Below are 115,343 nucleotides of genomic sequence, written 5' to 3'. Positions count from 1 at the left end.
TCTTTTTTCTTCCAGATTTAACAGCCTAAGGATCTCATCTACGAATTCCCGGTCCACCGGGGTGCCGTCTAGTTCCACGGGCAGTGTAATGTTTTCATAGACGTTCAGATCCGGCACTAGGTTGTAATTCTGGAATACAAAGCCGATATTTCTTCTTCGGAAGATGGCAAGCTGTTCTCTGTCCATCTCTCCCAGATCTCTGCCACCTACGAATACTTTCCCTGCTGTTGGAGAATCCAGGCCTCCGATCATATGAAGAAGTGTACTTTTTCCGCTTCCAGACTTTCCGATGATTGCGATAAATTCACGCTCTTTTACCTTAAAATCCACTCCGTCCAGCGCCTTTACCGTGTTGTTTCCCAGTTTGTAATATTTTTTTAATGCCTGTGTGTTTACAATTTCTGTTTCCATTGTTTTATCTCCTTTCTCTGATGGTATCAGCATATCTCATAAAAATCACAAACTGCTCACAAAGCATCACATTCACAAAACTGTGATAAACATCATCTGTTGGGTAGATACAGCCTGAAATCAGCCCCCGCTCCCGGTTCAGACCGGACCTCAATATAGCCGTTCTGAAGTGTCATGATATTTCTTGCCAGAAAAAGCCCTACGCCGATGCCCTCCTGATCGGACACCTCCGGTTCCCGGTAGAACCTTGTAAAAATTTCCGCCTGCCGCTCCAGGACGATGCCCTTTCCTGTATCCTTTATACTGATTTTTGTAAAGATTTCCTGGACAGTCACTGAGATCTGGATGCTCCCTCCACGCCCAGTGTACTTTACTGCATTGTCCAGAATATTAAACAATGCTTCCTCTGTCCACTTGCTGTCATGCAGGACTGTAATTCGGCTGTCGCAGTCCATGGACAGCCGAATCTGTTTTTGTTCCGCCTTCGGCACAATGGATGATACAGCTCTGCCGAGGGTCTTTAAAAGAGGCTGTCTTTTACAATGGATCTCGATCACACCAGTCTCCAGCCGTGACATTTTTACCATACTCTTAAGCAGGAAATCCAGTTTTTCTGTCTGTGCGCTGATCTTTTTCAGAAACCGGGCTGCTTCCTGCTGATTTCCCTCCTCCTGGAGAAGCTCCACGTATAATTTAATATTTGCAATGGGTGTCTTTGTCTGATGAGAAATATCCGAGATCAGCTCTTTGATCTTTTTCTTTTCCTTCAGATTTTCTGCATTCTTTTTATGCCAGATCTGGTCCAGCCGTTTAAGCCTCTCATATACCTTTCCCCACAGGGTATCTCCTTCCTCCAGGGTTTCTTCCATTTCTTTTCCCAAAGCTATGGCATCGAGGCACCGCTCCAGGCGGCTGGTAAAGCCATAGATCTCTTTTTTCATACGCCGCCTGCTAAAGCCCAGATAAATACAGATCAGGACCAGAGCTGCTGCCAAAACCGTCATTTCATCCATTGATATCCCATCCCGTAAATATTTGATATGTACTGATGCTCCTGGTCTTCAATCTTCTTTCTCAGCCGGTTTATATTGACGGCCAGAGCGTGCTTGTCCACAAAATTTGCTCCTGTATCCCAGATGCGCTCTAGAAGTATGGTGTAGGTAAGCAGCTGGCCCCTGTTTTGGACGAACTGTTTTAGCAGACGGAACTCTGTGGGTGTAACCATGCATTCATTTCCTGAGACCCATACCCTTGCTGCAGAAAAGTCAATCCTTAAAAATCCGTCGTCAAACAACTCCTGTCCGCCCTGCTTTACCCTTTTTAACACCACTTTGATCTTCTGCTTCAGTATTTTCATGGAAAACGGTTTTGTGATATAATCCTCAGCACCCAGCTCATACCCCATCAACGCATCCTCTTCCAAGTCCCTTGCTGTCAAAAACAATACCGGAATGTCACACTGGCCTTTGATCCACCTGCAGAAAGAAAATCCTTCCCCATCCGGAAGGTTGACATCCAATAGCGCTAAATCCACTTTTTCTTTTAAATACAAATCTCTGGCTTCCTTTAGAGAATAAGCCTTTATTGTATTGTATCCCTCTTTTTCCAAAGCATAGCAGATCCCCTCATTTAGTTCTCTGTCATCTTCTATCACAAATATGTTCTGCATCCTCCACCTCCGTATTAGTTCCCCTCTATTTTATCATACGGAATGCCGGGACACTAAAAAAATCCCAACAATCACAGATTTGTGACTGTCAGAACAGAAAAAGACCGGCTTTAACAGAAATCCTAACACCTGCGTCAAGAGCCTCTTTTTCAATATCGCTCCAATCATAAGCATAGATAATGAGAATCGAAAGTTTCTTCCTGTAAAGTCTCCGAATATGCTTGGCCACCTGGAGTGTTCAATATGGAATGACAGCCCTGCCAATATATTTGTTTAACAGAGAAATATGATATAATATAGATTATTTCAAAAAGGAGGCCCCAACCAATGCAGGATACCAGCATGAGCGATATCATTTACGATTATTTTACTTCCAGAATCCAGTCCGGTTACTATGTGTATGGAGAGCGTCTGCCTTCCATCAGCAATATCTGCAGACAATTTCAAGTTAGTACACTCACCGTCAGGTCCGCATTATCTAAATTGAAAGAACGGCAGTATATTGAAACTTCAGCACGAAAGGCTGCCACAGTTACCTATACCCCGGTTAAACAGTCTGAGCAACAGTATATTGGTTATTTCCTTTCCAGAAAAGACGGAATGGAAGACATTGCACGGTCTGCCAGCATCATATTTGATCCTGTCAACAGCCTGTATTTCAAGGAACAAAACCATGAATCCGTAAAACGTATCCGCTGGCAGCTCAAAAAGACAGGGGGACATGCAGCCAAACAGATAACCTTGTTTTATGCTGAGATTGCCCAGCAGTTTAAGAATCCCCTGTTCCTTAATCTACTATACTGGGAAATCATCCGTTATCTCCGCATCCCATATCTCCACCGTCCTGCAGACTTTGACAATGCAGGCCAGCAGGTCTTTTCCCACTATCAACGTCTGTTGAATTTGTTTGAACACGGACAGGCCGATGAGATATCAAAAGAAGCTCAAAAATTCCACGAGATCCTATTGGCAGAGTTTCTTGAATATCTGTCTAACTTGCAGAAAAAAGGAATGCGGGTCAAACAAGTACCCTTCCGTTGGCACATTTACAGAAAGCGTCCCCAGCTCTGCTATTCACTTGCCGCTGATATTTTAAGTAAAATAGATAATAAAATTTACAGACAGGAAGAATTGTTACCGTCCTGCCAGACCCTTGCCAAGGAATATCATGTGTCTCTGATCACTATGCGTAGAACCCTTGAACTTTTGGGAAATATGCGGGTTATAGAAACCTTAAACGGAGTCGGGACAAAAGTCATTTCTAAAAAAAATCTGGAGGCTCCTGATTTTTCTATGCCGCAGATCCAGACCAACCTTATTTTCTTTTTCCGGGCTCTCCAAATGTGTGCTCTGACCTGCAAAAACGTATCATACCACACTTTTTCTGTGTTGGATGATACAGATTTTCAAGCGCTGGATGACCGGATTCAAAAATGTATATCTGGAGATACCCTTTATCTTCTGGATGAAACATGTCTTCAGTTCATAGGCGAAAAAAGTCCCTCTGCCATGATCCGGGAAACTTATCATCAGCTGTACCACCTGCTGCTCTGGGGACACACCCTTCACATATTCTTTCAGCAGCTGGAAAACAGCAAATTCTATACAGAATATGCCGCAAGGCTTCTGAGAGAAGTCCACATGCAAAATATTGACGGTTTTGCAGATGCACTTTCCGAACATATCTCAGAGGGGGTTGCTGTATGTAGAAATCTTTTTCTACAGCTTGGTTTTGATAAAGACAAGCTTTCGTGATAAAATAAAGCTTAACAACAATAACACAGGAGGAAATTATGGATTATAGAACATACCTTAGAAACTATCCTGATTCAGAGGGCCGCTTCGGCCCTTACGGCGGAGCTTATTTAACAGATGAACTGCGCCCTGCCTTTGAAGAGATCTCCGAGGCTTACCAGACTATCTGCCATTCTTCCCAGTTCATCAATGAACTTAGAAGGATCCGCAAAGAATTCCAGGGAAGGCCTACTCCGGTCTATCACTGTGAGCGGCTTTCCAAGCTGTACGGCAACTGCCAGATCTACCTGAAACGGGAAGATTTAAACCACACAGGTGCCCACAAGTTAAACCACTGTATGGGGGAAGGCCTGCTGGCCAAATTCATGGGCAAAAAACGCCTGATCGCTGAGACAGGCGCCGGACAGCACGGTGTGGCCCTTGCCACTGCGGCAGCCTTTTTCGGGCTGGAATGTGAGATACATATGGGCGAAGTGGATATCGCCAAACAGGCACCGAATGTCACTAGAATGAAAATACTGGGAGCCAAAGTAGTCCCTGTCTCTCACGGGTTAAAAACCTTAAAAGAAGCCGTGGATTCAGCTTTTGAGTCTTATGCTAAGAACTACAAGGATTCCATCTACTGCATTGGATCCGCCCTGGGACCCCACCCGTTCCCGCTGATGGTCCGTGACTTCCAGTCCGTGGTGGGCTATGAAGCAAAAGATCAGTTTGTAGAAATGACCGGTCTGCTTCCTGATGTTGTATGCGCCTGCGTGGGAGGAGGCAGCAACTCTATCGGTATGTTCATTCCATTCATCAACGAGCCAGTGGACATCGTAGGCGTGGAGCCGTTAGGACGCGGATCAAATCTCGGCGACCACGCCGCTTCCATGACTTATGGTGAAAAAGGTGTCATGCATGGATTTGAAAGCATCATGTTAAAGGACAAGGACGGAGAGCCGGCGCCGGTCTATTCCATCGCCAGCGGACTTGACTACCCTTCCGTGGGACCGGAACACGCATTCTTAAATGATCTTGGCAGAGTGGACTATAAAACAGTGGACGATGAGGACGCCATGAAAGCGTTCTTTGAGTTATCCCGCTATGAGGGGATCATTCCCGCCATCGAAAGCTCCCATGCCTTAGCCTATGCCACAAAAAAAGCAAAGGAAATGAAAAAAGGTTCCATCTTGGTATGCTTAAGCGGCCGGGGCGACAAAGACATCGACTATGTAGTTGAGAATTATGGGTATGGAGAAAAGTACCTTTAAATAAATGCCTTGTCAGAATAAAAAAGGCCTTTCTATGGCAGTAGTCTTCTGCCGCAGAAAGGTTTTTTTCTCTATTTTTCATTTCTGTAGGACGCCGGGAATAGATCCATTTCTCCTTTGAACTCCAGCATACCCGTACCATCCGGTATCAATAAGGTCTCCCCCTTACACAGGTATGTCCTCCCCACATGCAGGCTTCGTAAAACGCTTCCATGTCTGTCAGATACCATCTTCCATTGCATTCTGGCTGTCTGCCATCTCGCCAAGCCATGCGGAGGCTTTTCTGAATGTCTTGTCAAATACAGCCGCATAAAGGGAAGCAACTACATTGGTCACAATTCTTAGGATAATTGCCGCTTTTAAACCGAACACGCTGGCAGCAATGGCTAACGCTCCGAATGTATTAAATACTGTCTGCCATTCGTAGCCTGCGGAATATCCAACGCCGATCCCTCCCAGCAATCCAATGAAAGGATACATGCTTTTAGGAAGGATCCAGTATAACAGCAGAAAAATACCACATCCCAGAATATTAAACGGAGCACGTCTTTTTGCTTTGTATTCCATATCCTTTGTAAATGGAAGCAGCACAGACATAGAAGCGATACCGACCCACATGACCCGTGGAATGTTCAGCAGTGATACGATCAGCATCGCAGTGGAGATGCCGAAAGTCAGCCTCAGGTACCAGCTGGTACGCGCAGATCGCAGGTCAAATTCTCTGAACAGGTCTGCAAAACTTCGTTTATAGGATCTGTCTTTATGATCGATGTAAAAGACCGCCGCACACACGGCTGCCCCAACGGCCAGGCCCGCAACTCTTAGATAGAACTCATGTCCTGTCACATCATATCCCTGCAGGAGCAGATAACCCAGTACAAAGGTGGATTGGTTTGACATGAGCACATTGTGGCAGCTAAAGAGCACGATTCCCAGAATGCATATCACGTTAATAAAAAATGCCGGAACAGGGTCAGACGCCATATTTGACAGCCTCGGCCCTGCTGCCAAGATCCCAAAGATCAAAAAGATGACTCCAACTCCATGGGATGTTTTAATCCCAAAATCCGCCTGACGTAACACCAGCAGAGAGAGCAGCACGGTAACGCCCACGACACTGTTTGCAGAGCCGAACAGATGGCTGTAAACAGTGACCACCGCAAAACAAAATGCCACAACCAGATATACTTTTACATTATAGATCAGGATGTGACGCCTTTTTTCCTTCTTATCTTCTGTTTTATGGATCAGCTGTTTTGATCCTGTTGAGCTTAACTGTAATTCCTGATATACTGTCAAAAAAATTCCTCCTTATTTCTTGTCCATAGCACTGTCATTGGCCTTTTGGATCAGTTTCATTAATGTATCAAAATCTTCTTCTCCCAGATTTCTCTGCAGTTCATAGAACGGTTCCATATAGTAATAATAGGTGTCGTCCAGTTCTTTTTTGCCGTTCTCGGTAATCTTTAAATAATAACTGCGCTTATCCTTTTTGCACTCTATCTTCTGGACCAAATGTTTTTTTGTCAGATCTTCGATCAGACGGCTCACCGCATTCTTTCTGATGCCCATGGCATAACTTAAGTCCAAAGGCGTCAGGGCCTCTTCTGCCAGTGCTGTGCGAAAGAGCAGGTCAATCTCCTGGGCTGAAGTCAATGCCCCTTTGCGTGATTTTTTTACATACAGACTGGAAAACAGCCGTACAGTTCCTAGCTTTTCCATAGATTCCAGCCATTTTTCATCTTTCATCACACCCTCCACATCTCTTAGTTTACTTTGTGAACTATATGGTATCATATGACGCTTTTTGGAAAATGTCAACTGTCTATTTATTTTTCTTTCAAAACTTAGTGCATTTCTTAGATCACACACCTAATTTGCCATTGAAAATTGAATTGAAATTATTAAAACTTTATCTTTATAATTTACGTTTCCAATAACTCCGCCTATTTTATTAAGAAGTTCCTTGACAATATACAAACCCAAACCCGAACTTCCTCGTGTTCGGGATTTATCCGCAGTATAAAATTTCTCAAACAATGATTCTACATTTATATCATCTGATAGGTGTGTTGAATTTTTTATTGTAAATACTCCGTTGGAATTTATGGATATTTCGATATAATCATCGGAGTAACGTATGGCATTTACAATTAAATTTTCTATAATTCTTTTACAAACTATGTCATTTCCAATAATCCAAACAGGATTATTTTCTGTTTGGATTATTGGCTGAACATCTTTAAATTCACAATATTTTTCTAGCACACAATCGGTCACAATCCTGTTTATATCCACTCTTTGTATTTCAATGTCAAATTCAGCATGTTCTAAAAGGGATAAGTCATAAAATTCTTGTATTAATTCAGTTAGATAATCTGCTTTTACCTTAATAATATCTAAAAATTGTTTTTGTTCTTCTTCATCCTTGCATTCTTGTAAGAGTGTTAGATAGCCTTGCATTGATGTCAACGGTGTTCTTAGATCATGGCTGATATTAGAAATGGATTGCTTCAGCTGTTCTTCCTCTTGTTTGATTTGAATTTGCAATTTTTTATGTTCTATGTCTTTTTCAATGATTTGAGAAGCCAATTCTTCTATATATTTACTAAATAATGAAATGCGGATTGGCCGGTTTTCTTGAATCTGCCCATTTAAATTACGAATTTGTGTGATAAGTGTGTAGAGGTAGATTACTAATATGAAAATTATTAAAACCAATATAACATACCACATCTTCATCCATCCCCTTTCCACTCTTTTTAACGTATTTCTTGTTTGCGTAATATTGCAAATGAAATTATAGATGTAAAAATCATCACTCCTATAAAATAAAGGATAATGGAATTTTCTATACCAGGAAGTATATTGTAAGAACACGTATTCATCCAATAATACATTGGATTTGATTTTTAAATATAGTAAAACCTCCCATGATTGTACAGACATACGGTCCCATGTCATCATATAAATCATAGGAGCGCTAAATGTGAATAAACACATTACCCCAACAACAACGGCTGTATGTCTAAAAATAATACAAAACATAAGAGTTATACTGATAAATCCTGACATCACCATACAATTTAAAATAGCAATTTTCAGCATTGGCATAATATTTAGGAATTCCAATGACACATGAAACTTTATACATTCTATTATAAATGCAGTCATTATAAATAAAAAATATAAAACAAGGCTGGTAATTGTAATTACAAGATATTTTGCTAAAAAAAATTTAAGTCTGCTTTGACCACTTGCAATCGCGATTTTTATTGTTGAGTCTTGATATTCTCTTGAAAAAAAGGTTACCGAAAATATCAAAATAATCAGCCAAAAAAATACTGTGTATGAAGTAGCCGTCCTTATTACTTCTCCTAGAAAAGGGTGCAAGGTATCACTATATGCCCTTGCAAGAAATCCTACTGTTTTTCCAATTTCCCATTTATTGTCTACACTTGAACTTGACACAACAAATTGCTGTTCTCCACCTATGGAAAATATACCAAAAACACATAAGATCAAAACAAGCATTAAATACAGAGCCTTTGTATGAAATAATTTATAAAATTCTGCTTTGATTTGATTAAACATTTTTCCTACCCCCAATCAGATTTTCAAAGTAAGTTTCCAAGCTTTCTCCTTGAATTGAAATTTCATCAATCATAATTCTGTTATCTGACAGCACTTTCGAAATTGCACGGGTTTTATCTAAATCATCAAATATCCGAATGGATTTGTCGGGGTATATAGAATACTTCTTGATACTTAATTGATTTTCCAAGATAACCGCTGTTCGCTGAACATCATCTGTTCTTAAACATATATGTCGTTTACATTCTTCATTTAATTTTTCAGCAGAAATTTGTTTTAAAAGCTCCCCATTATGCAAAAAGCCATAATAAGTCGCAAGCTGGTGCAATTCACTTAAAATATGACTCGAAATTAAAATGGTTGTTTCTTTTTCTTTTACCAACTTTTTTAACAATTCTCGTAATTCAATAATTCCAGTGGGGTCTAATCCATTGACAGGTTCATCTAAAATCAAAAATTCTGGTTCCCCCAGCAAGGCAACGCCTAATGCAAGCCGTTGTTTCATTCCAAGAGAAAAATTAGAAACTCGCTTATTGCCAACATGGGCTAACCCAACAAATCCCAAAGTATCTGAAACACATTTCTTATTTGGAATGCCTCTTTGTATTCTTTGTACCTCAAGATTTTGTTTTGCGGTCATATCCTTATATAAAGCCGGCATTTCAATCGTACAGCCAATTTTCAGTCGCTCTTGTTGCAGATTACTGTTCTGCCCAAATAAGACAATTTCACCGCCGCTTTTAAAATTAAGACCTGTCAAAAGGCGGATCAAAGTTGTTTTTCCTGCTCCATTTTCACCAATTAACCCGTAAATCTCACCTTTGTGTATTGTTAAATTTACATTTTTTAAGGCATAGAAATTTTTATATTTTTTACTTAAGTTTTTTGTTTCACATATTGTTCTAGCCATGTTCAACACTCCCTTCTTTCTATGCCAGTATATATAACAAATCTAAATAAAATCTAAAGCTATTTATTTGATTTTATATCCAATCCCCCATACCGTCTGTATATAGTCTTCTTTGGCAATAGCTTTAATTTTTTTTCGTATACGGCTGATATGCGTGTTAATTGTATCGTCATCGTAAGCATACGGTTCATTCCAAATAGATTCATATAAATTCTGCTTTGAAAAAATTTTTTGCGGATATTGAATTAAAAGCTGTAAAATACTTAGTTCTGTTGACGTAAATGGAACTACAGTATTTTTTATGGATACAGTAAAATTTTTAATCTCTATATCTTTATATTTTATACTGTTGTATTCAAAGTTCTGGTTCGTTGGCATACGTTTTAAATTTGCTTCTATTCGCGCAAGAAGTTCATATAAATTAAATGGTTTTGTTATATAGTCATCAGCACCCAATTTTAACAATTCGATTTTAGACTGAACCATTGTTTTTGCTGATACTACAATGACAGGTCTGTTCGTAAATTCTCGAAGCTTTCTTAACACATCATGACCATTTAATTGAGGCAGCATGATATCCAATACGATTAAATCAGGAATAAATGACTCACATAATAATACACCCTCATTGCCTTGTAATGCATACTTAACTATGTAATCATTGTTCTGTAAAAACCGGCTCATCATTTTACAAATATCTAAATCATCTTCTATAATAGCAATTTTTTTCATCTTAACATCACCTCTGAGAAGAATTCTACCATAAAGGTAGTTTCCTATCTATACCAGATAAGATAACGAAGACATTGAAAAATTAGGTAAAATTAAAAAACATCCCAGCTTTCTATCTGCCAGGATGTTTTATCTTTGATATCTGTCTTTGTGATGTCCCGTAGATGGACTGGGACTGAGGCGCACCTAATGTTTCTTCTTGTAATCATCTGATCATTTTCTTAGATCAGGCCTAGTTTTTCTAACGCCTGTGTGATTCCTTCCTCTTTGACTGTTCCTGTTATCATGGTTGCGGCCCTGCCTGCTGCCTTGCTGTGCCGCCCCATGACAATCCCTGTCCCCGCGGTCTTTAACATCTCAATGTCATTGTCAGAATCCCCGAATGCGTAGCTGTCTTTTCGATCAATACCGAGCCGGTCTAAAAGCTTTGTAATGGCATCCCCCTTTGTCACACCTTTTGAAGTAATGTCTAAGATCCGTCTGTCCTCAAATGGTTTGACACACTGGAGTACGTCTTCAAACTCTGCCTGCAATTCTTCGATCAGATCCTCTTTATGATAATTCACAACGATCTTTGTGATATGTTCGTTTTTGCGTCTCTCCCAAGGAGCAAACCATCGTTCTGGGAATCCTAAAAAATCTCGGAAATCCTGATAGAATTTTTGGTTATAGTGCATATAATATGTAACGTCCTGAGTCTCTAAATGCAGAGCTGTGTCTTCCGAAAAATACCGTCCAATGACTTCCTGCACTAATTCCTCCGGGATATGGATGTCATCCATAGTTTCCCCACCGATCTCAGTATAAGACCCATTGCAGGTGATGGCTCCTTCAAATTTATCAATATCTGCCTCCAGAAAACGCTTGCTGCGCCCGGAACACAGCATCGTTAAATACCCGTTATCCTTTAATTTTCCTAACGTTTTTATGGTCGTTTCTGTGGCTCCATTGATCTTGTCAGTCTCGTCTATGGTCGTTCCGTCATAATCAAAGAAGACGGCCCCTCTGTACTTCTTCATAAATCCTCTTTTCTTGTTTAAACATCATTGATTCCTTCTTACTATTGTACTTATTTTTTTCAATAAATTCAACAAGAATACAGGGGATTCTTTTTTACTGTCTAAAGTGGATATCATGGAGCCTATATACTTCATCCAGGTTCGGGACATCTAAAATAAGGCTTTCCCCGAAGTCCATGTTCCTGATTCCTTCCATTGTATGCAGATATTTTCGGCACGATTCCTATTGCCGAAGCGCTGCTTGCAAAAGGAGCTCAGCTTGGAACGATCCTTGCCTTTATGATGGCAGTCACCACACTGAGTTTACCGTCTATGATTATGCTGAAAAAAGCAGTAAAACCAAAACTTCTTGCTCTTTTTATCTCCATCTGCACCATCGGGATCATTATAGTAGGATATTTGTTTAACATATTTCATTCATTTTACTGAACGTATAATCCACTGTTATGTCTCTTCTATAATGCATTAAATATCATCTTATAAAGGAGATTGATATCGACCGGCTTTGCAAGATGCCCTTTCATCCCTGAAGCTAAGGCTGCTTCTTTGTCTTCACGGAATGCGTTGGCTGTCATGGCAAGGATCGCTACTGTCTGTGCGTCTTCCCAGCTACTGGAACGGATATGTTCTGCCGTAGTTCCATAATATAGAACTATCTCCCTGCTCAAAGAGAAGAAAAAGCCTTTTCGAGAATTCCTCACTCATACCGATTCCCGTATCCTTCACAATGAAGATCAACCTGGTATGGCCATTTTTCACAGGAGTCTGCTGTATAACAAGCCGGATTGCTCCTCTTTCTTAATAGTATGGCAAACAAAAAAGAGAGAGGAAAAACCTCTCTCGAAAAATACGAATCCATTTAAAAGTTTACTGTACTTCAAAATAATCCATTTTATGTTTGTATTGCTCTTGCTCTTTTTTGAAAAGATCTGTAAGAATACCTATTTCTTTCGTTTCCCTATATTCTTTCAATCCTTTCAGATAAATGCTCCTATTTTCGTCTTCAATAATCAATGGCAGCAATCCATTTCGAAGACATTCCCTAAAAATAATCATTCTGCCAGTTCGTCCATTTCCGTCCTGAAAAGGATGAATAGATTCATATTTTACATGAAAAAGCACAATCGTTTTCAGATTTTTTCTAGAAATCTGATACCAATGAAGTAAATCATCAATGGCTTTCGACACCTCTTTGGGATGTACCGTTTCATATAAGCCAATCATATTGGGGCGTGTTTTAAAATCTCCTATGGCATATCCATTTGCACGATCCTCAAATACGCCACTCTTTAATTCATAATGAAACTCTTTCATCAAATCAGATGTTAGTTCTTGATCTAATGTGTCTAACATCCGGTTGAACATGAGAAAATGCCCATTCATCTCTTCTACATCTTTGACTCGATAATAATCATCTGTAGAAGGCAGCACTCCTTCATCAAATAGCGATGCCGTCTGTTCTTCTGTCAATGTGGAGCCTTCGATTTTATTTGAGTTATATGCCAGAGATCTCTGTGTATATCCATAGATGCCAGAACGATCTCTAATTTTTCGTTCGATTAACAATCTGTCAATTAGCTTATTCATAACGATTCTCCTTTTGTCCCATTATACAATATCTTCAAATAATATCCAACGAAATTTTTCTTTACCTTAAATTTTCTTAACTACATACCTCTTAGCATCTGTGATCATAGCTTTACTATATTCTTATCTCATACTTTGCCCGGCACCTGCACCAACAATCCATCCATCTGTTTAGTTTAACTTCTTTTAAAATAAGAAATTTTTCATATTTCTTTAGCAGAGGACCCCATTTGATTTCTGTAAATATCCTTATTGATGCAGTCTCAAATGTCTATGTAAATTGCGTTGTATTGACTTTCTGCTATATAATCAAATACATCGGCCTCTACGAAGGGTATGAAATAAACTGATTGGTTTCCACAAATTACCGCCTGGATTTTATCGAACATATGTTTCTTTCCTTGTGTTGACTGTGCTATACTCTAACCAGAAAGGAGTGAGACATTTATGAGAGAGAAAATTTATGCCTGTATTGATCTGAAAAGTTTTTATGCTTCCGTGGAAGCCGTCAAGCGTAACCTTGACCCCTTTGAGACAAAGCTTGTGGTTGCCGATCCCACCAGAGGCCGGGGCGCTATCTGTCTTGCTGTGACACCGGCCATGAAGGCCCTTGGCATCAAAAACCGATGCCGCCTTTTTGAAATCCCGGAGTCCGTCAGCTATATCACGGCAAAACCAAGGATGAAACTTTATATGGAATATTCCGCCTGGATCTATTCCATTTACCTGAAATACCTGAGCAAAGAAGATATTCATGTTTATTCTATTGATGAATGTTTTATGGATTTCACCCCTTATCTTGCCACGTATGAAAAAAGCCCCAAAGACATGGCTGTTATGCTGATGGATGCCGTATATCAAGAGACCGGCATCTGTGCCACAGCCGGTGTGGGCACAAATCTTTTTCTTGCAAAAGTCGCTCTGGATATCACGGCAAAACACTCTCCGGACCACATTGGTTTCCTTGACGAGGAACGCTTCAAAAAAACCATCTGGCACCACCGTCCCATCACCGATATCTGGAACATCGGAAAAGGGATCGCAAAACGTCTGATGCACTATGGAATCCAGGATCTCTATGGAGCCGCCCATATCGATGAAAAAATTCTTTATAAAGAGTTTGGCGTCAATGCGGAATTCCTCATCGACCATGCACACGGGAGGGAGCCATGCACCATTCAGGACATCCATGCCTACGAGGCAAAGGATCATTCGGTCACCCAGAGCCAGATCCTTTTTGAAAATTATTCTTATGACAACGCCCTCTTGGTCTTAAAAGAGATGGTGGACTCTCTGACTCTGGAGCTTCGCAGCCGCCATCTGACTACAGACTCTATCTCCATGTCCATCGGATACGCAAAGGGTGAAGGGCCGTCATCCGGAGGTACCAGGAAACTTCCAGACCGGACGGATTCTTATCAAGACCTTTCTTGTCATTTTGAGCGTTTCTTCCGCCAGACAGTCCGAAGGGACAGCCCGATCCGAAGGATTGCTGTGGGTGCAAACCGTGTAAGAGAGAACGCCTGCCTCCAGCTGCATCTATTCTCTGATGAAGAGGCAAAAGAAAAAGAAGCACGCCTTCAGGACGCTGTCCTGTCGATGAAGGAACGCTTCGGAAAAAATGCTGTTGTACGGGGAATGAGCCTCTACGATAAGGCCACTGCCCGGAAACGCAATCAGCTGATCGGAGGCCACAATGAGAGCTGAACGGGCAAGGCAGTTTCTCCCGTTTGCCGCATTGAAAGGGTTTGATGAAATGCTTCGGGAAATCGAACGGGAGACCGAACCAAAGCATGAGTTGACGGAAGAGGATGCCAGACGGTTAAATAACGCTATGGCAAACATCCAAAGAGGGACGTATGTGCATATCCTCCATTATAAAAACGGCGTATACAAAACAACGGAGGGAATTGCAGCTTTTATTGATACGGTGTTCCGCAAGATCTTTGTCGGGGAAGAGGAGATCGCCTTTGATGATATCTGGGATATCACCAGCAAAGAAAGCGGGGATGCTCCCAAGTTTATATAAGGCTCTTATTGATAACAATCAGGACAGAGAAGTTCAAAAGCAGACTTCTCTGTCCTATTTTAGAATGGAAGTTCCGACCGGTCATAGACTATGTATGGGCGGTTCAACATCTCTTATAAATGATCGGTTCATCATAGCCAAAGGTTCTTTTTCCGTTTACTTCCATAGTCTCAGAAACCTCAAGCTGCTCTTCTGAAAAACGCTCAGACAACGTAAACTTCAGTACAGGAGAGAACATGCTGACACTTCCTCCCTCCCATATTCCGTCCTTGAGAGTAAAAATTGCCGGGGTAAATTTTTCTGACAGCTCCAGCTCATAATAATCTGCTTCTGATAAATTTTCATAGGAAAAGGTGTCCCTGGTATATCCCTTCGGAATTTCGTAAGAGGTTAATTTGATTCCCTCTTCTTCCTCTGTAAACAAGAATAAATGCGGCGCATGATGCGTTTTTTCACCTAACTTGAAACGGCTCTCTTCGATCAAAAAGATTCCTCCGAAATCAGCGGGCAGATTCTTTATTTTATCATTGCATACTGTGTTGACATGTTCAGCGTATGGGAAATCCTCCACCCCTTTGTTTTTCAGATCCGTATATTGTTCCATGTTATGAAAACTGCCTGTCAAAATGTTCATAAAACTCTGTAATTTTGTCATATGGGTATCCTCCAATCTCTGATATCATCTTGTTTTCTAACGATGGCTGGCTGTCTTTTTTAAAAGCCGCAGTAATTCCAGCCGTTCCGCGTCTGAAAGCGCTTCTAACACGATCTCATCCCACTGATAGAACAGATCGTGGCTCATTTCAAACACCTGTCTTCCTTTGTCTGTTAAACTTAAGATCTTCGCTCTTCTGTCCTGTTCATTTTTCTTCTGTAAAAGTAAACCATGCTCCTCAAGCTTCGATATTGTCCTGTTCAAATGTCCCGGATCCAACCCCAGAGAAATCGAAATCTCTTTGGGCGAGCATTTTCCCTTCTTTCCTACAAAGATTAGAATAAACAGCTGTCCATAAGTGACATTCATCTCGGCTAGTCTGCCAGAACAGTATTGAGTAAATTTCTTTCGGAGAACCGATATATAGAAAGCAAACGAGTCCATTACAACCCTCCCCCCTTTACTTGACAATATCAACTATATTCCATTTAGTTGATATTGTCAAGTAAATACAATATAGTCCTCATTAAGATTTGCAATCCAGGAACCGGCATTATGACTGCCGCCAGAATAACAAAATGGATTTTATCTTGTTCAGGATCAGTGCCGGCATGGAAGGTGTAACAAGTACTCAGCTTTTTCATCTTAATAGTGCAGTAACACGTTTAATTGGGTCTGCCACCAGGCTTGAAGTCGTACTCCAGTCAAAGCTTCAAACAGTATCCTGCCAGCTTGAGGATTGCCTGCAGGATTCAAATGAGTGAAAATTCTTATAATATCTGACGGAAAGGCGAAGTCAAAAAACTTTGCCTTTCTTGTGATTTTTTGACTTTGTTCCAGAATCAGCTGATGTCAGGTGTACGATCTATTGATGTTTCTTCTGCCAGTCTCAGAAAAAATCCCTTGACTGCAAGACCAATGACACACAATATAAATCCGGTAGGCAGCACAACAATATAGACAGCCGCAGAAAAATGGTCGAACAAAATACCATAGATCACCTGGCTCAGCGGCTGGGCACACAGAGTGATCGTTGCAGTGTAAGCCATCACTTTTCCTATCATGTGTTCGGGGGTCATCTGCTGGATGATGGATAAACCGAAGATAGAAAAGATACAGGCGGAAATCTGAATAAAAGAGAAGAAAACCACCAGTGCAATATATCTTGCATATGTATGAATCGAAAACAAAAATAATAGGCCTATGGGAAGCAAAAACAATCCTAACCCGAAGATGGGAAGATTCAGCTTCCTGATACTAAATTTCGTGACCATCAGACCGGCCAGGATACCGCCTGCAATACTGGCAAATCCAAGAATACTTTCCGCTGCACCGTAAAAATTTGCATTTAAACCAAGCACATTCCGTACAAGGAACGGAAAACCTACTGTCGCGGCTCCCTGTATAAAAAAGGAGATCAGTGTCACAAGAAATAATAATTTGAGAATAGATGGCTTCTTCCTGCAGATAAAATGTGTACTGCCTGCCAGGTCGTCCATCACAGTCTTCAGAACCGTGCCGCTCCGCTGGGCAGGATGATGTTCTAATCTTATAAAATATTCAAGGGCTGCTGTCGCCATAAAACAAATCCCTCCCACATACATTACAAGTTCCAGTCCAAACACTGTATAGAGTATACTCCCCACAAAAGGACCAATCAGTGTAGAGACAGCGTTGATCTGGCTCACCACCGCATTCCCCCGGATGATGTTGCTGCCGCTCTGCATTTGTGGTACACAGGCCTGCACGGTCGGTGATTCAAATGCTCCCAAAACAGATAGGATAAAAAGAACGGTTCCGATGATCACAAGCTGATCTCCCCTGGCAATGGTAAATGCCGCTGACAAAACCACAATACCTGATGAAAGGTCCAGGAATACCATGATATTGCGCCTATTGACACGATCCGCAAGAACACCGCCCAATGGTGATAAAATAATCGTAGGTATCATAGCGATCATCAGAAAGCCTGCAAACGCCGCAGCTGACCCCGTCAAATCCAAAACATACATAGACAAAGCAAAATCCAAAATACAGTTGCCAAACAGCGATGCGGCCTGGCCGATGATAAGTAATGTAAAGTTTTTTGAAAATAAATTTTTCATTTCTCCTCCATATCATTCAAATTTATTAGATGATTATCTAATTTAATGCCAAAAAAAAATATAATGGTGCATTAAATCAGTTCTTCATCTAATAGTATATATCTATATTAGATATAAGTCAAATATGAAAAAGAAGCAAGACCCTTGCCTTGCTTCTTTTTTTAATCGATGGAGAACATAGACTGCAGCTTTTGAATAACCTTCTTTACGGTCCCTTTCGAGAATGTGTAGTAGACACGCCCATCTCTCTTTTCAACATCAACTAGCCGGTGCCCAAGCAGTACATTCATGTGGTGGGAGACCGTTGCAGCCGATAAATTTAATTCTTCTGCTAACTCCAGATTATATTTGGGAGTCTTCATCAGAGACAGCAGAATATCAAATTTGCTGTGGTCACTTAATGCTTTAAGGATCGGCAGAAGCTTTTCCTGTGAGGATCTTTCCTGTTCCAGCATCTTATAAACTTCATCCGTATAAACTCCAATATAGGAACTTGCGGAGGCCTCATCCATATCTATGAGTTCTGATGCCGCATAGATCAGCGTGGGCGTCAATACAGAGCCTTCGTGGATCTTTTCACAGATACGCTTTCCTTTAGGAAATGCCTCCAGCAGCTTTTTTAATGGTGCCCGGACTGCTGCCAGCGCATCCTCATATGCCTTTTTATTGCAGCCTATCATATCGGAAAGTTTTTGGATGTGTTCTTTGGGTGACTGCAGAAACACCATAAGCTTCCAGCACGTAGTTGACGAGAACCCTGTCTGCTTCAGAAGGCGAACCAACTCCCCGGTTGTTTTACCAAAGCCGCAGCCTGTATCCTCTGCCAGCATTTTGGCAAACGCAGTCATGATTTCTTTTTCCCCAACAGAATCTAATGGATGTTCAAACCACTCTGGATGATTTGCGCAGACAAACTGAATAAGTAAGACAAATTCATCGTCATCATCTGAAAAAAAGAAATTATAATCCTCTTCGTTCCCTTTAAACATGCCCCTTTTGAATGTTGAAACATATCTTTTCAAAACCGGGCTGACCTTTTTATACAGTTCCTCCGCATTGATATTATAATCTTTTGCAGCCTTTTCCCACGATTCTTTTTCTTCAAACTCAGGATGGGCACAGCAATACAGCAGGCCGATGATTTCAAAATATTTATTTAGATCGGTATGAATGGTCATATGGACACCTCGCAATTAGGATAACTTTAAATTAGGTTGATATTGATATTATACAGGAAATAAAAAGGTTATACAATTTCGGACTTACATTTTTACTGTCCGTAGCGATGATTGGCAGAGTTATTTCAATATCTTGAACTGCGGGAGGTTAATACCGTGAGGAACCATCAGCTGATTCCCTGTCTGCTCAAATTGCAGACTTAGCACAACATATCTTGGTTTAGATTTGGTTTTAATGATATCTTATTTGAAAAGATGACAGGCCCATATAGGCCTGCCATCCGGCAGTATTGCATATGAAACTCTGTGCTGAATTCTAATCTATCCACTTTTTCAGCACATTCAATAGACGCTCAATTTCCACAGGTTTTGCAAGATAATCATTCATCCCTGCACTATAACCCTTTGCCGCATCAGCAGTGAACGCATTTGCCGTCAATGCTATAATTGGGATTTCATACGCATCGGCTCTATCCAGACTGCGTATGGCAGCTGTGGCGTCATATCCGTTCATGACCGGCATCTGAATATCCATCAGGATGGCGCAATAGTCACCCGGCGCGGATGCCTCAAACGCTTCTTTGCCAAGCAGTCCATTTCCAGCGGAATCCACATGTACATGGTTCATCTCAAGAAGCTCTATGACAATTTCTCTGTTGATATCGTTATCCTCAACCAACAGTACTCTCTTCCCTTCTATTCCTGACTGTTTTTCCTTCTCGTTGTCTTCTGTTTCCTCTTCTTTGACTGCAGAGACAAACAGTTGAAGGACCTGCAGGATCTTTGACTTAAAAAGGGGCTTTGTGATAAATGCATCTGCTCCCGCCTCTAGAAACTGTTCTTCGATTTCAGAATAATCATAGGCAGAGATGACAATAATCGGCACATTTCCTCCTAAGCTTTTCCGAATGGCTTTTGTGGCTTCCAGCCCATCCATCTCCGGCATTTTCCAGTCCAGGATCACGGCAAAATAATCATCTTCCACGTTATGTGCTTCTATAACCCTTTCAACCGCTTCTCTCCCTGACAGCACCCATTCTCCCCGCATACCTAACTCAATCAAAAGTGCGGCGGCATTTTCACATGTCATCTGGTCATCATCCACGACCAGTACCGGCCGGCCTGATAACTCTTCAGTGTAGGGTTCCTCTTCCCCGCAGACTTCAAGCGGAACAGAGACCGTGAACTTACTTCCTACACCAATCTCGCTCTCCACACAAATCGTACCATTCATCATCCGGACAATATTGTCTGTAATCGCCATACCCAGCCCTGTGCCCTGGATTTTACTGATCCTGGTATCCTCAGCCCTGGAAAATGGTTCAAAAATGTGGGGCAGGAATTCCTGGGATATTCCGATCCCGGTGTCAATACAGATAAATTCATACTGGCTTTTTCTTGGATTCGGTGAATACAGCTCGTTGATCCGCAATGTGATCGTTCCGCCCTCAGGAGTATATTTTACAGCATTGGAAAGCAGATTCATCAAAACCTGTCGGAGGCGGTCGCCGTCTGCAATCACATTTTCATGAATCACATGACCGATACTCATCTGGAACTGTTGATGTTTTCCATTAATTAACGGCAGGCACATATCCATAACTGCATCGATCATTTCCGGCAGACTGATCTGTTCCAATGAAATGTTTACCTTTCCGCTCTCAATTTTAGACATATCCAATACCTCATTGATGAGGCTGAGCAGATGCCTGCTGGAAGTGTTGATCTTATCCAGACAGTCCCGTATTTTGTCCGGATGTTCCAGATTCGCCTGCGCAATTGCTGCCATACCCATAATGGCGTTCATCGGAGTCCTGATATCATGGGACATAGATGAGAGAAAATTTGTCTTGGCTGCATTTGCCACCCGTGCTGTCTGATATGCGTCCTGCAACGCAGTTTTCTGACGCTCCTGTTCTTCCCTCTCCTTTGTGATATCGATTCCAAGACTGTAGAAAGAATCTTTTCCATCCCAGCTGTCCTTAGCACTGACAAAACTAAAGGTCATCGTAAGGATCTTGATCTTTCCGTCCCTGGTCACAATGCGTCCCTCTACCGCTGTATCTTCTCCGATTCTCCTGGAGTTCTCCATGATCTCCACCGCACGCTCTATGTCATCCGGGTGTACATAGTCACATTTGGAATGAAGCTCATTTTCAAACTGTTCTTTGGTGTAACCGATCATCTGCAGAAATCCCCCGCCATACCAGATCACAGTCCTTAAGTCCCTTGCATCCACACGGGCAAAACCTCCAGGAATCGTCCGTATAATAGCTTCTCTCTCCCTGTCCCTTTTTTCTAACTTATATTCTGGACTCAGATTATCATTGGACAGTTCAAGCCGTGCCCTGTGTCCCTCCCAATCGATCATTCGGTCTTTTATCAGAAATGAACGCTTTAAAACCGGATTGTAAAATTCCCACTCATAGAACTCATTCTCCGTTAGACAATCATTGTTGCAGAAAGGGCAGGGAGACGTCCGGCCCTGAATGGCATTATAACATTTCCTGCCTATCAGCTGCTCAGCCGAAAAGCCCAAAGTAGCGCAGGAAGACTTATTGAGGTATAGAAGCTCATATGTATGAATATCCGCTATATAAACATTTCCCACATATTCATCCAGCATCCATTTAAAGTATTCTGCTTTCTGCTCCGTATTCTGATCTATCATCATATTCTCCTTCAATGAGGCAATTTCTCTCAAGTATAACCCTACCTTGCTCATATTATATATCCTGATTATACCAAAGTGCACTTCTGTTTACAACAGATTTACATAATCTGATGACATCAGAAATTACACTTGTTCTACGGCTTTCTGCCTGCTATTTCATGTATTTTGCCTCAAACTGTTCTGCCGCGGCGGGTTTGTCGATCAGATATCCCTGGATATAATCACAGCCGGCCTGTTTCATAAACTCAAATTGTTCGTCTGTCTCCACTCCTTCTGCACAGCACTGGATTCCAATGGCATGACTCATTTCGATGATATGTTTTATTAAAATATCTCCCTTATCCGATTTTTGATATTTTTGTACAATTCCTTTGTCGATCTTCAGAACATCAAAAGTAGCCATCATCAAAAACTCATAGGAAGAGTATTCTACTCCAAAGTCGTCTAAAACAACGCAAAACCCATATTGTTTGAGCTGCTCAAGAAGACGGGCCATCTGCTTTTTGTTCAAGGTCTCCTGGGTCTCTGTAATCTCCAGCTCAAGCTGGGCCGGTCTGAGATTATATTTGTGGAAAATCTCACAAAACTTATCGAAAAAGTGATCCTCAAATAAGGTAATTCTAGAAAAATTTAATGCAAGTTTCATATCAGACAGACTGGTATCTTTCCACTTGGTAAGCAGTCTGCACGCTTCTTCCATGACAAAGAAATCAATATGGGAGATCAGCCCTTCACTTTCCAACAGAGGAACAAATTTAAACGGCGATACGATACAGCCGTCTTTTTCCTTGTAGCGGATCAGCACTTCAGCACTGTTTATCTCGCCTGTTTTCACATGATACTTGGGCTGCAGATATATCACAAACTCCTTATTGACAATAGATTCCATCAATTCCTTTAACAGCGGTACTTTCTCTGCGGCAATATTCTTATTTCTCCTATAATAATCTTGCTTATTAATCGCCATGAGCCGGTCCGCTTTATTGACCAGCACTGGCAGATCCGCCTGTACATCGCTCCAGGATGTTCCGACCGATACAATGCACCGGTCATCCTCAGACAGGCTTTTTTCCATGGCACTGAGTTTTGCTGTGAATTTATCGTATTCTATCATTTCTGTTACGATCAAAAACTCATCTCCACTGAAACGGAATTTCCGGCTCTCTGGAAAGAACTGTTTCATTTTATCTGCAATATACGTGATCAGCAAATCCCCATAGACATGGCCTTTATCATCATTCATGATCTTCAGCCCATTGATGTCCATAAAGATGACCCCTACAGGGACCGGTCTTTTTTCCGCAAAGTCCTCGCAGTATTGTGTATAGCTGTTCCGGTTTTCCAACCCGGTCATAGAATCCTGGTAGCTCATCTGTTCCAGCTTTCGATTCAAGGCGTTTTTGGATATTTCATTTTCCAAAAAATAAGATAGCTCTTTCAGATAACGGATGTTCCCTTTATATCTTTTGGGATCATCGATCCCAAGAAAACCTTTTATCGTCCCTTGGACATACAAAGGAATGGCAAGCAGACTCTGAATCCCCTGTTCTTTTAATATCTCATACTCCAGTCTCCGGTCTTCCCTCAGTGTCTCAACATTATCTACCTTGATATAATCCCTTGTCTCAAATCCTTCCAGCCAGAAAGCAATCGTTTCAATGGGAATATCCTGTAGAAATGCCATCTGGGGTTCTACTCCTCTGCCGCAGATCTCATATGTGTTACTGGCAACACCCCGTTCCTCTTCTGTCTCAATAATGTAGACACGGTCTGACTGGTAATAATCCCTGACGATCTCCAGTACATACTCAATAGAATCTTCCAGATATTCTGAAGAAGTAAGACAATGGATACAGTTTACAATACTCTTCTCTGCTACAACATGGTAATCCTCGTCATCACAGTTTACAGGAAATCCTGCTTCTCTTACAAATATCAGTTCCTGTTCTATTCTTTTGTTCCGCTCCAAGATTTTTTTCCTTTGCAGAAAGGTAGTCAGTATCTGCGAGATGAGTGACAGGGCATTGACCTCATCTTTCGTCCACAGACGGACACCTGTGCACTCATCGAACCCCACAAATCCGCTGAATATATTTCCACTCCAAAAGCCACACTGAAGCGTAGAGTAAATCCCCTGTTCCTCAAATATTTCCTTCTGTTCCTGCTGTAATGTATGAGTATCCCGGCAGTAAAAAACAGAATGATCCGCAAACAGTTTTTTATAATCTCCAAATTGGCTGTATGAGACATTCTGCAATTTCTCTTTTTCCGAGGTTATCCCTTTATTACACCATTCATATGTATTGGAACAGTACTCTCCATCCTCACTGCTTTCAAAAATATAAGCGCGGCTCACATCAAACTGTTTTCCTACAATTTCAAGAATCATCTGGACAGCCTGGTCAAAGTCCTCCATATCATATAAAATCCGGAACACATAACGGGCCAGATTGTCCGGCCCGTCGGAAAACTGCTTCTCCGAATCGATCGCTGTCCCCAAGGAAGAATATCCTGTCTTTTCCACGTAAAGAGATTCAGCGCTGTTATACAGCACGTACCTGTTCTTCCCCTGCTTCTTCGCCTGATAAAGTGCACGATCGGCACATTGGTATAAGGAATTAAAATCCTTACCATCCCTTGGGTAAAGAGCTACCCCGATGCTGCAGGTCACCTGAACTGCCTGTTTTTCATGCGCAAATAGATGCGCAAACATTTTTGACAGCTCTCCCGCCTTATTTTCAGCGGTGTGCGGTGAAGGGATATTCTTCATGAAGACCGTAAATTCATCTCCTCCGATCCGTCCTACAATATCACTTTTTCGCATCAGCTTTTTCATACCGGAAGCCATTTCCATGAGGACCACATCTCCCAGCATATGTCCCTTTGTGTCGTTGATCTGTTTAAAGTTATCCGTGTCGATCATAAACAGGGCACACTGCTCTTCCGGGTATTCCTCAAGATACTTTTTTACCCGCTCTTCTGTCTCCTTCCGGTTATAAACTCCTGTCAAGGCATCTTTTTCAGCCCTGTGCCGTAATTTCTGGATCCTAAGCTTTTCTTCCTGAATATTCCAGAATGTTCCGACTGCCTTTACTGGTTTTTTATGACTGTCATACTGGGTAATAGCATATATCCTGCACCATGTATAGTTTTCCTCAGAATTTTTGCAACGGAATTCCGACACAGAATAAAGATCTCCCTGCCTTACCCGTTCCCTGAATTCAGCCAGAACCGGAATATCATCCGGATGAATGCGGATAGATGTATCGAACGTCCTGTCCACGTCAAAATGTACGTCCATGGAATGGACCTGCACTCCATCACTCTGTGAACACGTAATCCTATCTTGTTCTATATCCCATTCAAAAATCATTACTTCTGACGAATCCATAGGGGCCCCACCAGTTGTAAGACAACCGAACTTTTCTTTGTTTGTCATTTTCGTTTCCCCCTTACATCAAATAATACGAATGCACCGACCTTGTTCATATTATATCATATATTGCTTTGTTCAGGTAAAATATCATCCTGTACAAAATAATCTGTGATATGATAATAACAGCATAATTATGTACGAATCGGATCAGCGAGAAAGGAATCAGGATATGTCTAATTACCACAGTCAGGAACAGATCATTTACCGTAATCTCTCGGGTAAGATACAGATGGGTTTTTACGATAACGGGGAACGCTTCCCCTCCGCAAAGGAGATTGCTGACCGGTTCCATGTCTCTTACTGTCCTGCCCAGAGAGCGCTCAAAATGCTTGAACAGAATGGACAGATAAAACTTCACCGCGGAAGTGCCACAGCAGTCCTAAAGAAACCCTATGAAAATTATCTAGAAAGCGACGTATTTAAACGGCACATAAAATCACTATTGGATTTATGCCAGAGTTTAGAGCTGATCTCTCCTGCACTCTGTACTTACAACCTTCAGCATTTTAAAAAAACGCTTCCTTCCCTCTGGTTAAGAAAAATTGCCCAGGGACAGCATGCGGGTCTCAGTCTCTATCAGCAGTTTGACCGTTCCTTGCACCTGTTTGGCAACAAGACCGTACTCAGTCTCTATTATGATATCAGTTCGTTTTCTGAGAGTGCATTCCTGGATATTTTATCTTTGAAATATGGAAAAGAAAAAGGTGATTCCTTTTTACAGCATATCGCTTCAGAATATGCACACTGTATCCAGGATCAACACCCGGACTCCGTCTCTGCTCTTCAAGAAAAGCTTGAGGGATTAAGCAGCACATTTTTTGATGCCATAAAAGATTATCTTATAGAATGCGATACATCTTCTATAGAACAGGAACCCTTCAGCTGGGAACCCCGTAAAGGACGTACCCGCTACTGTGATGTGGTTGCGATCGAAATACTCTGTAAAATCAACCAAGGGGTCTATCCTGTTGGTTCTCGCCTTCCAAACGGGCATATTTTAGCAGAGATTTATCATATTTCTGCGATAACTGTCCGGCGCACCATCGCTCTTCTGAATAAATTAGGTGTCACAGAAACCGTCAACGGCGTCGGAACTTTTGTTGTTTCCCGGGGCGGTCCTGAGATCCCATACAAACTAAAGGACCTGACTCTGGATGATAATATGAGAGATTTTTTAGAAGCCCTGCAGATTCTGGCGATCATCAGCAGACCGGTTATGCTTTCAGCACTCCCACATATCCCGCATCAAACATTACAGGAACTTTCCAAAGCCGCGTCCATAACCCAAGAAAAGAAGTCTCTGGTACAAACGGTCAGTGTCGGACTGCAGGCTGTAATCAGATACAGTCCTTTGGCTGCTATACGGGAGATTTACAGCAAACTTACACTCCTGTTATTAAAAGGTAGTATCCTGCGATTGGAAGAAACCGGTGCGGAGTCCGTTGCCGGGTGGCCAGAGATTTCCGCATCAATCAAAAAAAGCTGTGCCTGTGCAGACTACGAAAAGCTTTCCGAAACGTTCCAGACTCTGTTTCAGAATAATTTTGCTTCGGCAAAACAGACCCTTTTGGAAATCGGCGTTGATGGGGTCGAAGAAATCACAGGCTTTTGACTTTTTTAAGAACAAAGCGGACAAGTCCGCTTCAACTCCCTGTATCCCTCAATCATGAGGGACTTGCTCCGCTTTGCGCGCCAATGTGCGGCTGCAAAGCAGCCTTCCTTGGCACATCGTGTGCATCCTCGCGGAGCGTTTTATGCTATAGGGGATTCCGGAGGAATTTCCTATAGCAGAACAAAAAACTGACCTCCAACCGTTAGATTTTTAGGTCTAACTATTGGGGGTCAGTTCAAATTTATCGCAAGGGAGTTTTTCACATTTTCTGCAGTGCTCAAATGCGCTCTGCATATATCTCGGCATTTATGTGCCATTTACCATCATCTTTTACAGTGACATTCTTCCAAGAGAAGTGTTGATCCTCAATCTTGGTAAAAACCCACTTTCTTCTTTCATCATTAATGTAGGTAAGAACGATCATATCATCTTGTTTTCTTGCTTCGAGCCGAATTATATTTCCCGTGTACCCATAAGCGACATCCCATGCATGTGTATCAGGATTATAGATGCGAAGAGATGTTCCGTATTCATAATCTGGCAGAATAATAACATCCTGTATTGCCATTCCCTCAAGAACCCATGAAAAATGCCATTCGCCTTTTATCACACTAGCATTGTTACTGTCAACATAATCTATGTTCCAACTGCCGATAAGCTTTTCAAAATAATTAAATTCTTCAGGCAGTGTCGTACTTTTACCTTCACATATCAATGACTCAAAGAAATTTTGCATATTATAATCCTCCCTGCACTACTAAAAAATCCTTGTTTCAAATAAACTCTAACTTAAAAGGATTGATGCTGTCAAGACATTCTGTTTACAATAGGTAATATAAAAGGATCGTTGTTTTCACAACGACCCTTTATCTACAATGGTAATCCAATCAATAACGGATTAGTTTCCCATCTGCTTTGCCACTTCTTCAGCAAAGTTTTCTTCTTTCTTTTCGATTCCTTCGCCTGTTTCGAAACGGATGAATCCTTTGACCGTAATCTTTGCAGAATTCGCTTTTGCTACTTCTTCTACATATTTGCCTACGGACTGTTTTCCGTCTTCAGCTTTTACATAAGCCTGGTCTAACAGACAAACTTCTTTTAATTCTTTGTTCAGACGACCGATGATCATCTTTTCGATGATGTTGTCCGGCTTGTCCGGATTTTCATTCTTTGCCTGAGCTTTTAAGATTTCAGTCTCATGATCGATATAATCTTTAGAAACTTCATCTCTGCTTGTATATTTCGGCATGATAGCAGCTACCTGCATAGCTACATTTTTACCCATTTCTTTGATCTCGTCGTTGATAACATCTGTCTCAACTTCAACCAATACACCGATCTTTCCGCCTGCATGGATGTAAGAGGCAACAAAACCTTCTGCTGCGTCCATCTGTGCAAATCTACGGATGTTTAAGTTCTCACCGATGATGGCGATCTTGCCGTCTAATACTTCTTTCACAGTTTTTCCTGCTTCTGCTTTGGATTCCTCTGCAAGAAAAGCGTCGATATCTGCTGCATCTGTTGTGAGTGCCTGCTCTGCCACTTCTGCAACATAAGCCTGGAACTGCTCGTTCTTAGCTACGAAGTCTGTCTCAGAGTTTACTTCCACGATGGCAGCTTTCTTTCCGTCATCGGAAAGTTTTGTGGCAACCAATCCCTCAGCCGCAACACGTCCTGCTTTCTTTTCAGCCTTTGCAAGTCCCTGTTCTCTTAAGTGCTCAACAGCTGCTTCCATATTTCCGTCGGTAGCGTTTAATGCCTTTTTACAGTCCATCATTCCCGCTCCGGTCATTTCTCTTAATTCTTTTACCATTCCTGCTGTAATAGCCATGATTTCTCCTCCAAATAAAAATTATCACTGAGATCTAAATCTTATTCTTCTGCAGCTTCCTCTTCTGCTTCCACATCAGCAGCATCCATTCCCTGGTTTGCTTCTACAACAGCATCAGCCATTGCGGATGTGATCAACTTCACTGCACGGATCGCATCATCGTTTCCAGGAATGATATAATCTAAATCTTCCGGGTCACTGTTTGTATCAGCAATACCTACCAGAGGAATTCCCAATGCATGTGCTTCCTGAACACAGATATTCTCTTTTTTAGGATCTACAATGAAGATCATATCCGGAATGTCGTTCATTTCTTCGATTCCGCCTAAGTTCTTCTGTAATTTGTCCATTTCTTTTCTTAATTCTAATACTTCTTTCTTCGGAAGAACTTCAAATGTTCCGTCTTCTTCCATCTTTTTGATCTTCTTTAAACGATCGATGCGGCTTCTGATTGTCTTGAAGTTTGTAAGCATTCCACCTAACCATCTCTGGTTTACATAGAACATTCCGCAGCGGTCTGCTTCCGTCTGGATAGAATCCTGAGCCTGTTTTTTTGTTCCTACGAATAAGATCTTTCCGCCTTCTGCAACACATTCTTTTACTGCGTTGTATGCGTCGTCAACCATTCCTACGGATTTCTGAAGGTCGATGATGTGGATTCCGTTACGCTCTGTGTAGATATACGGAGCCATTTTAGGATTCCATCTTCTGGTCTGATGTCCAAAATGAACACCTGCTTCTAATAACTGTTTCATTGAAATAACGCTCATAAAAAAATCTCCTTTGGTTATGCTTCCACCATTGTCATTACCCCGGCAAACCTTCCGGCACCTACCGGAATTCCAACGGCGTGTTTATTTTTACCTTTGACAGTATAGCACATCTGTTTTATTGATTGCAAGAAAAACTTCGCAATTTCAGCTTAGATACGCCCGGATCTGTTTAATTCGTCAAAAATCAGGTCATTTACCACTTTGATGTATGTTCCCTTCATACCGGAAGAGCGGGATTCGATCACCCCTGCGCTCTCCAGTTTCCGCAGCGCATTGACGATGACAGACCGGGTGATCCCAAACCGATCGGCAATCTTGCTGGCGACCAGAATCCCCTCACTTCCGCTCAGTTCATCAAAGATATGATGGACAGCTTCCAGCTCGGTAAATGAGAGGGTCCGGAACGCGGACTCAATGATGCTCCGTTTTCTGCGTTCACTTTCCATTTCTTCACTGACGGAACGCATCATTTCCAGTCCCACGACTGTGGTTCCGTATTCTGCAAGGATAATGTCATCGATGGTATAATCGTCTTCCACCCGGTACATAAACAGAGTGCCGAATCTCTCTCCCGCAATGTCGATCGGGGAAATGATCCCGCAGTAGTGGTGAATGTCACTTTCAAAGCCAAGAGTCTGAAGATTGACATTTTCTTTGGTGGATAAGATGGTCAAAAGCCTCTCGTTCAAATCTGTGTCAATGTAATCTCCGATCTTGCCGCTGATCATCTCCTGGATGGACTCGATCTCGTCTGAATTCTGTATGCCTAGGATCTTACCCTTTTTGCTGATAACGATCACATTAGAATCCATGACTTCCATCAATACCTGGCAGATGTCATTAAATACAACTTTTTGCGAGTTGTTGTTATGCAGTAATTTATTGATCTTCCTGGTTTTATCTAATAATTGTACACTCATAGCTACTCCTTATTATTCTGTAACTTCTTCCTCCTTCGGCAGATCACAGACATATCCGCAGTGTTCGTCTGAACAAACCAGTTTTTTACCTTTCTCTACCATGTATTTGCCGCAGCGTTCACATTTGACAGTAGAAGGTTTCTGCCATGACATGAATTCGCATTCTGGATTGTCTTCACAGCCATAGTACTTCCGGCCTTTCTTTGTTTTCTTCAGGACGACTTCTTTTCCGCACAGCGGACAAGGAACTCCGATCTTCTCAAAGTGAGGTTTTGTATTCCTGCAGTCCGGGAATCCCGGACAGGCGAGAAATTTACCGTACGGCCCGTACTTGACGACCATGTTTCTTCCGCACTGGTCGCACAGCACATCCGTCACCTCATCTTCTATAGTCACCTGTTCCAGTTCTTTTTCCGCAGCCTCAACCGCTTCCTTCAGATCAGGGTAGAAGTTTTCCACTACTGATTTCCAGTGGACTTTTCCTTCCTCTACCATATCCAGCAGCGCTTCCATTGTTGCGGTAAAATGTACATCCACGATAGACGGAAATGCCTTTTTCATCATGGTGTTGACTGCTTCTCCCAGCTCGGTCACATAGAGATTCTTTTTCTCTTTTACCACGTACCTTCTGGCGATGATGGTAGATATGGTCGGCGCATAGGTACTCGGACGCCCGATTCCCTGTTCCTCCAACGTACGCACCAGTGTAGCTTCTGTATAGTGTGCCGGCGGCTGGGTGAAATGCTGTTTGTGATCAAACTCTTTTAATTTCAGCTCCGTGGAAGTATCAATGCTTTTCAGCATGACATTTCCTTTTGATTTTTCATTGTCAATGTTATAAACGGTCAAAAATCCGTCAAAAACAATCTTTGATGCTGAAGCGTTAAATCTGTATCCGTTGGCGTCGATCTTTACCGATGTAGTCTCATACTTCGCTGCACTCATTCGGCTGGCCATGAACCGGTTCCAGATCAGCTGGTATAGACGGAACTGGTCTCTGGAAAGCTGTTCTTTTAAGCTGGCCGGGGTGTTTTCGATGTAAGTAGGGCGGATGGCTTCATGGGCATCCTGCACATTTTTGTTGTCTTTCTTCGCAACTTGTCCGTTTCCCACAAAATCACTTCCGTAGGTTTCGGAAATGAACTCTCTGGCATTTTTGTCTGCTTCTTCAGAAATCCTTGTGGAGTCTGTACGCAGGTAGGTGATCAGTCCGACAGTGCCTTTCCCTTTGATGTCCACACCCTCATACAGCTGCTGGGCAATCCTCATGGTCTTAGCTGTAGGAAAATTCAGCTTGCTGGACGCATCCTGCTGCATGGTACTTGTTGTAAACGGGAGAGGTGCTTTCTTGATACGCTCTCCAACTTTCACATTGTCAACTTTAAACTTTGCCCCCTCAAGCTTGGAGAGGATCTCGTTCAGCTGTTCTTCATTTTCGATCTCAATCTTTCCGTCTTTATCACCTGCAAACTTTGCTTCCAGAGGCTTTTTGCTTCCCTTCACGTTCAAAAAAGCGTCCAGCGACCAGTATTCTTCCGGTATGAATGCGTTGATTTCTTCTTCCCGGTCACAGATCAGCCTAAGCGCCACAGACTGTACACGGCCCGCACTTAACCCTCTCTTGATCTTTGCCCATAAAAGAGGACTGATCTTATATCCCACGATCCGGTCCAGGACACGTCTCGCCTGCTGGGCATCCACCAGATCCATATCGATCTCCCTGGCGTGCTTTAAGGATTCCTTGACTGCATTCTTGGTGATCTCATTAAATGTAATACGGCTGCATTTCTTATTCTCCAGCTTCAGGGCATAATACAAATGCCATGAGATGGCTTCCCCTTCCCGGTCGGGGTCAGTTGCGAGATAAACTTTATCAGCCTTTTTTACTTCTTTCCGCAATGCTGCCAATACTTCTCCCTTGCCGCGGATCGTGATATATTTTGGTTCAAAATTATGTTCCAGATCGATTCCCATGGTACTCTTCGGGAGATCCCTCACGTGACCGTTGGACGCAATGACTGTATAATTTTTCCCTAAAAATTTATTGATCGTCTTTGCTTTCGCTGGTGATTCTACAATTACTAAGTATTTTGGCATTTTTGCACCTCTTAATTATATTTTATTATGTAATAATTTTTCAGTATTTCTTCTGCCAACCCCTGCCGTTCTAAATAATACAAAGATGTCACTGCCTCCGGAATCGGCAGTTTTGACTCCTGGGCTATCTGTTCCAGACATTTGGGTTCCAAACTCAAAACATCATACACCATTTTTTCACCTCTAGCAAGTGAATTTTTATCAAATTGACAGACATTATGTGAAATATCTCTGAATTTTGGAAATTCATTCAGAATATCTTCCGGAGTGGAAACCAGCTTGGCGCCTTGCTGGATCAGGTGATGACAGCCCTTGGATGCAGAACTTGTCACATTGCCCGGAATAGCAAAAATTTCTTTGTTCTGGTCCAATCCGCAGTCTGCTGTGATCAGAGATCCGCTTCTCTCCCTGGCCTCCACCACTAAGATACCGTCAGCCAGGCCGCTGATGATCCTGTTTCTCTGCGGAAAAAGAAATGAAAACGGCTCCACACCCAGCCCATACTCAGAGTAGATGACTCCCCTCTCCTGCACCTGCTGGTACAGTTTTCGGTGTTCTTTTGGGTAAACCTGGTCGATACCGCAGCCTAAGACACCCGCCGTTGTTCCCTTACCCTGCAGTGCACCTCTATGGGACGCACCGTCGATCCCCCTGGCCATACCGCTGACGATGAGTACACCCCTTTTTGACAGTTCCCCCGCCATATACTCTGCCATTTCCCTTCCGTACAGGGTACAGGATCTGGCTCCAACCATGGCAATGGAAAGGCTTGAATCGACCGGCCGGCCTTTTCTGAAAATACCGAAAGGGTAGTCATAAATCTGCCTGAGCCTTTCCGGATAATCCGGTTCTTTCCATATAATATAATCTGCATTCTGCTCTTTTAATCTGTCATATCTTCTACAGATATATGACTCCTCCCTGGTCTTAAGAAACAACTGGTACTGTCTCTTTGAGAGAAGGGTCATTGCTGTTTCTCCGCTGAGTTTCCGAAGTTCCTCCGGATGGACTGCCACGGAAAGGATCTCCCCCTGTGTTTTCCGGTTCATCTCCAGAAGGGATGTAAACCAAAACCAAGAAAGTTTCTCATTCACACCCAGCCACCTCCGATAAAAACTCCATATTTCTCAGGGATAGTGCTTCGATGAGATGTGCCTCCTCAATCCTTCTTTTATTCTCCATCCTGGCGATGGTTTTTGCTATTCTCATCATCTTATGAACACCACGCATAGAAATATGATGTTTGTTCTGTTCTTCTCTTAAAATCTGTCTGCATTTTGAATTTAAAGGACAGATTTTTTTCAAATCCTCCGCTTTCACCTGACTATAGTATGCATACGGTGTGCCCAAAAGTTCCTTCTGCTCCTCTGCCACAGAATTCCGGATCCTGGCTCTGACTAAAGCCGAATTCTCCGAAACAGCATCTGAGGTTTTTGCCTCTTGCCTCACCGTAATGACCAGATCAAAACGGTCCAGGATGGGGCCGGAAAGCTTATGATAATAAGAACGCTTCTCACTCATACTGCAGCGGCACGCCTCCGGAGTAAAGCTGTTGCCACAGGGACAGGGATTCATGTCGGCAATCAAGAAAAAGTCTGCCGGCATGGTATAGTCTCTCCCAAGCCGGTTTAAAATAATCTGGCGGTCCTCCAAAGGCTGTCTCAGAGCTTCCAGACATTTGGAGTCAAACTGCGATAATTCGTCTAATATAAGACAGCCTTTGTGGCTGAGCGTGATCTCTCCGACCTTTGGAACCGCTCCCCCACCAATCAGCGCCCCTTTTGAGATAGAGGAATGGGGCATCCTGAAAGGCGGGCAGAAATCCTCCGCATCCCTATAGATTCCAGCTGCCTGGTAGAGTGACTGTACCTCTAAGTATTCTTCCTCTGTCAAACTATTAATAATAGAAGAAACACAATTGACTGCCATGGTTTTGCCGCACCCGGGAGGACCGATCAAAAGGATATTGTGCCTTCCGGTGACTGCGATCTCCAGAGCTCTTTTTAGGAACACCTGTCCTTTAATTTCAGAGAAATCAAAAGCTTTTTTTGTAAGGTTCTTCTGTTTCTTTGAATATTCATAAGAAAGGATCTTTCCCCGGCGGAAGAAATCTGCCGCATCAGACAGATGTTTTACCGGGACCAGTTCCACATCCTTTACGTGTCCAAGCGTCTCCATATCGTCATAGGGTACCATAAACCGCCGGATTCCCTGCTTTTTTCCTTCCAGTATAATCGGAAGACACTGACGGATCCCGTGGACACTGCCATCAAGGCCCAGCTCCCCCAGGATACAGATCTTCAATTCTTTATTAATTGGGATATAGTTAAGACCAGCCAAAACGGCCGCTGCGATGGGAAGGTCGAATGCGGTACCTGTCTTTCTGATATCGGCAGGAGATAAGTTCACCGTAACCTTCATGGGCGGAAGCGGGCATCCAAGAGCCCGCAGGGCAGATTCTACCCTGTGCCTGGATTCCTTTGCTTCATTAGAAAGGCGGCCCACCATAGTAAAATATGGGAGACCGCTCCGAAGTTCCACTTCAACCTGTATGATAACGCCTGCGGCACCTGAGACAATGCCGCTGATCATCGAACAAAACATAAAGCCTCCTTCTCTCCGGAAGCCTTACAACCTACAATATGTACTATTTTATCATATATTCTATATTTTTACAATTATTTGAGCAATTTTTTCAGTTCACTCATAAATGTGTTCACATCCTTGAACTCTCTGTATATGGCCGCAAAACGCACATATGCCACTTCGTTGAGTTCTTTGAGCTTGTCCATGACAATTCCTCCGATGACAGAACTCTCCACTTCTCTCTGTCCGAGATTATAGATCTTTGTCTCAATCTCATCCACCAGCTGGTCAATCTGTCCCATGGAGATGGGCAGCTTATGGCAGGACTGCACAATGCCGGCCTTGATCTTGGAGCGGTCATACATCTGCCTGGTTTTGTCCTTTTTGATCACTGACAGCGGTTCTGTCTCTATCTTTTCATAAGTCGTAAAACGCTTGCTGCAGTCATCACACTGTCTTCTTCTGCGTATGGAATTATTGTCTTCCGAATGTCTGGAATCAATAACTCTGGAATTCTCGCTTCCACAATAAGGGCACCTCATCTTTTCTACCTCCCGGGATGTTTACTTTGTTCTTTTGTGAGAGGCAGAACATGTCTGCCTCAAAAATTTCCATTCATTAAGGGAAGTATATCATTTTTTCTAAATCACTTCAAACATTCTTTTTCAATTATATCCACCAATACGGTATCACAGCCTATTTTCACGATTCTTTTATACGGAATATAATAAAATTCCCCTTTTGCAAAGCAAAGCACCTTTGTAGCCTTCGGAACGATCAGACATAAGATCTGTCCTGATCCGGGATCAAATTCCAGATCTATCACACATCCCAGTTTATCTCCGGTCCGGCAGTTAATGACATCCTTCTCCCTCAACTCTAAAAATTTCATGATAAGCCACCCCAGAAAAATAGTTATAATAGTGTATGCCCGTGATAAAAAAAGGTGCAAAAAAAGGCCATATCTGAATCACAGATACAGCCTTTTCTGATTCTATTATTATGCAGTGATGATCTTCTTCGGACACTTCTTTGCACAAAGACCGCAGTTGACACATTTCTCATAATCTACATGGGCAATGTTATTTTCTACGGTGATTGCTCCCAGCTTGCATTCCTTTGCACAGAGACCGCAGCCGATACATCCGGCTTTGCACACGGACATGACATCTTTTCCTTTGTCTTTTGAATTACACTGTACTAAATGCTTTTTGTCGTAAGGAACCAGTTCAATCAAGCCCTTTGGACAGATATCGGTACATTTTCCACAGCCGATGCATGCTTCTTTGTCAACATACGCAATGCCGTTGACAATGGAAATGGCATCCTCAGGACAGACCTGGGCGCAGCTTCCGAATCCCATACATCCAAAAGAGCAGCCCTTCGGTCCTTCTCCGGGTACGTTCATCGCTTCTACACAACTCATCTGGCCTGTGTATTCATATTTGTTTGACGCCTTCTCACAGGTCCCCGCACATTTTACAAATGCCACTTGCTTCACAAAGTCACCTGCTTCCACACCCATGATAGCACCAATCTTTTCTGCAGCCGAAGGCCCGCCTACAGGACAGGCACCTACTGCCGCCTCACCGTTTGCAATGGCTTTTGCAAGTCCGTCACATCCGGCATATCCGCATCCTCCACAGTTATTTCCAGGAAGTTCCGCGCGGACTGCTACTTCTTTTTCATTTACCGGAACCTTGAACTTCTCAGAAGCGATTCCTAAAAGAATAGCAATGACCAAACCAATTCCTCCGACCACAACGGCCGCAAGGATAATTGCTGTAATATCCATTTTTGCTACCTCCCTATATGATTCCTGAGAATCCAAAGAAAGCAATCGCCATCAAACCTGCCGTGACAAGAGTGATGGGCATTCCTTTGAAAGATTCCGGGATGTTATTGTATTCTAATTTTTCACGGATTCCAGCCAGAATTACAATGGCGATGGTGAATCCCACAGCCACTCCGAATCCATTGACAACACTGGTGATAAAATTATATTCATACTGAACGTTATTTAAAGCTACACCAAGTACAGCACAGTTGGTCGTAATCAGCGGAAGATATACACCCAGGGACTCATACAGAGCCGGCATAGACTTCTTTAAGAACATTTCCACAAACTGTACCAATGCCGCGATGACAAGGATAAATGCGATGGTCTGCAGATATTCCAGATGAAGCGGCACAAGGATCCCGGCATACACGAAATATGTAACTGCTGAGGCGATGGTGATAACGAAAATAACCGCAGCACCCATTCCGCCGGCAGTCTCTACCTTCTTGGATACACCAAGGAAAGGACAAAGGCCTAAGAACTGGCTCAAAACTACGTTATTAACTAATGCCGCACCGATTGCGACTAATAATAAATTTGACATTGTTCACCCTCCCTATTTGTCATCCACACTGTTATCGAAAAACCGGCTTCCACAGGCACCGTTTCCGCAGCTGGAACAATCGCCGCAGCCGGAAGACTCAGGCTCTCCTGCTTTTTTCGGTTTTTTGCTTCTTGCTTTATTCTGGGCCGCTACAAGGCAGGCCAGGACAAAGAATGCACCGGGAGCCAGGATGAAGATCGTGATTGGCTCGTAAGCGCTCGGCATGATCTTTGCACCGAAGATCGTCCCTGCACCGAGAAGTTCACGGAAAGCTCCGATCACCGTCAGGGCAATGGTAAATCCAAGTCCCATTCCGACACCGTCGAAGAAAGAGAGGATTGCTCCGTTTTTGGATGCAAAGGACTCTGCGCGTCCCAGGATGATACAGTTTACAACGATCAGAGGGATATAGATTCCAAGGCTTGCATTTAGAGACGGCACATAGCCCTGTAAAAGGAACTGAACAACCGTAACCAATGACGCGATGATAACAATATAACCCGGAATACGGACTCTGTCGGGAATCACATTTCTCATAAGACCGATGATCAAGTTAGAAAACATTAACACGGCTGTAGTAGAAAGCCCCATGCCTGCCCCGTTGATCGCGGATGTTGTAACCGCAAGGGTAGGACACATTCCGAGCATTAAGACGAAAGTAGGATTTTCTTTGACAATACCATTGATCAAACGTTCTACTGGATTACTTTTCATCTCAATTACCTCCTTTCAATGTATCCATCAATGCAACACAGCTGTTGACTCCGCTTGTGACTGCGCGGCTGGTGATCGTAGCACCGCTGATGGCGTCGATCTTAGAGTCGTCATTCTTCCCGGAACCGTCTTTTACGACTTCAAACTGTTTTGCTTTTTTATTTGTAAAGTTGCTCTTGAATTCATCTTCTTTTGCCTTCATACCAAGACCTGCGGTTTCGGAGATCGTTAAGGTCTCATATCCGTTGACCGTACCGTCATCCTTCACACCTACAGAAAGAGTGATGTCACCGCCGTACCCGTCAGGGTTTGTCACAGAGAAAACATATCCAAGTTCTTTTCCGTTCTTGTCAACTGCTTTGGCGATCTCGTTGATTGTATTCTGTCCAAGGTCTTTTGCCTTCAAAGCTTTACTGATCTCTTTTGTATTTAATTTCACTGCTTCAAAACGGTCCGCGTCTTTGAATACTGCTTTGTACGCCTCCTGTTTTGTCTTTTCTTCCTGCTTTGCAATCGGATCTTTGGTCACGTTGTAGACGAAACCAAGGATCAGGCCGGCAGCCAGAGTGATGATAAATAATTTAATACAATCGCTTACTAAACTTTTATTCATTGTCTTTGCCTCCTTTTGCCTTCACAATTCCAAACGGTGTCGGAACTGTAATCTTCTCAATCAGAGGAACAATCAGGTTCGCAATGATGATGGAATAAGAAACACCCTCTGCCATCGGCCCGAACAGACGGAAAATACCGGTCAGAAGTCCGCACAGAACGGCGAAGATGATCTTGCCCTTGGAAGTGATCGGTGAGGTCACATAGTCGGTTGCCATAAAGATCGCGCCGAGCATCAGTCCGCCTGCAAAAATCTCAGACGCCATATAAGTAAGATCGAAGCCATGTCCTCCAAAAAGCAATACAAAAACAGCCACCGTTGCCACGTAGATACATGGGATCATCGGTGAGATAACTTTCTTTAATACAAGGTAAATGCCGCCTAAGATCAGAAGTACGGCAGATGTCTCTCCAATCGTACCCGGAATAAATCCTGTAAAGATCCTTCCAAGATCTACGCTCTTTCCTGCTTTCAGCAGGGCCAGAGGTGTGGCTGTGGTCACTCCGTCATAGGTAAATGTAGTCATCCTTGCCGCAAAGGAGATCATCAGGAAACAACGGGCACCCAATGCAGGGTTCATGAAATTCTGGCCCAATCCTCCGAAAACCTGTTTTACGACGATGATCGCAAATATACCGCCCAGTACCGGCATCCAGAATGGAACGCCTGCCGGCAGGTTGAGTGCCAGCAGAAGGCCGGTTACGACCGCGCTTAAATCACCTACTGATACTTTTTGTTTCATTAATTTCTGATAGATATACTCGGCAGCTACGCAGGTAACGATAGAAACCGCAATAGTCACAGCCGCAGATGCACCGAAGATATAGATACCAAAAACTGTAGCCGGGAGTAATGCAAGGATTACGTCCAGCATAATGCTTTGTGTTGAGCTTTTGTCCCTTACGTGCGGGTTTGCTGAAACACGATATAATGTTTCGTTCATATGTACCTCTCCTTTACTTCTTTCTACGATTTGCCAAGACCTGCTTACGTCCTGTCTTCATTGACTGTGCCAGGTTTCTCTTCGCCGGACAGATAAAAGAACAGCACCCGCATTCCACACACTCATCTCCGTGAAGCGCTTCAAATGCTTCAAAATTGTTGTTATCTGCCAGAACGGACAACCTTGCCGGCATTAACTTCTGAGGACAGACACTGACACAGCGCCCACAGTTGATACAGTTGCTAGGCTCCACTGCTGATACAGGATCTTTTGTAAATGCCAGCAGAGAGGAAAATGTCTTGACCGCCGGGACATCCGTGGTAAACATGGCCATTCCCATCATCGGTCCTCCGGAGATCACCTTTTCAGGCTGTCCTTTGAATCCTCCTGCTGCTTCGATCAGTTCATTGACATTGGTTCCGGTACGCACAAGAAGGTTTTTCGGACTCTCAATGGCATCCCCAGTCACTGTCACAACGCGTCTGAATAGAGGTCTTCCTTCTTTCACCGCATCCTTGATGGCAACAATGGTCGCAACATTATCCACAATACATCCTGCGTCAGCCGGCAGCATGCTGGAATTGATCGCTCTTCCGGTGGTGGCATAGATCAGGGAACGCTCTGCTCCCTGAGGATATTTAGTCTTTAATTCGGCTACTGTTATCCTGGAATCTCCTTTGACACACTCGCTCACTTTGGCAATGGCATCTTTTTTGTTGTCCTCCACCGCAATGATCCCCTTTGCTTTTGGGAATAAATCCAGTACGATATTCAGCCCTTCCACGAGGACCTCCGGAGTTTCCATCATGATCCGGTAATCTCCAGTTATGTAAGGCTCACACTCTGCTCCGTTGACAATGATATACTCGATGGCATCAGGATCTTTCGGAGCTAGTTTTACATGGGTAGGGAATCCTGCCCCTCCAAGTCCCACGATCCCCGCTTCTTTGATGGCGGCAAGGATCTCGTCCTTGGTCATTTCCTTATACGGCTTTGCCTTAAATTCCGCTTCTTTGAACTCTCCGTCGTTCTCGATTACAATTGCATTTACCTTTGCTCCGGCAGGAGTCACTCTCGGCTCAATTGTTTTTACAGTTCCAGAAACAGAGCTGAAAATATTTGCGGATACAAAACCGCCTGCTTCCGCTACTTTCTGTCCCGCCAGTACCTGGTCACCCTTTTGTACGATCGGTTTCGCAGGTGCTCCAATATGCTGGCCGACAGGTAAAACAACATCTCCTTTTGGCAGATATTCCGTGATTGGGGAATTTTTTGCGTATTCTTTCCCGTCATCCGGATGAACTCCGCCGCTAAATGTAAACAATGCCATTTTTAAGCCTTCCTTTCTCTTTTCTTAAATTTCCATATACTTTATGATAAATTGTTTAGCATGCAAAATCAACTCTCGACATTTTTTTCACAATCAAAATCCCATGAAATAACATAAATTTCACTATAATATGTCCATTCTTTTCTTTTTTTCTATATTTTGCACTAAAAAATAAACAATCAGGGATTTTATATGTGAATATATTATCAATCTAAAAGGAGTCCCCCGTTCTTGAGAAACTCCTCCTTTGAAATTATCCTTTGTCTAACGCCTTGTCTGCCCGTTTCCGTAAATAATAAATTTGGTGGTCGTAAGGGCGTTCAGTCCCATAGGCCCCCTGGCATGGATCTTCTGGGTACTGATTCCAATCTCTGCCCCGAATCCGAACTCAAACCCGTCCGTGAATCTGGTAGAGGCATTCACATAAACGGCCGCCGCATCAATCCTGTCTAAAAATTCCTGAGCACGGGAATAGGAGTCTGTGATGATAGCCTCTGAATGTTTTGTGTTGTAGCGGTTGATATGTTCAATCGCTTCATCGAAGCTGTCGACCACCTTTACAGAGATCACAGCATCTAAATACTCTGTGCCCCAGTCCTCCTCGGAAGCTTTCAACACCTGGTCATTGACCGCCATGACTCTCTCGTCTCCCCTGACCTGCACACCTTTTTGCAGCAGAGCCTCCACGATAGCCGGCAGATGAGTCTGCACGGCATTCTTATGGATGACAAGGGATTCACAGGTATTACAAGTTCCCAGTCTCTGGGTTTTGGCATTGACCACGATATTTACTGCCATCTCAGGGTCCGCGAACTCATCCACATAGGTATGGCAGTTGCCGGTTCCCGTCTCGATCACCGGCACGGTGCTGTTCTTTACAACACTCTGAATCAGCCCTGCCCCGCCTCTTGGAATCAGCACATCGATATATTCGTTCATCTGCATCATCTTTGTGGCAGTCTCCCTGCTTGTATCTTCCAGAAGCTGGATGCTGGATATCGGCATCTTCTTCTTTTCCAAGGCTTCCTGGAGGACTTTTGTTATAGCGATATTGGAATGTATAGCATCGCTGCCGCCCCGGAGCAGACATGCATTCCCCGTCTTAAAACACAGGGCAAACGCATCTGCGGTGACGTTTGGGCGGGACTCATAGATAATCCCCACAACGCCAAGAGGTACCACCTTTTTTCCTATGAGCAGTCCGCTCTTATTGGGCTTCATCTCTGTGACAGCCCCGATGGGATCCTCTAAGTCCGCTACCTGCCGAAGGCCTTCTGACATGCCCTCAATCCGGTCCACCGTCAGGGTGAGCCGGTCCACCAATGCCTCTGACATGCCCCTCTCCATGGCCGCCTTCACATCCTTTACATTCTCAGATAAAATGTAATTCTGGTTTGTGACCAGCTGGTCTGCCGCTTCCCGGAGCAGTTCATTTTTGTCATTCATGGCTGCCTGGGCCAGAATCACAGATGCTTCTTTTGCCTGTTTTCCTAATTGCTCTAACATAACAACCTCCCTGCTTTATCTCAGTGCTTTCCTTTCGGCTTCAGCGGAGTAACGCTTCCGTCCTCATTCTTTATACTGATATTATCAAGCTGGCCGCGCAGATTCGCCCGGACAGACTGGATATACTCTGTGCGCAGTTTCTTTTGTTCTTTCTTTTCTTCTTCCGAAAGCCCAACGGACTTTTCCAGATGATACAGTTCATTGATTCTTCTAATCTTGTCTTCGTTCATACTATTCCTTTCCAGTAAAAATTATGAATTTAAGTACGGACATTCTGTCAAATACTTTCTGAAATCAAAATGTTCTCTCTTATGGGCCAAAAACAGTGTTCCGATGTCTTTCCCGTCCACGATCCTATTCAGATCATTAAAGTCCCGGCTGTTGGCGATCACCATATCAGCCCCGCAGTCGGTCACAATGTTAGCCGCCGCAATCTTTGTTGCCATTCCTCCAGTCCCCACTTTGGTGACAGCGCCCTTGGCCATGTTTTCCACCTCTTCGGTGATCACAGGCACCTCTGAGATCAGTCTTGCTCTTTTATTTTTATGCGGGTCATCGGTATATAATCCATCGATATCCGTCAGCAGGATCAAAAGATCTCCTTCCACCACCGCAGTGACCACCGCAGATAAGGTATCGTTGTCTCCGAACTCGATCTCTTCCGTGGATACCGTGTCATTTTCATTTACAATGGGAATGATGCCTAAACTGAGCAGCTGGTTGAATGTATTTCTGGCATTAAACCTGCGTTTATCGTTCAGCATGGTTTCCTTTGTGATCAATATCTGTGCAGAGCCTTGGTTGTACTCCGCAAACAGCTTTTGGTAGATCATCATCAGCTGTCCCTGTCCCACGGCAGAGCATGCCTGCTTCATCGGCAGAGAATCGGGCCGTTCCTTTAAGCCCAGTGCTTTAAATCCGACCCCAATGGCTCCTGATGACACTAGAATGACGTCCTTCCCGCCATTGTGGAGATCCGTTAAAACTCTCACCAGCTTCTCCAGACGGAACAGGTTCAGCTGTCCTGTCTTTGGATGAATCAGGGAAGATGTCCCTACTTTTACTATAATCCGTTTCTTATTCTTTAGTTTTTCTCTGTTTTCCATGCGAAGTGATCCTGTCCTCTCCTGCTGATTTTCCATCAGCGCAGTTTATCGTTATTGTAATCCTTTTTCTAAAAAAAATCAATGTTCTATGGCTGAAAATTCGACGTTGTTCTCACTTCCGGCGGACAGCACTTTGAGCGTGAAAATTGGAAAAGCGATTCAACGTGTCCATTAAATCTCGAAAAATGACTCCAAAGCAAAATGCTCTGGAGCCATTCATCCATAATCTACTGGATTTTCGTTTATATTTAGAAATCAAGAAGCACTACGTCTCCATTTTTCAGGGATGCCTGCACATCGATCACCCTTTGGTTTTTGCTGCCGCGGAATCTTAAGTTCAAATCCTTCTGTTCTTCTACGAAAGGACCGTCCACCAAAACATCCAGGTACCTGAGAACCTCCGGATCAAAATCCATGATCTCCGCGTATAAATAGGAGGAATACATCCAAGTAGTTTTTTCGGGGTACCGCTGTTTCAGTTTTTTTAATACTTCCTTGACGGTTTCACGGTTTTCAGGCTCCATGGGTTCTCCTCCCAGAATGGTGGCGCCTGTGATATGTTCTCCTCCGGTCAGCGTAAGGAATTGTTCTTCTGAATGCTCATCCCATTCCAATCCACCGTTAAAATCCCATGTTTCCGGATTAAAGCAGCCTTTGCACATTCTTCTGCAGCCCTGCACAAACAGGGACGTCCGGATGCCGGTCCCGTTGGAAATATCAATTTTTCTGATCTGTGCGTACCGCATATCAGTTCACCTCTTGCATCTGGTTATCCAAATGTACAAAGCGCTCCCCGATCTCCTGGGTCCTTCCCTTATTCCAAAAGTTGTCGCCCAGATATCCACAGGTCCTGCGGCAGACATTTAAGGTCTTGTGGCTCTTATTGCCGCAGTTTGGGCAGTACCATTCGTAATTCTCATCCAGAAGGATCTCCCCGTCAAATCCACATTCCTGGCAGTAATCAGACTTGGTATTGATTTCTGCATACTGGATAGTGTCATACATATAGTCGATCAGCATGGAAAGGGCTTCTGGATTCTGGTTCAAATTGGTCACTTCCACATAGCTGATGGCTCCGCCAGAGGAAATGCTCTGAAATTTAGCTTCAAATCCAAGCTTTTCAAAAGCATCTATGGGTTCTGTCACATTTACATGGTAAGAGTTTGTGATGTAATCTTTATCTGTGATGCCTTCCACGATACCAAACCGTTTCTTCAGGCTTCGTGCGAATGTATAGGTTGTTGACTCCGCTGGTGTTCCGTATACACTGAATCCAAGTCCCGTCTCTTCCTTCCATTGATCACATGCGCCTCTCAAACGTTTCATGATCTCGACAGATAACTCATCCCCTTCTTTTGTTGTGTGGCTTTTCCCAAGAAGAGAAAGCACACACTCATACAGTCCGATATAGCCAAGGGAAAGAGTGGAATATCCGCCTTCCAGCAGCTTGTCGATGGTCTCACCCGGCTTCAGCCTTGCAATGGCACCAAACTGCCAGTGGATCGGGCTCACATCGGATAATGTTCCCTTGAGGCTTTCATGGCGGAGCATCAAGGCCTCTCTGCAAAGGCTCAGCCTTTCCTCAAGAATGTTCCAGAACTTGTCCATATCCTGTTCTGCGGACAGCCCTACATCGGCCAAATTGATGGTCACAACACCCTGGTTGAATCTTCCGTACCATTTATAATTTCCGTCCTCATCCTTCCATGGAGCCAAAAAGCTTCTGCAGCCCATGCATGGGAAAACTTCCCCCTGGTAATTCTTTCTCATGATTTTTGCAGATATGAAGTCAGGCATCATGCGCTTGGCTACACATTTGACTGCCAGATCCGTCAGATACCGGTACTGACTGTCTTTCGGAACATTATTTTCATCCAGTACATATAAAAGCTTCGGAAATGCAGGTGTCACATAGGCCCCTACCGGATTTTTCATACCTTCATAGCGCTGCTTTAACATCTCCTCAATGAGCATTGCCGTCTCTTTCTCATATTCCGGCTCTTCGCTTATGTACATAAATACAGATAAAAACGGCGCCTGACCATTGGTGGTGGAAAAGGTGTTGATCTGATACTGGATCGTCTGGATTCCCGATACGATTTCATCGTGCAGGCGGTCATTTGCGATCAGCTCCACTTCCTGCTCCGTATATGCTTTGCCGATCATCTCTCCTTCTTTTCTAACCTTATCCTTATGCTTTTCAAAGCTGACTCTCACAAAAGGAGCGATATGCGCCAAAGATATGGTCTGGCCGCCATACTGTCCGTTGGCCACCTGCTGTACAATCTGGGTCGCCACCGTACATGCCGTCTGAAGAGACTTGGGCGTCTCGATCAGTTTTCCGTTTATGACAGTCCCGTTTCTGAACATATCCTTTAAGTCCACTAGGTCGCAGTTGTGCATCTGCTGGATATAATAATCCATGTCGTGAAAATGAATGATCCCGTCATCATGTGCCTGAACGATTTTAGGCGGCAGCATCATTCGCCGGCAGTAGTCCCTGGAAAATTCTCCGGCGATCAAGTCTCTCTGGGTTGCCAGGATATTCGGATCCTTGTTGGAGTTCTCATCCAGGGCCTCCTGGTTTTCCCCTGTCACGATCCCAAACACCTCATTATCAATGGTATTGGTCTCTCTCTGGAACTCCCGGACCTTCCGGTAGCCTTCGTAAGCTTTGGCTGTGAGAATCTGCTGCTTTTCGATCAGCTTTTCAAAAACCTGGTCCTCAATACGATAAATGCTGATATCCTCATCTCCCTGATGCTGCTCATGGATCTCAAAGGAAATATCTTTTGCGCATTTCTCGTCTACCACTCCGCTTCCATACCGCATTGCTTTTAAGATGGCAAGTTCAATTTTAGCCGGATCAAACTCCACTTTACTGCCATTTCTCTTAATAACTTTCATTTATCTTCACCCTTTCACATATTCTGTCCCTTATTATAAACCTATATATATTGTGTGTCCAGATATTTTCTATCACAATATGTTGTATTTTTTACCCATATTTTCGATTAATTGTTCTGCCGTCTTTATGCCGTCTATGGCCGCAGACGTGATTCCTCCTGCATATCCGGCTCCTTCTCCACACGGGTAAATGCCAGGGATACTGCCCTGAAAAGTTTCGTCCCTCTCCATCCTGAGCGGCGAAGAGGTCCTCGCCTCAATCCCGCTTAAAACAGTGTCCCCATCTGAGAATCCTCTGATCTTTTTCTCAAAAGCATCCATACCTTCCAAGATCGCTTCAGAAATTTCATCTGGGAGACACTCCCTTATGTTTGCAAATGCCGTTTTCCCTTTTGTATTCGGAAGAATGGCTCCAAAACACTCGCTCGCCCTGTTTTCCCTGAAATCGGAAAGCTTCTGGACCGGAATCCTTCCCCTGCCAGCCTGATAAGCTTTCTCTTCCCATTTTCTCTGAAAGCTGACACCTGCAAGCGGATGGTCGTCGCCAAAGTCCTCCGGTGTCACACTGGCAATGATCGCGCTGTTTGAGTTCTCTGCCATACGGTCATGGTTACTCATTCCGTTGACCGTCAGCCTTCCATTTTCAGAGGATGCATTGACCACAAATCCTCCCGGACACATGCAGAAGGAATAAACGCTTCTTCCATTGGATGCCCGGTACGTTAATTTATATGACGCTGTGGGCAGTTTCCCGCTCTCTGCCGCTTTTCCATACTGGGATTCGTCGATCCTTTGTCTCGGATGCTCCACCCGCACGCCGATGGCAAAGGACTTTGGAGTCATAAAAAGTTTTCTGTCATACAGCATTTCGAAGGTATCCCTGGCGCTGTGCCCCACCGCGAGCACTGCCGCTTCACACTCCAATAATTCTGCGCCATTAATGACCAGGCCAGACAGTCTGTGATCCTCTGTCCGGATGTCCGTCACCTTACTCTCAAACAAAACCTCTCCCCCTGCATGGCAGATGGCAGCTCTCATATTTGCCACCACTTTACAGAGCAGATCCGTACCGATATGAGGCTTTCCGTCATATAAGATTTCTTCCGGAGCTCCGTACTTTACGAAGGTCTCCAGCACAAACCGGTTCCGCCCAAACTTATCTTTCACTGCGGTATTCAGCTTACCGTCAGAAAAGGTTCCGGCACCTCCTTCTCCGAACTGGACATTGGACTCAGGATTCAGGACCCCGGTCTCCCAAAAGGCATCCACATCCTTCATACGCTCCTCCACGGGTTTTCCCCGCTCCACAAGCACCGGCTTTAATCCGACTTCAGCCAGTACCAGGGCGGCAAACAATCCGGCCGGCCCCATGCCGATCACCACAGGACGTGCCGGGATTTCTTTTTTGCACACCGGGATATGATACTGTTTCTTTTCTACTTTTGTTATTTTAGAATTTTTGTTTCTTTTCAGAAACTCCTGCTCCCGCTCCATTTCTACGTCAACTGTATACACATAGCTGATCTGATCTTTTTTTCTCGCATCCAAAGAACGTTTAAAGATCTCATAGGTTTGAAACTGCGCGTAATGTACTTCCTTCTTTATCTTCTGTTCCAGCTGTTTTTTTGTGTGTACTGCCGGAAGCTTTATCTGACTGATTCTGATCATTGATTTCCCGCCTTTATCTGATTTCCCGCTATGTACCCTGAGGTAAAAGCCCATTGTAAATTGTAACCGCCGCAGGTACCGTCCACATCCAGGATCTCTCCAGTAAAATACAGTCCCCTGTGGATCTTAGATTCCAGGGTTCCCTCCATAACTTCTTTCACAGAGACCCCGCCTGCAGTGACCTGTGCCATATCAAACCCTTTGTACCCCGAAATAGGAACCGTAAATTTCTGTATCATCGTGCGGATCTGTCTCAGTTCCTTCTGTCCAAGTTCTTTTACACTGGTTTCAGGGCGGATCTTTAGACGGTTAAGCACAGTAAATGCCAATTTCTTATTCATAAATCCCTGAAGAAATTCCTCCGCCGTCTTGTAACTTCCCACCTTACGGAAATATTCCATCATCTCCTTCAATGTGATCTGTTCCGGCATCAGATTTAAAATGATCTCCACTTTCTTTTTCTTTCTGAGAGCGTCAATAGCGTACCTGCTGACCTGAAACACCGGTATCCCCGATATTCCATATTTGGTAAACTGGACCTCTCCCTCCTGTGAGACTTTTTTCTGACCGTTCACATAAACAGAGAGGCTGGATCCATTGCGGACCCCTGCCAAATATTTAAAAAATGGTTCTCCAGACTCCAGCGCCACCAGAGCAGGAAACAGATCCGTCACTGTATGCCCCAGGCTTTTTGCCAATCCGTAGCCACTTCCGTTGCTTCCAAGCTTCTCCTGTGCCATTCCACCGGCTGCCAATATGACGTTTCTGCCCTGGTACTGGTCTTTTCCGCTTTTTATATAAAATGTATCCTTAATCTTTTTGATTTCCTCAACTAAAGCCTCTGTTTTCACATCAATATCCAGGCTCTTTATCTTACCGGCCAATGTGTCAACTACCGTGGATGCCTGCATGGATGCAGGATAGTAATAACCGTCTAAATCCGTGGTAAGCATCCCCATGGACTGAAAAAAATCCAGGGTTTCAGGTACCCCGAATTGTTCCAGCATCGAATAGGGAAAGCCCGGTTTTTCTCCCCGGTAACAGTCCTGGTCCAGAAAGCTGTTGGTCAGATTGCACCGTCCGTTGCCTGTTGCCAGGATCTTTTTCCCCAGTTTTTCCATCCGTTCCAGCACAAGGACGGAGCATCCTCTGCCGGCCGCTGTGATAGCTGCCGTCATACCAGATGCTCCGCCTCCTGCGATGATTACATCATATTTCATCTATTTCCTCCAAAACACTGGTTCCGTCTAATTTTGATTCTATACCAAAATAGTCTAACACAGTGCTCCCGATATCCGCAAATGTTTTTCTCGTTTTTAAGTTTACCCCTTTTGTCTGTCCGTGGTGATACATAAGAAACGGTGTATATTCCCTGGAATGGTCTGTGGACGGTGTCGACGGATCGCATCCATGGTCTGCTGTTATCATCAGGATATCACCCTCCTGCATAAGTCCAATCAGCTTCGGAAGCTGCTTGTCAAAATAGGTCAGAGCTTTTGCATAGCCATCCACATCATTGCGATGTCCATAGAGCATATCAAAGTCCACAAGATTGACAAAGCAGAGACCCTCAAACTTTTTTTTCATCCATTCTTTTGTCTGTTCGATTCCGTCTTCGTTATTTTTAGAAAACGAAAACTCGGTCAATCCCTTTCCTGCGAAAATATCATGGATTTTTCCGATCCCGATCACACTTAGGCCTTTTTCCTTTAATTGATCCAGCATGGTCACCCTCGGCGGTTCGATAGAAAAATCATGCCGGTTGGATGTCCTTGTGTAATTTCCGCTTTCGCCGACAAACGGGCGGGCAATGACCCGGCCTACGCCATGCTTGCCTGTCAAAATCTTTCTGGCTATTTTGCAGTATCGGTATAATTCCTCTGGCGGCACCACTTCTTCATGGGCTGCGATCTGAAACACACTGTCTGCTGATGTATATACGATGAGCGCTCCTGTCTTTACATGCTCATCTCCGTAATCCTTGATCACCTCTGTGCCAGAATAAGGACGGTTGCATAAAATCTTTCTTCCGGTCTCCTGTTCAAAAAGCTCTGTCACCTCTTTTGGAAATCCTTTCGGGTAGACGGGCAGCGGCTGTCTGGAAATAATTCCCGCAATCTCCCAATGGCCAATGGTGGTGTCCTTGCCCTTGGACTGCTCTGTCATCCGCCCATAGGCGCCGATAGGAATGATCTCCTGCCTCTCACCGTCAATTTCTGCGCCGTCAATCGAAAACAATCCCAGCTTGCTTAGATTCGGTAGGTCAAAGTACTGGCTTTTGGAAACTGCCCGCAGTGTATTGCTGCCCTCGTCTCCGAAATCCTTTGCATCCGGCGCTTCCCCGATGCCAAAGCTGTCCAGTACGATTAAAAAAACTCTCTTCATTCCGGTCACCTCAATCTATTTGTAATGAATTTTTTCTTCTACCTTAGATTATAGTGCTAACTGCTGTAAGACTCAAGGAAATGATAAACTTCTTCTACAGAATGAAATTTCTTTTTCTCCTTGAGCATTTGTTTGATCTCATCTGGAAGATCACTCTTTTTTAAATCAGTATATTCAAAGATTTCTTTTGTCTGATTGTTGAGGATGACCAAACTGCCATCGCGTACTTCCAAACCATATGTGATCTTTTCTTTTTTATTGGTGGCTGCCTGCTCCTTTGTGGTCTGTTCTTTGATAATAGTAGACTGAACCTGATGGACCAGCTTGTCCTGGCTTGTATCCTTCTGATAAAAAGCTACATAACACATATATCCACAGAGGGTGGTGATGACCACCATATATATTAATAAAAAACGGTTGATTTTGTTCATACGAAACACTCCTTTTCCTTAAGCGTTCCCAAAATCAACCGTCCTATTCAAAAAAAATCAAATTTAGCAATTTATATGATTCAGCAGCAAAATATCCTGTTCTTTTGCCGTATCACATCGGCAGGAAATTACTTTCTGAATATCCAGATACACAAAACCGTCTTCAAAACCATCGGTATCAATCTTTTGGACTTTGACAAAATTCTTGCTGAAATCCAGAATGGATCCGAGAATGGAATATCTTCTGTCTTCATCCATATAAAAACTCACGAGCAGTCTCTGTTCCTTGGCATATCTCAAAAGTGCCTCCATACAGGACTGATGATCCTTCTTTATAATCCTCCCGTGACTTCTTTTCTTGTGGAGATACAGCGTTCCAATCCGCCTCTCCCTGCTGCCGTCAGTCTGTGCCCTGAAGAAATGATCCGGTCGTTCCAGAATAAAACCGTCGTATTCTCCTCTTTCTGAAATCTTCGCCGCTAGAAGTTCTTGTTCTGTTATGTACAGAATGTAACCTTCTAAAATCTTTTCCCTGCCTCCGACAAAGTGATATAAGCTGACCAGTTTCTTTTCCTGCTGCATCTGTTCTAATATTTGATTCATGCCCTATCCTCCGCTTTTTCTTATATTATAGCAGAAAAGCAAACAGATTATAATTAATTATCAAAATTGTAAAGAGACACGGATCGTTTAGAAAGCATGAAGGTTCTATGGCGGGCGGTCAAGGATATATTCCTGTTTTCACCCGACAAAGAGCTTGTAGAAAAATCAAAGGGCTGTGCAGTCCGATTATGAAGCAGTACCGTTTTGTCCGTGTATTTTCGGATTGAAACAGAAAGCCTTGCCGTCCACGACTAATCTGGCGCATTAAAGGCGATCAATGATTTCGTACCGCAAAAATGCCGATATTTCTTGGAACATGATGACGGAATCTTAATTATTTGATATAGTGTCTAAGTGTGTAAATTTTAGCGAAAGGAGTTTTGAATATGGATATACTTATCATCATGTGTATTGGCATTTTGATAGGCAGGCTTGCTTTCCTGCGACGCTTGAAAAAGAAAAATGAATCTGTTTCCCTGCTATGCACATTTGTCTTAATCTTTTCTATGGGTGTCACGCTGGGAGAAAAGGAGAATTTCTTTGAAGAACTTTCGTCGCTGGGGATAACGAGCTTTCTGTTCTTTTTCATACCTACTTTGCTTTCTGTCGTTCTGGTCTACTATCTGACACAAAGGTTTATGAAGAAAGACAGGGGAATTTCTGCGGAAAGGAGTGAAGAACTGTGATAGTCCTTTTGACGATACTTTCCTTGACTTTCGGGATAGCTTATGGCTGTTCTGATATGGACAATGTTCTCATATCCATTCTTACGGAACATTCAAACATTGTCCTGTACATACTGATGTTTTCTGTTGGTATCAGTATCGGTATGCACGACGGTATCATACAGAAAATCAAGGAATACCACATTAAGATTTTCATTATCCCTGCGGGAATTATTGCAGGCTCGCTTCTGGGCGGACTGTTCTGTTCAGCAATCTTGAAAATGCCTGCGGGTCATGCGACTGCGGTTACAAGCGGTCTGGGCTGGTACAGCCTTGCAGGGGCAACAATCAGCAAATTAGAAGGAGCGGAATTAGGAAGCATTGCTTTTATGAGCAACCTTATGAGGGAGATATTCTCTTTCTTCATCATTCCGTTTCTGGCGTTGCGGTTCAATCATTTTACCTGTATCGCTCCTGCTGGTGCAACGAGTGAAGATACGACGCTCCCTGTCATATTAAAATATACGAATGAGGAAACGGTCGTGCTGTCTGTTTTGAACGGCATTATCTGTTCTTTCTTCGTCCCGATACTCATTTCCTTATGTCTTAACGCAGGATAAGAAACAGAATTGTCATTGTCCAAGGCGTGGTCTATAAATTCAACACTAACCGTAGCGTACTTCATATTTATTATAATTGGTACACTACGGTTTTCTTGTATTTTTTAACATTAATCAGTCATATCAAGGCTCATTTGAATGTAGAGAATTTATAGTAAAACTGTTGTTTTGTTATTTATGAGCATAATCAGATTTCCTATATCAAACGTTGTTAGATAGAAACAATTCATCTTTTTGAAAAATCTTTAAGGATTCATTTTGCGTCAGAAAGCATAACATTTCAGCATGTGTCAGTTCCTCCCAAATGAACAAAAAGCCTCCTTTCCATGTACCTCAATAAAGATAACGCAAGAAAGAAGGCCGATAGTTTTTCTTCATTGTTGGAAGGAGGCCTTTCCAGAGCCGACTGAGAACAATGGAGAAAAACTCATAATAATCTCAATTTTTTTGCCATTTTTAATATCAAATGACCTTTTGGTACTCTCTGAAGTTCTTCTTCCTCAAAAACCTTTAATCCAATGATAGCAACAAAGTATACCAATGCTCCAAGAGGAACTGCTATCAACAGACACAAAGCATAGCCAAGACTTGTCCCTGACATGAATCTCTGAAAAACAAATCCTATAATCCCTATCACAATTCCCATTGCAACAGCACTGATCAGAGGTTTTATAAATGTCTTGGACACTTCCTGTTCATATCCAGTATATTTTTTAATGGAACGGGCATTCAAGATACACATGACAAACGAAAATGCCATAGTAGCAAATACTAAAGCATAAGTATCCACCTTCGTTGTATAAAGCAAAACGATCAAAACAAAAACATTGATCACTACAGATACTGCCGAATGTCGGACCGGCACTTTCATCTTGCCCATCCCCTGTAATATTCCATTGCTGAGTGTAGAAAGACAGTAAAATACAATGGAGACCGCACCAACCATCAGCAGCTTCGGACCAAGTCCAAATGCTTTAGCAGGACCAAATAGAAGGCCGACAATCGGTTTTGCAAGAACGCCCATGCCCACGGCACAAGGGATGGAAATGATCATCGTAAATTTTATGGCCATATTGATACTTTCATTCATCCGCTGCTTATCATTGACTGCGTATGCTCCTGCAATATCCGGTACAATGGCATTGGATAACGCAGAGGCGATAGCAACTGGCACATTGATCAAAACATTATACTGGTTTGAAAAAATGCCGAACAAAGCAGCCACTGACCTGGACGCCATGCCTTTGTTGACCATAATCGTACTAAACAAGGTAGAGTCAATGATCGCGCTGCAGTTATATATTGCCGTGCTGAAAATAACCGGAGTAATCGTCAGCAATAAAATTTTTAATATTCTCTGATAAGACTCTATCTTCTTTGTCTTATCCGCAGCTATTTGACGCTTTACCTTTGGCCGGTAGACCCAATAGATAATACCGCAGAAAAGCAGCCCTGTAAGAACTCCAACTCCTGTACCTATGGCACTTCCCGCAGCTCCATATTTGGCCAGCTTATATGTGGCTACCTTTCCGCTGATGCCTACATATGGTGCTACCAGAACATAAGCCATGAGAACACTGAAAATAGCATTCAAAATCTGTTCCAATATCTGTGATACAGAAGTGGGCACCATTGTAGAATGTCCCTGAAAGTAGCCTCTTAAAACACCCAGAATACCAGATAAAAAAATGGTCGGTGCCATCGTTCTTAAAGCAAGAACAGCACCTGGCTGATTCGGAAGAAATGCCGGTGCACCAAAAAAAGTGATCAGGCCAGCGCCCCCTCCGACGATCACTACATATACTAAAGCTCCATGGAAAACCCTCTGGGCATTTTTATATTCTTTCATGGCAAGCCTTGCGGCTATTGATTTTGAAACTGCCAGCGGTATGCTGAAGGATGCGATCAGCAGGATAATGCTGTAAACGTTATACGCAAACCCATAGTACCCCATACCCTCGTTGCCGATAATGGCGGTTAAGGGTCTGCGGTATAAAAGGCCGATGACGCGGCAGATCAATGAAGCTGCTGCTAAAATGGTTCCTTGTACTAAAAAACTGCTCTTTTGTTTTTTCCCCATAGTTACCTCTAATCTCTCGTGTAGTGGACCTGCTGCAAGATCTCTTCCTGTTTTTGTTCCATCACCGCACGTTCCTTCTCCTCCATGTGGTCATAGCCAAACAGATGGAGCATACTGTGGGCGATCAAAAAAGCATATTCTCTCTTTAAGCTGTGTCCATAAGCATCTGCCTGCTCTTTAGCCTTGTCCATGGAAATCACAATGTCACCCAGCATCAGTTCACCTGAGTCCGGATGAAAAGCAGCCAAATCTTCCTCTAAACCATCAAAGCATGCAGGTTTTTCATACTCGATCATCGGAAACGAAAGGACATCCGTAGGACGATCAATCCCCCTCTGCTCCAGATTGATTTGATGAATCTCTTCATTCCCTACAAGCATCAAATTTACTTCACACTCAAAAGGACATGTTACATAATCCACAGCAGCCTCGATCACCTGCCGGGCAATCATTTCACAATCTATATCCGCTGTTCCTTCGTACTCATTTTCTAAAAAAACACTCATAATCTTACCTATCTTTCGTTCGTTTCCGCGGGGCTTTCTCTTTCTTCTTCCGGTTTTTGCTCTCTTCATATTTTTCATAAGCAGTGACAATCTGCTGTACAAGAGGATGGCGTACCACGTCCTTGCTGGTCAGCCGGCAGATCCCGATATCCGGAATCTTTCCGAGCACTCTCACCGATTCTTCTAGACCGGATACACTGTCAAACGGCAGATCCTTCTGTGTCAGATCCCCGGTGATGATAGCTTTTGAGCCAAATCCGATTCTTGTGAGAAACATTTTCATCTGGGCCGGTGTCGTATTCTGCGCTTCATCCAGCACGATATAGGAATTATCCAGGGTTCTACCTCTCATATAGGCCAGCGGTGCAACTTCGATCAGCCCTTTCTCCATATTCTTCATAAAAGTTTCCGCTCCCATGATCTCATAGAGAGCATCATAGAGTGGCCTTAAATACGGATCAACCTTGCTCTGCAGATCCCCAGGCAAAAATCCCAGCTTTTCGCCTGCCTCTATGGCCGGTCTGGTCAAAATGATCCGGTTTACCTCATCATTTTTAAACGCCGTGATCGCCATGGCCATGGCTAAGTAGGTCTTTCCAGTTCCTGCCGGCCCAATCCCGAACGTGATCATCTTTTCTGAGATCTGCTCCAAGTATTTTTTCTGTCCCAGGGTCTTTGCCTTTACCGGTTTCCCCTGAACAGTGTGACAGATCACATCTTTATCCAATTCCAGCAGATGGCCGCTTTTTTCCTCCATGGAAAGAGATAAGGCATAATTGACATTCTGCTCTGTAATAATATTGCCTCTTCGGGATAGCTCCAAAAGCTCTCCAATCACGGACTGTGCCTTTTTCACCGCTTCTTCGCTGCCGACCACTTTAAGCTGCCCGTCTCTTAAGATAAGGTTTACATGAAGCGTTTTTTCAATCTTCTTCATGTAAACATCAAACTGTCCAAATACATTCCCTCCATGTTCAGAAGGGAATTCCACATCTATTTCTATCGGATTCATAGTTTCTCCTCAACCTATTATTTTCTTATATTACTAGTAGTTTACCATTTGCCTTAAATCTTTTCAACAATTTGTGGTCACCTGTCTGACAGAATCAGCGCGGAGTTGCTGTTGTTGGTGTAATCTTCTCCACCTGTTTTTTTGTCAGTGACTTGATGTTTCTGATCTTTCCCACCGGTTCCTCCACCTGGATGGTTCCCTTGGCAATGTAATCGTTTCCCTGTCTCTGATACTGGATATTGGTCTTTATGACTTTGATTCCTTTTTTCTTTTTCTTCTCCAGATAAGAGGCAAGACGTTTTTTTAACCGACTCTGGGCCTGGGCCTCTGTCAACACCCTGCGTTCGGGCTCATACCCTTCAAACTTCTTTGTAGTAATGCCGATTGGAAAATAAAGATCTCCGATGTGCAACAGCTTTTTTTCTCCAAGTACATCAAAATCGCCTTTTTGTTCTTTAATTGGAAGCTTTAACTGCCAGTTTAACAGCTGTATACTTTCCACCCTGGTACTTTTTGATACAAATTTCTTCTCATAGGTAGCGATTGGTATGGTCTCTTTATATTCCTCATTGGTTCTCAGAATAATCTGTCCGTCCGCCTTGATCTTGCTGGTTTCCGTCACCTGATAATCATCGCTGTAATAGTAGATCATTCCGGATATCAGCGTATCACCTATTTTTACTTTATCTCCTACCTGAACCAGCGGTGTACCGCTTTTCACCGACATGGCTGTTATGGTCCCTTTTTTATTGGAGACAATATCACATGGCTTCTTCGGATTCTGTTTGGTCTTTCTGTCCAGCGATTCTTTGATATCAATATGTAATCTGGTACCGTTGATGGAGCAGGATACCCAAGCAATTCCTTCGTGGTCCTCCCTGATATGTTCTTCCAAAAGATTGCAGTCAATCTTTTTCTTAAAGGTGCCAATCTGATAAAAATTGTTTCTTACATATTTCAGCATATCACTTTTTGAATAACGCTCATTTCCAGAAATCGTAATCTCCCAGATGAACTGTGACATTAAAAACATCAAAACTAAGGCCATCCCGATACCGAAGAAGAACATTTTTCTCTTCCGGTGCTGCAATAAAAAAAAGGGAAGCCCTTTTCTCCCCAGAATCTGAACCGTAGTTCCAGTTTTTTCTGCCAGTGTCAAAACAGTTTCATAGGCTCTCTTTTGTATCGAACACTGATATCCCTTCCCTCCTGGTTTCAACTTCCACAACACGAGGTTTTGCTTTGCACACAGGTTTAAAAAACGTTCCACGGAGGGACCCGAAATCTCTAAAAAGATGCTTCCAAAAAAATATTGTATTAATCTGACCATTCTGATTCTCCTTTATGCGTATTCCAGCCGTGTAATTTCACCGGTCACCTTCATAATTTCCATGGAATAATATTGAATGACGAGATTTGTCCCTACAATCCTCAAAACCACATGGTTTCCCTGGACGACAATCTGATTCTCTTCGTAAGATAGGATTCCCTTATAATTTTCAATCATCACCTGTTCATTGCCTGTCAAGGTAATAATAAAATCGCCAAAGACCACATCTCTTGGAAGGGATAAACCTTTGGCTAATGCCTCCTTTGGCTTTTTCTTCATACTGACCCTCACTATGCTTTTTGGCGCAGCCGCACACTAAAGCATTCTATCGTTGTTTTAATATATGCAAAAGAAAAGCACCGTATACCTCAAGTATACGATGCTTGCTTCTATTATTTTACTTTTCTTTTACGAGCCGCTTCAGACTTTTTCTTACGACGAACACTCGGTTTTTCGTAATGCTCTCTTTTGCGGATTTCCTGCTGAATACCTGCTTTGGCACAGTTTCTCTTAAATCTGCGAAGAGCGCTGTCTAAAGATTCATTTTCTTTAACAATAACGTTTGACATTCTTAATTCCTGACCTCCCCTCCAGCCTTATATTGTGCATTATGACTGTTTGGGCACTTTCTTGCACTAGATTATTATACCATAATTCGGATATTCGTCAATAGTAAAAATGATGTTTCCACTGAAAAAAGAGATTTCTTTTCTGATATCTAAACATCCTGACAAACTTCTTCCCACAGGCTTTTGAGCACCTTCTCCTCAATGTCAGTCTCATATGCGTAGATCATATAATTTTTTAAATCTTCCCCAGAAATTCCAGCGCTTCCGGTGAAGGCTCTGGGTGCCATTCCCTGCTGCCGTCCTAAAAAAGAAAGCAGAGAGTCACTTCCAGCATCGTTAACTGTATCCTTCACCTGATATGTATATTTTACGCGATAGATATCCAAAAGATCCCTAATCTCATTAAACTTCTTTACGGATCGCCCCTGATAGATTAAGTTCTTTTTTCGAAGCATAAAGTCCTCCTTCTTTTGAATCCAGCGGACTGAAGTCCAGAGTTGATTTATAAAGTACTTGTTGGCTTTATTATACCATAAATCAACAAATATTAATTAAACCTTTTAAGAACTTCACCTCCCTTTCCCTATATATCATTGATTCAACTTGTTTTGACCTTAACGAAATCGTTGTAAATATTTCCACGTGCCAGTTTTAGAATCCTTCCCATAGATCATAGAATCTACTTCTCCAGTGTCTTTATAATAGGCTTGTAGTATGACAATCTGATCTGTTGAATACTTCTTTTGAAATTTTTCACTTACAATCTCTTTTATGAATTGATCTCTGGATTTATAATTAATCTTTTTATAATACTCGGGATCATATTTAACCTCTTTTAAAGTCTCATTCATGTCATTTTTTAGCCGCTTTTCAGCATCCTTGATTAACTTCTTTTCTTCATGGACACTTAACTTTAAAATTTTATTGTTGTTCTTAACCTTATTCTCTTTTTTTGTACAGCCTTGACATAAGAAACATATCATAATAAACAAGAGTAGAGTGCTTACTTTGGTTGTTTTTTTCATAATTCTTCTCCTATTCATAAATCTATTTACTAAATTTAGCACTTGAAAAGTGTATTCTTCGCATATAACACTTTCCTGGACCTCCATTATAGTTTATCCAACTGGATAATGATCGCCTTCTTCTATTATGTTGGCTAACATAAGTTAACCGTTTTTCAATTGAAGACACATATGCACTATGTTTGTAATCATTTTTTGTCTTATTGTTTTTGCTTTGAATTACATCTCCAAAGCTTATATTAGTCAATGTTCTTACAAGTTTATTATTGTTATATCCTTTCCCTTTTGGTCCATAGGTTTTATCTTTGATAGCATAACTCCAAAACGATTTTACACTTTCCCAATTTCCAGTTCCTCCGCCTTCTCCTCCTTGCCAAACTCCCGATACCATACGAACTTTATTTTTCATATTACTTTTTGTCTTTTTCTTGTCCCCTTTCACATATCCTCCGTATCCTGCCCATACACACTGTGAAATAAAATTAGTGCAGTCATTTTCATTCGGGACCACATAGAAAATACGCTTTTTTTCAGCATATGTTAACGCATAATCAATTCCGTTTTTCCATGAATATGATTTGGAAACAGAGCGAAATTCCGGTGTCTGTCGATTTTCATCTACAGTCTCCGTAAGATTCTTCAATTCTTCATTTTGCGTTTCTGATGAATCTGTCATTTCTTCGCAGGTCTGGTCGATACTTTGACGTACTGGATCTGCGTTACTTCTGGTTTTGATTCTTTTTAATACTTTTTTCCTTTGCTGAACTTCACTTTTAAAATACTCATAATTCTCATTGTTAGTATCTATAAAATAAATCTTCCATTTTCCATCTTTTTTGTTTAGTTTAAAGTCATATTTAATATTATAATAAGCAGAATCCATATCTTTTGCTTCCTTATAATGATAATCAACTGTCAATAAAAGTTTAACCTCTGCCTTGTTCTTAAAAATTTTTAATTTCTTATATTTAGTTTTCAATTTGTAATCATGAAAACCAGAACCAATATTTTTACTGCTTTTTGAATCAAATTCCAGTATTTTTTTGTAGAGATAAGTGTTCTCATTATTTTCAATATAATCTTCGGTATTTGCCGGAAGCTTATAAGTAACTAAGGAATCATAAAAATCTGTAAAATAATGGTTTACAATGTTTTTTATTTGTTGTTTATTAGAAAGCTTTTTTGCCTTTATATTGCTATTACTAATCCCAAATAGCACTATTGCCAACAAACATAATCCCAAAAATGTACTTAACATTAATTTGTTTTTTTCATCCCCGTACCTCCTCGTATTGCCCTTAAACATATATTGCTCAAACTACATGATTAAATTGAATTAAAACATTCAAACTATCACCACCTTTATTTTTTATTTATGGAATTTATTGTTATTTTTCTTAATTATAACTCTTTCTCTACATATATTCAACTTCTTTTTTAATTATTTAAATATTTAATCTTTTATAAAGTCAACTATTAGTATAAAATAATCAACTATATATTTTATGTTAGAGAAAAAAGATTCATAGACAGCAATAATTCTGCTCGTCTATGAATCTTTCTCAATAATTCATTTCTTTATTTAATTACTAAGTTGCCCTTCCAGTTCTTCCTTCACCTTAGCAATAGCCTCATCAATACCTTCCGGCTTCTTTCCGCCTGCCTGCGCCATATTCGGACGGCCGCCTCCGCCTCCGCCGACACATCCGGCGATGCCCTTGATCAGATTACCCGCATGGGCTCCGGCTTTCTGGGCTCCGGCTGTGGCCATAGCCACAAGGAACACCTTTCCTCCCATGGAGGATGCCAGAACGATCACACCTTCCCCAAGCTTGTCTTTCAGGGAATCGCCCAGTTCACGCAGACCGTTCATATCCACGTCCGCCACTTTTGCTGCCAGAAGCTTCACTCCGTTCACTTCCTGCACCTGATCCATAACATCCCCAAGTGCATCCTTTGCCAGCTTGCTCTTTAAAGACTCGTTCTCACTGTGCAGTTCTTTCAGTTCCGCCATCAAAGCTTCCAGACGTGACATCAGTTTTGCAGGAGCTGCTTTTACGATCTTTGCAGCCTCTAAAAGTTCCTGCTCCATTTTCTCATAATATTCAAAAACTGCCTTGTCTGTAATCGCTTCAATCCTTCTGACTCCTGCAGCCACACCGGTCTCTGATAGAATCTTAAATGCAGTGATCGCGCCTGTATTAGGTACATGAGTACCTCCGCAAAGTTCCACTGAGAAGTCTCCCATGGAGACAACCCTTACTTCGTCTCCGTATTTTTCACCAAACAATGCCATAGCTCCTGTATTTTTAGCCTCATCCATAGACATCAGCTTTGTATCCACGGCCAGGTTTGCGGCAATCTCTTCGTTGACGATATCCTCCACCTTTTTAATCTCTTCCGGTGTCATCGGAGAGAAATGAGTAAAGTCGAATCTTAAATGCTTCGCATTGTTACTGGAACCTGCCTGCTCCACATGGCTTCCCAAGACAGTGCGCAGAGCCTTCTGCAAAAGATGGGTTGCACTGTGGTTCTTTTCTGTCTGACGCCGGTTTCTTTCGTTGACATTTAAGAGAACTTTTTCACCGACACTTAAATTTCCTTCGTTGACATAACCCACATGCCCGAACTTTCCTCCGGAAAGCTTTATGACATCTTCTACGGCAAAAGAGGAATTCTCGCTTAATATGACACCCTGGTCCGCTTCCTGGCCACCGCTGGTAGCATAAAACGGTGTCTTAGAGCAGATAATGGTTCCCCTCTGGCCTTCCACCAGAGTATCCGTCACTTCCTTGTCCGTTGTCATGGCAATGATCTCAGACTCACAGGTCAGCGTGTCATACCCTACAAACTCAGATGTCATAGATGGATCCAGCTGTTCGTATACCGTAGCACTGGCTCCCATATAGTTTGTCGTCTCCCTTGCTGCCCTGGCCTGCTTTCTCTGCTGTTCCATAGCTTCCTGGAATCCGTCTTCATCTACGGAGACACCTTTTTCCTCAAGGATCTCTTTTGTCAGATCCAGTGGGAATCCGTATGTGTCATAGAGCTTAAAAGCATCCTTTCCTTCCAGTTGCTTCTTCCCTTTCTTTTCCATGTCTTCTTCCATCTCGGCAAGAATCTGGAGTCCCTGGTCGATAGTACGGTTAAACTGTTCTTCCTCTTTTGTGAGAACCTTATAGATAAATTCTTCTTTTTCTTTTAGTTCTGGATATCCGTCTTTAGATTCCGCAATCACAGTTTTGCTTAAGCCCGCCAAAAACAGATCCTTCAAGCCTAACATTCTTCCATGTCTTGCCGCACGGCGGATCAGACGGCGGAGCACATATCCGCGCCCTTCGTTGGATGGCATGACCCCATCAGAGATCATAAATGACGCAGAACGGATATGGTCTGTGATGACCCGGATGGAAATATCATTTTTTTCATCCGCACCGTAAGTCGCACCCGCCAGTTCACAGATCTTGTCACGGATCGCTTTGATTGTGTCCACGTCAAAGATTGAATCCACTTCCTGGACTACAACAGCCAGACGCTCTAGACCCATTCCAGTATCAATATTTTTATTTTCCAGCTCTTCATAATTGCCGTTTCCATCGTTTTCAAACTGAGTAAATACGTTGTTCCACACTTCCATGTAGCGGTCGCATTCGCAGCCTACCGTACAGTCCGGACTTCCGCATCCGTACTTCTCTCCTCTGTCATAGTAGATCTCTGAACATGGCCCGCAGGGTCCTGCTCCATGCTCCCAGAAGTTGTCCTCTTTTCCAAAGCGGAAGATCCTCTCCGGGGCAATGCCAATTTCTTTTTCCCAGATCTCAAATGCCTCGTCATCATCCAGATATACAGAAGGATACAGACGGTCTGGATCAAGTCCTACAACTTCTGTGAGGAACTCCCATGACCAGCGGATTGCCTCAGTCTTAAAATAATCCCCGAAAGAAAAGTTTCCGAGCATCTCAAAAAAGGTACCGTGTCTTGCAGTCTTTCCTACATTCTCGATATCTCCGGTACGGATACATTTCTGACAGGTTGCGACTCTGGTCTTCGGCGGCACTTCCTGTCCGGTAAAATACGGCTTTAACGGTGCCATACCTGCATTGATCAGCAGAAGGCTCTTATCGTTTTTGGGAACCAGAGAAAAACTCTTCATCACCAAATGCCCTTTGCTCTCAAAAAAATCAAGGAACATCTTCCTCAATTCGTTCACTCCATATGCCTTCAAATTTCCATCCTCCTAAAATTAGTATTACACTTATTACATTGAACAAAGCGGACAAGTCCGCTTCAACTCCCTCAATCCCTCAATCACGAGGGACTTGTTCCGCTTTGCGCGCCGATGTGCGGCTGCAAAGCAGCCTTCCTTGGCACATCGTGCGCATCATGCCCGGAGGGCTTTTTTGTTCCATAGGGAGAACTTTCCTATGGAATAAAGAAAACCTTCTGTTACATTCAGAAGGCTTTCCATTCTATCTTACACATCTATTGCTGATCCGGTCCCTGTTGTTCCTTTGCTTTCTGCGACTTCTTCTGCATCTTACCGACAGCCAGCTTCTTTCCGAAAAAAACACCGCCTACCGATACAGCAAGCAAAAAAATAAACTTGATCAGATATGTGATAAACTCTGATAAATATGCGTGCATGTCCTGCCTCCTTTATCAAACCACAGTTCTTTGGTTTGCTCATGTGGCAATTATATCAAATCGGACAGCGTATGACAATTATTTTCTTTCAATTAATTCCTTGGTCACCTCGTCCCAGGTCATGCCCCGTTCCGCCATAAGCACCATCAGATGGTATAAGAAATCAGATATTTCATACTTCATTTCTTCCACATCGGGATTTTTAGCCGCAATGACGATCTCCGTGGCTTCCTCACCGACCTTTTTAAGGATCTTATCAATTCCTTTTTCAAACAAATAATTGGTATAGGAGCCTTCCTTCGGATGTTCCTTGCGGTCCATGATCACATCATAGACAGACTGGAATACTTCCATCGGATTGTCATCTTTGTATTCCTTCTTCACAAGATCCGTGAAAAAGCAGGAATAATTTCCGGTATGACAGGCATTTCCCACTTGCTCTACCTTGGCTAACAGGGTATCTCTATCGCAGTCAATAGTCAAAGACTTCACGTACTGATAATGTCCTGAGGTATCTCCCTTCGTCCAAAGTTCGTTCCTGCTGCGGCTGTAATAGGTCATGACCCCGGTCTCCACAGTTTTTTCATACGCTTCCTTTGTCATATAAGCAACCATGAGCACTTCATTGGTCTTATAATCCTGGGTAACTACCGTTAGCATTCCATCACTGTTTAATTTAAATTCATCAAAGCTCATAGAACTTTCAAAAGTATTGACTGCGAATCCAGCAGCTTTACATTGATGCTTCAGTTCCATGACAGGAAAAGAATCTACGGACGCCACCGCCAGGTCATGAGCCCCGGTAAGCTTTAATACCCTGACTGCTTCTTTAGCATCAGGAATACTCACCATGATTGGAAGCCCGGATACCTCTTTGATCTGCCCAATCAGCTCTGCATAACCATCATATCCCTTATCTGTCACCAGCAGCAGTTCTCCTGCCCCGAGCCTTGCCATCTCTTTTGCAAATGCCGCTGCGTCTTTTTGGGTATCCAGATCTATGGACACGATGATTTGGTCCTTTCCAAATCGGTCACTGGCCTTCTTTACGATCTCTTTGTCCACGAGAACACTCTTTCCAAGGCAGACCTTAGAAGCTCCTGCGTACAGGATCTTTTTTACGTCTTCCAGATCCTCTATGCCTCCCCCTGCATACAGAGGAATATCTATGTCCTTGGCGATCTCTTTTACGGTCTCCGCCGTGATCTTTGTGTCATAATAGCTGACAGCGTCCGCCCCCGCATGGTCGTAAGCCTTTGCCGCCTTTGAAAGTTCTTCCCCATAAATACATGGGATAATTTTTATCTGTTCTTCCATTTATAATGCCCCTTTCGTGGAAAGCACATCTGTGATCCGCGGGTCGATGCTGCATGCCTCATCCAACGCCTTAGCGAATGCCTTGAACGCCGCCTCCATCAAATGATGGTTGTTGGTACCGGCCAATTTCCTGATATGCAGATTCATGGCACTGGCATAGGATACGGCATAGAAAAACTCCCGTACCATTTCAGTATCAAATCCACCGACCCTGTCTGCCGTAAAGGTAAGATCCGTGTCAAAGTAAGGTCGTCCTGACAGATCTAGACCGCACAGCACAAGAGTCTCATCCATCGGCAGGACAAAGGAGCCGTATCTTTTAATTCCTTTTTTGTCGCCGGCTGCCTGCTTGATGGCCTCACCGAGAACAATTCCGGTATCTTCTATAGTGTGGTGGCTGTCTACATGCAGGTCGCCATCCACTTTTACCTTCAGGTCGAAAAAACCGTGCTTGGCAAAGCTGATGAGCATGTGGTCAAAAAAACCGATGCCTGTATCTACCTCAGAGGCTCCTCGCCCGTCCAGATCGATGGACAGCCTGATCTTTGTTTCACTTGTATTCCGGATAATTTCTGCACTGCGGCTCATATTGCTTCCTTTCTCTTAATCGTTTTCAAATCTCACTTTAATAGAATTGGCATGAGCTGTCAACTCTTCCTGTTCTGCAAATGTTTCAATATCTGTGTGGACCGGCTCCAGGGCTTCTCTGGAGTAATAGATTACACTAGATTTTTTGATAAAATCATCCACACTCAGCGGAGAGAAGAATTTTGCAGTTCCGTTGGTGGGAAGTACGTGGTTTGGTCCAGCAAAATAATCTCCCAGCGGTTCGCAGCTGTACTGCCCGATGAAGATTGCCCCCGCATTCTGGATTCTGGTCATAACATCAAACGGGTTTTCTGTCATGATCTCTAAATGCTCCGATGCGATAGAATTTGCCACATCCACTGCCTCTTTTAGATCCTTGGCGATGAGAATATAGCCGAAGGAGTCCAGGGATTTTTCCATGATCTCCGTTCTGGAAAGCTGTTTTAGGAAACCATCCACTTCTTTCGAAACCTTCTTGGCAAGCTTTTCGCTTGTAGTCACCAAGATGGCACTGGCCATCTCGTCATGTTCTGCCTGGGATAAAAGATCCGCTGCCACATACCGCGGATTGGCGCTGTCATCAGCCAGCACCAGGATCTCGCTCGGTCCTGCGATGGAGTCGATGCTCACGTTGCCGTACACCGCTTTTTTGGCCAGCGCCACATAAATATTTCCCGGTCCCACGATCTTATCCACCTTTGGGATGGAGGCGGTTCCGAAAGCCAATGCCGCCACAGCCTGGGCCCCTCCGACTTTATATACCTTCGCTGCCCCTGCTTCCTTTGCTGCAACCAAGGTATTCGGATTCACTTTTCCGTCTCTGCCCGGAGGTGTGACCATGATGATCTCTTTTACTCCTGCCACATGGGCCGGAACAATATTCATGAGGACAGAGGAAGGATAAACTGCTTTTCCTCCCGGTACATAGACACCGCAGGTTGCAAGGGGCGTCACCTTCTGTCCCAACAGAATACCGTTTTCCTGTGTATCGAACCAGCTGTTCTGTTTCTGCTTCTGGTGGAAATCACGGATATTGACAATGGCCTTTCTTATAACCGCTAAAAGAGACGGATCCACTTTGTCATAAGCTTCTCTGATCTCCTCTTCCGTGACCAGGATCGTGTCAGCTGTAAGCTTGGTCCCGTCGAACTTCTCGGTGTACTCAAACACCGCCTCATCGCCTCTTGCCTTTACGTCATTGACAATAGCATCCACCTGTTCCTGATATCCCTCGTAGTGATTCGGGCTTCTTTTCAGCAGATCATTCAAAATGTCTGCAATGGAATCTTTGTTGATCTTTACCGTTCTCATAGCCTTACCTCTGTTTTTTCTCGTCCAATAACTTTTTCAACTCAATGACAATCTTACTGATGCGCTCCTGCTCCATTCTCTGGCTCACCTGGTTCACGACCATCCTGGCAGAGAGCGGACAGATCTCTTCCAACACTTCCAGCCCGTTTTCCCTTAAAGTAGATCCTGTCTCCACAATATCCACAATGACTTCTGAAAGGCCTACGATCGGCGCAAGCTCCACAGATCCGTTGAGTTTTACAATCTCCACGGTCTGGAGTTTTTTGTTATAAAAATATTCTTTTGCGATATTCGGATATTTGGATGCCACACGGATCAGCTGGCTGCCGTTTAAATACTTTTTGGCGTCCTTAGGTCCGCACACGCACATCTTGCATTTGCCGAATCCAAGGTCCAGTACCTCATAAAGATTCCGGCCTTCCTCCAGTATCGTATCCTTTCCGACCACTCCGATATCAGCCGCGCCATATTCCACATAAGTCGGCACATCACTGGCTTTGGAAAGGAAAAACTTAAGCTTCAGCTCCTCATTTACAAAGATCAGTTTTCTTGTTTTTTCGTCCTTCATCTCTTCGCAGGTGATCCCTATCTGTTCCAGCAAAGATAATGTTTTCTTGGCAAGTCTTCCTTTTGCCAGTGCAAATGTTATATATCTCATGTTACTGCCCTTTCGTTAAATCCCTGACGGTATCCCTGGTTTCATAATATAAAATACATCCGATAGACTGGTCCAAAGCCATAGCCTGATACTCTTCAAGGCCCCGGTCCCGTTTTTCCAATATGACTGTCTTGTTTTCCTTCCTGTAGCCCACAGCAGCAGGAATGGCGGCTTCCATGGCATCTTCCTCATAGATGATCAGCATATCCGCGGTATCAGCCTCCATTTCGATCTTCTGGCGCTCCATAGCCATCATCAGATTATCGAGTACAATGGCAAATCCAACGGACGGTGCCTTTTTGCCAAACTGTTCGATCAGGTTGTCGTAACGTCCGCCTTTTAACACCGCATCTCCCGTTCCGTAAGTGTAGGCTTTAAAAATCACCCCGGTGTAGTAATTATGGCGGCTGAGCATCCCCAGATCAAAGCTTATGTACTGTTCCAGTCCGTAGATTTCCAGCATCCGGTATACCTTCCTCAGCTTCTGGATGGCTTTCTTTGAAGTCTCGTTGGACACAAGCGCGTCAGCCTTATCAAGGATATCCACATCACCATTCAGTTCATTGAACTGGACAAACACATCCTTTATATTTTGAGGAATGTCAAGCCCCTCCACAAATTCGATCAGCCCAAAGAAGTTTTTGTTGATAATCAGCTCTCTCAGCTGTTCTTTCACGTCTTCATCCCCAATGCACTCCACAAGCCCCTGAAAATACTCTACCTGTCCGATGGTCAGGCGGAAGTCCTTAAGTCCAGCATTGAGGCAGCAATCCAAGGCCATAGCAATGATCTCCCCATCCCCGCGGCTGGATGTCTCATTGATCAGCTCCGCGCCCATCTGGCAGGTCTCCTTAAGCTTCAGCTGATAGCTGGAGTTGTTTAAGAAAACATTTCCCGTATAGGCAAACCGCAGATTCCGCTCCTCACTGTCATAGTACTTTGCTACACAGCGCGCCACAGAAGGCGTGATATCCGGGCGAAGTACCAGGGTGTTCCCCTCCCGGTCGAAAAATTTGTACATCTCTTTGGAAGAAACTGTTCCCTTCTCGCTGTTAAAAATATCAAAAAATTCAAAAGTCGGAGTTATGATATTCTCATAGCCGTAAAGTCCAAATACATGGTTTAATTTGTCCTTTAACCTGAGTCTCTTTTTGCATTCCAATCCGTATATATCCCTTACTCCTTCCGGCGTATGGACCCTCTTCTGATTCATAATTCTTCTCCTTCTTTACTTTAACAAATTAAAGCGCTAATTCGCTACCACATTAAACACTTTAGTAATCATACCAGTCTATCCTTTAGTTGTCAACCTTTTCAGTGCTGATATATGACAGAACCACCGCAGAAATTTCTCTCCACAGTGGCAGCATTTGTTTTACATATCTCTATCCGGCATATCATCATCCATGTGGCTGCTTGCGCCGTACATGTCACGTCCCACCACCCGTTTGGCGATGCGTTCCTCCTCGATCCACTGGCTCAACAGATCCTTGACCCTTCTGGAATCCGCAATATTCTTGAGTTCAATGACCGGAGTAGAGGCATCCTTGGTCGTAAGGCGGATAGTACCGGTACCGAACACGCGGTTGCCGAAGCTCCTCTCATAGGATACATCCATGATCCTGTATAACAGGCATTCCTCCTCATGTGTTGACAAAAGTCCCGTCTCCGTATATAATCTTTGGTTCTCAACCCTGTATTTTGTAAAGGTAATCGGCCACCACATCAGATGCCTGCGGTCTGACCATGTTTTGTTTTGTTCATCTATCATTGACTCGGTCCTCCATATTCTGCAAATTACCTTTCCATTATACCTGCTTTGCCAGCAAAAAATCAACCAAAACAAGGTGCGACGTGCTATAATACGAGTGTCTAAAAAATGGAGGTGCAACTATGGCATTTGACGGATTTGTCATTTCAAATATTGTAAATGAATTAAACGAAAAGATTTTAAACGGAAGAATCTATAAGATATACCAGCCTGAGGCTGATGAGATCACCCTTGTGATCAAACAGAACCGTGAGACTTTAAGGCTACATCTCTCCGCTAGTCCCAGCCTGCCGATCGTGTATCTGTCAGGACAGGGCAAACAAAATCCCATCCAGGCCCCCAATTTCTGTATGCTTTTGAGAAAGCATCTGAGCAATGGCCGGATCATTTCTGTAGAACAGCCGGGCTATGAGCGGATCATTGAGATCACCGTGGAACATCTGGATGAACTAGGCGATGTATGTCGAAAAAAATTGATCATTGAATTGATGGGCAAACACAGCAATTTAATCTTTGTAGGACAGGACGGAATGATCCTAGACAGCATCCGGCACGTGGGGGCCAATATGAGTTCCAAGCGGGAAGTTCTGCCGGGAATGGAGTACTGTACTCCTCCAACGCAGCATAAAAAGGATATTGAGTCTCTGACTCTGGAGGATTTCCTCAGCGATATCAAACCAAAACCGGTGTCCATGGGGAAGGCTCTTTATTCTTCCATCACAGGCATGAGTTCATTTTTGGCAAACGAGATCTGTTACCGCGCCGGAGTGGACGGAAACCAGCCCACAGATGCTCTGACACAAGATCAGTGCTCTGACCTTTACGCTCAGCTTAAGAAACTGGCTCTTGCTGTGGAAAAGCACGAATATGTGCCAAATATTATTTATCAGAATGGAGAACCAAAAGAATTTTCCTGTTTTCCTATGACATCCTATGAGACATCTTATGACGTGAAGATATTTCCTTCCATTAGCGATGTTTTAGTCAGCTATTATTCAGAAAAAGAAAAGTATACAAGAATGAAACAGAAGTCTGCGGATCTGAGAAAAATCGTCCAGACTTCTATGGAACGTACGAGCAAGAAATATGATCTGCAGAGAAAACAGCTTCTCGATACAGAAAAAAGAGATAAATACAAAATATATGGAGAATTGATCCAGGCATATGGATACGGGCTTGAGCCTGAATCCAAATCCCTCACGTGCCTGAACTATTACACCAACGAGGAAATCACGATCCCTCTTGATCCTGCGAAAACTCCTCAGGAGAATGCACAGAAATACTTTACCAAATATAACAAACTGAAAAGGACCTTTGAGGCTCTCTCCGAGCTTACAGTGGAGACAAAGGATGACTTGATGCATCTGGAATCGATTGCGTCTTCTCTTACCCTTGCAGAGAATGAACAGGATCTTGCATCCATCAAGCAGGAACTCTCAGATTACGGCTACTTGAAAAAACGGGGTTCAAAAGGGGTAAAAAAACCAGCCAAATCGAAACCTCTCCACTTTGTATCTTCTGACGGCTTTCATATGTACGTAGGCAAAAATAATTATCAAAACGATGAATTGACCTTTAAGTTTGCTAACGGAGGAGACTGGTGGTTCCATGCAAAAAATATGCCAGGATCACACGTCATAGTCAAAAAGGAACAGGCGGATACTCTGCCGGATGCTACTTTTGAAGAAGCCGGCCGGCTTGCCGCTTTTTATTCCAGCGGCCGTCAGGCTCCAAAAGTGGAAATTGATTATATCCAGAGAAAAGAATTAAAAAAACCGCCGAAAGCAAAGCCTGGATTTGTCATTTACCATACTAATTATTCAATGATGTGCATTCCTGATATTTCAGGCATCAAAGAATTGTAACCGAAATAGCATTCTGGCGGTTTTCTACTGAATCAAGAGGCATTCATATGATATTCCAGTCTGAGTTTATCCGCAATGAGTGCTATGAATTCAGAATTTGTCGGCTTTCCTTTGCCGGCACTGATCGTATATCCAAACATTTCTTCCAGCAGTTCGATCTTTCCTCTGCTCCAAGCCACTTCGATGGCATGGCGGATGGCTCTTTCCACACTGCTGGAAGTTGTTTTATATTTTTGAGCTATGGTTGGGTATAATAGTTTTGTTATGTAATTCATCATGTTAACATCATGGATCGCCATTATGATGCCTTCCCTGATATATTGATAGCCTTTTATATGTGCAGGAATCCCAAGATCCCTGATGATCTTTGTCACATCTTTTTGAATATCATATTCCGTAAACGTCTTTTGAGCGGGTTCACTTTTTACCTCAAATGTCTTTGGGTAATTGTTGTTCACCCTTTTCATTCTCATCATTTGATTGATCCTGTCAATTAACACATTTGTATGAAACGGCTTCATCATGCAGTAGTCTACACCCATAAGGCTGATACATTCGATCAGTCTCTGGTTTCCTATGGAGGTTATTGCAATAAAAGAAGGTATTTTGTCATCGGCTATGGTACCGTTGCACTGTTCAATCACACCCAGTCCATCTAAAACCGGGAGGACGATATCAATCACTACTACATCAGGCTCTTGTTCCTTAATTAGCTTAACTGCGGAGGCACCGTCATAGGCAACTCCCACTACCTGCATTTCATTTTCCATTTCTCTGCAAAGTTCCTTAGCCTCATTTTGACTGCTGACAGCTATCAAAATTTTCCGTTTATCATACATTATGTATACCCCTCCATCCAAATCTAACCATTCTAAGAGAGAAATATATCAAGCATATTCCCCTTTGTCAATCGCATAATCAAACAATATTTACTATCTTCCATCATTTTCAGACATTTTTTGCGACACGATTCGATCTCCATACTCAAGTCTGATTTTATCAGCAATCAGTGCAATAAATTCTGAATTTGTCGGTTTCCCTTTTCCCGCATGAACCGTATATCCAAACAAAGCATCGATCGTATCCATTTTTCCACGGCCCCAGGCCACCTCAATAGCGTGGCGGATTGCTCTTTCCACTCTACTAGATGTAGTACCAAACTGTTTCGCTATTGTTGGATATAGTTGTTTGGTTATTGAGTTTAGAATATCCATGTCGTAGATGGCCAGCATAATGGAATCTCTTAAATATTGGTAGCCCTTAATATGAGCCGGCACACCTATTTCATGGATAATATTTGTGATAATGATTTCCAGCTGGTTTTTATTTAGCCCTTCCTGGTTCTTTAATGCGACAAAAGGCTTCTGTACTTTTTTGTCTAATTTTGCTTGTTTTATTTTTCGGATTACCATTTCCGAATCAAATGGTTTCAAGATAAAGTAAGATGCTCCCAGCTCCATTGCTTCCTCGGCAACACTCTCCTGTCCCATGGCAGTCACCATAATCACCGTCGGCTGTTTTTCCAGTCGCTCATCACGAAGCTTTTCCAATACCCCAATTCCGTCAAGCTTCGGCATGATAATGTCCAGAAGAACAACGTCCGGCTTTTTCTCTTTGATAATCTCCACGGCTGCTTCACCGTTGCCTGCACTTCCGATGACCTCGATATCCTGATCTAAGTTTAAAAGCTGAGTCATCATACTGACCATTTTCTGATTATCATCCGCGATTGCCACATTAATTTTGCTCATGTTAAGTCCTCCGATTCTGTTTTTATTTACAATATAATTATATATTTTTGCAAACTTTACAAACACCCCTTATCCTTCGCAAGTTCTTTGTAAATAACAACAAAATCATCTTATTTAGAGGAATTTAGCATATTTTCAATAAAGGTTGCGTACCCTTTTGTCGAATCGTCCACAAAGACATGGGTCACAGCACCTATAATGTGGTTGTTCTGAATGATAGGAGTTCCGCTCATACCTTGAACGATACCATTGGTCTGTTTTAACAGCTTTGGATCTGTAATCTCAATCTCCATCCCCTTTAGTACATCATGGTTGGATTGATCCACACTTTTGATCTCAATATCATAGGTCTCCCTCTTACCGCTGATACAGCTTATGATCTGCGCTTTTCCAGTCTTTACTGACTGCTTATAACCGATACGGTAGGCTTTGTCTTTTTTATCCGACTGGGTAGTTCCGTAAATTCCATATTTGGTATTTTTGCGGATCGTTCCCAGCAGGTTCGCCTCCTTGTAATAAATGCTTCCGACAATCTCTCCCGGGGAGCCGGATTTTCCCTTCTGGATCGTATCGATCTGCGGAGTGAGCAGGTATCCGCCTTTGATATCCATCAGTTTTCCGGTGTCCATGTCGCAGATCCCGTGCCCCAGGCCTCCAAACTCATTTCCTGCCACGTAGGTCATAGTTCCGATCCCCTGGGTGTTATCCCTGACCCAGGCTCCGATCTTATATTGACTGTCGGTGACAGACTGGACAGGCTGCACCTTGATCTTGGTTTTTTTATGGTTTCGGATCACTTGCAGAGTGACTTCCTTACCATTACATTCATTGATTTTTTTCATAAAATCAACCTTTGTCTCAACCTTTGATCCATTGACTGACAGAATATAATCACCTTGATACAGCTTATTTGCGCTCGGAGTATGGTTGCCTCCGTCTACGCCTGTGATCATATCTGTTTCCAATACAAGGATCCCATTTGTCTCCACATAGATACCTACGATCTTTCCGCTGGGCACCAGTGTTTTTTGTTTGACAACATTCACCTTAATGTCTTTTAACGGAATGGTTCCAAACAGCTTTGCTTTGATCTCATCCTGTCCAACGGAGTCCTTCGTCAGAACAAACGGTTGGTTTAGCTTGATCTTTTGATCCTTGACCATCCCAACCGCCGGCACGTCATACTTTAGACATGCTTTTTCTCCCATGGTCAGCTCAATGGCATTGGGCAGTACATTTCTGCAGTATTTGAAATAAACGGCACAGATTCCTACGATGTTTATGACAAACAGAGCAATGAGAAGTTTGCGGTAGTAGTATTTTCTCATGGTTTCCTCCTAAACAGATTAAATCATAAATGATTTAAAAAAGGACGTATGCTTTTATGCGATACATCCTTTTTATTATGTCTGAAACCTAAGAAAAGCACTCAGTATAATTTTGCGTCATTTGCTAAACTTTTCATTTCTTTTGAGTTTTTTAAAACGGCTTCCGTGAGATCATCGCCGTTGATCATCCGTCCTAATTCCCTCAGGGAATCCTCTTCGGAAAGTCTTTGTATGGTGGTGGTGGTCTTTGTTTTATCGGCATACTTCTCAATATAATAGTGAGCGTCTGCCATGGCCGCAATCTGCGGCAGATGGGTAATGGCTAATACCTGATGGTCCTTCGCAATGACTGCCATCTTCCTGGCAACCTTATTTGCCGTCTCTCCGCTGATCCCCGTGTCGATTTCGTCAAAAATCAACGTTCCCACCTGATCCACATCCGCAAGAACGGATTTGACAGCCAGCATGATCCTAGAGAGTTCACCTCCGGATGCCACTTCTGCCATAGGCCGCACCGGAAGGCCCGGATTGGTAGAGATCAAAAAAGTTACCTGATCTACTCCGTCAGCATTGGCCGTCTCAGAAGGTGAAACCTTGATCTGGAACTTAACAGAGAGAAAATTGAGATCTGAGAGAGCCTTAAAAATCTGCTGTTCCAAAATCTTTGCGGCCTTTCTGCGCTCTTTTGACAGTTTTCCGGCCTTTTCATAAAACTCCTTTTCTGCCTGGGCGATCTGTTTCAGGAGCAGCTCCTTTTCCTCCTCGTAATGTTCGTAAGTTAAAAGCTTCTCCTGAGCCTTATACTGGTAGCTTAACACATCCTCAATGGTCCTGCCGTACTTGTCCTTCAGGCTGTTGACCAGGTTAAGCCTCTCCTCTGTGCGGGCAAACTCTTCGGCATCAAATTCCATGGATGACATATATTCTGAAACCTGCTGGTTAAATCCATTGATGATGTCTTCCGCCTGAAGAAGCTGTTCATAGGAATCTCCAAGTGCCGGATCCAGATTCACAATACCCTGAAGGTCCTTTAAGGCTGTGGAGAGCAGCGTTCCCACCGACACTTCTGTTTCATTCCCAGTACACTCATAAGCACTTTTCATGCCTTCCATGATCTCCTGGCTGTGTACCATCCTCTGATAGTGCTCATCCAGAGCTTCATCTTCATTTTTAACGAGATGCGCATCCTCAATTTCCTGAATCTCATGGTTTAAAAAGCTCATCTCCCGGAGTCTCTGGGCTTCATCTACCGCAAACTCACTCTTGCGCTTCTGAAGCTTCTGAAGGTGTCCAAAAGACGTTTTTGTATCTTTTACATATTGTTTCCCATTTTGGCTTAAAAAATGGTCTAAAATCGATTTGTGATTTTTTTCATTTAAAAGTGTCTGGTGCTCCTGCTGTCCGTGAAGGTTCATGAGCCTTTCTGAAACCTCCTGAAGTGTTTTCAATGTGACCATACAGTCGTTGATACGGTTGACGCTGCGTTTTTCTGAGATCACCCTTTTGATCAGGATCATGCCGTCTTCTGCAGGCAGATCTTTCTCTTTTAGATCCCTGAGGATATCATCATCCTCTGTATAGAATAAGAGTTCGATCAGGGCCTCTTTTTCCCCAGGCCTGATCATATCCCTGGAAACCTTCTTCCCAAGAGCGCTCTCAATAGAGCCGATGATAATGGACTTCCCCGCACCTGTCTCACCGGTCAGAATATTTAAATGCTCATCAAAATGAATCTCTATCTCATCAATTAAAGCTAAATTTTTAACATGCAGACTCTGTAACATAGTTCACCTACTTATCACTTGTGCTTTCCATCATCAGACGAATCTCTCCGATGATATCGCTGCCTTTTTCCTGCTCTCTGACCGCACAGAAAATTGTGTCATCCCCTGCGATGGATCCCAAAAGCCCTGGAAGATCCAAATCATCCAGAGCAGCGGCACAGGCCATCGCCATACCTGCCGCCGTTTTAATGACCAGAAGATTTCCCGCTGTCTCCATAGAAACAATAGCGTCATTTAGAATCCGCTGGTAGGACTTTGCTACTTCTTTTTCCCTGGCGGCCAGCAGCCCATATGCCTGTCTTCCGTCCGGAAGCGGGATTTTAGTCAGCTCAAGTTCTCTGATATCCCTGGAGACCGTCGCCTGGGTCGTTTTAAAGCCCTGTTCATTCAGACGGTTCGTCAGTTCCTCCTGGGTCTCGATAGGCCTTTTGGCGATCAGTTCAATGATTGCCTGCTGTCTCTTTTTTTTCATGCTTTTCCACCAACTTTCGCACGGAGTGTATGATAAAAACTTCTTTCTTGTACTTTGACAACCTTCGCCACCTTCCGGGACTTGTTGATCTTTATGATATCGCCAGGGTTCAGACGTTCTGCCACCTGCCCGTCAAAGGTGACCAGAGCCTCCTCAAGCTGTGTTTTGCGCACCTTCTGTATATGGATCTCAATGGTATCCCATTCTCCCAGCACAATACTCTTTGCCTGCAAAGAATGCGGACATACCGGAGTAATCAGTATGACATTCGCCTCCGGATTGACTATGGGTCCCCCGGCCGAGAGGTTGTATCCCGTGGATCCGGTAGGTGTGGAAATGATCACACCGTCCGCAGCATACACATCCAAGAGCTCACCGTTGACAATGATCTTAAACGAAATAATCCTGGAAAAACCGCTCCTGGTGATCACAATGTCGTTGAGGGCGGAAAGCCGGTAACAGGAAATATCCCTGTGGAAAATACATCCCTCCAGCATCATCCTCTCCTCGATATGAAACCGGTCATTGAGCAGATCGTCAAGACCTTCTGAGAGATGGGACATTTCGATCTCTGTCAGAAAACCAAGGGTACCCAGATTGACTCCCACCACTGGAAGGTCATGAGGTGCGATCAGCCGGGATGCATGCAGCATCGTTCCGTCTCCCCCCAAGATGATCACGCATTCCGCATCATCGGGAATATTGGAGTAAGTCTGGGTATCTTCCGTAAAATCTTCTCTTAAGACGGCCGTCCCGCCCTTTGCCTCAAGATATTCCTTGATCCGGTTCGATGCGGCAAAACCGGGGTCCTTCACTTCATTGGTCATAATCAAAAAATTCTTCATTGTCTACCTTCTTCTACTCTTTTGCCTTCTCCAAGTCACCGTGGGATGCCCCCACCACTTCCGGTATCTTTCCTTTTAGGACATTCTCATGCTGCTTTTCTTCCGTCTTTCTCATATGAAGGAGGTACTCTATGTTTCCCTCCGGCCCTTTGATCGGAGAATAATCCAGATGAAGGAGTTCAAAGCCATTGCCGCTGGCAAACTCTGTGATCTTTTCAATGACTTCCTCATGAACCGCCGGATCCCTTACCACTCCCTTTTTTCCGACCTTTTCCCTGCCGGCCTCGAACTGAGGTTTGATCAGGGCAGTAACTTCACCTCCGGTCTCCAGGATCCCGTAAACCGCCGGCAGGATCTTGGTCAATGAGATAAAGGAAACGTCAATGGAAACAAACTGTGCCGGTTCATCAATATCCTCCAGAGTTACATAGCGCATATTGGTACGCTCCATACACACGACTCTCTCATCGTTTCTCAGGCTCCAGTCCAGCTGCCCGTGCCCTACATCCACGGAATAGACCTTCTTTGCCCCATTCAGAAGCATACAGTGGGTAAATCCTCCGGTGGATGCCCCCACATCCATACACACCCTGCCGTCCAGGCGGATACCGAACTGGTTCATTGCCTTTTCCAGCTTCAATCCTCCACGGCTTACGTATTTTAGTGTTTTTCCTTTGATCTCAATGGGCAGTTCCTCTTTAATCATAGTGCCTGCCTTGTCTTCTCTCTGGCCGTCCACAAAAACTACGCCTGACATGATGATGGCCTTCGCCTTCTCTCTGGACGCCGCAAGGCCTCTTTTTACCAGAAGCACATCTAATCGTTCTTTCATGCTTTATCTCCAATCCACTCTTTGATCTTATGTGTCATTGACGCGCTGTCAAGCCCCAGCATCTTTCTGAGTTCACCTACGGAACCGTGCTCCACAAAACGGTCATCAATACCGATATTCCGGATCCTTCCTTTGTAATCATGCTCGGTGAGGATCTGTGTCACCTGCTGCCCGAATCCTCCATTTAAGACCCCCTCCTCCATCGTTACGATCAGACGGTGTCTATCCATGAGAGAACAAATTAACTCCTCGTCCAGAGGCTTTACAAATCTTGGATTGACCAGTGTAGGCGTATACCCGTCCTTTATCAGTTCTTCATATACTAGAATTCCTTCCTCCATCATGTTGCCGAGAGGAATCAGTGCAATGTCCAGGCCTTGCTTTAGGATACATCCTTTCCCCTTTTTAAGCGGAGTATACTGCTCTTCAAACAAATTGGATGCGGAGCCACGGGAGTATTTGACAGCCACGGGTCCATCAAATTCTTTGAGAGCGCAGGTGACCATTTCTTTTAATTCTTTTCCGTTGATCGGGGCCATCACTGTAAAATTTGGGATGGAAGACAGATAAGTCACATCAAAGATACCCTGATGTGTTTCACCGTCTGCTCCTACCAGGCCGGACCGGTCCACGCCGATCAGCATGTTGAGCCTTCCGATGCCCACATCATGCAGCAGCTGGTCATATGCCCTCTGCAAAAATGTGGAATAAACAGCGGCCACGGGCTTCAGTCCTTTAGCTGCCATACCTGCACAGAATGCCACGGCATGCTGCTCAGCAATACCCACGTCAAAAAAACGCTCCGGGAATCTCTCACGGAACTTTGAAAGTCCTGTCCCCTCCGGCATAGCCGCTGTAACAGCCACAATCTCCGGATCTTCCTGTGCAAGAGCGGTGACTGTCTCGGAAAAAATATCTGTATAGGACAGACCTCCCCCGCTTTTCAGCGCTTTCCCGGTCCGAACATTGAAGGGATTTACTCCGTGAAAACGGGAAGGATCTTGTTCTGCAAACTTATATCCCTTTCCCTTTTTTGTGACTACATGGAGAATGATTGGCTCATCCAGCTTCTTGGCGCGCTCAAAGGTCTCCACCAAAAGCGGTACATTGTGCCCATCAATGGGTCCGATATAAGTAATCCCCATATCTTCAAACATCATCCCCGGCACAAACAGCTGCTTGATGGAATCCTTGGATTTCTTTAGGCCTTTGGCAATGGGTTCTCCCACTAATGGAATCTGCATCAATGATTTTTCAATATTTCCTTTAAAATCTACATATTCTTTTTTAGACCGCACCCGGTTCAGGTAGCCGGACATTCCGCCTACATTCTCCGATATGGACATCTTATTGTCATTGAGTACTACGATGAGCTTTTGTTTCTTTTCCCTGAGTCTGGCCATGTTATTAAGAGCCTCATAAGCCATACCACCGGAAAGAGCCCCGTCACCCAGAACCGCCACGATGGTCTCATCCGTTCCCTTCAGGTCCCTGGCCTGTGCAAGACCCAGGGCAACACCTATGGATGTAGAGCTGTGTCCGCTGTGAAACGCATCGCAGTCACTCTCCGTGCGCTTTGGAAAACCACTCATGCCGCCGTACTGGCGCAGACTTTTAAATCCTTCCATCCTGCCTGTGAGAATCTTATGGACATAGGACTGGTGCCCTACGTCAAAAACCAGCTGGTCTTTCGGAAAATCCATCGTAAGATGCAGAGCCATTGTAAGCTCCACGGCTCCCAGATTGGAAGCCAGATGGCCTCCTGTTCTGCTTACATTCAAAAGCAAAAACTTCCGGATCTCTTTGGCCAGAAGTCTGTAATCTTTCGGATTGATACTCTTTATGTCATTGGGATGCTTTATCTGTTCTAACATATTGACTCCTTCAATGTCTTCCTTTTGCTTAATAGGTCCTGTGGATCAGATACTCCACCAGACCGGTCAGATAACCGTCTGCCTCATCATAATCCTTAAGCACAGAGACCGCTTCCATAGAGATAAGCTCTACATCTCGTTTGGCCTGCTCAATACCTTTTAACGTCACATATGTGGTTTTGTGATTCTTCTCATCACTGCCCACAGGTTTGCCGATCTCTTCCTCTGTCCCTGTAATATCCAGAATATCATCCTGAATCTGAAACGCCAGCCCGATCTTCCTTCCACACTGTTCCATATGGTGAACCTGCTCATCAGAAGCACCCGCAAGCACTGCACCAATCATCAGGCACGCTTCGATCAGCGCAGAAGTTTTATTGTGGTGGATAAACATGATCTCATCTAATGATAGCTCTCTGCCCTCCAGTTCCACATCAGCTGTCTGACCGCCGATCATACCATAAATGCCCGGTTTCCTTGCCAGGATCTGGATGGCCTTTGCAGTTCTTAAAAGATCTGCGTCCTCCATATCAAAAGCTGCGGATGCGGTCTCAAAAGCATAGTTTAACAGCGCATCTCCAGCCAGGACCGCCATATCTTCCCCGTAGACGATATGGCAGGTCTTCTGTCCCCTGCGGTAGTCATCGTTATCCAGTGCCGGCAGATCATCATGGATCAGGGAATAGGTATGGATCATCTCGATCGCCGCCATAAATGGTTCTATGACCCTGCCTGTACCGCCGAACATCTTATAGGTTTCCTCCATGAGCATAGGCCTGAGTCTCTTCCCCCCTGCCCGGACTGTTGTGTTCATGGCCGTAAGCACTGTCTTCTGCAGTCCTTCCGGTTTGGGAAGATAGATATCCAGCACACTCTCAATGTGTTCTGTTCTCTTTGCCATCTCTTGTTTAAAATGATCCATTCTGTTCTCCATCCTGCTCTAAAATGATCAGTTCCTTCTCCACCTTGTCCAAGGAATCCCTGCATTCCTTCAGCACTTCCACGCCCTTTGTATATAGAGCTACTGCGTCAGACAGCTTCACGTCCTCCTGCTCCAGCTGCTTGATGATCTCATCCAGCTGTATAAATCCTTCATCTATCTGAAATTTCTCCTTAGCCATATCTGTGGTACCTCATATCCTTTCTGCATCTATTTTTTAGATTATATCATATTTTCTGTGAATTATCTTTTCCTTATTTTCAGTTGTTATTATTATAATTCAGAACAGACGTTCATTCAACTTAAATTTTTATAAAGAAAAAGCACTTCTACATGTCTCATTTGTAAAAGTGCTCCGTTATCTAAATATCTCTAATGTCTCTGACTTCTGTGGTGAGCTGCCCGTCGGAAATGGTGATCGTCACTTCCTCCCCGATCTTAACCCCCTTCACAGATGTGAGTGGCTCGTTGTCTCCCACTGACAGATATCCATATCCCCCGATCAGCTTCGCTGTAGGTGACATTCCGTGAAGCCGTTCCATATAGATCTCAAGCCTGTGGCGGTAGTCCTTCTTGAGGTGATCCATCCGCCCATGAAGCCGTTCTTCTAATTCCGCAAAGATCATCTTCTGTTCCTGGAGCTTAAGCCTCGGATCAAACCCATGCATCTTCCTTCGGTATCTCTCTACCTTGAGACGGTAATTGCCTGTGACATACTGCATCTGTGCAAAAAGCCTGCGCTTTCTAACATCAATGGCTTCCAGTGTCTCCCTGAGATCCGGCACCGCAAGCTCACATGCCGCAGTGGGAGTGGCTGCTCTTAAATCTGCCGCATAATCTGCGATTGTCGTGTCCACCTCGTGGCCTGTACCAGAAATGATCGGTGTTCTGGCCGCATAGACGGCTCTGGCCACCTTTTCTTCGTTAAATGCCCAGAGATCCTCAATGGACCCGCCGCCCCGGCCAATGATGATAACATCCACGCCGTAACGGTCCAATGTCTGGATTCCCTTTACAATGGTATCCGATGCACCGTCCCCCTGTACCTGAGCCGGATACAGCACAAGCTGCACATAGGGATTTCTCCGCTTTGCCACACTGATGATATCCTGGATCGCTGCTCCTGTCTTCGCCGTGACGATGCCTACCGATTTGGGATTCCTTGGGATCGGCTTTTTCTTCTCGTGATCGAATAGCCCCTCCTGATACAGTCTCTCCTTGAGCTTTTCAAACTCTACATAGAGTCTTCCGATGCCGTCCAGGGAAATCTCATTGGCATAGAGCTGATAAGTACCGTTTCTCTCAAACACGCTGATGCTCCCTGAGACAATGACTGTCTGCCCGTTCTCCATATCAAAATCCAGCCCGTTCATCCTCTGGTTGGCAAACATCACACAGGAGATCTGGCTTTTATCATCCTTCAGGGAAAAATAAATATGCCCCGAGGAATGATACTTACAGTTGGAGACTTCCCCCTTGATATAAATCCGATTCAGAGCATAATCGCTCTGAAAGATTCTTTTGATATACGCATTGATCTGCGCAACTGAAAATACCTTGTTCATCTAACCAATCTTTCCTAAAATCCCATTGACAAAGGATGCCGCTTTTTCATTGCAGTAGGTCTTAGAAAGTTCCACTGCTTCGTTGATGGCAACTTTGTTGGGGATATCCTCATCAAACATAATTTCATAAACCGCAATTCTTAAGATCGTAAGCTCTGCCTTTCCAAGCCTCTTAATATCCCATCCTTTGCTGTTTTCATTGATCTTCTGGTCGATCTCACCAAGACGGGACAGCATGTCAAGCGTCCTTTTCTTGATGTACTCTTTTTCTTTGTTCCTGAAAAAATCATTTTCTTCCAAGTACAGGTCAGCCTGCGCTTCAAACTCCTCTGTTGCATGAAAATCAATGGAAAAACACAGACGGAACATCTGCTCTCTTAATTTACTCCTTGTCATCCTACGGTCCTTTCTCTTTACAGTAAGAACGGAACTGATTTTCACAGCTCCGTCTCTTTTGATTATTCTTCTTCCAGGGCTACGCCGGCGATCCTTACGTTGACTTCATCGACGGTCATCCCTGTCATATTTTCTATGGCTGTCTTGACCTTCTCCTGCACCTTCTTGGAAATCTGTGCAATACTGACTCCGTAATCCAGTTCTATGGCCAGATCCACACTGACATGATTTCCCTCCACATTGACGTGCACACCCTTGGAAAGCTTCTTCATACCCAGCTTGCTCACCAGCTCATTTGTGATATTGCCGCACATGCCTGCGACTCCTTTGACTTCTGTCGCTGCCAGTCCCGCAATGATCGCGATGACATCGTCTGCGATCTTCACCTCTCCGAGCAGCCCTTTTTCCTGAATCTTATAACTACTACTTTTATTCTCCATAAAAAGCCTCCTGCTGATTGCTTCTAAAAACTTTTTCTTCTGTTCTATGATCCTTCATATATACAGTATGTTAATTATACCAAAACTTATTGATGTTATGCAAGAAAAAAGAAAGTGTGCAAATCCCTTCCCATGGAATTTACACACCGAATCTTTAATCTTCTGTTTTTATTGACGTGATCACCACATTTTCAAGTTTGCAGCCGGTCTTTCTTGTGACAATATCCTCAATCTGGCTTCTCTCCACTTTGGAGATGTCTTTTAAGTTTACCAAAACGTCCACGTTTCCGTTTTGAATTGTCACAATGGAATTTAAAAATCCTTTGGCGCCCAACAGATTTTCAGTGGCTGTCTCCATCTCCATCTGCTCTGCCAGTGTGGAGAGTTTGTCAACTGCATCCTGTTTCACGCTGTCCTTGACGGTCTTATCTTTGATGATCTCTTCCAGGGTATCCTTTGCTTTGCTGTGGGTCTGTTCTCTCTCAAGCTTTGCTTTTGCCACATAATTGCTTACCTGGGCGTTTGTGAGCACTGCCTCTCCTACATCGGTGATGTCATCCTTGGCCTGGCTCTGGGATGCCGTCTTTGCCGTATTGCTCACGGTTTTTGCTTTATCTTTTGAAGTCGTGATGTACTGTCCCGTATAATTGACATAGCCCGCGACTGCGATGATTACAGCCAGAGTTGTGATGATTAATTGATTTTTTTTCACGATTTTCTTCATTTCCTTAGTCCTCCATTTTTAACACCTTTATTTTATAAGATGAAATGTGAAACAACACACTCACCGCATCGACGATATTCTGGTTGATAATATCGCTTCCTCCGCCTTGTGCCACCACTACAACTCCTTCCACTTCAGGTTCTACTTCTTTCACTATGTAAGGAACTTTTTCCCCGTCTTTATCAATCAAAACGGTCTCTTCGTCTTCCTTTACCGTTTTTTCGTCCTTTTTAGTACTCTCCTCATATGGTGTATCTTTGTTGACAACTGACTCTTTTGAAGATTTTAGAGTAATCATCACCTTGACTTTTCCCACACCTTCCACCTGCTTTAACGCAGCCATGAGCCGCTGCTCCTGTTTTTTGACATAGGCGTCCGTGGATGACGTATCCTCCTGGCTTTCCGTGCTCTTGGCGCTTTTTGAAGTTTTCTTTCCGGATGAAGGAAAGGAAAACACAATCAAAGCGATGCCCAGAACAAAGATCAAGACGATTTTTTTTGTACCCATAGATTCAATTTTTTGAATCAGTTCCTTTTTGTCCATCATACACTTCCTACTCACTTATATTGATATGACTCTCATCTACATTATAGAAGTTCAAAAGTACTGTTTTTACTTTCTTTCCTTCTAATTTCTCATTTTTCACTTTGACGGATATTTCACTGATTTCCGTCTCATCCTTTGTGTCATCCACATCGACTTCCACTTCCTCAGCCTCAATCTTATAAGATGCAAGGATTTTTTTGATCTTCTTTTCCTCCCTGCTTTTATAACTGTCCACGGCCTTGCTACGGAACGAAGACTCCGTGCTCCCCGATGCCATATTAGAAAATACAGTGATATCTTCTGGTCCCAGATTCATCACATAGGCCACCGGTTTCATCATAAGCGCCAGCAGCATAAATCCAGTTACCAGCCGGATATATGGTTTATATTTGTCTCCCTGGCACAGCTGGCCTACCAGTGTCATAAGTATCAGAAAAAAAACGATTGCTTTGATATACTGCATAAGCCGTCACCCCGTGTAGTAATTAATGTTTGTGGAAAATGCCACGATAGCGATCGACAGGATAAACAGGATGCTTAAGGTAAATACCGTCCTTATGAGCAGCTTGCCGCTCTTGATCACCGCATCCAGAGATCCTGTGATCCGCTTATCCGATACAGGCTGGAGCAGGATCCCTGTCCCAATGTAAGAAAGTAAGATCCCGCCGATCTGCAGCAGCGGCACGAGAATGATCACGCACAGGGCAAAGATCCCTGCCGCCCCGATGCTGTTCTTGATTACCACCGCCGATCCGATCAGTGTGGTTGTCACCGTACTGACTCCCTGTCCCACTCCGGGGATCATGGAGACTCCCTTTTTTAAGATTCCATCTTTTACGGAATCCACGGCCGGAAGCAGCATAGCCTGTATCATCTGAATTCCCAGCACTACGGCCAGAAGTCCTTTTAAAAGCGCCCTGACTGCCCATTCTAAGGCGTCACAGAGCCTGGAAAGCTTCTCCTCCAGAGAGATATGGTTGACGATCTTTAAGACAAACAGGATTTTGACCGCCGGAAAAATCACACTCTGAACCAAAAGTGAGATAATATAGATCACAAACAGATACATCTCATAAAGTGCCACCGACGTGGATACCCCGGTGGTGGCCACCACCGCAATGGAATATGCCGTGATGAGGCCCTTCATAAAATCAATAAGCGTGGAGATCACCTGGTCTGTGATAGAATTCAAAAAGAAAAAAGAATTTGCCATCAGCCCGATCAGGATCATGTAGGTTACATAGAATGCCGTGTCCCCAGTATTCCCCTGAAAAAAAGCATCCGAAAAGTTCTTGAACACTGCCGCAATAATGGCCACCACAATCAGCTGCTTCATGAAATTTTTGTTTTCTGAGAGGATCGAAAACAGCTGGTCCCCGATACTTTCTGTCACCATGGAAAAAGCGCCTTTTATATTTCCTGTGATCAGCTTTTTCACCAGCTCCTCATAAGAAAAATGAACCTGCGCTTTCTCCAGGGTTTTTTCTACCTGCTCAAATGAATAATCGCTTAAGTCTTCCTCTTCTTTTGCAGACACCTTTGCAGTAAACATCAGTACAAAGATAAATGCAAGCAATATAATCTTTTGTCTCATCCCATCAGCCTTTCTAGTGTGGTCAGCAGGGATTCCAGAATCGGCAGGCTCACCACAAGTATGGACAGCTTCCCTGCCATCTCCACCTGTTTTGCCATGGTTGCCTGTCCAGCATCCTTGCAGACGTTGGCGGCAAACTCACACAAAAACGAAATACCGATCAGTTTCAGGAGGATTTGTATGTATGTCCCCGGAATGCCTGAATAGGACTCAATGGTATCAAACAGATCTATGATCTTTCCCATCTCATCCAGGGCATAAATGGCCAGGAACAAACTGGATACCAGGCCGATCACCAGGCCGTATTCCGGCCTTATGGATTTTATTTTCAGTGTCAAAATACTGGCTATGATGCCGAAAAGTGCGATCTTAACCATTGCTGCCTCCTAAGATATCGTGAACAGTGTCTGTACACTCTCAAAAAGATCATAGATATAAGGGATCACCCATGACAGTACAAGAATTAGCCCGGCGAGTGTGATCAAAAATGCCTGTTCATCCCTTCCCGAATGTTTCAGTACCTGGACAAGAATCGTGACCAGGATTCCCACAGCCGCAATCCGAAAGATAATGTTTACGCTCATAAGATCCTCCTTACAATAAAATAATCACTACGAGAAGTCCAAAGGATAATCCAAGGCTCTGATATAGTTTACAGTTTTTGATCACCTGGTCTTTGATCTGATACATCCTCTCCTCAATCTGCTCAATGGTGAAATCAATCGTCTTCACCTGCATGTCCTTGTCCAAATATCCAATTGTATCCCCCATGGCTGAAAACGGCTCCAGCATCTTTTTTTCCTGGACATAGGGTACAAGGTCCTGTTCCACCGAGCTCTTCCACACCTGGGAAAATGTTTCTTCCTGGTAGGAGGAAAGCTTTTTCGATACATCCGTCAAAAAAACAGAAAACTCCGAATTCATCTTCCCCGCTATTGTCCCTATGGCATCGGGAAGCGGTGTCAGCCCGTAGCGAATCTCCCCCTGCAAAAGATACAAAAGCCGTTTGAGCTCAATGCCCTGCTCCAGTCTTTTTCTCTCACGGGATGCCCGGTAGAATCCAAGGATGCCCCCGGATATTATTACAATGGCCGCCCCAAACAGCTTAACCATACAGCTTCACCCCCTCCTCATTTAATACTTCTTTGACCGACCCTGCGTCTCCCTGTTCACTGAGCACAATATAACGCTGAAACACTTTTCTTTGAATCATTTCCCCTACATACGGCACCTTTTTTAATTCCTCCATATCTTTTCCATGGATGGTCGCCATCAGGGTACAGCCGCAGTAGGCACTGTACAGCATGGCATCCACATCCTCTTTTTTTCCTATCTCATCTACAGCGATCACATTGGGAGCCATCGAACGCACCAGCATCATCATACCCTCTGATTTTGGACATCCGTCCATGACATCTGTGCGGATACCCACCTTATTCTGCGGCACTCCCATATAGGAAGCTGCGATCTCACTGCGCTCATCCACCACACCCACAGTCTCTCCGCCGTCTGATGCCAAACGGATCATATCTCTTAGAAGCGTTGTCTTTCCCCTGCCCGGCGGCGATACGATCAGCACCGGCAGAAGATGTCCATGTTCTGTGCAGAGTTTAAACACAGACTCCGCACAGCCGATGACCTCATGGGCCACCCGGATGTTTAGGAATGTAATATGCTTCATCGTCCTAATCTCACCGTCCTCAATGGAGACTTTGCCCGCAATCCCCACCCGGTGTCCTCCTTTGACCGTCAAAAATCCCTGTCTCAACTGGTCTTCATAGGCATAAAGGGAGTAATTGCTGATATATTCCATCATCTGTTTTAATTCTTCCCTTGTGAGAACATGTACAAAATGATGGCTGGAAGTGAGCTTTCCGCCAGTTGACAAAAAATACTCTTTATTTTCATAGCGGATGATCACCGGCTGATGGATCCTCAGCCTGATTTCCTGCAGCTGATCTGGCTTTAAACCGCTCTTTAGCATCAGTCCCCGGACAGACCTCGGAAGAATATGGTAGATCTCACTTGTGTATTCCATAGAACTCCTCCTTCTTCGTAAAGCTGTATAACCCTAATATATGAACAAGTCCGGGCTTTTAGAATACAAAAAAGGAAGCCCCCTCGAACATCGGAGAACTTCCCTTGCAAAATACGATCTTATTCTTTTTTGTCCCTGCGGTTGTTGTAGAAAAACATAACCACAGCTGCAGCGATGATGATGAGATATCCAAGGATACTGAATCCGTCCGGCACCTGGCCAAACAGGAAAAATCCCAGCAGAGTGGAAAAAATAATCTGCGTATAATCATAAATGGATATTTCTTTTCCCGGCGCATAGGTGTAGGCCGCCGTGATGGAAAACTGCCCTCCCGCTGCCGCAAGCCCTGCAAGAAGCAGATAAACGAGCTGGATTCCGGAAATCGGATGAAAATTCCCGATCATAAAAGGAATACAGCTGATACAAGAAAATGTGGAGAAGAAAAAGACGATGAATGGTCCTCTCTCCCCTCTGGTACCAAGCTTCCTGACGCAGGCATAGGCGCATCCCGCGAACAATCCTCCCATGAATCCTATGAATGCCGGAAGAACAGAAACTGATGCAAAACTTGGTTTTACAATAAACATACTGCCGATAAATGCGGATGTGATACAAGTCAACTGGAATATGGTAATCTTTTCTCTCAGAATCAAATAAGAAAATACAATCACAAAAAATGGCGACAATTTGTTCAGCGTAGACGCATCGGAAAGCACCAGATGATCCACCGCATAAAAATTGCAAAAAATACCTAAGGTCCCTGCTAAGGACCTTAGGATAAACCAGTGTAAATTCTTCATTTGAAACCGGAACCCGGCGCCGCTTTTTTTGATCATGACAAATGCGAAGATCAAAGCCACCAGGTTTCTGAAAAAGCTCTTTTCAATCGAAGGGAGATCGCCCGAAAGCTTTACAAAAGCATTCATCCATGCAAAGCAGAACGCTGACAGGATAATGCAGATGATCCCCCGAATCTTCTGATTCTTTGACAAGCTTATACCCTGGATAAATATTCCCCGGTTCTTGTATCAATCTTTAATGTGTCACCCTGGTTGACGAACAGAGGAACATTGACATTTGCACCCGTCTCTACCGTACATGGCTTTGTAGCACCCTGAGCTGTGTTTCCTTTTTCTCCCGGTTCACACTCTGTCACCAGCAGTTCTACATGCAGAGGTGCTTCTACCTGGAAAACGGTTCCGTTATGAGAAACCAAAGTTACATTCATGTTTTCTTTTACAAACTTTAATGAATCACCGATGGTGTCCGGATCTAATGCGATCTGGTCAAATGTCTCCGGATCCATGAAGTGGAATAATTCACCATCTGTATATAAATACTGCATTTCTTTTCGCTCAATGTGAGCATTCTCAAACTTTTCAGATGGACGGAAAGACTTTTCGATCGCCCCCCCACTCTTAATATTCTTTAACTTCGCACGCACGAAGGCTGCTCCCTTTCCAGGCTTTACATGCTGAAATTCAATAATCTGATAAATATTGCCTTCGTATTCGATGGTTAACCCATTCTTAAAATCTCCTGCGGATACCATATCGTAATTTCCTCCTTAATCATTTTGTTCTATAACATTCTATAATAAATGGTACTTCTTATCAACTATTTATTTGCCAATTTGTATACATTAAAGATATCTTCCTTGTTCAAAACACGGAAGGAACCGATCGTCCTCGTATTCTGGTAGGAGCATCCGTCTGCCATTGCCCACAGCTCATCGTCTGTTTTTATGCCGATCTCCGGTGCTTCTGAAAAACAAGTCGGCATGTCCAGTGACTTAAAATAGTTGACTGTGGCATTGATGGCCTTTCTTGCCACTTCTTCTTTGTTGTCTCCTGAAATTCCCCATACTTTGTCTGCAAAACGCACAAACCGATCCACATCCTCCACGTAGGAATACTCTGCCCATGCTCCCCATACGGCGGATAAGCTGGCTCCGTGCGCAATGTCAAACTTGGCGCTCAGTTCATGTCCCAGCTGGTGAGGCGCAAAGTCCTTCTCTGCCCCAAGGCCGGTCAGTCCGTTGTGGGAAATGCTTCCGCACCACATGATCTCACTCATGCTATCGTAATTATGGGAATCTTTAATTGCAATCCTTCCGTTAGCGATCACAGTGCGCAGAAGGCCTTCTGCGATCTCATCCGTCAGCTGATTGCCTTTGGTCTTTGTAAAATAACGGTCTAATGTATGCATCATAATATCTACGATCCCACATCCCACCTGATACTTTGGAAGGGTATAAGTGAGTTCCGGATTCATGATGGCAAACTCCGGACGGTTCAGGTCCGTGCCAAGGCCTCTTTTGACCTGGATCTCAGTATTCGTAAGAACCGCAGAATCGCTGGTCTCACTTCCGGCAGCCGCAAGAGTCAAGATGACACCAACCGGCAGAGTTTTTTGAAGCGGTTTTTTTCTGGACCAGAACTCCCAGATATCTGTGTCTGGATTTGCAACTCCATGGGACACTGCCTTTGCCGTGTCAATAACACTTCCGCCGCCCACAGCTAAAATAAAATCTGCGTTGAACTCAATCGCCTTCTTCACAGCCTCTCTGGCAAAATCCAGTCTCGGGTTTGGTTTTACCCCGCCGATGGTCTCCACTTGAAGGTCTGCTTTTTCCAGTGTTTCTGTCACTCTTTGAAGAAGCCCTGTTCTTTTGACGCTTCCTCCTCCATACACAACAAAGACTCTGGAACCGTGATACTTCTTGACCAGTTCAGCGGCTTTGTTCTCGGAAGCCTTTCCAAAAATGATTTCTGTCGGTGTGTGATGGGTAAATGCCTGCATCTTCATTCCTCCTATTTTATAGATGGGTTAACTTTGCGACAATCTCCTCTGCAATCTCCTCAACACTTTTTTTGTCCGTATCTACGATCACATCTGCTGCCGCACGGTACTTCGGTCTTCTGATCTCCATGAGTTCAGAGATATACTCTGTATTTTTGCGTCCACGGAGCAGCGGACGTTCATCGCTGTCTTTGACGCGCTCTAAGATAGTCTCCGGAGAAGCGGTCAAAAGAACCACTCGTCCGTTCTTTTTCATCTCCTGCACATTGATCTCTCTCATGGCCACTCCGCCTCCACAGGACACAATCTGGTTATTCTTTTTCTGCAGTTCGATCAGCAGGTTAGTCTCACAGTTTCTAAAATACTCTTCACCATACTCTTCAAAAATCTTATTGATAGACATCTTCTCTTTGTCTACAATTACTTGATCCATCTCCACCTGGGGAGAGGCAAGAATCGTACTCAAATAGTCAGAAACTGTACTTTTACCAACTCCCATAAATCCAATCAGGAAAATATTATGGGTAAACAGAGTCCTGGCCTGAATCCTTCTGCTATTTTCAACAATATAAGTAAAAATGTTCAGAATCTCTTCCTTATATGTATTATCTTTTACATGCTCTTTCAGCATCTTTCTCTGACGCTTTTCCTGCTCTGGCTGGAGGATCGGAAGTCCGTTTTCTTTTTTGTACTCCATGATCTCTTTGATAATATCCATCCGGTCTTCCAGAACTGACACGATCTGTTTGTCACAGATCTCCAGTCTGGCTCTGATCTCTTCTAACTTTCCCATTGTGTTCCTCGCTTTTCTTCAATCGTAATCTAATGTGGTTCAGTATACCATAATCCGGCATTTCTTTCAATATTGGACTGAGACTGGAGAATCCTCTGCCTCCTTTTCTACAGCTGGTGGCGGGATTTTATAAACTTGATAAAATCCTGCACGATCGGCGACAAGTATTTATCCTTCTGCGTAACGAGATAAATATAGCGTTTGATCTCCGGCCTTTTAATAGGGATCACTTCCACTTCCATTGTTTCCAGGAGCGGGATTCTGGGCACGATGGAGATACCCAGCCCAGCGGCCACAAGTCCCGCCACGGAAGAATCTTCTTCCCCCTCATATGCGATAAACGGCTGTGCTTTTACCTTTGTAAACAGCTTGTTGATAAACGGCCTCAGTCCACTCTTTCTGGAGAACATAATATACGGATATGTGGTCGTCTCCGCCAGATCAACAGCCTTTTCCCGGGACAGCGGATGGCCTTTCGGTGTAATCAACACAAGCTCTTCTTCCACTACTGGAATAAAGTTCAGCCGGTCCTCCCCCTCTTTATAGGACGAAAATACCAAATCATAGGTTCCCTTTTTTAATTCTTCTATCATCTGTTCCGTGGTCCCCTGGCCAAAGGAAAACCTGATATTTTTCCCCTCGTTCATATTCATATAATCGCTCATATTCTGGGGAATAAAATGACTTCCCAGTGTATAAATATATCCGATATCAATGAAACCGCCTACCATTCCAGAGACTTCACCCACAACCCGCCTGCCTTCATCCAGCATATCCAGAGACTGCACCACATAACGCCAAAAAAGTTCACCTTCCTTGGTAAGCCTGGCATTTCTTCCAACTTTCTCAAATAATTTGACATTCAACTCCTTTTCCAAAGCATTGATGGCATGGCTCAGGCTTGGCTGCGTGATATTTAATATCTGGGCAGCTTTCGTATAGTGCTGCTCTTTCACCAACGTTCTGAAATAATACAGATGATTCAGATTCATAGGATACCTCCAGGATTAGTTTCTTAGCTTTGAGTATATCATACCTTATCGTACAAAGCACGTCCACCCGCAGGGTATGAAATTACAGACTGCCCTGTGGGAATGAGTTATTTACCACTATTTCCGTCGCGCTTTTGAAATACGCTCCTCCAATAGTGGTAAATAACTTTTGAAAAGTGTCACCCTTCTTTTGACAGAAGCCCTTCTCCAGCAGACATTACGTCCATTTTCTACATAATTGGAGTGAGGCATTCTAAGAGCCGAACGGAAATCATGTGGAAAATGTCATGAGTTATTTACCACTATTTCCGTCACGCTTTTGAAATGCGCTCCTCCAATAGTGGTAAATAACTTTCGTAAAGTGGCTCCTTTTGACTCCTATCATTTTACGTTTTGTGTGTTTTCTTTAAACGTTACATATTCGTTCAGGCTTACGGGCAGTTCGTTAGAGAATAGATGAAAGTTAAAAAACAAAAGGTGCCATCCTACGATAGTTTTTCTCCGTTGTCGGAAGGAGGCCTTTCCAGAGCCGACTGGAGACAATGGAGAAAAACTCATACCCTATCGTGCAAAGCACGTCCACCCAATGGCTTTTATGTTGTGGAGTGCCCTCTGGGTATAATATTCATTGCATTTGTATACACAGTTTGATATAATTATTGCAGTGAAAAAGAAAGAAAAATGGAGGAACTAACTATGGCTGCAAAGAATTTCCGCAATCTATTTGAACCATTTACAGTAAAATCAATGACATTAAAAAACCGTATTGTCATGACGCCGATTGGAACAAATTTTGCTGAACGAACAGGAGAAGTCAGTGATAAACTGATTGCATATTATAAACAACATGCAAAAGGAGGCATAGGCCTCATCACAGTGGAAGGTGCCAGTGTCGCATCCCCTCAGGGATCTTTAAGCACCAACCAGTTGAGAATTGACCATGACAACTACATCCATGGACTGTACAAGCTCTGTGAAGCGATCCATGAATACGGATCCAACGCTTCTATTCTGCTCAATCACGGCGGTGCCGACTCAGACGGTTCTGTGACAAATATCCAGCCGGTATCTGCTTCTGATATTCCATCAAAAGCTGGAGAAGACATCCCGAGACCTCTTACCATAGAAGAGATCCACGGTATTGTCCAGAAGTTTGCAGACGCTGCTAAGCGCGCAGTCACAGCCGGCTTTGATGCTGTTGAGATCCAGGCAGGACACGGCTATCTGCTAAACCAGTTCTTATCCCCGCTGACCAATGACAGGACAGATGAGTTTGGCGGTTCTAAAGAAAATCGTGCACGTTTTACAACGCTCGTTTTAAAAGCAGTCCGCGAAGTTGTAGGCGAGAACATCCCGATCTTTTTAAGAATCAGTGCAGATGAGCTCACTGAAGGCGGAAACTCACTGAATGACACATTGGAGATCGTTGAATATTTTGAAGATTATGTAGACGTATTTGCAGTATCCGCAGGTCTTACCTGTACAATTCAGTATCAGCATGACGCAGATTACCTTCCGGACGGATGGAAATCTTATATGTCCAAGGCTGTTAAGAAGAAAACTGGAAAACCATGTACCGCTGAAGGAAATATCCGTGAACCTGAGATTGCCAATGAGATTTTAAAGAGCGGCCAGTCTGACCTGATCGGTATCGGCCGAGGACTGATCGCAGATCCTGAGTGGGTCAACAAAGTACAGTTCGGAAACACCGATGATATCAACAAATGTATCTCCTGCAACAATGGATGTACTGCAACGCTCAGCAACAAACCGATGCGCTGTACTGTCAATCCATTTGTAGTAAGCGGAGAAAACTATAAAAAAGAGCATATCAAGAAGCCTTGCAACGTGGTTGTTATCGGAGGCGGTACCGCAGGCCTTGAAGCCGCATGTACTGCAGCAGAGGTGGGATGTTCCACTGTTCTGATCGAAAAGACCAACCAGCTTGGCGGACTGGCTAGACGTGTGGGCAACATGCCGAATAAAAAACGTCTTGGTTACTTCCCTGCTTATCAGGAAAAAAGAGCCATGGCCCTTAAAAACTTGTTTATCTGCAAGAATGTAGAAGCTACTGCGGAATTTGTAGACGGATTCAAACCGGACATCGTTGTCAACGCAACCGGTTCCAACCCACTGCTTCCGAATATTCCAGGCCTTAAGGAAAACCTTGAAAAAGGAAATGTCTCTACGATCTTTGACCTGGTTGACAAGGTAGACACATTTGAAAAAACAGATCTTTCCGGCAAAAAAGTCGTTGTCATCGGAGGAGGAAATGTCGGTTTGGATGTGGTTGAATTCTTTGCTCCTAGAAAAGCAGATGTGACCATTGTAGAGAAAAAGCCCCATTTTGGAGAAGACTTGGATCTTATCACAAGAACCGGTGCCAATGAGCTTCTGGAGAAATACAAAGTCACTCAGTATCCGAATGCCAACCTTTTGGAAGTGAAAGAGAACTCTTTTATTGTCCGTCATGACTATAAGGATCTGGAATTAGACTTTGACTATGGATTTATCTGTCTCGGAATGCAGTCTGCCACACCGGCGCTGCAGGCTCTGTACGATCATTTTGTAGATGAAGGCATCGAAGTTCTCAACATCGGTGACAGCGCAAAGACAAGACGTATGATCGAAGGTGTCAAAGAAGGGCGTGATATCCTGATCGCACTTGAAAGACATCACTTCTTATAATTCATCTGGTATAATGAAATAAATGAACAAAAGGCCTTTGGGAAACATCATCATTTGATGCCAAAGGCCTTTTTTATTGCGTACTATTTAAGTTTTCCTGCAAACGTATATAACTATTTAATAGACTGAATATAATGATTCACGTTTGGCAGAGCAATCATGCATTATTTCAATTTTTTCTTATAGAAATGCAGAACAATCCTCTCAAGATACCGTTTCAGTACGATCTGTATCTCCTCTTTTGGATTCATGGGCTTTACAAGGATACTGTAAACATTGGCCCTATTGGCCCCGTAGACATCCGTAAACAGCTGGTCTCCCACAAACAGTGTATTAGACCGGTCTGTTCCCATCAGCTTCATGCCCTTCTCATAACTTCCCACCATAGGCTTGTTCGCCTTATAAATATAGTAGGTCCCTTCCACTGCCTCGCAGAACTTCTTCACCCTGGGCTCCTTGTTATTGGACATAAAGCAAAAATTAAAACCAATCTCTTTTAATTCCCTAAAAAAACAGATCGCCCGGTCATCTGCAGGTGCATTGTGCGGCACAAGTGTATTGTCTACATCAAACAGGACTCCCCTGTATCCTTTTTCATAATAATCTTTAAAGTCAATGGAATAGGTGCTGTCCATATATTCATTCGGGTAAAACTTCTCAAACATCTTATCGTATATCCATCCTTTATTTTTTCTTTTGTCCTATTCTAGCATATAACTGAAAAAAAGCCAAATTTACCTGAATGTGGACGTGCATTAGGAGAAATGCTATAATTAGAATACCGTTAATTATATGACAAAGGAGAATAACATGGATCAGGAATTAAAAAAAGAATTTCAGGCTGATCTAGCCGAATTTCATCTAATGACCAGAAAGTTTTATCAAAAGGAGATCAGTGTTAAAGATTATAAAGGTTTTTCAGGAGGATTTGGAAGCTACGCACAGAGAGGCGGCGGTTCCAGTATGCTGAGGCTTCGGTTTACCGGAGGAGAAATCACAAAAGATAAACTCCTCTTTATTGCGGACAGTGTTGAAAAATATAAGATAGACAAACTCCATTTGACCACCTGTCAAACTATACAGGTACACAACCTAAATGATGTTACCGTCTCTTCCCTCATCGAAGAAGCGTTTGAGCACGATATTATCACCAGAGGCGGCGGAGGTGATTTTCCCAGAAATGTCATGGTTTCCCCTCTCTCCGGTGTAGAAAAAGAGGAATACTTTGACGTGCTTCCATATGCCAGGGAAGCCGCCGATTATCTTCTGACTTTCATTAAACAAGTGAAAATGCCTAGAAAGCTGAAAGTATGTTTTTCTAATTCTCCAAAGAATGTAACACATGCCACCTTCCGTGATCTTGGATTTGTTGCACGCAAGGATCACACCTTCGACGTTTACAGTGCCGGCGGTCTTGGTAATAACCCTAAAATGGGCGTACTCGTGGAAGAAGGGATCGACCCATCGAAAGTGCTGTACTATATCAAAGCAATGATTATGACATTTATACAGCATGGGAACTATGAAAACCGTGGGAAAGCCAGAACACGTTATATGCAGGATACTTTGGGCCAGGAAGGCTACCGGGCTGCATTTCTTGAAAACCTCAGCAAGTCAATGGCTGAAGATTCTCTTGACCTCAATGTTCAGGAAGTTCCTGTAACAAAAGAAGGCTGTGGTTTCCTTGAGGAAAACTTCCGGATTACTGCCCAGAAACAGGATGGTCTTTACAGCGTTTTATATCATCCGTTTGGAGGTAATATCCCGCCGGAGCTGATTGCACCGATATATAAAGCAGTACAGAAGATGGACCAGGTGGTCCTGAGAATCTCCCCGGACGAAAGCCTTTATTTCATCAACTGCAACAAAGATGAAGCCCTGGAACTCCTGGAACTTACCAAAGACAGTGCATCCAACCTGTTTGAGACATCTGTCGCCTGTATTGGCAGCAAAATCTGTCAAGTAGGCCTAAGAGACTCTCAAAAACTCTATAAAGCTGTCATGGATAAGATCCGTCCCTTAGATTTTCCGAATGATGTGCTCCCGAAGATCCATATTTCCGGCTGTCCATCCTCCTGCGGGACTCACCAGATTGGAACCCTTGGCTTCCGTGGAGCCACAAAGGTTATTGATAAAAAACCTCTTCCAGCCTTCCAGCTGTATATCGGCGGAGAGGAAACACAGGACAATGCACAGTTCGGGGAAGATGCCGGAACCATTTTGGAAACAGATATTCCGGACTTCTTAATAGAAATCGGACAGACAGTGCAAAAAAATTACAATTCATATTCTGACTGGATAAAAGATAATCCGGATGCCCTGAAAGTTATCATCCAAAAATACACAAAATAAAAACAACCCCATTGGAATCAATGCTTTTAACATTGTTCAATGGGGTGCTTTTTATGTTTTGTCTTCTCTTAATGTATTATTTTATAATTATTTATTTACTCTCTTCCAATGCCAAATGAAAAGTATCAGGATATACAATCGACAGAATATACTCATAAGCTTCGCTCCACCGGCTGTTTGGCTTATACTGATACAGCTCTTTTGGAAGAATAACAAAGCGCTTTTCCTTCACGGCCTTCAGATCCTCCCATCCGGACTCTGTTTCCAAAGTATCATGAAGCTTCTTTAAGGCAAGCTTTCTATCTCCCATGGTTGTAACAAAAATATAATCCGGATCGCTTTTAGATATCGCTTCCAGTGAAGGAGTCTTATTTTCCACAAGATTTTTATTGTTCGACGCTACATTCTCTACTCCGATGTCCTGCAGGATATTGCAGACTACATTTTCCTCTGTCTTTACCTTAACATCTGTGGAATAAGCTCTGAGCACCAGCGCAGATATTTTCCTGCCTTTTGGTACTTGTTTCAGCAGATAATCCGCTTCCTCCCTTGCTTTCTCCCCATACTCTTCATAATTATCCTCTTCGCCGGTTACTTCCGTCATTTCCTTTAAAACAGTCAGGAAATCGTCCAGCGTATTCATCCTGACAATATAATATGGAATTTTTTCTTCCTTCAGAGTCTCAGCTGTATCCATCTGTTCCTCAATGTTTCCTGAAACCAGAACTAAATCCGGCTTTAGGGAGAGAATAGCATCCAGATCCGGATGTTTGACAGAACCAACGTTTTTAATCTCTTTTTTGTTAAGATTTTCGTGAACTACCTCTTCTTCCAGCACATCTGCAGTAGTTCCGCATAACTCTCCTCCGGAGAGCAGCCATACATCCGACAGGGAAGCCGATAACGCTACTACTTTTTCCGGTTCTTTTTTTATCTTTACTTTTCGCCCGGTAGAATCTTTTATCACTGTATATGACTCTTCTTTTGTCTGTTTTTTGTTCTTGTCACGGTTTCCCCTGCACGAGGCCAGCATCAAGACACACAGCAAAAGTAAAACAGCCGCACCGTACTTTTTATTCATAATCTGGTATATATTCCCCCTCACCAGTGTTCGCCAATAATTTTACCGGCAATATTTTCTTTATTATATAGTAAAACTTCTACCGGTGCAAGTTATTGACTTAAAGTACTTCTCTTTCGTAGAGAGGGATCGGCCTTATTATTTGTTGTGGTCAAATTTTAGTTACTTGTTCTCTTAAACATTTCACCAAAGGCTTTAACTGCAAGAGTATAAGCTGATTCGCCCATTCCTGCTATCATTCCTGCCGCAACAGGAGCTATAACTGAGTGGGAGCGAAAATCTTCTCTGTTAAAGATATTTGACATATGGACCTCAAGAATTGGGCACTCTAATATTTCCAGCGCATCATGAATGGCATAGTTATAATGAGTCCATGCGCCTGGGTTGATGATGACACCGTCATACTTTTCGTAGAATACCTGGTGTATTTTATCTACCATTTCACCTTCATGATTGCTTTGAAAAGTATCCACCTGAATCCCAGTCTCTTTTGCCGTCTGTGCAATCAATTCATTAATCTCATCTAAGGTAATAGTTCCATACTGCTCCGGGTCACGTTTACCGTACATATTGTGATTAACACAGTGAAGCATCATTATTTTTTTCATTTTCAATTCCTCCGTTATTCTATCCAAGGCTTTTTCTCTATAATCTCTTTCAGTACATCCCTTTTACCGGCAATAACCTCAATACACAGCCCGCTAGGAAGTGTAAACCAATTATGTCCCTGAGGCAGTTCTTTTACTCCCAAACGATAAGCCTTCTCTAAAACTTCATCTACATCTTCTGTCATAATTCCCATATGATCCGCACGGCCTTCCGGTCCTTCATAATCAATCGTCTCATTCAGCTGTATTCCAGCGTGAAGCCATACCTTTCTGTTTGGTGCCTCTCCCAATTCCATACGCACCGGCATATCAAATACTTCTTCAAAAAACCGAATATGCCAATCCAGATCTTTTACCCGGAGGGCCATGTGTTCTAAATATGAAGCCATTTTATCCTCCTATTTTTCCAGACCCGGTTCATATTCCAGCAAAAATTTTTCAATTCCTTTTACGCATGTCACGAGTGTCTTGTTAACTGGTGTTGCAATACCGAATTTTTTACCCCACTCTACAACGGAACCGTTAATAAAATCAATTTCTGTTGGGCGTTTCATTTCAAGGCTTTGTAAAATGGAAGTCTTGAATGTTCCAGGAAGTCCCTCACTGGCAGCATACCATGCGTATTCAGGATCTTCTGATTTTAATTTTACTCCGGCAGCTTTGGCCACGTTAATCCCTTCCTGGATGGCTTCAACTGCTGTATCCTTAATATAATCCTCTTCATATAACGGCCCGTAAGGAAGTCTGGTAATACCGCAAAGGGCCCCTGCAGCCACATTGATCAGCAGCTTATCCCAAATCAGTCCTTTGATATTATCACTGACTTCACACAACAATCCGGCTTTATTAAACTCCTCACATACTGCCTGAATCCTGTCTGTGATCTTTCCTGTCAGCTCGCCTATATAAGTATATTTGCCTTGAACTCCCGCACTGACATATCCAGGTTCCAGAAGACGTCCTCCTACATAAGTTTTGCCGCTGATGACATTTTCTTCTCCAACGACTTCTGCAATTGTCTCTTCATTGCCCAGGCCGTTTTGAAGGGACATGACAAGAGTCTCCGGCCCAATGACATTCGTCTCTTTAAGCTGTGCCACCGCTTCTTTGGTTGCAAATGATTTTACAAGTACGATCACCAGATCCACTGGCCCTATCCCTTCTGCCGAAGTCCGGGCATCCACCTTTACAAACCAATCTTCCTTTTCATCTGTCATTTTCAGACCGTTTTCATTGATCTTATCTATGTGTTCCTTCCATTGGTCCACAAAATAAACTTCAGACCCACCCTGTGCTAAAGTGCCTCCAATTGTGCTTCCAAGAGAACCGGTTCCCAACATACAAATTTTCATTGATATTCTCCTTTTCTTCTGAATCTAATTATTTTTAGTTATTTGTCATCTTCCAGCGGGAAGAACTTAAGAATATGTACCGCTGCAACGACGATCTCGCCATGCTGGTTAAATATCTCCAGTTTAGAGAATGTTTTATTTGTCTCTTCTTCCACTCTATCTACTGTATATCTGCATGTCAAGGTATCACCAAAAAATACCGGTTTAATAAAACGGAGTCTGTCATATCCATAAGAAGCACTCGGCACTGGTGATTTTACCTGTTCCTGAATTTTTGTAGATGCCGTACAGCCAATAGCAAATGTAAGAATTCCATGGACAATCCGTGTTCCATACATTGTCTTTTTCATATATTCTTCATTAAAATGCATCTGGCTGTAATCTGCTGTAATACCGCCAAATAAATAAACATCTGTTTCTGTCACTGTTTTTGTAAATTCAGCTGTATCGCCAACATGCAGTGGAATTTCAACTTTTGCAATTTTGCTCATAATAATCTCCTTTTTTTCACATTTACTTCATCATTTACTTTACTGCTGTTTTCTAAAATGAACCTTTCATGAACTCATCATGAATACCCATGACTCCTTCGGTAAAGATTCTTTGATCCATCTGTTTCAGATTTTCTGAAACAATTGGTTCAAATCCCATCTGATCTATGATATCTTTTTTGATATCTACACCCGGAGCAGCCTCTGTAAGGACAACACCTTCTTCTGTGAGACAGAATACGGCCCGCTCTGTGATAAATACGACTTCCTGCCCCTGCTTTAATGCCTGTTCTCCGCTGAACGTAATCTCAGAACATTCAGGAACCATTTTTTCAAATTTTCCTTCCTGTTGGATCTTTATTTTCCCGTCACCGACTTCTGTCTTCAGTCCACCGGCACGCAGTGTTCCGCACAGTACCACTTTTTTAGAACCTGCACAAATATTTACAAACCCTCCGGTTCCCATAATCTTTCCGTTAAATTTATGTACGTTGACATTTCCTTTTGCATCCAGCTCAGCAAAGCTTAAGAAAGCTACCTCCAGTCCGCCTCCGTCATAAAAGTCAAACTGCGCCGGCATAGACATCAGCGCCTTTGAGTTAATACTTGCTCCAAAGAAAATTCCCTGGGCAGTAGCACCTCCCACCGGGCCAGTCTCTACGGTCAGTGTAAATTTATCTCCTACTCCTTCTTCTCTTGCAACTGTTCCGATACCATCGGCGATTCCTACACCTACATTGCCCACGTTGCCCGGTGCGATCTCCATCAGAGCACGCCGTGCAACAACTTTCCTCTGGTCCAGCAGAAGAGGTTCTACTTCTCCATCCTCTGCAGTATAGTCTCCGGAAAAGAACCGGTCAGAGCCATTGTAAAGCTGTTCCTGCTCCGGATTTACAACGACAACATCTACAAGATATCCAGGAATGGTCACTTTTTTCGGATGGATGCTTCCGGCTTTTACGACACGTTTTGCCTGCAGAATCACAAGACCTCCATTGTTATGGACTGCCTGGGCCGTTGCCAGAATATCCATATAAGTAATCTCATCTTCCAGAGAAGCATAACCTTCTGTGTCCACAGTTGTAGCACGTATAAAGCATACATCTAAAGGAACTGCCGGATAAAACAGCCACTCCTTCCCTTCTATCTCCATCAGACGGATGAGATCTTCTTGTGTCACATCATTTAATTTACCGCCTTCATTTCTAGGATCCACAAAGGTTCCAAGCCCCACATGAGATAAAATACCGGGATGGCCGGCGGCTGCGCTTCTGACCAGCTGTGCCATGACTCCCTGCGGAAAATTATAGGCTTCAATCTCATTTTTCTCTGCCATCTCAGCCAGACGCGGTGACTGCCCCCAGTGTCCTCCGATCGCACGCTTCACCATGCCTTTTTGAGCCAGCGGTGACATTCCGCGGTCCCCACGGTCTCCTAATCCGCTGGAATGCCACAGCGTCAAATTTTTGGGCTCCTTTGTCTCCACATATCTGTCTTTCAGAGCTTCGATCAATGAAGACGGATCTACGATGCCTCCTCCGGCTCCGCAAACTGCCAGAGTATCTCCGTCATCTATTAATTCTACAGCCTCTCTTGCAGTCATAACCTGCACTTTCGTGCCCTTTTTTTCTGGTTTACGCATATTCAAACCTCCTGTTGAAATAAAAGTCTTGATTTATAATATTGGCCACAGCCACATCTCCCTCTGTCTTTTGCCATTACAGACTCTTTCCTTCTGCTGCCAAAGACTTTTCAATGATTGAATAGCGGATATTTACAACAACCGCCAGAACAATTCCTAAAACAGTAAATCCTACAGCTACCAGAAGGGAATATTCCATACCAAACATTGCAGCTAGTTTACTTGCCATTACAGTTGCCGAAAACTGGGAAAGAGCCCCTGCAATCATAACTGCACTGACACATTTCGCCTTGGAAGCCGGAAATAAGTCTGTCATTGTAGCTGTCACCAGCTGAAGCACACCCCCTGCTGCCGTAGCGCCGACAATGAAACCGCCTGCCACTGCCAAAGTAGCGTTTCTGGAAATAAACATTAAAAATTCTGTCGCTCCTGCTATGATCGGACAGATCAAAATAAATTTGACGGGTTTGATCCATTTCAGCAGAAATGTTGTCGCTACGACCATAAGAATGGAACCTAAAGAATACATAGACTGGATCTGCCCGGCAGCCCCTTCTGTCATTCCAAGAACGTCCATCCCATAGCTTTTATTTACAGCCAAAAAGATCTGGAATGTGGCTGTACAGGTGTAACCGATAACGATCAGCGCAATTCCTTCCACTGCAAATTTAGAAGCCTTGGAAACTCCCACAAAACCTTTTATTTTCTCACCGTTTTCTGTCTCTACTTTCGGCTGCGGTGCAAACTTGGCTCTCGTCAGCAGCAGTGCATTTACGATCAAGATAATAATACAAAAGACAAATGTCCACCCATACCACATATCGTTTGCCAGCAGATAGGCAATCATCATCGGCAGAATATACTGGGCAATCGAGATGACCAGCTTTGTAAGGATACTTGCTAGTCCTGAATCCTCCAGAATTTCCATCGCCCCCGGAATAACACCGGAGTCCAAAAATCCATTGGCAACACCGCAGAGCATCGCGACAAAATAGCCGACCTGGGCATTTGGAGATACAAGGATTCCAGCAAAGAACAAGACGTAGACAAAACTTCCGATCAAAGTAATAGGTCTTCTTCCGAACCGGTCAGACAGTGCACCTGAAAACGGATATGTAATCAGACGTCCGATTCCAAGCGCTGATGTCACGGCAACAACTCCGGCCGCTGTGGTCCCCCACTGCTGCTGAAGGGAAGTTACATTCTGTCCTATGATTGCTGCTCCAAAACCATGGACAAAGAATGTAACGTACAGCATAAATGCTGTTGGATACAAATGCTTATAACGTTTTTCCTGTTTCATTTCTCTCCTCCTGAAAAGTGTTACATGTTATTTTTTCAATAAACGGTCAGTCATTGATCTGTGTAACTTACTACAAAAATTATACCAACTATCCTGTATTTTTCTACAATGTAAATTGTAGATCATTAAAATTATCTTGCTTTTCTATATAATATTTTGTATGATTATTTCAGATTTTCTTATTTTCTAGTCAACTATCTTGTATTATATAATAATTATCTTGTAGTGAAAGGAGTAGCATTATGTTCTTAGAGGAATATCGCGAGAAAGTAAGGACCCCAATATTTGAGCCGGCTCATTCTCCAAAAATCTGCCGCTTATCACACAGCTATAATAATCCAACTTGGAATTACCAGTACCATTTACATAAAAATGAGACCGAACTGGTCTATATTTCAAAAGGATGCGGGACTTATGTCATCAATACCAATTCCTATCAATTGAAAAAAGGAATGATTCTTATTGTAGAACAAGGTGCCATCCATTCCCTGTTTTCTGATGAACATGATCCTCTGAGCTGCTGGACCTGCGCCATTTCAGATTACAAATTATGCTGCCGGTCCGATCATGGATTTATGCTGCCAGCCAATGTTTGTCCTGCCATGGATTCCGGCATACATGAAAACTATATTCACCGTCTGTTTGAGGAGTTAGACTTACTGAGGAGGTTTTCTTCCGATACTCATCTGGCAGCCTGTGATGCTTTGGCTGTTTCACTGGCAAGCATTTATCTTGAACTTTTCCTTGCCGATCCAAAAACTGAGCGTCATAAAGATTCTTCTTTTGCCCGTGATATTTTAATTTATATTAATGAAAATTACGCCTCACAAATCACTTTAAAAAAACTAGCTGAACAATTTCACATAAGCACAGATCATATCAGCCATGAGTTTTCCAAGGTATATGGGATCTCACCAATCAATTATGTAATTGACCGCAGACTGAATGAGGCAAAATGGATGCTGATCAATACATCCGATTCACTGGTCTCCATTGCTAAAAAAATCGGATATGAGAACACCAATCATTTTTCAAAACTTTTTCAGAAGAGAATGCAGTATCCGCCACTCAAATTCCGAGAACTGTATCAGCACAAAGTTTCCAACATGAAGAAAAACCAATGAAACGGCGGCAAATCAGAATTTTTATGACACAAAAAGAGCACCTGGTCTCACAGATGCTCTTTCCTAAATTCCTGAAATTAATAACGGATATCCAAAACTTCTTTCATATGTTCTATCGGCATATGTTTTCCTGTCCATAAATGAAAAGCTGCATCCCCTTGAAACAGCATCATTCCCAATCCATTCATACATTTACATCCGGCTTCTTTTGCCTGCTCTAAGAGTTTTGTCTGCCTCGGTGCATATACAGTATCTGTCACAATCAGATCCGGTCTCAAAAATGAGGTGTCAGGTATGATCGACTGCCCTTCCAGAGGTTTCATTCCCACCCCTGTTGCCTGTGCAAAAAGATAGCTGTCAGCGATTTCTTCCTTCAACTTCTCTTTGTCATCCAAATCATAAAGATTTACTACACAGTCTGTATTTGATCTGATTTTTTCAATGGTCTTCTCAGCGTTTTCCCAAAACTTATCTTTGATATTAAAGATCGACATTTCCTTTACTCCGTCCAGCGCCGCCTGGATCTCAATAGCCGTGGCAGCACCGCCGGCTCCGGCAATGGTCATTTTCTTTCCGATGACATCAATTCCGTTGTCCTTTAATGATGCCATATAGCCAATTCCATCCGTAATATGTCCGATGAGCTTTCCGTTCTCATTCACAATGGTATTTACCGCACCGCAAAGTTTGGCCGCAGGTGAAAGTTCGTCCAAATATTGTCCTACTACCGTTTTATTCGGCATGGATACATTGGAGCCCTTCAGCTGCAGGGCACGAAGTCCTTTCACTGCATCTTCAAGGGTCTCATTGGTCACCTCAAATGCAAGATACGCATAATCGAGTCCCAGCTGTGCAAATGCCTCATTGTGCATTGCAGGTGAACTGGAGTGTCTGATCGGATATGCCATCAGCCCGATCAATTCTGTATGTCCTGTAATTCTTTCTGCCATAATATCCTCCTATTATTTCTGAATATGATATCATTATAGTCAAAATAAATTTATCCTAAAAGCAACGATATTTCACTTCTGCTAAATTATCTTGTCCATTTTTTTGTTCTTACAGCCGATGACAAGCAAGCTTTCGTGATTTTCAAGCAGGTATTTTGCTTTTTTCATAAATTATCCTGTGATTCGGATTTTCGCTTTCCCACTTCATCTCCCCAACCCCTCACACATTTGTGCGCATAGTGCCCGTAGGGCTTTTTATTCCATGGGGAAAACTTTTCTATGGAATAAAAACAAGCTCTTTTATTGTTTTTCAATAAAAGAGCCTGCTGATCTTAATTCTGATTCAAATATGCATTAAAAATATCTTTTGATACATTTTCCTTAATGCTTTTATATATGTCGGAAGCCGCTTTCCTTACGTCCTCCTGAGTTTTCTTATCCAGCGTCACAATCTTCGTACCACTGTCTTTTATGACCTTCATCCGGTCCTCAATCCGTTCATCCGAAGCTTTCCTTGCATATTCCTTTGCCGTCTCTGCCGCCTCCTCAATAATCTTCTGCTGATCCTTCGGAAGGTCTTTATAAAATTCATCACTTACAATCAGAGAAATATAATGGGGCAGATGATTTGTCTCCACCACATAGTCCTGCTGCTCATAAAGTTTACTGGACACGATAACTTCGTATGGATTTTCCTGTGCGTCAATAGTCTTCTGCTGAAGCCCAATATAAACTTCACTGAACGTCATTGGTGTCGGATTGGCTTTCAGTGCCTTCCAGAAATCCATATGGTAGCTGTTTTCCATGGTACGGATTTTCTGTCCTTTAAAGTCATCAATCGACTTCACCTCTTTGTTGGTAGACATGACACGAAATCCCTGATCCGCATAACCAAGCAGCTTAAATCCACCTTTTTCATAAACCTTTTCCATCTTCTTATAAAAAACAGGATTGTCTACGGCAGCTCTTGCCTCTTCAATCGTAGTAAAGGCACTTGGCAAATCAAAGACAGCGGTATCCGGCATAAAAGTAACCTGAGGTGCCGTATTTTGCACAACAAAAGGAATATCACCGTCAGAACAGCTCTCCAGCAGTTCCCTGTCTCCCCCCAGCGTACTGTTTGGATATACCTCAATCTTCATTTTCCCTTTGCTCAATCTGTTTACTTCATCTGCAAACTTCTGAGAATATAGCTGCGTCACGGTATCCTCCGGGCTGGAAGTTCCAAGAGGCCACGCATACCGCTGCACACCGTCATCACTTTTCTTCTTGCATCCGCTAAGAGCCAAGACAGAGACGACACATAAAGCCGCAATACCAAATCTTATTATTCTTTTCATCTGTATCCCCCTCCTATAACAGCGCCAGGCTGATCTGTGGTATAAATGTAATAAGTAACAAAGCCACAAGGAAACAAAGGATCAGTGGCATTGCCTTCTTTGCGATATCCACTACCGGGATCTGCGTCAGGGATGAAGCCACAAACAAATTGACTCCGATGGGCGGAGTTACAAAACCAATCGCCAGGTTGACTACCATCATCACGCCGAAATGGATTGGATTCATGCCCACGCCTACAGCAATCGGCATCAAAATAGGCGTTAGAATAAGGATCGCCGGTGTTGTATCCATCACCATTCCCACAAGCAGCAAAAAGACATTGATCACCAGCAGGACCACGACTCCATTGTGGAAGGTTCCGAGGATCCATTCACTGACCGTCTGAGGCACCTGCATCAGAGTCAGGACTCTTGAAAATGCTACGGATGCGGCCAATATAAATAAAATAGGTGCATAGGTATGAATTCCCTCGATCATAACTCCCCATAAATCTTTTACATGGATACTCTTGTAGACAAATAAACTTACGAATACAGAATAAAAAACAGAAATAACAGCTGCTTCTGTAGGGGATGCCACACCAGTATAAATACATCCAAGGATAATGACGGGACTTAACAGTGCAAAAAAACTGTCTTTCAGCACAGTAAGCAGCCCTTTGTCATGAAGCGCCTGTACTTCTTTCTGGATCTTTTCTTTATCTTCACCATGCTTCCTGCAATAAAAAACAGCATATACCATCAGAAGCAGTCCGATAAAAATCCCGGGAAGAATTCCGGCGATAAACAGATCGCTGACAGACTGTCCGGATGCCATACCATACATAATAAAAGGAATACTAGGAGGAATAATAACACCTAATCCTCCTGAAACCGCAACGATTGCTGTAGCAAATTTTTTATCATAACCAAGCTTAATTAAAATCGGAATGGTCATACTTCCCACCGCTGCCACTGTGGCCGGTGCAGAACCTGAGATTGCTCCATAAAACAAACAGGTAACGATGACAGCACAAGGCATACCTGCTGTAAATTTCCCAATAAAAAATACAAATACATCAAAAATCTTCTTAGAGATACCTCCCTTTGCCATGACCATGCCTGACAAGACAAACATTGGAACCGCCAACAGAGGAAAACTATCAATCCCTCCCAACATAGAACGGATAACAAACTGGCCGCTGGCCGTAAAAGAAGGGTCAAAAATTCCTGGCAGTACCGAAACAATACCCAGTCCAATAGAAATCGGTATCGCAATAATCAAACATAAAAAGAAAATAACAAATACTGACAACGCTGACATGTCTACACCTCCTGATCCTTTCCAACCGCCACTTTAAACTCAATGATCCATCTCTGCAAAATGCGGAAAGTCACCAGCAAGAAGCTGACCAGCGGTGCCGCCTGTATGTAATACATAGGAATGTGACAGGCCGGACTCACTTGTCCGCTTTCAAACGCACTTTTTAAATAGAGAACGGAGTACGGGATCAAATATAGGAACAATGCCAGCTCAATGGTGTGATTCACTACTTTAAAGACTGCTTTTCCTCTTCTCGGAAACATTGCGACAAACTGTTCAATTTTGATGGAGATGCACTTTTTTGTACAATAACTCACACTAATGAATCCGGACCATATAAACAGATATCTTGTGATCTCCTCCGACCAGGAAAGAGATGCCCCAAATACATAGCGTGCCAAAACCTGGACACCCATGATCAGTACCATACCGATCAAAAAGGCTCCCATTAAAAACTCTTCTAAATTCTCATCTAACCACTTAAGCATCATAATACCTCTCTTTTGTAAACGGAGTTCCTCCGTCCGCAGCATTGATTTTTCTATTTAAAGAACTCCCTTTTGTTGTCGTCATTACCTCACCCAAAAGTTAATTTTTTAACAACCAATCTCTTATATTATACAGGGAATTAATTGATTCTTCAAATAGATTTTTTATATGAGATTAATAATCTCAGTCTATCAATACTGCACTTACATCAGCGGCCGAAGACTCTGCGGTCACGGACCATGGCAATGAAACCGAGAACAGCTCCAACGGCACAGATTCCGCCGATCAGAATAATAATATCTTTGATATTGCGGTCGGCCATCATTCCAGTGATCGCAGGGATGGTCCAGATTGCAATAGAGTTCAATGAATTGACAGCGCCCGTACATTTTCCGCCGTTTCCAGGGAAGAACTCAGACAAAGCCGTGATCGCCATCTGAAGGATCCCTCCTGCGATGCTGTATCCCATGACAAAACCTGCAATGCTGCATACCATCGGTGTCGGAAACAGATACCAGACAGCTGCCATAACGATGGAGATCACCGGATATAAAAAGGTGACAGCCGCCGGACGCAGTTTCGATTTTACAAGGTAAGCTGTGACAAACACAGAGACCAGGGTTCCGATACTAAAATAGGAAAGGATCGCATTGGAAGATGTAACCGACATTCCTGCTACCTCTTCTCCGATCTTAGGCAGCCACATCTGGCTGATGGTCAGTCCGGCTGTGGAAGTAAAGCCGTAGAGGACTAAAGCCAGCCCCTCCAAATAAAGCTTCGGCTGTTCTTTCATCAACGGTCCCGCGGTTACTGCTTTTTCCCCTTCCCCCTTTTTCGTGAGCGGAGGGAACTTGCATTTCAGCATAAATAAAAGATTCAGTCCTAAAATCGCAACAAGCACATAAAATGAGATTCCAAAGTACAAATGGTTTGCGAGAATAAAACTCACAAAGACAGGCAAAACAAACTGGCCTGCTGCCACGAATACTTTTACGATCAGGTTTGCCGTACCCGGAGACTCAGGGTAAGCTTCCATCAATGCCGCATAGGAACCTGCGTCTACCATGGCATTTGCAACACCTGCCACAACGGCAAATACGATCGCCACAGACGTTGTAGGACTGAACATCACACCCAGGAAGAATACAATAAATCCAATCATTCCTCCTACAATAAACGGTTTTCTTCCAAAACGGTCAGACAGCATTCCAGAAATGAACAGCACAACAAATTTTCCGATTCCGATTCCGCTGGTCACCAGCCCAAACCCTGCTTTATTGGTTCCCCACTGCGCCATCAGGCTGTCCATATTCAGTGACAAAATGATCACGCTGACCCCTACAATGATATAGTTGATATAAATGGAAACCGCAGTTTTCACATATTTATTTTTCATGATCTCCCTCCGTCTTATGCCCTGCACTCATGAAGCAAGGTCAGAACGTTCTTTAATTTTTCTACAGAAACCTGTCCCGGAGCCGAAGCTTTCCCTGCCGCACCAAAGGTGAGAGCAGAACCAAACTCTTCTCCGCAAAGACGGCTGACAACACCCATGCCAGCCATAGACATGGTGATCAACGGTTTTTCAGCGTAGTTTTCATACATTTCTCTTGTGGCATCTAAAAGTGTAAGCACATCTTTTTTCTCATTTGGCATTACCGCAATTTTCGGGATATCCGCCCCTAATTCCTGCATTTTCTTAAGGCGGTTGATAATCTCTTCTTTTCCCGGTGTCTTGTCAAAATCATGGTTGGAGATGATAACTTTAACCCCATATTCATGAACAACCTGAATCGTATTTTTTACAATGACATCGCCGGTAAAAAGTTCAATATCTACCATATCCACAAAACCACTCTCGGAAACCTTTTGGATCAGCTCACTGTAAGCTTCCGGCCCGATTTCTTTTTCTCCGCCCTCTTTTTTTGTGCGGAATGTAAATAACAAAGGAATCTCTCCGAGTGCCTCACGAATCTCACGAGCTGCCTCAATAACTTTTTCAGTCTCAAATACATGTTCAAACCAGTCCACGCGCCACTCAACTACATCTACTGGAATATCCTTCATGGTCTTTGCTGCCGCAAGGATCTCTTCTTTTGTGACTCCCACTACTGGCACGCAAATCTTTGGAACCCCTTCCCCGATATTAATATTTCTTACCTTCACTGCTTCCATTTTATATAAAATCCTTTCTTAAAGCCAGATAGTCGATCTCTGGTTCTGTCAGTGTAAGATCCAGTCCGATCAGAGAGTTGTTAAATTCATGTACGTTTCTGCATCCTGTGATCCCAGCGATCTTCAGATCCTGATTAAATATGTAAGCATATGCGATGTTGGATGTGCTAACTCCGCGCTCTTCCGCCAGTTCTTTTGCTCTGCGGAATTTCTCAAAGTTCGCCGTTGTCCCGAATGCATCCACAAAATCCTGTGTCACACAGGTTCCTTTCGGGAACGGATAATTTCCAAAAAATCCATTTCCCTGTGATCCCCAGGAAAGGATCGTGATGTCCTGCTCGGTACACCATTTCGCATACTCATCCGTGGCGTATACAGTGCGTTCCCATCTTGGCTTTGTCACGGTTGCCAGACTGTAGGAACAGCTGTTAACTGCAATCCCCGCATATCCTTTTTCTTTGCAGTAAGCCTGTGCTTCTTCAATTCTTTCTTTGGTCCAGTTGCTGACCCCATAAACGGTAATCTTTCCTTCTCTGTGGTACTGTTCCAATTTATCAAATAACGGACCTACCGGTACTTCCGGATTATCTCTGTGAAGCATATAAATATCAAAATGATCAAGGCCCAGCTTCTTTAAACTGAAATGAAGATCTTCATCGATACACTCTGGATTCACCCTCTGCTGTTCCGGAAAATGAATGTTGTTTTCATCTACATAATGATGACATGCTTTGTTTGTGAACATCACTTTTTTCCTTAATTCAGGATTCTCCTGGATCCATACTTTCAGATAATCTTCGGCTTTTCCTCCAAAATAAAATCTTCCGGTGTCAATCACATTTCCACCGACCTCGATGTAACGTTTGAGCTGTTCGTCCGCATCCTCTTTCAGACCCGGATGAATCCATGCGGTTCCAAAAAATATTTTAGAGACCGGCGTATCCAAACCTTTAATTTCTACATAATCCATGGCAGTTTCTCCTTTTCCCTTGTTATTTTTTTGACATTATCAATTATATAAATTTGTCATTCTATTAACAATACAACTGGCAGCCCGAATTCATAACATTATTGTTATATATCTGTTTGAATCAACCCAACAGTATGTTATATTAAAAGAAAAAGGAGGGAGAAAGGACATGAACCTGACCCAGCTTCAGTATTTTGACGCCCTGGCCAAAAACCAGCACTATTCCCGGACTGCCGAGGAACTCTCCATCGCCCAGTCTTCCCTGAGCCGCTCTATCAGCCAATTAGAAGAGGAACTTGGCACCTGTTTGTTTGAAAAGAAAGGAAGAAATGTTGTCTTAACGAAATATGGTGAATTATTTTACCGCCATGTCCATGCCGGATTATCCGAGATCGGCACTGGAGTCCAGAGCGTAAAGGAACTCATGGACCCCAGGAAGGGAATGATCGACCTGGCCTTCATCTACGCCCTGTCATCCAGCTATGTCCCCCGGATCATCCAGGACTTTTCCTCACAGCCGGAAAACTGTGGATACCAGTTTCATTTTTATCAGGGAAACACTCCGTCTATCATTGATTTATTAAAAGAAGGGACCTGTGACCTTGGCATCTGTTCCTACTTTTGTGACGAGCCGCTGATCGAATTTACCCCGGTGACAGAATGTGAATTAAGGATCGCTGTGTCAAAAAATCATCCTCTTGCACGCAGATCAGCTGTCTCTCTAGAAGAAGCGGCTGAATATGACATGATCTTTTCACTGGATAAAACACAATTCTTAGAGCAACTGTTTCAAGATAAAGGGATTTCCCCAAAGGTGATCTCACGAATGCAGGAAGACCATGCCATCGCGAGCCTGGTCTCTATCAACTATGGGATCTCGGTACTTCCATATGATGAAACTCTGCTGAGCCATGATATCCGCCTGATCCCCGCAGCACCGGAACCTCTGTTTCGGAAATTTTATCTGGCAGTACAAAAAAATCACTATCTGTCGCCTGCGGCAAAGGCATTCTACCGGTTTGTCCGGGGAGGATTCTAAACCTTACGCATTTTGTGTGCATCCTTGCGGAGCGTTTTTATTTCATAGAACGCACTTTCCTATGGAACAAAAAAAGGGCTCTCCTGTGAAGGAAAACCCTTTTTTGTGATCTCTACAGTCCCTGGTTCTTATGAAGAAACTGGAGCATATCGTTTAATTCGTTGACTGCTGCCTGTCCCGGTGCAGATGCTTTTTTTGCCGCACCAAAGGTTAATGCAGATCCAAACACCTCACCGCAAAGACGGCTGATCAAACCCATTCCGGCCATAGACATGGTGATGATCGGACGGTCAGCATGTTCTGTATACATCTCCTCTGTGGCAGCGAGCAGTGTGAGAACGTCTTTTCTGCAGGTCGGCATCACTGCGATTTTTGGAATATCCGCTCCCAGCTCCTGCATTTTCACAAGTCTGCCTACGATATCTTCTTTTGCTGGGGTCTTGTCAAAATCATGGTTGGAAGCAACCACTTTGACACCACATTCATGGGCAGCAGAAACGATATCTTTTACAATATCATCTCCTGTGAACACTTCCACATCCACTAAATCCACATATCCGCTTTTTGCAGCATTTTTGTTAAGTTCTGCGTAGGGCTCGGCCTCGATTGCCTTTTCCCCGCCTTCTTTTGAAGTACGGAATGTAAACAGGATCGGCGTTTCGCCTAACGCCTCTCTTAAATCTTTTAATACATCTTCTACTTTGTCAAAGTCAAAGACTCCTTCGAACCAATCGACTCGCCATTCCACTACATCTACCGGAATGTCTTTAAAAGATTTTGCTTCTGTAATGATCTCGTCCTTTGTTACTCCGACGATTGGCACACAGATCTTAGGGACACCTGTGCCAATCTCAATATTTCTTACTTTTACTGGATTCATTCTTTACTCCTTTGCCGCTCTTTCTTCCATTGCCTTATATCTGACATTGACAAACAGTGCCAGCAGCACACCTACAACCGTGATTCCGATATTCATCAGTAAAATATCAGCTTTGTCCATTGTACCAGCCAGAGAAAGGATTGTATAGTTTGAAAGGCTGGATGCAATCATAACAATACTTGTGATGGTTCCCTTGATTTTCGGGAATAAGTCGTTTGCAGTTGCGGTAACAAGCTGAAGTACAACTGCTCCTGCGGAATATCCAACCACTGCAGAACCGATATAGCAGATAGATGGAGTCTTTAATAAGTAAACTAAGGCGATCATGATGGTTGCAATCAATGGGTAGACAAATAAGAATCTGACGCCTTTGATTTTATTAACTAATAAAGTTGTAACAATGATCGCTACCAGAGAACCTGTGCTATAGTATGTCTGCATAACAGAAGGATCTCCGATTTT

The 115,343-nt window shown here is 43.4% G+C and carries 114 protein-coding genes and 1 pseudogene (2 of these 115 running past the window's edge); 13 read left to right on the top strand and 102 right to left on the bottom strand.

Annotation, left to right across the window (positions count from 1 at the left end):
* The 3 genes from AR1Y2_RS08325 to AR1Y2_RS08315 all read right to left on the bottom strand — a co-directional run.
* Positions 1-411, bottom strand: the 5' portion of a protein-coding gene (locus AR1Y2_RS08325; protein WP_137328540.1) for an ABC transporter ATP-binding protein. 285 nt of this gene lie to the left of the window's left edge; only the first 411 of its 696 coding nucleotides appear in the window; it begins with the start codon at positions 409-411; its stop codon lies beyond the left edge, outside the window.
* Positions 412-503: 92 nt separating this feature from the next.
* Positions 504-1,424 (bottom strand): sensor histidine kinase, encoded by a 921-nt coding sequence (locus AR1Y2_RS08320; protein ID WP_330554740.1) that lies wholly within the window; start codon positions 1,422-1,424, stop codon positions 504-506.
* Complete coding sequence (locus AR1Y2_RS08315) at positions 1,412-2,080, bottom strand: response regulator transcription factor (protein ID WP_137328539.1); 669 nt, start codon at positions 2,078-2,080, stop codon at positions 1,412-1,414. Before AR1Y2_RS08315 ends, AR1Y2_RS08320 begins: the two co-directional genes overlap by 13 nt.
* A gap of 327 nt (positions 2,081-2,407) precedes the next feature.
* On the opposite strand from AR1Y2_RS08315, the gene AR1Y2_RS08310 reads away from it, so the two are divergent.
* Both AR1Y2_RS08310 and trpB read left to right on the top strand, forming a co-directional pair.
* Positions 2,408-3,835, top strand: a complete 1,428-nt coding sequence (locus tag AR1Y2_RS08310) for a GntR family transcriptional regulator (protein ID WP_137328538.1) — start codon at positions 2,408-2,410, stop codon at positions 3,833-3,835.
* Between the two features lie 38 nt (positions 3,836-3,873).
* On the top strand, positions 3,874-5,088 hold the full coding sequence (trpB, locus tag AR1Y2_RS08305) for a tryptophan synthase subunit beta (protein WP_137328537.1): 1,215 nt from the start codon (positions 3,874-3,876) through the stop codon (positions 5,086-5,088).
* Positions 5,089-5,307: 219 nt separating this feature from the next.
* On the opposite strand, the gene AR1Y2_RS08300 is transcribed toward trpB, so the two are convergent.
* The 6 genes from AR1Y2_RS08300 to AR1Y2_RS08270 all read right to left on the bottom strand — a co-directional run bounded on the left by AR1Y2_RS08300 (position 5,308) and on the right by AR1Y2_RS08270 (position 11,343).
* Positions 5,308-6,387, bottom strand: a complete 1,080-nt coding sequence (locus AR1Y2_RS08300) for an FUSC family protein (protein ID WP_137328536.1) — start codon at positions 6,385-6,387, stop codon at positions 5,308-5,310.
* A gap of 12 nt (positions 6,388-6,399) precedes the next feature.
* The gene (locus tag AR1Y2_RS08295; RefSeq protein WP_137328535.1) at positions 6,400-6,837 is read right to left on the bottom strand and encodes a MarR family winged helix-turn-helix transcriptional regulator; all 438 of its coding nucleotides are present in this window, start codon (positions 6,835-6,837) and stop codon (positions 6,400-6,402) included.
* Between the two features lie 123 nt (positions 6,838-6,960).
* Positions 6,961-8,682, bottom strand: a complete 1,722-nt coding sequence (locus AR1Y2_RS18005; RefSeq protein ID WP_243118890.1) for a histidine kinase dimerization/phospho-acceptor domain-containing protein — start codon at positions 8,680-8,682, stop codon at positions 6,961-6,963.
* Positions 8,675-9,592 carry an ABC transporter ATP-binding protein gene (locus AR1Y2_RS08280; RefSeq protein WP_137328533.1) on the bottom strand — a complete coding sequence of 306 codons (918 nt, stop codon included), beginning with the start codon at positions 9,590-9,592 and terminating at the stop codon, positions 8,675-8,677. The genes AR1Y2_RS18005 and AR1Y2_RS08280 overlap by 8 nt, the downstream gene beginning before the upstream one ends.
* A gap of 63 nt (positions 9,593-9,655) precedes the next feature.
* On the bottom strand, positions 9,656-10,324 hold the full coding sequence (locus AR1Y2_RS08275) for a response regulator transcription factor (protein WP_137328532.1): 669 nt from the start codon (positions 10,322-10,324) through the stop codon (positions 9,656-9,658).
* A gap of 221 nt (positions 10,325-10,545) precedes the next feature.
* Positions 10,546-11,343, bottom strand: coding sequence for an HAD family hydrolase (locus tag AR1Y2_RS08270; RefSeq protein WP_137328531.1), 798 nt, complete (start codon positions 11,341-11,343; stop codon positions 10,546-10,548).
* Positions 11,344-11,532: 189 nt separating this feature from the next.
* Between AR1Y2_RS08270 and AR1Y2_RS08265 the strand changes: the two are divergent.
* Positions 11,533-11,772 (top strand): annotated as a pseudogene (locus AR1Y2_RS08265) (permease); the annotation flags it as partial.
* Positions 11,773-11,798: 26 nt separating this feature from the next.
* Here AR1Y2_RS08265 and AR1Y2_RS08260 read toward each other — a convergent pair.
* Positions 11,799-12,011, bottom strand: coding sequence for a response regulator (locus tag AR1Y2_RS08260; RefSeq protein WP_175403618.1), 213 nt, complete (start codon positions 12,009-12,011; stop codon positions 11,799-11,801).
* A 199-nt stretch (positions 12,012-12,210) separates the two neighbouring features.
* A complete protein-coding gene (locus AR1Y2_RS08255; RefSeq protein ID WP_137328529.1) occupies positions 12,211-12,930 on the bottom strand; it encodes a Fic family protein in 720 nt (239 codons plus the stop codon).
* 447 nt (positions 12,931-13,377) lie between these two features.
* Between AR1Y2_RS08255 and AR1Y2_RS08250 the strand changes: the two genes are divergently transcribed.
* Positions 13,378-14,637: a Y-family DNA polymerase gene (locus tag AR1Y2_RS08250; RefSeq protein ID WP_137328528.1), complete on the top strand. Its 1,260-nt coding sequence runs from the start codon at positions 13,378-13,380 to the stop codon at positions 14,635-14,637.
* On the top strand, positions 14,627-14,959 hold the full coding sequence (locus AR1Y2_RS08245; protein WP_137328527.1) for a YolD-like family protein: 333 nt from the start codon (positions 14,627-14,629) through the stop codon (positions 14,957-14,959). Before AR1Y2_RS08250 ends, AR1Y2_RS08245 begins: the two co-directional genes overlap by 11 nt.
* 103 nt (positions 14,960-15,062) lie before the next feature.
* On the opposite strand, the gene AR1Y2_RS08240 is transcribed toward AR1Y2_RS08245, so the two are convergent.
* The 6 genes from AR1Y2_RS08240 to AR1Y2_RS08215 all read right to left on the bottom strand — a co-directional run bounded on the left by AR1Y2_RS08240 (position 15,063) and on the right by AR1Y2_RS08215 (position 25,010).
* On the bottom strand, positions 15,063-15,614 hold the full coding sequence (locus AR1Y2_RS08240; protein WP_137328526.1) for a hypothetical protein: 552 nt from the start codon (positions 15,612-15,614) through the stop codon (positions 15,063-15,065).
* 36 nt (positions 15,615-15,650) lie between these two features.
* Entirely contained in the window at positions 15,651-16,058 is a 408-nt protein-coding gene (gene bilQ, locus AR1Y2_RS08235; RefSeq protein ID WP_137328525.1) for a bilirubin utilization transcriptional regulator BilQ, read from the bottom strand.
* 398 nt (positions 16,059-16,456) lie between these two features.
* On the bottom strand, positions 16,457-17,719 hold the full coding sequence (locus AR1Y2_RS08230) for an MFS transporter (protein ID WP_137328524.1): 1,263 nt from the start codon (positions 17,717-17,719) through the stop codon (positions 16,457-16,459).
* A 161-nt stretch (positions 17,720-17,880) separates the two neighbouring features.
* Positions 17,881-18,897, bottom strand: a complete 1,017-nt coding sequence (locus AR1Y2_RS08225) for an ArsR/SmtB family transcription factor (protein WP_137328523.1) — start codon at positions 18,895-18,897, stop codon at positions 17,881-17,883.
* Between the two features lie 316 nt (positions 18,898-19,213).
* Positions 19,214-21,568, bottom strand: coding sequence for a PAS domain-containing hybrid sensor histidine kinase/response regulator (locus tag AR1Y2_RS08220; protein WP_137328522.1), 2,355 nt, complete (start codon positions 21,566-21,568; stop codon positions 19,214-19,216).
* Positions 21,569-21,722: 154 nt separating this feature from the next.
* On the bottom strand, positions 21,723-25,010 hold the full coding sequence (locus AR1Y2_RS08215) for an EAL domain-containing protein (protein ID WP_137328521.1): 3,288 nt from the start codon (positions 25,008-25,010) through the stop codon (positions 21,723-21,725).
* 166 nt (positions 25,011-25,176) lie between these two features.
* Between AR1Y2_RS08215 and AR1Y2_RS08210 the strand changes: the two genes are divergently transcribed.
* Positions 25,177-26,619, top strand: a complete 1,443-nt coding sequence (locus AR1Y2_RS08210; RefSeq protein WP_137328520.1) for a GntR family transcriptional regulator — start codon at positions 25,177-25,179, stop codon at positions 26,617-26,619.
* Positions 26,620-26,896: 277 nt separating this feature from the next.
* Here the strand turns inward: AR1Y2_RS08210 and AR1Y2_RS08205 are convergent, their stop codons facing one another.
* From AR1Y2_RS08205 to AR1Y2_RS08085, 25 genes are all read right to left on the bottom strand, one after another.
* Entirely contained in the window at positions 26,897-27,355 is a 459-nt protein-coding gene (locus AR1Y2_RS08205; protein ID WP_137328519.1) for a hypothetical protein, read from the bottom strand.
* 162 nt (positions 27,356-27,517) lie between these two features.
* The gene (gene tsf / locus AR1Y2_RS08200) at positions 27,518-28,450 is read right to left on the bottom strand and encodes a translation elongation factor Ts (protein WP_137328518.1); all 933 of its coding nucleotides are present in this window, start codon (positions 28,448-28,450) and stop codon (positions 27,518-27,520) included.
* A gap of 41 nt (positions 28,451-28,491) precedes the next feature.
* Entirely contained in the window at positions 28,492-29,220 is a 729-nt protein-coding gene (gene rpsB / locus AR1Y2_RS08195; protein ID WP_175403617.1) for a 30S ribosomal protein S2, read from the bottom strand.
* Positions 29,221-29,372: 152 nt separating this feature from the next.
* Positions 29,373-30,143 carry a GTP-sensing pleiotropic transcriptional regulator CodY gene (gene codY / locus AR1Y2_RS08190; protein WP_137328517.1) on the bottom strand — a complete coding sequence of 257 codons (771 nt, stop codon included), beginning with the start codon at positions 30,141-30,143 and terminating at the stop codon, positions 29,373-29,375.
* Between the two features lie 12 nt (positions 30,144-30,155).
* A complete protein-coding gene (gene topA / locus AR1Y2_RS08185; protein WP_137328516.1) occupies positions 30,156-32,240 on the bottom strand; it encodes a type I DNA topoisomerase in 2,085 nt (694 codons plus the stop codon).
* A gap of 11 nt (positions 32,241-32,251) precedes the next feature.
* On the bottom strand, positions 32,252-33,334 hold the full coding sequence (gene dprA / locus AR1Y2_RS08180; protein ID WP_137328515.1) for a DNA-processing protein DprA: 1,083 nt from the start codon (positions 33,332-33,334) through the stop codon (positions 32,252-32,254).
* Entirely contained in the window at positions 33,327-34,844 is a 1,518-nt protein-coding gene (locus AR1Y2_RS08175; protein WP_137328514.1) for a YifB family Mg chelatase-like AAA ATPase, read from the bottom strand. The genes dprA and AR1Y2_RS08175 overlap by 8 nt, the downstream gene beginning before the upstream one ends.
* 74 nt (positions 34,845-34,918) lie before the next feature.
* Positions 34,919-35,368 carry a transcriptional regulator NrdR gene (nrdR, locus tag AR1Y2_RS08170; protein WP_137328513.1) on the bottom strand — a complete coding sequence of 150 codons (450 nt, stop codon included), beginning with the start codon at positions 35,366-35,368 and terminating at the stop codon, positions 34,919-34,921.
* A 104-nt stretch (positions 35,369-35,472) separates the two neighbouring features.
* On the bottom strand, positions 35,473-35,718 hold the full coding sequence (locus tag AR1Y2_RS08165; protein ID WP_137328512.1) for a YlmC/YmxH family sporulation protein: 246 nt from the start codon (positions 35,716-35,718) through the stop codon (positions 35,473-35,475).
* A gap of 108 nt (positions 35,719-35,826) precedes the next feature.
* Positions 35,827-36,621 carry an RnfABCDGE type electron transport complex subunit B gene (locus AR1Y2_RS08160; protein ID WP_137328511.1) on the bottom strand — a complete coding sequence of 265 codons (795 nt, stop codon included), beginning with the start codon at positions 36,619-36,621 and terminating at the stop codon, positions 35,827-35,829.
* 13 nt (positions 36,622-36,634) lie between these two features.
* Positions 36,635-37,210, bottom strand: coding sequence for an electron transport complex subunit RsxA (gene rsxA / locus AR1Y2_RS08155; protein WP_137328510.1), 576 nt, complete (start codon positions 37,208-37,210; stop codon positions 36,635-36,637).
* A gap of 12 nt (positions 37,211-37,222) precedes the next feature.
* A complete protein-coding gene (gene rsxE / locus AR1Y2_RS08150; RefSeq protein WP_137328509.1) occupies positions 37,223-37,924 on the bottom strand; it encodes an electron transport complex subunit RsxE in 702 nt (233 codons plus the stop codon).
* A 1-nt stretch (position 37,925) separates the two neighbouring features.
* The gene (locus AR1Y2_RS08145; RefSeq protein ID WP_137328508.1) at positions 37,926-38,537 is read right to left on the bottom strand and encodes an RnfABCDGE type electron transport complex subunit G; all 612 of its coding nucleotides are present in this window, start codon (positions 38,535-38,537) and stop codon (positions 37,926-37,928) included.
* Positions 38,530-39,480 carry an RnfABCDGE type electron transport complex subunit D gene (locus tag AR1Y2_RS08140; RefSeq protein WP_137328507.1) on the bottom strand — a complete coding sequence of 317 codons (951 nt, stop codon included), beginning with the start codon at positions 39,478-39,480 and terminating at the stop codon, positions 38,530-38,532. The genes AR1Y2_RS08145 and AR1Y2_RS08140 overlap by 8 nt, the downstream gene beginning before the upstream one ends.
* Before the next feature lie 13 nt (positions 39,481-39,493).
* Positions 39,494-40,810 carry an electron transport complex subunit RsxC gene (gene rsxC, locus AR1Y2_RS08135; protein WP_137328506.1) on the bottom strand — a complete coding sequence of 439 codons (1,317 nt, stop codon included), beginning with the start codon at positions 40,808-40,810 and terminating at the stop codon, positions 39,494-39,496.
* A 264-nt stretch (positions 40,811-41,074) separates the two neighbouring features.
* A complete protein-coding gene (locus AR1Y2_RS08130) occupies positions 41,075-42,316 on the bottom strand; it encodes a glutamate-5-semialdehyde dehydrogenase (RefSeq protein ID WP_137328505.1) in 1,242 nt (413 codons plus the stop codon).
* Between the two features lie 20 nt (positions 42,317-42,336).
* Positions 42,337-42,546 (bottom strand): DUF896 domain-containing protein, encoded by a 210-nt coding sequence (locus AR1Y2_RS08125; RefSeq protein WP_137328504.1) that lies wholly within the window; start codon positions 42,544-42,546, stop codon positions 42,337-42,339.
* A gap of 21 nt (positions 42,547-42,567) precedes the next feature.
* On the bottom strand, positions 42,568-43,422 hold the full coding sequence (gene proB / locus AR1Y2_RS08120) for a glutamate 5-kinase (protein WP_137328503.1): 855 nt from the start codon (positions 43,420-43,422) through the stop codon (positions 42,568-42,570).
* A 248-nt stretch (positions 43,423-43,670) separates the two neighbouring features.
* Positions 43,671-44,168: an anaerobic ribonucleoside-triphosphate reductase activating protein gene (gene nrdG, locus AR1Y2_RS08115; RefSeq protein WP_137328502.1), complete on the bottom strand. Its 498-nt coding sequence runs from the start codon at positions 44,166-44,168 to the stop codon at positions 43,671-43,673.
* Position 44,169: 1 nt separating this feature from the next.
* A complete protein-coding gene (gene nrdD, locus AR1Y2_RS08110) occupies positions 44,170-46,329 on the bottom strand; it encodes an anaerobic ribonucleoside-triphosphate reductase (protein ID WP_137328501.1) in 2,160 nt (719 codons plus the stop codon).
* A gap of 72 nt (positions 46,330-46,401) precedes the next feature.
* Positions 46,402-47,997 (bottom strand): NAD(P)/FAD-dependent oxidoreductase, encoded by a 1,596-nt coding sequence (locus AR1Y2_RS08105; RefSeq protein WP_137328500.1) that lies wholly within the window; start codon positions 47,995-47,997, stop codon positions 46,402-46,404.
* A complete protein-coding gene (locus AR1Y2_RS08100; RefSeq protein ID WP_137328499.1) occupies positions 47,994-49,217 on the bottom strand; it encodes a BaiN/RdsA family NAD(P)/FAD-dependent oxidoreductase in 1,224 nt (407 codons plus the stop codon). The genes AR1Y2_RS08105 and AR1Y2_RS08100 overlap by 4 nt, the downstream gene beginning before the upstream one ends.
* Complete coding sequence (locus AR1Y2_RS08095; protein WP_137328498.1) at positions 49,207-50,382, bottom strand: phosphopentomutase; 1,176 nt, start codon at positions 50,380-50,382, stop codon at positions 49,207-49,209. The genes AR1Y2_RS08100 and AR1Y2_RS08095 overlap by 11 nt, the downstream gene beginning before the upstream one ends.
* Positions 50,383-50,438: 56 nt before the next feature.
* The gene (locus AR1Y2_RS08090; protein ID WP_137328497.1) at positions 50,439-50,813 is read right to left on the bottom strand and encodes a hypothetical protein; all 375 of its coding nucleotides are present in this window, start codon (positions 50,811-50,813) and stop codon (positions 50,439-50,441) included.
* Positions 50,814-50,876: 63 nt separating this feature from the next.
* Positions 50,877-51,416, bottom strand: a complete 540-nt coding sequence (locus AR1Y2_RS08085; RefSeq protein WP_137328496.1) for a hypothetical protein — start codon at positions 51,414-51,416, stop codon at positions 50,877-50,879.
* 386 nt (positions 51,417-51,802) lie between these two features.
* Here AR1Y2_RS08085 and AR1Y2_RS08080 point away from each other — a divergent pair, with 386 nt between their 5' ends.
* Together AR1Y2_RS08080 and AR1Y2_RS08075 are read left to right on the top strand one after the other, a co-directional pair.
* Complete coding sequence (locus AR1Y2_RS08080) at positions 51,803-52,102, top strand: hypothetical protein (protein WP_137328495.1); 300 nt, start codon at positions 51,803-51,805, stop codon at positions 52,100-52,102.
* Positions 52,099-52,701 carry a lysine exporter LysO family protein gene (locus AR1Y2_RS08075; protein ID WP_137328494.1) on the top strand — a complete coding sequence of 201 codons (603 nt, stop codon included), beginning with the start codon at positions 52,099-52,101 and terminating at the stop codon, positions 52,699-52,701. Before AR1Y2_RS08080 ends, AR1Y2_RS08075 begins: the two co-directional genes overlap by 4 nt.
* Positions 52,702-53,128: 427 nt before the next feature.
* Here AR1Y2_RS08075 and AR1Y2_RS08070 read toward each other — a convergent pair whose 3' ends face one another.
* From AR1Y2_RS08070 to AR1Y2_RS07995, 17 genes are all read right to left on the bottom strand, one after another.
* On the bottom strand, positions 53,129-54,781 hold the full coding sequence (locus AR1Y2_RS08070; protein WP_137328493.1) for a putative polysaccharide biosynthesis protein: 1,653 nt from the start codon (positions 54,779-54,781) through the stop codon (positions 53,129-53,131).
* Between the two features lie 8 nt (positions 54,782-54,789).
* The gene (gene ybeY / locus AR1Y2_RS08065; protein ID WP_137328492.1) at positions 54,790-55,287 is read right to left on the bottom strand and encodes an rRNA maturation RNase YbeY; all 498 of its coding nucleotides are present in this window, start codon (positions 55,285-55,287) and stop codon (positions 54,790-54,792) included.
* Positions 55,288-55,291: 4 nt separating this feature from the next.
* Positions 55,292-56,299 carry a PhoH family protein gene (locus AR1Y2_RS08060; RefSeq protein WP_137328491.1) on the bottom strand — a complete coding sequence of 336 codons (1,008 nt, stop codon included), beginning with the start codon at positions 56,297-56,299 and terminating at the stop codon, positions 55,292-55,294.
* A gap of 94 nt (positions 56,300-56,393) precedes the next feature.
* Positions 56,394-57,629: a sporulation protein YqfD gene (locus AR1Y2_RS08055; protein ID WP_137328490.1), complete on the bottom strand. Its 1,236-nt coding sequence runs from the start codon at positions 57,627-57,629 to the stop codon at positions 56,394-56,396.
* 12 nt (positions 57,630-57,641) lie between these two features.
* Positions 57,642-57,908: a YabP/YqfC family sporulation protein gene (locus AR1Y2_RS08050; protein WP_137328489.1), complete on the bottom strand. Its 267-nt coding sequence runs from the start codon at positions 57,906-57,908 to the stop codon at positions 57,642-57,644.
* Between the two features lie 113 nt (positions 57,909-58,021).
* A complete protein-coding gene (rpsU, locus tag AR1Y2_RS08045; protein WP_006567174.1) occupies positions 58,022-58,198 on the bottom strand; it encodes a 30S ribosomal protein S21 in 177 nt (58 codons plus the stop codon).
* Positions 58,199-58,347: 149 nt separating this feature from the next.
* Positions 58,348-58,653 (bottom strand): hypothetical protein, encoded by a 306-nt coding sequence (locus tag AR1Y2_RS08040; RefSeq protein ID WP_137328488.1) that lies wholly within the window; start codon positions 58,651-58,653, stop codon positions 58,348-58,350.
* 159 nt (positions 58,654-58,812) lie between these two features.
* Complete coding sequence (locus AR1Y2_RS08035) at positions 58,813-59,223, bottom strand: hypothetical protein (protein WP_137328487.1); 411 nt, start codon at positions 59,221-59,223, stop codon at positions 58,813-58,815.
* A gap of 22 nt (positions 59,224-59,245) precedes the next feature.
* Positions 59,246-60,481 (bottom strand): amidase domain-containing protein, encoded by a 1,236-nt coding sequence (locus AR1Y2_RS08030; protein WP_175403616.1) that lies wholly within the window; start codon positions 60,479-60,481, stop codon positions 59,246-59,248.
* A 324-nt stretch (positions 60,482-60,805) separates the two neighbouring features.
* Positions 60,806-63,448 (bottom strand): alanine--tRNA ligase, encoded by a 2,643-nt coding sequence (gene alaS / locus AR1Y2_RS08025; protein WP_137328485.1) that lies wholly within the window; start codon positions 63,446-63,448, stop codon positions 60,806-60,808.
* A 257-nt stretch (positions 63,449-63,705) separates the two neighbouring features.
* The gene (locus AR1Y2_RS17785; RefSeq protein WP_175403615.1) at positions 63,706-63,867 is read right to left on the bottom strand and encodes a hypothetical protein; all 162 of its coding nucleotides are present in this window, start codon (positions 63,865-63,867) and stop codon (positions 63,706-63,708) included.
* Between the two features lie 78 nt (positions 63,868-63,945).
* A complete protein-coding gene (hisIE, locus tag AR1Y2_RS08020) occupies positions 63,946-65,184 on the bottom strand; it encodes a bifunctional phosphoribosyl-AMP cyclohydrolase/phosphoribosyl-ATP diphosphatase HisIE (RefSeq protein ID WP_137328484.1) in 1,239 nt (412 codons plus the stop codon).
* Positions 65,185-65,772 (bottom strand): imidazoleglycerol-phosphate dehydratase HisB, encoded by a 588-nt coding sequence (gene hisB / locus AR1Y2_RS08015; RefSeq protein ID WP_137328483.1) that lies wholly within the window; start codon positions 65,770-65,772, stop codon positions 65,185-65,187. It abuts the gene before it with no gap.
* A gap of 15 nt (positions 65,773-65,787) precedes the next feature.
* Complete coding sequence (hisD, locus tag AR1Y2_RS08010; RefSeq protein ID WP_137328482.1) at positions 65,788-67,083, bottom strand: histidinol dehydrogenase; 1,296 nt, start codon at positions 67,081-67,083, stop codon at positions 65,788-65,790.
* Positions 67,084-67,087: 4 nt separating this feature from the next.
* Positions 67,088-67,741: an ATP phosphoribosyltransferase gene (gene hisG, locus AR1Y2_RS08005; protein WP_137328481.1), complete on the bottom strand. Its 654-nt coding sequence runs from the start codon at positions 67,739-67,741 to the stop codon at positions 67,088-67,090.
* A 1-nt stretch (position 67,742) separates the two neighbouring features.
* Entirely contained in the window at positions 67,743-68,954 is a 1,212-nt protein-coding gene (gene hisZ, locus AR1Y2_RS08000) for an ATP phosphoribosyltransferase regulatory subunit (protein ID WP_137328480.1), read from the bottom strand.
* A gap of 162 nt (positions 68,955-69,116) precedes the next feature.
* Positions 69,117-69,512: a PH domain-containing protein gene (locus AR1Y2_RS07995; protein WP_137328479.1), complete on the bottom strand. Its 396-nt coding sequence runs from the start codon at positions 69,510-69,512 to the stop codon at positions 69,117-69,119.
* Between the two features lie 122 nt (positions 69,513-69,634).
* On the opposite strand from AR1Y2_RS07995, the gene AR1Y2_RS07990 reads away from it, so the two are divergent.
* Positions 69,635-71,377 carry an Rqc2 family fibronectin-binding protein gene (locus AR1Y2_RS07990; RefSeq protein ID WP_137328478.1) on the top strand — a complete coding sequence of 581 codons (1,743 nt, stop codon included), beginning with the start codon at positions 69,635-69,637 and terminating at the stop codon, positions 71,375-71,377.
* 32 nt (positions 71,378-71,409) lie between these two features.
* Here AR1Y2_RS07990 and spo0A (AR1Y2_RS07985) read toward each other — a convergent pair whose 3' ends face one another.
* From spo0A (AR1Y2_RS07985) to AR1Y2_RS07860, 26 genes are all read right to left on the bottom strand, one after another.
* Positions 71,410-72,216: a sporulation transcription factor Spo0A gene (gene spo0A / locus AR1Y2_RS07985; RefSeq protein WP_137328477.1), complete on the bottom strand. Its 807-nt coding sequence runs from the start codon at positions 72,214-72,216 to the stop codon at positions 71,410-71,412.
* 93 nt (positions 72,217-72,309) lie between these two features.
* Entirely contained in the window at positions 72,310-73,128 is an 819-nt protein-coding gene (gene spo0A / locus AR1Y2_RS07980) for a sporulation transcription factor Spo0A (RefSeq protein WP_175403614.1), read from the bottom strand.
* 110 nt (positions 73,129-73,238) lie between these two features.
* The gene (spoIVB, locus tag AR1Y2_RS07975) at positions 73,239-74,456 is read right to left on the bottom strand and encodes a SpoIVB peptidase (protein WP_137328475.1); all 1,218 of its coding nucleotides are present in this window, start codon (positions 74,454-74,456) and stop codon (positions 73,239-73,241) included.
* Between the two features lie 101 nt (positions 74,457-74,557).
* The gene (gene recN / locus AR1Y2_RS07970) at positions 74,558-76,240 is read right to left on the bottom strand and encodes a DNA repair protein RecN (protein ID WP_137328474.1); all 1,683 of its coding nucleotides are present in this window, start codon (positions 76,238-76,240) and stop codon (positions 74,558-74,560) included.
* 7 nt (positions 76,241-76,247) lie between these two features.
* Positions 76,248-76,712: an arginine repressor gene (gene argR / locus AR1Y2_RS07965; protein ID WP_137328473.1), complete on the bottom strand. Its 465-nt coding sequence runs from the start codon at positions 76,710-76,712 to the stop codon at positions 76,248-76,250.
* On the bottom strand, positions 76,709-77,557 hold the full coding sequence (locus tag AR1Y2_RS07960; RefSeq protein ID WP_137328472.1) for an NAD(+)/NADH kinase: 849 nt from the start codon (positions 77,555-77,557) through the stop codon (positions 76,709-76,711). Before AR1Y2_RS07960 ends, argR begins: the two co-directional genes overlap by 4 nt.
* Before the next feature lie 13 nt (positions 77,558-77,570).
* Complete coding sequence (locus AR1Y2_RS07955) at positions 77,571-78,389, bottom strand: TlyA family RNA methyltransferase (protein WP_137328471.1); 819 nt, start codon at positions 78,387-78,389, stop codon at positions 77,571-77,573.
* Positions 78,386-80,263 (bottom strand): 1-deoxy-D-xylulose-5-phosphate synthase, encoded by a 1,878-nt coding sequence (gene dxs, locus AR1Y2_RS07950; RefSeq protein ID WP_137328470.1) that lies wholly within the window; start codon positions 80,261-80,263, stop codon positions 78,386-78,388. The genes AR1Y2_RS07955 and dxs overlap by 4 nt, the downstream gene beginning before the upstream one ends.
* Positions 80,264-80,291: 28 nt before the next feature.
* Positions 80,292-81,185: a polyprenyl synthetase family protein gene (locus tag AR1Y2_RS07945; RefSeq protein WP_137328469.1), complete on the bottom strand. Its 894-nt coding sequence runs from the start codon at positions 81,183-81,185 to the stop codon at positions 80,292-80,294.
* Positions 81,172-81,384, bottom strand: coding sequence for an exodeoxyribonuclease VII small subunit (gene xseB / locus AR1Y2_RS07940; protein WP_137328468.1), 213 nt, complete (start codon positions 81,382-81,384; stop codon positions 81,172-81,174). The genes AR1Y2_RS07945 and xseB overlap by 14 nt, the downstream gene beginning before the upstream one ends.
* Before the next feature lie 181 nt (positions 81,385-81,565).
* Positions 81,566-82,768 (bottom strand): exodeoxyribonuclease VII large subunit, encoded by a 1,203-nt coding sequence (gene xseA / locus AR1Y2_RS07935; RefSeq protein ID WP_137328467.1) that lies wholly within the window; start codon positions 82,766-82,768, stop codon positions 81,566-81,568.
* Positions 82,769-83,164 carry a transcription antitermination factor NusB gene (gene nusB / locus AR1Y2_RS07930; RefSeq protein ID WP_137330224.1) on the bottom strand — a complete coding sequence of 132 codons (396 nt, stop codon included), beginning with the start codon at positions 83,162-83,164 and terminating at the stop codon, positions 82,769-82,771.
* 62 nt (positions 83,165-83,226) lie between these two features.
* The gene (locus tag AR1Y2_RS07925) at positions 83,227-83,604 is read right to left on the bottom strand and encodes an Asp23/Gls24 family envelope stress response protein (protein ID WP_137328466.1); all 378 of its coding nucleotides are present in this window, start codon (positions 83,602-83,604) and stop codon (positions 83,227-83,229) included.
* A 154-nt stretch (positions 83,605-83,758) separates the two neighbouring features.
* On the bottom strand, positions 83,759-84,328 hold the full coding sequence (locus AR1Y2_RS07920) for a SpoIIIAH-like family protein (protein ID WP_137328465.1): 570 nt from the start codon (positions 84,326-84,328) through the stop codon (positions 83,759-83,761).
* 4 nt (positions 84,329-84,332) lie between these two features.
* Positions 84,333-84,875, bottom strand: a complete 543-nt coding sequence (locus AR1Y2_RS07915; protein ID WP_137328464.1) for a stage III sporulation protein AG — start codon at positions 84,873-84,875, stop codon at positions 84,333-84,335.
* Positions 84,876-84,882: 7 nt separating this feature from the next.
* The gene (locus tag AR1Y2_RS07910; RefSeq protein WP_137328463.1) at positions 84,883-85,338 is read right to left on the bottom strand and encodes a stage III sporulation protein AF; all 456 of its coding nucleotides are present in this window, start codon (positions 85,336-85,338) and stop codon (positions 84,883-84,885) included.
* Positions 85,339-85,344: 6 nt separating this feature from the next.
* Positions 85,345-86,469, bottom strand: coding sequence for a stage III sporulation protein AE (locus tag AR1Y2_RS07905; protein WP_137328462.1), 1,125 nt, complete (start codon positions 86,467-86,469; stop codon positions 85,345-85,347).
* A complete protein-coding gene (locus AR1Y2_RS07900; protein WP_137328461.1) occupies positions 86,466-86,846 on the bottom strand; it encodes a SpoIIIAC/SpoIIIAD family protein in 381 nt (126 codons plus the stop codon). Before AR1Y2_RS07900 ends, AR1Y2_RS07905 begins: the two co-directional genes overlap by 4 nt.
* A gap of 9 nt (positions 86,847-86,855) precedes the next feature.
* Positions 86,856-87,053 (bottom strand): stage III sporulation protein AC, encoded by a 198-nt coding sequence (gene spoIIIAC / locus AR1Y2_RS07895; protein ID WP_006567206.1) that lies wholly within the window; start codon positions 87,051-87,053, stop codon positions 86,856-86,858.
* 10 nt (positions 87,054-87,063) lie between these two features.
* On the bottom strand, positions 87,064-87,582 hold the full coding sequence (locus AR1Y2_RS07890) for a stage III sporulation protein AB (RefSeq protein ID WP_137328460.1): 519 nt from the start codon (positions 87,580-87,582) through the stop codon (positions 87,064-87,066).
* Positions 87,575-88,507 (bottom strand): stage III sporulation protein AA, encoded by a 933-nt coding sequence (gene spoIIIAA, locus AR1Y2_RS07885; protein WP_137328459.1) that lies wholly within the window; start codon positions 88,505-88,507, stop codon positions 87,575-87,577. The genes AR1Y2_RS07890 and spoIIIAA overlap by 8 nt, the downstream gene beginning before the upstream one ends.
* A 119-nt stretch (positions 88,508-88,626) precedes the next feature.
* Complete coding sequence (locus AR1Y2_RS07880; RefSeq protein WP_137328458.1) at positions 88,627-89,499, bottom strand: DMT family transporter; 873 nt, start codon at positions 89,497-89,499, stop codon at positions 88,627-88,629.
* A gap of 2 nt (positions 89,500-89,501) precedes the next feature.
* Positions 89,502-90,059: an elongation factor P gene (gene efp / locus AR1Y2_RS07875; protein ID WP_006567210.1), complete on the bottom strand. Its 558-nt coding sequence runs from the start codon at positions 90,057-90,059 to the stop codon at positions 89,502-89,504.
* A gap of 65 nt (positions 90,060-90,124) precedes the next feature.
* Positions 90,125-91,315: an iron-containing alcohol dehydrogenase gene (locus tag AR1Y2_RS07870; RefSeq protein ID WP_137328457.1), complete on the bottom strand. Its 1,191-nt coding sequence runs from the start codon at positions 91,313-91,315 to the stop codon at positions 90,125-90,127.
* A gap of 10 nt (positions 91,316-91,325) precedes the next feature.
* The gene (locus AR1Y2_RS07865; protein ID WP_137328456.1) at positions 91,326-92,102 is read right to left on the bottom strand and encodes a shikimate kinase; all 777 of its coding nucleotides are present in this window, start codon (positions 92,100-92,102) and stop codon (positions 91,326-91,328) included.
* A 107-nt stretch (positions 92,103-92,209) separates the two neighbouring features.
* Positions 92,210-93,094, bottom strand: coding sequence for a LysR family transcriptional regulator (locus tag AR1Y2_RS07860; protein WP_137328455.1), 885 nt, complete (start codon positions 93,092-93,094; stop codon positions 92,210-92,212).
* 696 nt (positions 93,095-93,790) lie between these two features.
* Here AR1Y2_RS07860 and AR1Y2_RS07855 point away from each other — a divergent pair.
* Positions 93,791-95,782, top strand: a complete 1,992-nt coding sequence (locus tag AR1Y2_RS07855) for an oxidoreductase (RefSeq protein ID WP_137328454.1) — start codon at positions 93,791-93,793, stop codon at positions 95,780-95,782.
* Positions 95,783-95,946: 164 nt separating this feature from the next.
* Here the strand turns inward: AR1Y2_RS07855 and AR1Y2_RS07850 are convergent, their stop codons facing one another.
* Positions 95,947-96,447 carry a YqeG family HAD IIIA-type phosphatase gene (locus AR1Y2_RS07850; RefSeq protein ID WP_137328453.1) on the bottom strand — a complete coding sequence of 167 codons (501 nt, stop codon included), beginning with the start codon at positions 96,445-96,447 and terminating at the stop codon, positions 95,947-95,949.
* A 145-nt stretch (positions 96,448-96,592) separates the two neighbouring features.
* Between AR1Y2_RS07850 and AR1Y2_RS07845 the strand changes: the two genes are divergently transcribed.
* On the top strand, positions 96,593-98,134 hold the full coding sequence (locus AR1Y2_RS07845) for a nitrite/sulfite reductase (RefSeq protein ID WP_175403613.1): 1,542 nt from the start codon (positions 96,593-96,595) through the stop codon (positions 98,132-98,134).
* Positions 98,135-98,225: 91 nt separating this feature from the next.
* Here AR1Y2_RS07845 and AR1Y2_RS07840 read toward each other — a convergent pair whose 3' ends face one another.
* The 7 genes from AR1Y2_RS07840 to AR1Y2_RS07810 form a co-directional block, all read right to left on the bottom strand.
* Positions 98,226-99,215 carry an ABC transporter substrate-binding protein gene (locus AR1Y2_RS07840; RefSeq protein ID WP_243118889.1) on the bottom strand — a complete coding sequence of 330 codons (990 nt, stop codon included), beginning with the start codon at positions 99,213-99,215 and terminating at the stop codon, positions 98,226-98,228.
* 158 nt (positions 99,216-99,373) lie between these two features.
* Complete coding sequence (gene aroQ, locus AR1Y2_RS07835; RefSeq protein WP_137328451.1) at positions 99,374-99,823, bottom strand: type II 3-dehydroquinate dehydratase; 450 nt, start codon at positions 99,821-99,823, stop codon at positions 99,374-99,376.
* Between the two features lie 14 nt (positions 99,824-99,837).
* Positions 99,838-100,212 carry a VOC family protein gene (locus AR1Y2_RS07830; RefSeq protein WP_137328450.1) on the bottom strand — a complete coding sequence of 125 codons (375 nt, stop codon included), beginning with the start codon at positions 100,210-100,212 and terminating at the stop codon, positions 99,838-99,840.
* 9 nt (positions 100,213-100,221) lie between these two features.
* Positions 100,222-101,175, bottom strand: a complete 954-nt coding sequence (locus AR1Y2_RS07825; RefSeq protein WP_137328449.1) for a ketopantoate reductase family protein — start codon at positions 101,173-101,175, stop codon at positions 100,222-100,224.
* 38 nt (positions 101,176-101,213) lie between these two features.
* Entirely contained in the window at positions 101,214-101,666 is a 453-nt protein-coding gene (locus AR1Y2_RS07820; protein WP_009289829.1) for a MaoC family dehydratase, read from the bottom strand.
* Positions 101,667-101,718: 52 nt separating this feature from the next.
* Positions 101,719-103,308: an acyl CoA:acetate/3-ketoacid CoA transferase gene (locus AR1Y2_RS07815; RefSeq protein WP_137328448.1), complete on the bottom strand. Its 1,590-nt coding sequence runs from the start codon at positions 103,306-103,308 to the stop codon at positions 101,719-101,721.
* A gap of 76 nt (positions 103,309-103,384) precedes the next feature.
* Positions 103,385-104,611 carry an MFS transporter gene (locus AR1Y2_RS07810; RefSeq protein ID WP_137328447.1) on the bottom strand — a complete coding sequence of 409 codons (1,227 nt, stop codon included), beginning with the start codon at positions 104,609-104,611 and terminating at the stop codon, positions 103,385-103,387.
* A gap of 242 nt (positions 104,612-104,853) precedes the next feature.
* Here AR1Y2_RS07810 and AR1Y2_RS07805 point away from each other — a divergent pair, with 242 nt between their 5' ends.
* Entirely contained in the window at positions 104,854-105,735 is an 882-nt protein-coding gene (locus AR1Y2_RS07805) for an AraC family transcriptional regulator (protein ID WP_137328446.1), read from the top strand.
* Between the two features lie 77 nt (positions 105,736-105,812).
* Here AR1Y2_RS07805 and AR1Y2_RS07800 read toward each other — a convergent pair whose 3' ends face one another.
* From AR1Y2_RS07800 to AR1Y2_RS07770, 7 genes are all read right to left on the bottom strand, one after another.
* On the bottom strand, positions 105,813-106,685 hold the full coding sequence (locus AR1Y2_RS07800) for a shikimate dehydrogenase (protein ID WP_137328445.1): 873 nt from the start codon (positions 106,683-106,685) through the stop codon (positions 105,813-105,815).
* 332 nt (positions 106,686-107,017) lie between these two features.
* Positions 107,018-108,025: a TRAP transporter substrate-binding protein gene (locus tag AR1Y2_RS07795; RefSeq protein ID WP_137328444.1), complete on the bottom strand. Its 1,008-nt coding sequence runs from the start codon at positions 108,023-108,025 to the stop codon at positions 107,018-107,020.
* A gap of 13 nt (positions 108,026-108,038) precedes the next feature.
* Entirely contained in the window at positions 108,039-109,328 is a 1,290-nt protein-coding gene (locus AR1Y2_RS07790; RefSeq protein ID WP_137328443.1) for a TRAP transporter large permease, read from the bottom strand.
* A gap of 2 nt (positions 109,329-109,330) precedes the next feature.
* Positions 109,331-109,816 (bottom strand): TRAP transporter small permease, encoded by a 486-nt coding sequence (locus AR1Y2_RS07785; protein ID WP_137330222.1) that lies wholly within the window; start codon positions 109,814-109,816, stop codon positions 109,331-109,333.
* A 209-nt stretch (positions 109,817-110,025) separates the two neighbouring features.
* Positions 110,026-111,213 (bottom strand): MFS transporter, encoded by a 1,188-nt coding sequence (locus tag AR1Y2_RS07780; protein ID WP_137328442.1) that lies wholly within the window; start codon positions 111,211-111,213, stop codon positions 110,026-110,028.
* A 14-nt stretch (positions 111,214-111,227) separates the two neighbouring features.
* Positions 111,228-111,992, bottom strand: coding sequence for a type I 3-dehydroquinate dehydratase (gene aroD, locus AR1Y2_RS07775; protein WP_137328441.1), 765 nt, complete (start codon positions 111,990-111,992; stop codon positions 111,228-111,230).
* A 1-nt stretch (position 111,993) separates the two neighbouring features.
* Entirely contained in the window at positions 111,994-112,962 is a 969-nt protein-coding gene (locus AR1Y2_RS07770; protein ID WP_137328440.1) for an aldo/keto reductase, read from the bottom strand.
* Between the two features lie 169 nt (positions 112,963-113,131).
* On the opposite strand from AR1Y2_RS07770, the gene AR1Y2_RS07765 reads away from it, so the two are divergent.
* Positions 113,132-114,001, top strand: coding sequence for a LysR family transcriptional regulator (locus AR1Y2_RS07765; protein WP_137328439.1), 870 nt, complete (start codon positions 113,132-113,134; stop codon positions 113,999-114,001).
* A 112-nt stretch (positions 114,002-114,113) separates the two neighbouring features.
* On the opposite strand, the gene aroD (AR1Y2_RS07760) is transcribed toward AR1Y2_RS07765, so the two are convergent.
* Both aroD (AR1Y2_RS07760) and AR1Y2_RS07755 read right to left on the bottom strand, forming a co-directional pair.
* Complete coding sequence (aroD, locus tag AR1Y2_RS07760; protein ID WP_137328438.1) at positions 114,114-114,881, bottom strand: type I 3-dehydroquinate dehydratase; 768 nt, start codon at positions 114,879-114,881, stop codon at positions 114,114-114,116.
* A 3-nt stretch (positions 114,882-114,884) separates the two neighbouring features.
* Positions 114,885-115,343, bottom strand: partial view of an MFS transporter gene (locus AR1Y2_RS07755; RefSeq protein ID WP_137328437.1) — the final stretch only. The gene runs 723 nt beyond the window's last position; 459 of the gene's 1,182 nt are visible here — the last part of the coding sequence; its start codon lies beyond the right edge, outside the window; it ends in the stop codon at positions 114,885-114,887.

The sequence above is a fragment of the Anaerostipes rhamnosivorans genome (genome assembly GCF_005280655.1).
In the GTDB taxonomy this organism is placed as follows: domain Bacteria; phylum Bacillota; class Clostridia; order Lachnospirales; family Lachnospiraceae; genus Anaerostipes; species Anaerostipes rhamnosivorans.
The sequence above is the reverse complement of the archived record's forward strand: the minus strand, read 5'-3'. Positions and strand labels throughout refer to the sequence as shown.

Coding starts and splice junctions, on each gene's coding strand:
- AR1Y2_RS07830 (WP_137328450.1), bottom strand. CDS start 100,212: ATGGCTTCATATTTAGAACACATGGCCCTCCGGGTAAAAGATCTGGAT.
- AR1Y2_RS18005 (WP_243118890.1), bottom strand. CDS start 8,682: ATGTTTAATCAAATCAAAGCAGAATTTTATAAATTATTTCATACAAAG.
- rsxE (WP_137328509.1), bottom strand. CDS start 37,924: ATGAAAAGTAATCCAGTAGAACGTTTGATCAATGGTATTGTCAAAGAA.
- codY (WP_137328517.1), bottom strand. CDS start 30,143: ATGAGTGTACAATTATTAGATAAAACCAGGAAGATCAATAAATTACTG.
- AR1Y2_RS08310 (WP_137328538.1), top strand. CDS start 2,408: ATGCAGGATACCAGCATGAGCGATATCATTTACGATTATTTTACTTCC.
- AR1Y2_RS07855 (WP_137328454.1), top strand. CDS start 93,791: ATGGCTGCAAAGAATTTCCGCAATCTATTTGAACCATTTACAGTAAAA.
- nusB (WP_137330224.1), bottom strand. CDS start 83,164: ATGACAAGGAGTAAATTAAGAGAGCAGATGTTCCGTCTGTGTTTTTCC.
- AR1Y2_RS07910 (WP_137328463.1), bottom strand. CDS start 85,338: ATGCAGTATATCAAAGCAATCGTTTTTTTTCTGATACTTATGACACTG.
- xseA (WP_137328467.1), bottom strand. CDS start 82,768: ATGAACAAGGTATTTTCAGTTGCGCAGATCAATGCGTATATCAAAAGA.
- hisG (WP_137328481.1), bottom strand. CDS start 67,741: ATGAGATATATAACATTTGCACTGGCAAAAGGAAGACTTGCCAAGAAA.
- nrdG (WP_137328502.1), bottom strand. CDS start 44,168: ATGCGGTACGCACAGATCAGAAAAATTGATATTTCCAACGGGACCGGC.
- aroD (WP_137328441.1), bottom strand. CDS start 111,992: ATGGAAGCAGTGAAGGTAAGAAATATTAATATCGGGGAAGGGGTTCCA.
- AR1Y2_RS08105 (WP_137328500.1), bottom strand. CDS start 47,997: ATGATCAGAATCAGTCAGATAAAGCTTCCGGCAGTACACACAAAAAAA.
- AR1Y2_RS08315 (WP_137328539.1), bottom strand. CDS start 2,080: ATGCAGAACATATTTGTGATAGAAGATGACAGAGAACTAAATGAGGGG.
- AR1Y2_RS08225 (WP_137328523.1), bottom strand. CDS start 18,897: ATGACCATTCATACCGATCTAAATAAATATTTTGAAATCATCGGCCTG.
- AR1Y2_RS08040 (WP_137328488.1), bottom strand. CDS start 58,653: ATGCTTCGAAAAAAGAACTTAATCTATCAGGGGCGATCCGTAAAGAAG.
- AR1Y2_RS08240 (WP_137328526.1), bottom strand. CDS start 15,614: ATGACAAAATTACAGAGTTTTATGAACATTTTGACAGGCAGTTTTCAT.
- hisIE (WP_137328484.1), bottom strand. CDS start 65,184: ATGGAAGAACAGATAAAAATTATCCCATGTATTTATGGGGAAGAACTT.
- AR1Y2_RS08175 (WP_137328514.1), bottom strand. CDS start 34,844: ATGTTTTGTTCGATGATCAGCGGCATTGTCTCAGGTGCCGCAGGCGTT.
- AR1Y2_RS08035 (WP_137328487.1), bottom strand. CDS start 59,223: ATGAAAAAAACAACCAAAGTAAGCACTCTACTCTTGTTTATTATGATA.
- AR1Y2_RS07960 (WP_137328472.1), bottom strand. CDS start 77,557: ATGAAGAATTTTTTGATTATGACCAATGAAGTGAAGGACCCCGGTTTT.
- AR1Y2_RS08125 (WP_137328504.1), bottom strand. CDS start 42,546: ATGAACGAAGACAAGATTAGAAGAATCAATGAACTGTATCATCTGGAA.
- ybeY (WP_137328492.1), bottom strand. CDS start 55,287: ATGAGTGTTTTTTTAGAAAATGAGTACGAAGGAACAGCGGATATAGAT.
- AR1Y2_RS08030 (WP_175403616.1), bottom strand. CDS start 60,481: ATGTTAAGTACATTTTTGGGATTATGTTTGTTGGCAATAGTGCTATTT.
- AR1Y2_RS08100 (WP_137328499.1), bottom strand. CDS start 49,217: ATGAAATATGATGTAATCATCGCAGGAGGCGGAGCATCTGGTATGACG.
- AR1Y2_RS07825 (WP_137328449.1), bottom strand. CDS start 101,175: ATGAAAATTTGTATGTTGGGAACCGGTTCTCTTGGAAGCACAATTGGA.
- AR1Y2_RS17785 (WP_175403615.1), bottom strand. CDS start 63,867: ATGCACGCATATTTATCAGAGTTTATCACATATCTGATCAAGTTTATT.
- AR1Y2_RS07840 (WP_243118889.1), bottom strand. CDS start 99,215: ATGAATAAAAAGTACGGTGCGGCTGTTTTACTTTTGCTGTGTGTCTTG.
- spoIVB (WP_137328475.1), bottom strand. CDS start 74,456: ATGAGAAAATACTACTACCGCAAACTTCTCATTGCTCTGTTTGTCATA.
- nrdR (WP_137328513.1), bottom strand. CDS start 35,368: ATGAGGTGCCCTTATTGTGGAAGCGAGAATTCCAGAGTTATTGATTCC.
- argR (WP_137328473.1), bottom strand. CDS start 76,712: ATGAAAAAAAAGAGACAGCAGGCAATCATTGAACTGATCGCCAAAAGG.
- AR1Y2_RS07765 (WP_137328439.1), top strand. CDS start 113,132: ATGAACCTGACCCAGCTTCAGTATTTTGACGCCCTGGCCAAAAACCAG.
- AR1Y2_RS08270 (WP_137328531.1), bottom strand. CDS start 11,343: ATGAAGAAGTACAGAGGGGCCGTCTTCTTTGATTATGACGGAACGACC.
- proB (WP_137328503.1), bottom strand. CDS start 43,422: ATGGAAAACAGAGAAAAACTAAAGAATAAGAAACGGATTATAGTAAAA.
- AR1Y2_RS08250 (WP_137328528.1), top strand. CDS start 13,378: ATGAGAGAGAAAATTTATGCCTGTATTGATCTGAAAAGTTTTTATGCT.
- AR1Y2_RS07810 (WP_137328447.1), bottom strand. CDS start 104,611: ATGAAACAGGAAAAACGTTATAAGCATTTGTATCCAACAGCATTTATG.
- AR1Y2_RS08275 (WP_137328532.1), bottom strand. CDS start 10,324: ATGAAAAAAATTGCTATTATAGAAGATGATTTAGATATTTGTAAAATG.
- AR1Y2_RS07850 (WP_137328453.1), bottom strand. CDS start 96,447: ATGTTTGAGAAGTTTTACCCGAATGAATATATGGACAGCACCTATTCC.
- AR1Y2_RS07805 (WP_137328446.1), top strand. CDS start 104,854: ATGTTCTTAGAGGAATATCGCGAGAAAGTAAGGACCCCAATATTTGAG.
- AR1Y2_RS08060 (WP_137328491.1), bottom strand. CDS start 56,299: ATGAATCCGATAGAAATAGATGTGGAATTCCCTTCTGAACATGGAGGG.
- AR1Y2_RS07905 (WP_137328462.1), bottom strand. CDS start 86,469: ATGAGACAAAAGATTATATTGCTTGCATTTATCTTTGTACTGATGTTT.
- topA (WP_137328516.1), bottom strand. CDS start 32,240: ATGCCAAAATACTTAGTAATTGTAGAATCACCAGCGAAAGCAAAGACG.
- AR1Y2_RS08050 (WP_137328489.1), bottom strand. CDS start 57,908: ATGAAGAAAAAGCCAAAGGAGGCATTAGCCAAAGGTTTATCCCTTCCA.
- AR1Y2_RS07865 (WP_137328456.1), bottom strand. CDS start 92,102: ATGGGAAAGTTAGAAGAGATCAGAGCCAGACTGGAGATCTGTGACAAA.
- AR1Y2_RS07785 (WP_137330222.1), bottom strand. CDS start 109,816: ATGCTTAAGTGGTTAGATGAGAATTTAGAAGAGTTTTTAATGGGAGCC.
- AR1Y2_RS08095 (WP_137328498.1), bottom strand. CDS start 50,382: ATGAAGAGAGTTTTTTTAATCGTACTGGACAGCTTTGGCATCGGGGAA.
- dxs (WP_137328470.1), bottom strand. CDS start 80,263: ATGTTAGAACAGATAAAGCATCCCAATGACATAAAGAGTATCAATCCG.
- AR1Y2_RS08320 (WP_330554740.1), bottom strand. CDS start 1,424: ATGGATGAAATGACGGTTTTGGCAGCAGCTCTGGTCCTGATCTGTATT.
- AR1Y2_RS08220 (WP_137328522.1), bottom strand. CDS start 21,568: ATGATAGATCAGAATACGGAGCAGAAAGCAGAATACTTTAAATGGATG.
- AR1Y2_RS08130 (WP_137328505.1), bottom strand. CDS start 42,316: ATGTTAGAGCAATTAGGAAAACAGGCAAAAGAAGCATCTGTGATTCTG.
- AR1Y2_RS08245 (WP_137328527.1), top strand. CDS start 14,627: ATGAGAGCTGAACGGGCAAGGCAGTTTCTCCCGTTTGCCGCATTGAAA.
- nrdD (WP_137328501.1), bottom strand. CDS start 46,329: ATGAAAGTTATTAAGAGAAATGGCAGTAAAGTGGAGTTTGATCCGGCT.
- AR1Y2_RS08085 (WP_137328496.1), bottom strand. CDS start 51,416: ATGAATCAAATATTAGAACAGATGCAGCAGGAAAAGAAACTGGTCAGC.
- AR1Y2_RS07780 (WP_137328442.1), bottom strand. CDS start 111,213: ATGAAAAATAAATATGTGAAAACTGCGGTTTCCATTTATATCAACTAT.
- hisD (WP_137328482.1), bottom strand. CDS start 67,083: ATGAGAACGGTAAAGATCAACAAAGATTCCATTGCAGACATTTTGAAT.
- AR1Y2_RS07995 (WP_137328479.1), bottom strand. CDS start 69,512: ATGATAGATGAACAAAACAAAACATGGTCAGACCGCAGGCATCTGATG.
- rsxA (WP_137328510.1), bottom strand. CDS start 37,210: ATGTCAAATTTATTATTAGTCGCAATCGGTGCGGCATTAGTTAATAAC.
- trpB (WP_137328537.1), top strand. CDS start 3,874: ATGGATTATAGAACATACCTTAGAAACTATCCTGATTCAGAGGGCCGC.
- AR1Y2_RS08230 (WP_137328524.1), bottom strand. CDS start 17,719: ATGAAAAATTTATTTTCAAAAAACTTTACATTACTTATCATCGGCCAG.
- AR1Y2_RS07920 (WP_137328465.1), bottom strand. CDS start 84,328: ATGAAGAAAATCGTGAAAAAAAATCAATTAATCATCACAACTCTGGCT.
- AR1Y2_RS08280 (WP_137328533.1), bottom strand. CDS start 9,592: ATGGCTAGAACAATATGTGAAACAAAAAACTTAAGTAAAAAATATAAA.
- AR1Y2_RS08080 (WP_137328495.1), top strand. CDS start 51,803: ATGGATATACTTATCATCATGTGTATTGGCATTTTGATAGGCAGGCTT.
- tsf (WP_137328518.1), bottom strand. CDS start 28,450: ATGGCTATTACAGCAGGAATGGTAAAAGAATTAAGAGAAATGACCGGA.
- AR1Y2_RS08295 (WP_137328535.1), bottom strand. CDS start 6,837: ATGAAAGATGAAAAATGGCTGGAATCTATGGAAAAGCTAGGAACTGTA.
- AR1Y2_RS07925 (WP_137328466.1), bottom strand. CDS start 83,604: ATGGAGAATAAAAGTAGTAGTTATAAGATTCAGGAAAAAGGGCTGCTC.
- aroQ (WP_137328451.1), bottom strand. CDS start 99,823: ATGAAAAAAATAATGATGCTTCACTGTGTTAATCACAATATGTACGGT.
- AR1Y2_RS07870 (WP_137328457.1), bottom strand. CDS start 91,315: ATGAAGATGCAGGCATTTACCCATCACACACCGACAGAAATCATTTTT.
- recN (WP_137328474.1), bottom strand. CDS start 76,240: ATGTTACAGAGTCTGCATGTTAAAAATTTAGCTTTAATTGATGAGATA.
- bilQ (WP_137328525.1), bottom strand. CDS start 16,058: ATGGACTCGTTTGCTTTCTATATATCGGTTCTCCGAAAGAAATTTACT.
- AR1Y2_RS07990 (WP_137328478.1), top strand. CDS start 69,635: ATGGCATTTGACGGATTTGTCATTTCAAATATTGTAAATGAATTAAAC.
- AR1Y2_RS07860 (WP_137328455.1), bottom strand. CDS start 93,094: ATGAATCTGAATCATCTGTATTATTTCAGAACGTTGGTGAAAGAGCAG.
- AR1Y2_RS07955 (WP_137328471.1), bottom strand. CDS start 78,389: ATGAAAGAACGATTAGATGTGCTTCTGGTAAAAAGAGGCCTTGCGGCG.
- spo0A (WP_175403614.1), bottom strand. CDS start 73,128: ATGAGCAAAATTAATGTGGCAATCGCGGATGATAATCAGAAAATGGTC.
- AR1Y2_RS07900 (WP_137328461.1), bottom strand. CDS start 86,846: ATGGTTAAGATCGCACTTTTCGGCATCATAGCCAGTATTTTGACACTG.
- AR1Y2_RS08205 (WP_137328519.1), bottom strand. CDS start 27,355: ATGCAAAATTTCTTTGAGTCATTGATATGTGAAGGTAAAAGTACGACA.
- AR1Y2_RS07945 (WP_137328469.1), bottom strand. CDS start 81,185: ATGGATCATTTTAAACAAGAGATGGCAAAGAGAACAGAACACATTGAG.
- efp (WP_006567210.1), bottom strand. CDS start 90,059: ATGGTATCCGCAGGAGATTTTAAGAATGGGTTAACCATCGAATACGAA.
- rpsB (WP_175403617.1), bottom strand. CDS start 29,220: ATGAGCGTTATTTCAATGAAACAGTTATTAGAAGCAGGTGTTCATTTT.
- rpsU (WP_006567174.1), bottom strand. CDS start 58,198: ATGTCAAACGTTATTGTTAAAGAAAATGAATCTTTAGACAGCGCTCTT.
- hisB (WP_137328483.1), bottom strand. CDS start 65,772: ATGAGCCGCAGTGCAGAAATTATCCGGAATACAAGTGAAACAAAGATC.
- AR1Y2_RS08070 (WP_137328493.1), bottom strand. CDS start 54,781: ATGGGGAAAAAACAAAAGAGCAGTTTTTTAGTACAAGGAACCATTTTA.
- AR1Y2_RS07795 (WP_137328444.1), bottom strand. CDS start 108,025: ATGAAAAGAATAATAAGATTTGGTATTGCGGCTTTATGTGTCGTCTCT.
- AR1Y2_RS08215 (WP_137328521.1), bottom strand. CDS start 25,010: ATGACAAACAAAGAAAAGTTCGGTTGTCTTACAACTGGTGGGGCCCCT.
- AR1Y2_RS07790 (WP_137328443.1), bottom strand. CDS start 109,328: ATGTCAGCGTTGTCAGTATTTGTTATTTTCTTTTTATGTTTGATTATT.
- AR1Y2_RS07815 (WP_137328448.1), bottom strand. CDS start 103,308: ATGCGTAAACCAGAAAAAAAGGGCACGAAAGTGCAGGTTATGACTGCA.
- AR1Y2_RS07800 (WP_137328445.1), bottom strand. CDS start 106,685: ATGGCAGAAAGAATTACAGGACATACAGAATTGATCGGGCTGATGGCA.
- AR1Y2_RS08165 (WP_137328512.1), bottom strand. CDS start 35,718: ATGAAATTTTTAGAGTTGAGGGAGAAGGATGTCATTAACTGCCGGACC.
- AR1Y2_RS08145 (WP_137328508.1), bottom strand. CDS start 38,537: ATGAATAAAAGTTTAGTAAGCGATTGTATTAAATTATTTATCATCACT.
- AR1Y2_RS08055 (WP_137328490.1), bottom strand. CDS start 57,629: ATGGTCAGATTAATACAATATTTTTTTGGAAGCATCTTTTTAGAGATT.
- hisZ (WP_137328480.1), bottom strand. CDS start 68,954: ATGAATCAGAAGAGGGTCCATACGCCGGAAGGAGTAAGGGATATATAC.
- AR1Y2_RS08140 (WP_137328507.1), bottom strand. CDS start 39,480: ATGAACGAAACATTATATCGTGTTTCAGCAAACCCGCACGTAAGGGAC.
- AR1Y2_RS07845 (WP_175403613.1), top strand. CDS start 96,593: ATGGATCAGGAATTAAAAAAAGAATTTCAGGCTGATCTAGCCGAATTT.
- AR1Y2_RS07915 (WP_137328464.1), bottom strand. CDS start 84,875: ATGATGGACAAAAAGGAACTGATTCAAAAAATTGAATCTATGGGTACA.
- aroD (WP_137328438.1), bottom strand. CDS start 114,881: ATGAATCCAGTAAAAGTAAGAAATATTGAGATTGGCACAGGTGTCCCT.
- spoIIIAC (WP_006567206.1), bottom strand. CDS start 87,053: ATGAGCGTAAACATTATCTTTCGGATTGCGGCTGTGGGAATCCTGGTC.
- AR1Y2_RS07890 (WP_137328460.1), bottom strand. CDS start 87,582: ATGGTTAAGCTGTTTGGGGCGGCCATTGTAATAATATCCGGGGGCATC.
- spoIIIAA (WP_137328459.1), bottom strand. CDS start 88,507: ATGGAATACACAAGTGAGATCTACCATATTCTTCCGAGGTCTGTCCGG.
- AR1Y2_RS08210 (WP_137328520.1), top strand. CDS start 25,177: ATGTCTAATTACCACAGTCAGGAACAGATCATTTACCGTAATCTCTCG.
- xseB (WP_137328468.1), bottom strand. CDS start 81,384: ATGGCTAAGGAGAAATTTCAGATAGATGAAGGATTTATACAGCTGGAT.
- AR1Y2_RS08160 (WP_137328511.1), bottom strand. CDS start 36,621: ATGGATATTACAGCAATTATCCTTGCGGCCGTTGTGGTCGGAGGAATT.
- AR1Y2_RS07770 (WP_137328440.1), bottom strand. CDS start 112,962: ATGGATTATGTAGAAATTAAAGGTTTGGATACGCCGGTCTCTAAAATA.
- spo0A (WP_137328477.1), bottom strand. CDS start 72,216: ATGTATGATAAACGGAAAATTTTGATAGCTGTCAGCAGTCAAAATGAG.
- AR1Y2_RS08090 (WP_137328497.1), bottom strand. CDS start 50,813: ATGAACAAAATCAACCGTTTTTTATTAATATATATGGTGGTCATCACC.
- AR1Y2_RS08255 (WP_137328529.1), bottom strand. CDS start 12,930: ATGAATAAGCTAATTGACAGATTGTTAATCGAACGAAAAATTAGAGAT.
- rsxC (WP_137328506.1), bottom strand. CDS start 40,810: ATGGCATTGTTTACATTTAGCGGCGGAGTTCATCCGGATGACGGGAAA.
- AR1Y2_RS07820 (WP_009289829.1), bottom strand. CDS start 101,666: ATGAGCAAAATTGCAAAAGTTGAAATTCCACTGCATGTTGGCGATACA.